The sequence below is a fragment of the Anaerococcus kampingae genome, from assembly GCF_046365475.1.
Taxonomy (GTDB): domain Bacteria; phylum Bacillota; class Clostridia; order Tissierellales; family Peptoniphilaceae; genus Anaerococcus; species Anaerococcus kampingae.
On record NZ_JBGMEF010000029.1, the window covers coordinates 1 to 92,492 of the forward strand.

Below are 92,492 nucleotides of genomic sequence, written 5' to 3' on the forward strand. Positions count from 1 at the left end.
TATTCCGTGTTTACGGGTTCAGGTCAAAGCTCCTATGCTCAGCTTGTGTTTTTAGATTTGAAAATTTTTAGGATAGAATTGGCTAATTCCTGTCTTCTTCCGTCTTAAAAATTATCATCTTATTATCATCTATGTAAAGATTGATGGTTTTTCCTTCATCTAGGATTTTGTATTTGAAACCTGTGTCGAAATTTGATTGGTTGTTTTTAGTGTGTTTTGAAGTACTTTCAACTTCAGAACCAATTTCTCCATCAAAATCTGTCAGCTCATCGTAGACTTTCTTTTCTCCTGAATATAAATAGAGCTTATCATTAATAACGATCATAGGAATCAAATCCCACTTTACATTCTCATTAGAATTCATATTAGCTTCATTATTAATTTTGTTATTAGAACAAGCTGTTAGGGCAAAAATTGTAATAAGAAAAAATACAAGTTTTTTCATATGGTCACTCCTTAAACACTACAAGGCAAACGATACCAAATTTGTAAAAATATTATATTTTAAAAGATAAAAAAGCAACCATCACTGATTGCCTTTATCTGTACGTACGAAAATCCGTTTGCTACGCAAACTCTTCCGTGCTGAGAAAACCGCTTACTTCGTAAGCTTTTCTTGCTACCGCACTGATTTTTCTCCTTAAACATCCAAACTCAATGGATGTTTAAGTGCACTAGTTTTCGGCATAAAGTCCCCAAATCAAGGGGCCTTTATGGGTAAAAGGATTACATCCTTTCATATTTAGTTCAATTTTATATAAAAAAATAAGCAACCATTTCTGATTGCTTATTTTTATCTGGTCGGGGTGAAAGGATTCGAACCTTCGACCTCATGTTCCCAAAACACGCGCGCTACCAAGCTGCGCCACACCCCGGTGACCACTGACTATTATAGTATACGATGTATAAACTAATTTGTCAAATATTTTCATCGATTTTTTTATTATTTTTATAAATAAGACTCTACTTGCCTTTCGGGTCTAGAATTATGATACCATATATTTTTTACTTTGTAAAATCTTAAGCTTATTTTCTTGTAAGATGGCTTATTAAGATTATAATGAATGTATAGAAAGGATTATCATGGATACAATTAAGGAAGTTAAAAAAATTATAGATGATTCTAACAATATAGTATTTTTTGGAGGGGCTGGGGTTTCTACCGCATCAGGTGTGCCTGACTTTAGATCTGCTACTGGCCTTTATAATAGGGAGAATAACTCTGGTTATTCACCTGAATATATGCTTAGCCATGAGTTTTTGGTTGATCATCCTGACCAGTTTATGACTTATTGCAAGGATAATCTTATGCTTGATGGTATTAAGCCAAATCCTGCCCATTATGCCCTAGCTAAGCTTGAGAAGATGGGCAAACTTAAGGCTGTGATTACTCAAAATGTGGATAGTCTCCACCAAGAGGCAGGTAGTCAAAATGTTATCGAGCTTCATGGCAATTTGAGAGATTATTATTGTACTAAGTGTGGGAAGAATTTTGACCTCGCATATGTCAAATCTTTTGAAAAAGAGGCTCACTATGATGAGTGTGGTGGTCTTGTTAGACCTGATATTGTTCTTTATGGTGAAGGTCTTGATCAAAATAATATTTCCTACGCTATTAATCTTATTGCTAATGCTGATGTTTTGATTATCGGCGGGACTAGCTTGGTTGTTTATCCAGCAGCTGGCCTTATAGATTTTTATAGGGGACATAAGCTTATCCTTATAAATAAGGACCCTACTAGTAGGGATAGCCGTGCTGATTATGTTATAAATGGTGATATTGCCAAAGTTATGGAAGAGATTGTGGGTGATTAGGTGGAAAAAAGAAATGGAATTGATGAATATGGTATATTTTTAATTTGCCTGGCTATAGGTCTTCTTATCTTGGCTTATTTTACCAATTCATCTATTATTAATATCATATCCTCTCTTATTGTAATTTACGCTATATTTAGGTCAATGAGCGCTAATTCTATAAAGAGGAGCAAGGAAAATAGGATGTTTTTAGATAGTGTTATAAATCCTATCAAGGGCGTTTTTAATAGGGGAAATAAAAAGGATGGGGCCTATAATTATGTAACCTGTCCATCCTGCGGACAGAAACTTAGGATTCCTAAAAACAAGGGCAAGATTAAGGTTAGGTGCCCAAAATGCAAGGAAAAGTTTGATGCTAAGAGCTAGATTTTTTAGAAATTTTTAGTTTTTTTAGAAATATAAATTAATTTAAAATTTAGCTTTATAGACTATTTAAATTTATTTAAAACGGATGTATAATTTCCATGAAAGGGGATTAATAATGTCAAGAATAATTGGAACAACAGCGATGGGCCTTAGGGCACCAATCATTAAAACAGGTGATGATTTAGTAGAAATTGTCACCAACATGGTTAAAGAAGTATCTAAAGAAGTTAAGTTTCACGACAGGGATGTAATTGCGGTTACTGAGTCTCTTTTGGCTAGAAGCCAAGGAAACTATGCAAATTCTGATCAAATAGCTAAGGATTTTGATAATAAGTTTGAGGCTGATGAGGTTGCGATTCTATTTCCTATCATTAGTAGAAATAGATTTTCTATTTTGCTTAAATCTTTTGCTAAATCTGGCAAAAAGCTTCACATTTGTCTATCCTATCCATCAGATGAAGTAGGTAACCTACTTATGGATGAGATGGATTTATTTAATTCTAATATAAATCCTTACAAGGATGTCCTTTCTCTTGAGGAATTTAGAGAGGTTGCTGGAGATTATAAGCACTTATTTACTGGTATGGATTATCCAGAATTTTACAAGGAACTTGCACCAAATTCTGAAATTCACTTTTTAAACAATCCGGTAGATGCTCTTAAATTTACAGACAATGTTTTAGTAAGCTCTATTCATAATAGAGAATTAGTTAAAAGACAACTTGTAGAAGCAGGTGGTAAGACTATCCTTAAGCTTGATGAGATACTTGATGGACCAGTAGATGGTTCAGGATACAATCCTTCTTATGGACTTTTAGGTTCAAACCTATCTACAGGTGAAGTTGTTAAGCTATTTCCTAGAGATGCTCAAGATTTTGTTGAAAGACTTCAAAAAAACATTATCGAAGTAGTTGGCAAAAATATTGAGGTTATGGTTTATGGCGATGGAGCTTTCAAAGATCCAGTAGGCCATATTTGGGAGTTAGCAGATCCTGTTGTATCACCAGGCTTTACAGAAGGTCTAAAGGGTACACCAAATGAGCTTAAATTAAAATATGTAGCTGACAATGAATTAACCGGTTTATCTAGCGAAGAAGCTGCAGAGAGATTTAAAAAGATGGTCAAAGAAAAGGACCAAAACACAGATAAGAATAAGACCCTAGGTACTACACCTAGACAAATTACTGACCTATTAGGTTCTCTATCAGACCTAATCTCAGGTTCAGGAGATAAGGGAACACCAGTAGTCCTAATCCAAGGCTACTTTGATAACTATTCAAACGACTAATAGAATATAAAAATTATAAATGAGCCAACTTTGCTTAATATACCTAGCATAAAAGTTGGTTCATTGTATAATTGTAACATATACTAGACTTGTAAATATTTAATGATGGAGAAGAAAATTGAAAGACAACCAATCTTTTGACAATCAAGAAAGCAAACAGATGCAAGCCAAAAATGTAGATGAGAGAAATACTCTATCAAAGGAATACAGATTTTTCTGGATGAGTTTTGCATCAATACTAATGGCCTGTGGTACTCATTTTTTCAAATATCCAAACTCCTTTGTAATAGGTGGGGTAGAGGGTATGAGTATCATCACATCCATGTTTGTTCCCTTTACAAGGCCACAGATTACCCTATTCTATAACTTAGTTCTATTGGTAATTGGATTTTTTGTGATTGGCAAGAAATTTACCATAAGAACAGGTTATGTGGCCATACTTAATTCCCTAACAGCCTTGCTTTTAGCAAGAATTGTTCCCATTCATCAATCCCTAACTGGCAATAAGATGCTAGAATTAATCTTTACCCTCCTCATGTCATCAGTTGGATCAGCTATTTTATTTAATCTAGCTGCATCAAGTGGGGGTACTGATATAATAGCGATGATAATTAAAAAATACTCCTCTCTTCAGGTAGGAAAAGCCCTTCTAGTGGTAGATTCGCTTTTCACCATAGCAGCCATCAAGATATTCGGAGTTGAGATTGGATTATTTTCAATCCTAGGCTTGCTCATGAAGGGGATTTGCGTAGATGTAATGATAGGGTCAATGAATGAGGCCAAATTATTTATAATCATAAGCTCAAAGACAGAAGAGCTTGGCAAGTTTATAAAAGTAGACTTAAATAGGTCGGCAACTGTGATAAGTGCCAAGGGCCTATATGCAGGAAGTGATATTTCTGTATTCTTGTGTGTGACAAGCAAATTTGAACAGGCAAGATTTAGGTCCTTTATCAAAAAGGTTGACCCATATTGCTTTATAACTATATTAAATACTTCATCAATTATTGGAAAAGGCTGGTATTCATCAGATGATCAGCTAGATAGCGACTGATTTAGAAAGGAGGCTTAAGGCCGTGAAAAAAATCTTACAAATATTCTTAATCGCTGCCTTAAGCCTGTCTTTTGTAGGTATATCCTACGCCCAGGATGCTGAGCCTAAGGAAGAAACACAGCCTGTAAAGGAAGTAGAAGTTGAAAAGCCAGCTGATAAGATAAAAATAAAAGAAGATACTAAGACCCTCGAAGAAGAAAAGGTTCAACCCTTAAAAGAGCCCGTCAAAGAAGAAGTTAAAAAGCAGGGTGAAGCAAATAGTCCTGAAAGTGAAACTAAAGAAGCGCAAAGCACAAAAGATGTAAGTCCAAAGAAAGAGGCAGGGCCTGCAAGCGATGTTAGCAAAAAAGAAAAGGCTGATTATGAAAAGGTCCAAAAGGCTGTAGATGATTTGGTTGAAAAGCTAGATAAGAATTCAAATCTTGCCAAGGCATTAGAAGAAGTCAAAGTTACAATCAAGGCTAATAATTCAAATACAAGCACTGTTTCAAATCAGGTCAATAAAAAGACTGAGAAAGTGATAAAGGACTATAGCCAAAAGATACAAGAGGCCAAGACACCTAGCCAGAAAAGACAGCTTGAAAATGAAGCGGCAAATAAGATTAAGTCAATAAGTATAGATGTAAGTGAAGATAATAAAGCTAATGCTCGATTGCCAGAAAAAGAAAGTGAAGAGCCTAAGAAAAGACTCACCAAAGAGGTAAAGGCCAACCATAATGATGATATAAGTAAGATTTATGCCCTAGCACCAGCAGAGGAAGAAGAAAGGGATTATCTAGGTTTTCTTAAAAAGCCTGTAGTAATAGTAGCTGTAATTTTAGTCATAAGCATACTTATATCAATTGGAATAGTAATTAGAAATAAAGAAAAAAATGATATAGATTCTTACTAAAAAAAGAGGCCCTGTGGCCTCTATTTTAGTATTATTATTCTTGAGCTTCGAACATGTCTTTGCCAACTCCACATACTGGGCAAACCCAATCTTCTGGAAGTTGATCAAATTCTGTACCTGCTTCAATTCCGTTATCAACATCACCTTCTGCTGGATCGTAAATATATCCGCATGCTGTACAAACGTATTTCATTGAATGTCTCCTTTCATTTTTTCTTGTAATTACATTATACCCGTAAATTCTATAATGTAACAGAAAATTTCAATTCTAATTAAAATTTGTTATTTTTTCTGTAAATTTTAAAAATATGATATTAAAAATAAAAATCGGGTATGAAGTAGTTAGGAGAGGCTATGGAGATAATTAGGACGGTCATAAATTCTGACCTTAAAGATATAAAAAAATTTAGAGATAAGCTTTTAGCTTTGTTAGAAGATAGGGACTATGATCAGGATTATATCTTCAAACTTAGGCTGATATTAGATGAATTGACGAGCAATTCTTATAAGCATGGCAATATGAAAGATAGGCTTAAACTTATAGAAATATGTGTCAAACTTACAGATACCTATTCATATATAAAGGTAAAAGACGAGGGTAGTGGAATTTGTAGGAAACAGACTGTCGATTTATTTGCAGAAAATGGCAGGGGAATCAGACTTGTTGAATCTTTGTCGGACAGGATAGTAGTTTGTGAAAATGCAATAGCTTGTCTAATATACATATGAAGTGCTTTGATAAACTAAATTAAAAGCACTTTTTTTGTTGATAATTATTGATAATTAATTAACGTTAGGTATAATATATTGATAGAATTTGTTAGTAAGAAAGAAGGAAATATGTTAAGAGAAGATGTTAGAAATGTAGCAATTATTGCCCACGTAGACCACGGTAAGACAACCCTAGTAGATGGTCTTTTAAAAACATCAGGTTTATTCAGAGATAATGAAGAAGTAAAAGAGAGAGTCATGGACTCTGATACAATCGAAAAAGAACGTGGTATTACAATTCTTGCCAAAAATACAGCAGTATCCTATAAGGATATGAAAATAAATATTATAGATACACCAGGCCACGCTGACTTTGGTGGAGAGGTTGAGAGGGTTCTAAACATGGCTGAATCTGTTGTACTTGTAGTAGATAGCCACGAAGGCCCAATGCCACAAACTAAGTTTGTACTTAAAAAGGCTATAGAATTAGGTCTACCTGCCATCATTTGTATAAACAAGGTTGATAGGCCAGATGAAAGAATTGATGAGGTAGAAGATGAAATCCTAGATCTATTCATATCTTTAGATGCAGATGAATCCTACCTTGAAAGTCCTATTGTTTATGCATCAGCCAAAAATGGCTGGGCATCACTTGAAAAGGGCGTAGTCAAGGAAGATATGACAGACCTTCTAGATACAATTATAGAATACACACCAGCTTTTGAAGCGGAAGAAGATACAGGTTTTAAGGTCTTAGTTTCAACAACAGATTATAATGAATACCTAGGAACCATAGCTATAGGCAAGGTTGAATGCGGAATAATTAAGAAAAATGCCCAAGCGGTAATCACAAATTACAATGAGCCAGACAGGCTTGTAAAGGCCAAGGTAGTCACAATTTATGAATTTGACGGCTTAAGCAGGGTAGAAGTAGAAGAAGCGAAATTTGGTTCAATAGTAGCCCTATCAGGTATGGAAGATATAAATGTAGGTGATACAATCGGTACAGAAGGAGACCATGAACCAATTGAATTTACCAAAATATCTGAACCAACCCTAGCTATGACCTTTTCGGTAAATGATTCACCATTTGCAGGTCGTGATGGTAAATATGTTACTTCAAGACACCTTAGGGATAGGCTGCTTAAGGAAGCAGAAACAGATGTTTCCCTAAGAGTAGAACCAACAGATACAACAGAAGCCTTCAAGGTATCAGGTAGGGGCGAGCTTCACTTATCAGTACTTATTGAAAACCTAAGACGTGAAGGCTATGAATTCCAAGTATCAAAACCTGAAGTAATGTTTAAGAGCGATGAAAATGGCAAAAAGCTAGAGCCAATTGAAATTGCAACAGTAGATGTAGATGAGGTATACACAGGATCAATTATAGATAAGCTTGGCCGTAGAAAGGGTGAAATGATTGATATGCACCCATCATCATCTGGCTACACCAGACTTGTATTTAGAATACCAGCCAGAGGACTAATAGGTTACAGGACAGAATTTATGACCGACACCAAGGGAACAGGCATCCTCAATACCGAATTTGAAGGTTATGATAGATACAAGGGCGACCTTGATAAGAGACAATTAGGCTCCCTAATAGCCACAGAAAAGGGAATAGCTACAGCCTACGGTCTAAATGCAGCTCAATCTAGGGGTCAATTATTCATAGAGCCAGGTGAGGAAATCTATGAGGGCCTAATAGTAGGATCAAATGCCAAGGGTCTAGATATAGATGTAAACATCTGCAGAAAGAAAAAGATGACCAACACCAGGGCAAGCGGAAATGACGATGCCATCGTCCTTACACCAGCTAAAAAGATGAGTGTAGAAGAAATGATGGAATTTGTAGAAGAAGATGAACTAATCGAGGTTACACCACATAATCTAAGAATAAGAAAGAAAATATTAGACGCAACAAAGAGATATAAATCAAAAAAATAGGAGGATATAGATGGTAAATAAGTTTGAAAGAAGACTTAGCATTGAGCTTGTCTTCTTGGTAGTCATCTTATTTCTTCTAACTATCTCTCAAAGGTTTGTGGATTCATGGTTTTTTAACTTAAGCTGGTATATCGCCTTTATCCTAAGCTGGATATTGATGCTAGTTTTTAGTTTTTCAGTCCTCCTAGATAAAAATGCTAGAGGATATTCAATACTTACAGCCATAGTCACAAGCCTAGCCTTTGGGCTATTATCAATCCACGGTTTGTCAGCCTTGGCAAGATTTGTCAGGGTCTTGCCCACAAACCTAGCCGTAAACAACGAGTTTTTCATAGCTAATAATCAGCTGATATTTTATTCATGCTTGATAGTGGTTTACTTTTTCCACATGATAAACGCTCTCCTACATAGAAGGAAGGACCAAGAGCCTAAGGAAGAAATAAAAGAAGCTAGCGAGGAAGAGCTTAGGCAGAGAAGAGATGATAAGCTAAATGCAATAATAGCTGAGATCGATAGTCAGAAGAATTCAGATAAGCTTACAGATGAAGATAGGGAAATATTAAATACTCATCTTTTAGAAGAGGCTAAGAACAAGGAAGCGGAGGATAATTTATGAGCAAGCAAAACATATCATTGTCAGTAATCAAGAGACTTCCAAAATACTACAGGTATTTGGAAAGCATCAACGAAAAAGGAATAATCAGAGTATCTTCTAAAGAATTATCCGAGATAACAGGCCTTACAGCCAGCCAAATTAGACAAGATTTAAACCACTTCGGTTGCTTCGGCCAACAAGGCTATGGCTATAATGTAAAGGAATTAATTGGTGAATTATCAAAGATAATTGGAGTAGATAAAAGTTATAAGATAGTCCTAATAGGTTATGGTAATATAGGACATGCCCTCTACCAATACAAGTCCTTTAGAGATCTAGGCTATGAATTTGAAGCAGTCTTTGATAAGGAAGAATTCACACACGAAGAATTAAAGGTGCAAAAAATCGATGACCTAGGAGACTTCCTAAAAAATAACAAGGTAGATATAGGTATAATAGCAACACCAAAAACAGTAGCCCAAGAAATAGCGGATATACTTTGCGAAGGCGGAATCAAAGGTATTTGGAACTTCTCACCAGTAGACCTAAAGGTAAAAAATGGAGTGGTAATAGAATCAGTTCACCTAGATGAATCTCTATTTACCCTAACATATTTTATGAATTCACCAGAGGATTTTATATTTTAGATGAATGTAATAAGCGTATCAAACTTGGCCAAAGAATATCCCGGTAAGGAAATATTTTCTGGCCTAAGTTTTAATTTAGAAAAGGGGGACAAGGCAGGACTAGTTGGAATCAACGGGGCTGGCAAGTCTACCCTTTTTAATATATTAACAGGAAACTTAAGAGCAGATGAGGGAAAAATCTTTATCCCCCAAGAAGTTAAAGTAGGCTATCTTGAGCAGATTTTAAGCATAGATAGCCATATGACAATCTATGAATATTGTCTAGCCATCTTTGATGATATGATAAGGCTTGAAGAAGAGATAAGAGAGCTTGAAAAAAAGATGAGCCAGGAAAAGGATGATGAAAAACTTGCCCAGATAATGGATGAGTACACAAAAAAATCTGACCTTTTTCACCAGAAAAATGGCTATGCCATCAAAAGTGAGCTAGAAGGAACCCTAACAGCCATGGGCTTTGATAGGGAGGACTTCGATAAGGAAATATCTGTTTTATCAGGTGGACAAAAGGCAAGGGTAGAGCTAGCAGGTCTTTTATTAGAAAAGCCAGACCTTCTCCTTTTAGATGAGCCAACCAACCACCTAGATATAAAGGCAATAAACTTCCTAGAAACCTTCATCAAAAACTACCAGGGCACAGTAATAATAATATCCCACGATAGGTATTTTTTAGATGCCACAGTAAATAAGATGATGGTCCTAGAATATGGAAGGCTTACATCCTATAATGGCAACTACACCAGCTTCATGACCCAGAGGAAAAAAGACAGAGACGTCTACCTCCACCAATATAAGAGCCAGCAAAAAGAAATCGAACGCCAAGAAGAAATCATCGACAGACTCAAAAACCTGGGAGGCTCTAAGAGAAAAAGAGGTATATCCCAATCAAGGTCTAGGCAAAAACTCCTAGATAAGATGGAAAAAATGGAAAAGCCAATCGAACTACAGGACACCATGAGCCTTAAATTTAGCCCAAGAATACAATCAGGCATGGATGTCCTAAAGGTAGATAAATTAGCCAAATCCTTTGACTATAGGGAGATTTTCAAAAATATTTCCTTTGATATTTATAGAAATGAAAGGGCAGCCATAATCGGAGATAATGGTGTAGGTAAGACCACGCTTTTTAAAATAATCCTCAAGGAAGAGATGCCGGATGCAGGCAATGTCAAGCTTGGCCAATCTGTAAACATAGGCTACTTTGACCAAGAGCAAAAATCTCTAAACTTAGAAAACACCATCTTTGATGAGATAAGAGAGGCTTACCCAAGGCTTACAAATTTTGAAATAAGGTCCTACCTTGCCAAATTTATGTTCTACGATGATGATGTCTTCAGAGAGATTAGCGAACTATCCGGTGGGGAAAGGGCTAGGATATCCCTCCTTAAGCTAATGATATCAGATTGTAACTTCATCCTCATGGATGAGCCAACTAACCACCTGGATATTGACTCAAAGGAAATTCTAGAAGATGCCATCCTAGATTTTGAGGGGACTCTTTTGATAATTTCCCACGATAGGTATTTCTTAAATAAAATCGCAAGCAAAATCCTAGATATGAAAAATGACCAGATTGATCTTTACTTAGGCAACTACGATTATTATAGGGAAAAGCTAAGGGAAGCAAGCCTGACAGATGAAGAAAGACAAGTAGTAAGCAAGACCCAAATCAAAAAGGAAAGAAAAAAGGAAAAGCTAAAGAAAAACGAAATTAAGGCTAAAAAGAACAAGATTAGAGACATAGAAAGGGAAATGAAGGAAACCGACCTCCTTATCAAAGACCTCACAAAAGAAAGCCTTGCTGAGGGCTTTTATAACGACCAAGATAGGGTCGCCCAAGTTTTTAAAGAAATCAAAGATCTTGAGGAAAAAAGAGATGACCTTGATGAAGTATGGCTAGACCTTAATTTAGAATTAGAAGAAGATGATTAAAAGGAAAAAAACAAGGGTATTTATACCCTAAGGAGAAAAATATGGGAAAATTAATGAAATTTCTCTATTCTTTGATGTTAATAGTTTTAATCCTCTTAGGAGCCTTATTTTTGGCCTTTGGAATTGATGGCCAGGCTGTTTTTGAAGCCTTTGTCTACAATGAATATCTTTATAGACTAGTATCTAATGAAGCCTTTGTTCAATTCTTTTTCATGGCTGTAGGCATCTTACTCATAGGTTTTGCAATAGTTTTGCTTATTGTACTTAGACAAAATTCCAACAAGGGATTTGACGTCTTGATTGAAGATGAAAAGGGAAGTGTGCTTATAGCCCAAAGATCTCTAGAATCTTCGATAAAATCCTCAGTTAATAAGTTTTTAGGACTTGAAACCATAAAGGCAAGGGCTAAAATTATTGACAATAACAAGCTTGAGGCAAAAATCTTAGCAGATGACTATTCAGATCAAGCAATCGACAAGCTTGCCGAAAGAGTAAGAGAAGAGATAAAAAAGGGCTTAAACAATCTTACAGGAATTGATGATATAAAAATCGACCTAAAGATTGAAAAGAAGGAAAAGCAAAAAGAGAAGAGAGAATATGGAAGAAATTAACAAGGATACAAATCATACTATATATGATGTAGAGATGAGAAAGCTTGATAATAGAGAAAACAATAAAAAATTTCTTCTTGCTTTCTATCGATTAAACAAAGGGAAAATAAACTCTACAATCCTTAGCCTCATCACCCTTATTTGCCTATTTAACTTTGGTTTTTTCAAGACCTTGGGAATCTGGTTAGTGATGGTAATAGGCTATTTGATCGGAGCTTATTTTGATAAAGATGTAAGAGTGCTTCAAATAATTAGGAAAATTGTAAATTAAGGAGTAGACATGACAGATAATCTAAATAAAGAAATAAAAAAAGACCTAAATGATGGTAGAGAATTGGAATATGAAGAAAGCAAGCTTATCATAGAAGATAAGGTAGTTGCTAAGATTGCTAGAATTGCCATTAATCAAGTGGATGGTATCCTTGAAATGAAGGGTAATATTGCTGATTCTATAGGATCATTTTTTGGCTCCAGCGATAGGAGAACTGCAGGTGTTAATGTAGAAGTTGGAGAAAGAGAAGCAAAGATTAACCTAGATGTAATAATCGAATATGGCAAAAATGCTAGGGAAATCTTTAACAACATTCAAAGAGTAGTAAGTTCTAATGTTAGAGAGATGACTGGTCTTGAAGTAGTGACAATAAATGTGGATGTTGTGGATGTTCTAACAAGAAAAGAATACCAAGAAAAACAACAAGCAAATTCTGACGCTGACAAAAAGCAAAATAATTACTAAAAATAAGGCCTGCTAAGCGGGCCTCTTAGTATGGAGATAGAATATGAGAGATTTACTCGATAGCAAGACAAGACGTTACATATTTGTAGGATTTTGTCTGATAGCTATATATTTTGGATTTTTTTATATAGATAAGATTGGAGAATTTTTATCAAGGGCTTATCAGGTTTTTAGGCCTCTAGTTTACGGATTGGTTATAGCCTTTATAATAAATCTTCCGGTCAATTTTTTTCACAATGACCTTTTATCAAGATTTGATGTTTTTAAGAAAAATAAAAACCTAAGCCTCACCCTATCTTTGGCAATTTCATGGATAATATTTTTTGCAATGGTGACAATAGTCCTAACAGTTTTAATACCAGAGCTTTCCAGGGCAATTACCAAGCTTAGCGAAAATATACCCGTATTTTTTGATTCGCTTGTAGATTTTTTGGATGATTACAAGTTTTTAGAAAAGGCCAGCCATATTTTAGAAACTAAGATTCAAAGTCTAGATTTAGATGGGATAAGTAGGACTGTGACAGGTTTCTTGCAAGATTTCTTAAATTCAGAATCAAATATACTGAATAAGACTGGATCAATTATAAATACAGTATCACAAGGAATCCTAGCCCTTGGTATCGGCTTTATTTTTTCAATATATGTCAGCCTAAATAGAAATGGACTTGCAGATGGGATAACAGGATTTATCTTTGCCCATCTTCCAATAGATGTAGCCAAAAATATAATCTATGTATCAAAACTATCCTATGCATCATTTTCAAGGTTTCTTGAAACTAAAATCTTATCATGCATTGCCCTAGGTGTGGCTTGCTTTATAGGAATGCTCATCCTAAGGTTGCCATCAGCTGGCATGATTTCAATTCTTATGGGAGCTTTTGATATTATTCCATACATTGGAGCATTTTCAGCAACAGCCATCGGTATGATTTTGATATTTATCTATTCGCCAGCCAAGGCTCTTATATTTTTGATATTTATCCTAATATTACAACAAGTCCAACAACAGATATTTTATCCACTTGTAATAGGCAAGCACCAAGGCCTACCTGCTATTTGGATCTTTGTTTCAGTAGTAATAGGCGGGGGACTCTTCGGAGTATTTGGTATGGTTGCCTTTATACCGCTTGCAACTGTGATCTACACACTTGTGACAGATAATACCAAAAAGAAACTTAAAAATAAAAATATCAGTGAAGAAGAAATAGAAAATTTAAGGAAAAAAACTTACGAAGAAATAAGAGCAGAAAATTTAAAAGATATATAGAAAAAAGCTAGCGGCCTAGGCCTGCTAGCTTTTTATATAGAAAAATCTTCAAAAATTATTAGCAAATAGCCCGCATCCAAGCTAATTTTAAAATCGCATCCCTTAGTCTGATTAGAAACTCCCAGGCTATCATCAAGACTCATTTTATAAGAGTCAAGCTCATAGGCAAGACCGTCTATCGAAAGGATGGACTCTTCATTTAGGGCAAAAATTGATACATAAAAATCTTTATCATTGAATTTATAAGAAAAGTTAGAATCTATGACAAAAATTTCCTTGCCCCTTGCCTTTAGAGAAATATTTACACCCTTTTTCTTAAAATGGAGGAGGGTTTTTATATTTGAAATCGTATGAGATTCTCGTCCTCCTAGGCCACCATAGATTATAATTTCCCTATAGCCCTTATCTATTGCAAGCCTTATGGCTGCGACTGTGTCTGTGAAGTCCTTAATAGGATTTAGGGCTATGATGTTTTTAAAATCAGGCCTATCTGTCGAATCAAAATCTCCTATGGCATAGTCAATTTTTATTTTCTCCATCTCCGCATAACGAAAGCCTTTATCAGCTGTAATCACCAAATCATTTTCACATATTTCATCAAAAAAGCCGTCAAAATTTCCGCCAGCTATTATAAAACACCTTTTCATAATTACTCCTTTATTTTATTATAACATTTTCTTAACTATTATCACAATTAATGGTAAAATGAATATGAATTATAAAAAAAAGGAAGTAAGAATGAAAGAATTAGACAAGCAATCTAGGAACCTACTCAAGGTAGTTGTTATAGGAATTTTATTGTATTTTGGATTATTTTATATAGGAGAAGTGTCTAAGGCTTTTTCTACTCTCTATGCGGTCTTATCGCCCTTTATTATTGGCGGTGCCCTGGCCTTTATGATGAGCATTCCAACCAACTTTTTTGAGAGGAAGCTACATTCCCTTGATAAGAATTCTAAGCATGGAAAGCTTATATCAATTTCATCAATCCTCATATCATGGGTCTTGCTCATAGCTTTTCTAGTAATACTCATAAATATCTTGATCCCATCTATGGTTAAGATTGTCTATACCTTCTCTATCAGGTGGCCAGACTTTGTAAATTCAACCTATCATTTTCTAAAAAAACATGAATTGACAGAGCCTTACGCTAATAAATTCATGAATGCCTTTAGCGGTGTGGGTTGGTACAATGTTAGAAATGCTATCTTTTCATTTATAGATGGCAATGATATTGACCTTTTCTCCAAGGCTACAGGATTTTTAAACTCAGTATCCAGCGGTGTAATTGGGATTTTTACAATGATAGTTTTCTCTATCTTTGTATTAGTCTATAAGAAAATGCTTAAGACAAATGGCACAAGACTTATCTACGCTTTGCTTAGCGAGGAAAGGGCTGACTATATCAACAAGGTCTTATCACTTTCCTATAACACCTTCAAGGATTATGTATTTTCAAGGATGATATCAGTACTTTGCCTATCTGTCCTCACCTTTATAGGTATGAAGATATTTAAGATACCAAATGCGCCAATTATTTCGATAGTGGTCGGTATATCAGACCTTATACCAATTTTTGGTCCAATCTTTGGTACTGGATTTTCAGCAATATTGATTTTTGTTGAATCACCATTTAAGGCCCTTATATTTTTGGCCTATAATGTTATCATTCAACAGATCCAAGAAAACCTAATCTTCCCTTATATAGCAGGCGATGCAATAGGCCTTCCTGCTGTTTGGGTAATGGCATCTGTAACTATAGGTGGATCCTTGTTTGGAATTTGGGGTATGCTAATATCAATACCAGTTGTATCAGTATTTTACACCCTCTATCTAGAAAAGATTAATAACAAGCTTAAGGAAAAGAACTTTGATGATGCCAAGATTAAAGAGAAGGAAGATAAAAGTTATACTATAGAGGAGATTGATATCGGAGATGAAGATTAAAGAGAGTAATTATTTTGTCCCCGTCCTAAAGGAAGGTGCGACCTACTATGGTGGCCATCAGGAATGGCTTAAAGAACTTGGTTTATCCAAGTTTTTTAGGGATAGGGCCTGTGTGGTGACAGCCTTTACCAATGTATATTTTTACATGTTTGAAAGGGGACTTGTAGATTTTAAAACCTACAATGATATGCAATATAAATTTTATAGAAGGCTAAGACCCAAAGCAAATGGGGTTCCCACAGCCAGTTCTCTTCTTAGGAGGATAAGAATTTTAAATCATCAGATGAACCTAGGTTTATCCTACAGGATTCTTGAGGAAAACCTCCTTAAGAAGGTATCTTTAGAAAAAAAGATTGCTTTCATAGAAGAAGCCTTGGCTAAAGACTCTCCTGTTATCTTTATAAATTGGCTAAGCAGGGACATAGATATAATGAGCCACCACGGCCTAGTTATAACAGAGATGAATAAGAAAAATGATAAGCATGAACTAGTCGTATCAAGCTGGGGCAGAAGACATTCCTTCTACCTAGAAGATTTTGATAAGAGTCTAAGGACCTATACAGGCCTAATATATTTTGAAAGGAATATTTATGAATAAACAACAAAAAAGATTAGACAGATCATATGGCATAATCATGCCAATATTTTCACTGCCATCAAATTATGGTATCGGCACCTTTGGAAAGGCAGCCTATGACTTTGTAGATTATCTAAATGATTGTGGAGCCAAATACTGGCAAATCCTACCTCTAGGCCAAACCTCCTACGGAGATAGCCCTTACCAATCATTCTCATCCTTTGCAGGCAATCCATACTTTATAGACTTAGATATGTTAATAGAAGATGGACTTTTAGAAAAAGAAGACCTAGAAAATATAGATTTTGGTGGGAACGAAAGAGAAATAGACTATGCTAAACTCTACAATGTAAGATATAGGGTCTTAGAAATAGCTTATAAAAATGCAAAAGAAAAATACGCCAAGGAAATCAAAGAATTTAGAAAAGCGGAAGCTAATTGGCTAGAAGATTACGCCCTATTCATGGCTATTAAGAAAGATAACCTTGATAAGTCTTGGGAATTTTGGGATGAAGATCTTAGAAATAGAAAAAAATCTGCCCTAGATGAATTTAAAAAAGAAAATAAAGAATTAATAGATTTCTATGTCTATTTACAATACGAATTTTTTAAACAATGGAATAAATTAAAAGAATTTGCAAATAGGCATGAAATCGAGATAATAGGCGATCTTCCAATTTATGTAGCCTATGATTCTGCAGATGCTTGGGTTAATTATGAAATACTTAAACTTGATAAAGAAACAAAACGACCTATAGTAGTTGGTGGAGCGCCTCCAGATGATTATTCAGAAGATGGACAACTCTGGGGCAACCCTATCTACCGCTGGGAATACATGAGGGATGTTGAAGGATTCGATTTTTGGAAAAGAAGGATTGGAGCCTGCCTCAAACTTTATGATATACTAAGACTAGATCACTTTAGAGGATTTGAAGCTTACTATGCCATACCAGCAACAGACGATACAGCAAGATACGGAAAATGGGAAAAGGGATTAGCTTATGACTTCTTCGATGCAATCAAAGAAGCCTATCCAGATGCAAAATATATAGCAGAAGACTTAGGCTTTATAACAAAAGAAGTAGAAGATTTGATAAACCACTATGCCTTCCCAGGCATGAAGGTAATACAATTTGCCTTCGGTGATAATTTTGATAGCGAATATTTACCACACAATTACGAGAGAAACTCAATGGTATACGCATCAACCCACGACTCTGACACTCTTCAAGGATTCTTAGATAATGCTGACGAACATTTATTAGAACTTATAAGGACATATTTTGGAATCGGTGAAGATGAAAAAGATGAGAACATAAGAGAGACAATAGCAAGAAATCTTATGGCATCAGTATCAGACGTATGTATGTTTGAAATCCAAGACCTATTCGGCCTTGGCAATGAGGCAAGGATAAACTGTCCGGGTATCGTAGGTGGAAACTGGGATTGGAGAGCGGTAGAAAGCGACTTCGATAAGAAAATCGCTGAAAAATATGAAAAGATGGCAAAAACTTACGGGAGGATTTAATGAATAAGTTAGTTAAGGAAAAATTTGCTGATCAGTACATGGAAAATCTTCAAAGAATTACTTTAAAAAGCTTTGAAGATACATCAGATAAGGACAGATATGATGCCCTTTGCGATACAATCATGGGACTAATCAACCAAGATTGGAGAAGAAGTAAGCAAAAAGTTAGAAAAGAAAGAAAAGCTTACTATCTATCAGCAGAATTCTTAATTGGTAGATCTCTAGGAAATAACCTTATCAACCTAGGAATCTATGATGAAGTAAAAGAACTTTTAAATGAAATGGGCATAGACTTTGAAGAAATAGAAGACTATGAAGATGATGCAGCCCTTGGTAATGGTGGTCTAGGAAGACTAGCAGCATGCTTCATAGATTCAGCTGCCAGCCAAAAACTAAGCCTATATGGTTACGGTGTTAGATATCGTGAAGGTATCTTTAAACAAGCAATCGAAAATGGCTTCCAAGTAGAATACGGCGATAGCTGGATAAAAGATGGTGACGGCTGGTCAATCAGAGTAGACTCTGATGCGAAAATAGTTAAATTTAGAGACCAACAAGTAAAGGCAGTACCATATGATATGCCAGTAGTTGGTTTTGAAAATGGTGTAGTAAACACACTTAGATTGTGGCAATCAGAACCATTTAGAGAATTTGACTTTGCTAAATTCAACAACTTCGAATATGACGATGCAGTAGCTGAGAAAAACAGGGCAGAAGACATCACAAGAGTCCTATATCCAAATGATATGCAAAGAGCAGGAAAGCTATTAAGATTAAAACAACAATACTTCTTCTGTTCAGCATCAATCCAAGATATGGTAGAAAAATACAAGAGAGACTTCCCAGAAGACCTCAAATTCGAAAACTTCGCAAGATATCACGTAATCCAACTAAACGATACCCACCCAATCATGGCAATTCCAGAGTTAGTAAGGGTATTAGTAGATGAAAATGGTATATACTTTGAAGATGCACTAGCAATAGCAAACAAGGTATTTGCTTTTACAAACCACACAGTACTTCAAGAAGCCCTAGAAAAATGGTCATTTGACCTAATGGAAGAAGTAAGCCCAAGATGTCTAGAAATCGTAGAACAAATCGATAAGAAACTTGTAAAAGAATTCAAAGATAGAGGCTTCAGCGACAAGGCAATAGATCCATACAGAATCGTAACAGGCGATCTAGTACACATGGCAAACCTTGCAATCTATGTAGGATTTTCTGTAAATGGTGTAGCTGAAATCCACTCACAAATCTTAAAAGATGATACCTTCAAAGAATGGTATAAGGAAAGCCCAGAGAAATTCAACAACAAGACAAACGGAATCACACCAAGAAGATGGTTAGTATACGCTAATAGAGAACTAACAAACTTCATCACAGAAAAACTAGGCACAGACGCTTGGAAAAAAGACCTAGCAATGCTAAAGGGTCTAGAGAAATTCCTAGATGATGAAAAAGTCCTAGATGAGTTCTTATCAATCAAACAAACAAAGAAAGACCAACTAGCTAAATACATCCTAGAAAATGAAGGAATAAAAATTGACTCACATTCAATCTATGATATCCAAATCAAGAGAATCCACGAATACAAGAGACAACACCTTAACATCCTTCACATCATCCACCTATATCACAAACTAAAGAAAAACCCAGACCTAGACTTCACACCAACAACCTTTATCTTTGGTGGTAAGGCAGCTCCAGGATACTTTAGAGCAAAGGGAATGATTAAACTTGCAAACGAAGTAGCAAGAGTAGTAAACAACGATAAGGATGTAAATGACAAGCTAAAGGTTGTATTCGTACAAAACTACAGAGTAACCTACGCTGAAAAACTCTTCCCAGCAGCAGATGTAAGTGAACAAATCTCAACAGCTGGTAAGGAAGCAAGTGGTACAGGTAACATGAAATTCATGCTAAACGGTGCCCTAACCCTAGGAACCCTAGATGGAGCTAACGTAGAAATCTTTGAAGAAGCAGGTGAAGAAAACAACTACAGATTCGGAGCAACAGTAGAAGAATTAGCAGAAATAGCAGATTCTTACAATGCTTTTGAATACTATAGCAAGGATGAAGACATCAAAGATGTAGTAGATTCCCTAGTAAGTGGAGAATTCAAAGACCAAGATTCTTACTACTTCCTAGACATCTATAACGAGCTAATCAAGCCACAAAATGGCGGTAGAGCTGACCAATACTACCTATTAAAAGATTTCGCATCTTATAAAGAAACACAGGCTAAATTAAACAAAGAATTTAGAAATAGAAAAGAATGGGCAAGAAAGTGCCTAAAGAATATCGCAAACGCTGGATTCTTCTCATCAGATAGAACAATCCTAGAATATGCAGATGATATTTGGAAAATAGACTAAGACTATGAATAAAGATGTAATATTAGGGATAATGATCCCTTTCATAGGAACAAGCTTAGGGGCTGCCTGTGTTTACATCATGAAAGGCGAGCTAAAAGAAAAGGTCCAAAAGGGCCTTTCTGGCTTTGCCGCAGGTGTAATGGTAGCAGCTTCAATCTGGTCATTAATAATGCCAGCTATGGACATGGTAGAAGATAAAATGGGCAAAATGAGCTGGATACCAGCAGCAGTAGGATTTCTTGTAGGAATCTTCTTCCTCCTATTTTTAGACAGCGTAATCCCTCACCAGCATATAGATAGCGACCATCCAGAAGGAATGAAGGCAGAAAGCCTCAGAAAAACAACCATGATGGTTTTAGCAGTAATCATACATAACATACCAGAGGGAATGGCAGTAGGAGTATCATTTGCAGGAGTCCTCTATGGCAACACCCACATGACAATGGCAGGAGCCATAGTCCTATCCATAGGAATAGCCATCCAAAACTTCCCAGAAGGAGCCATCATATCAATGCCTCTAAGGGCAGTAGGAGTAAATAAACACAAGGCATTTGGAATGGGAATATTTTCAGGTGCAGTAGAGCCAATCGCAGCAATTCTAACAATAATCCTATCCCACTACCTAGTTCCAATCCTACCTTATCTTCTAGCCTTCGCAGCAGGAGCCATGATGTATGTAGTAGTAGAAGAACTAGTCCCAGAAGCAACAGGTGAGGGCGAAGGCCACACCAACATAGGAACCCTTGGTTTTTCGGCAGGATTTGTAGTAATGATGATCTTAGATGTAATGCTAGGATAAAATATAAGGAAACTCAGTAATGGGTTTCTTTTTTTGTTAGGAAATTTGTAGATTTTACTAACAAAATTTGTAATATATTTAGAAAATTTTATATTAAGTCACAATTGCTTGATTTCAATAGTATTATTGAAATAAATGTGATATAATAATAGTAATTAGAAGAGAAAAAATTTATATATGAATTATATATAAGAAACCTTATATAGATTTCCTTAAAAAGGCCAAGTAAGTATATATTGCAAGAATTAAGAAGTAAAGGCCTGATTATATTCTAGGAGGAAGAATGAAAAAGATAGTAAAAGATAAAATTCTAGGACTAGTTTTGCCTTTGATTATGGTACTTAGCATATTTATTCCTAGTATAAAAAGTTTTGCTAAATCAACTGAAGCTAAGCCAAATCCACCCAATACCGACAAAAAGTACAGAGTTGAGTTAAATATAAGCCATGTTGATGATAGAACATCCGAAGATCAAGACATTAAGGCAAATGGAAAAGTAATAAAATATTTTAAACTACCAGAAAGTTATGAAAAGAAACACCTAATAGAAACTGCTGAAAGGCTTAACAAATTGCCAATGGCAGAAGTTGAAAAAGAGCTAAAAAGCGAAGGAACCTTATCCAATAAATCTTTAATTTATGATGATGGTAAACTTGTCGAAACTTTAAGCAAAGATAAGTTTGATAAGGAAAGTACCTTTGAAAAAATTGTATTAGAAAATCTTGAACCTGGTTTCTATCTTATTAAAGAAACAGATGAATCAAAGAACAAATACGATACAAGATTAATTACTGTTATTGAAGAAGTTTCAGATAAGACTGCAAAAGATGGACTTATGATTGTGAAAATGAAAAATACTGTTTTAAATCCTTCTGTTATTTTAAAAAAGGTTGATGAAGCTGATAAAAGTATGTTCTTAGAGAGAGCCAAATTTAGACTATATAAACGAGATGGAGACAAAAGTATCCCAGTTGCTGTAACAGGGGAAAATGGGTCTTATAAATATGACTCTACGTCCACAAACGAAAGTGAGATGGAAACTTGGAGCGATGGTACAATAACTGTTGAAGGTCTTCCTAAAAATAGTAAATATTATTTTGTAGAGGTTGCTCCGCCAGTGGGATACGAAAATAAGGAGAATGTCGGAAAAATTTCAGAAGATTTTGAACCTAGTCCAACTAAGAAAGTAGTAGTTGAAAACAAAAGATATCCAACAGTAAAAAAGATTGATGATAAAACGGGCGAAGCATTAAATGATGCTGAGTTTAAGTTGTTTAAAAAAGATGGTACTCCTGTAAAGCTTAAATTAAATGAAAAGGGACAATATGCCTATGATGAAAAAGGGGATAAGGATGTATTAATTACTACTGAAAAAGGTACCATATTTGTTGTAGATTTACCAAAAGGGCACTATTATTTCCAAGAGGTAAAGGCGCCAGACAAATATAAGGCTGATTTAGATAAGAAATATGAGTTTTATTATGAAAAAGGTAAGATTACTACAAAAGACAATCAACCTTATTTAACTGTACCTAATGCTAAGATACATTCAGATGTCGTAGTTACAAAAGGTGGCTATAAATTTGTCAAAACTGATAATACCGACAAGGCCAAAAGACTTGGCGGAGCTGTTTTCCAAGTACAAAAGATTGTAAATGGAGAATATGTGACAGTTCAAAGAGATGGCAAAAATTATCAGGTAACTTCAAATGATAAGGGAGAATTTTCTGTAAGTGACCTTGAATATGGAGACTATGCCCTAAGAGAGGTAAAAGCTCCTACAGGATTTAATCCAGAAAGTCAACCTATCAAATTTACAATTAAGGCTGGAAGTGATTCACAAGCGGCAATTTTCATAAAGAACTACCCAAATGTTACAATCACAACTGAAAAACCAACCACAAAAATCACAAGACAAAACACAGTTACAACAGATTACACACCTACAGGTGTGACTAAGATTATAAGAGGACCTATTGTCAAGACTGGTGATATTAGAATTTTGATTATGGCTGTTATTGGCCTAATACTCTTAATAACTGGTGTAAAATTAGTCAGGTCAGCAGAAAAACCTAGAATAGCATAGTAGATTTACTTAAGAGTAATCTTCTTTATAATCTATTAGAGGGGCTCTAAGTCAGATGGCTTACGCCCCTCTTTTATGAATGGAAAAACAATGGCGAAAAAAGACAAAAAAGCAAAAAAAGTAAATAAGAAAAAATCCAAGAAAGGTAAATGGATATTTAGGCTTATCTTCTTATTAGGCTTTATGGTTATGATGTATCCGCTTATTTCTAGGCTCTATTATCGTATAGAATCTAATGAGCAGGTTACAAGCTTCTCTGAAGGTGCCAAAAAGCTTGATACTAAGGAAATAGACAGGCGTATCAACCTTGCCAAGGCCTTCAACGAGTCCTTGTCAGGAAAGATTGCATCAGATCCTTATAGCCGTAAGAAACAAGAAGAAGGCCGTAAGGAATATGCTAGGATGCTAGAAGTAGAGGAGATGATTGGTACTGTCGATATACCAAAGATTAACCAAAAACTCCCTATCTATGCAGGTACTAGCGAGGATATCCTCCAAAAGGGCGTGGGCCATTTGGAAGGTACTTCCCTTCCAATCGGTGGTAATTCCACCCACACAGTCCTCACAGCCCACTCAGGCCTTCCAGAAGCGACCCTCTTTACCCATCTTAACCAGCTTGAGATAGGAGATAAATTCTATATAGAAAATATCGAGGGAATCATTGCCTACCAGGTAGACCAAATTAAGGTCATAGAGCCATCAAACTTTGATGACCTTCTTATAAGTCCAGGTCATGATTATGCGACACTTTTAACATGTACGCCGATAATGATTAACACTCACAGGCTTATTGTAAGGGGCCACAGGGTGCCTTATGTACCAGCAGTTGATGAGGAATTAATCAGAGAAAGCAGAAATAACTGGATATTTAGAATCCTATTCTTTGCTTCACTTATCCTTATCCTTATCCTTATAATCCTAATCTTTAAGCTAAGAAGGGATAATAAGAAGTACTTTAAGAAGATTGCAGAGATATCTAAGAAAGGCTTTACAATTGTAAAACCAAAGGCAAAAAGTCAGGGAGACCTCTTTGATAATCTAGCGGCAGATGATGGAGATGACTATGACTAATCCGAAAAAGAAAAAGCCTAACAGGCTAATGTTTGTAGGCATCTTTCTTTTAGGTCTTTTGATTTTCTCCTATCCTTTGATAAGTCAAAAATATTATGAAATTCAAAAGGAAGATGAGGTTATAACCTTCGTTAAGGCAGCCAAGGCCCTCCCACCAGAAAATCTGGATAAGAGGATGGCTCTTGCAGAAGCCTATAACAGGACCCTAGACCCATCTAGGCTTGCAGACCCTTATACTGACATAGAAAAGGCAGCTAGGGTAGAATATGCAAGGATGCTTGAGGTAGAAGAGATGGTAGGCCATGTCAATATTCCAAAGATAGGCGTAGATATACCTATTCGTGCAGGATCTGCTGAAGATGTTTTGCAAAAAGGTGCAGGCCACTTGGAGGGGACTTCCCTTCCAATCGGTGGTAAATCTACCCATACAGTCATCACCGCTCACAGGGGCTTACCCAATGCCAAGCTTTTTAGAAACCTAGATCAGATGTCCTATGGAGATGTATTTTATATTACAAATATCAAAGAAACCATTGCATATAAGGTAGACAAAATCCAAGTTGTAGAACCATCTAATTTTGAGCCGGTTCTAGTAGTGGAAGGCCATGATTATGCTACACTTCTAACTTGTACACCCTATATGATCAACTCCCACAGGCTTTTAGTCAGAGGGGAGAGGATTCCTTATCAAGCAGCTATTGATGATGGTATAGCCAATACACCTAGGGCTAGGATTGACTTCTTTAGGATGGTTTTAGTAATGATACCTATAATACTTCTCCTAATCCTAACTCTCTTTAGAGAAAAGAAGAAAACAGACCACTTAAGTAAGGAGCTTAGAGAAATTGAAGAAAGAAATAAAACTAACTAAGAAATCATTTTTGGGATATATCCTTATTTTAGTTGGGCTAGCCCTCTTGACTAGCCCCCTAATACTTAGGTCATACCACGATATTAGCGCATCATCTGCCAAAAAAACTTTCGAAAAACAAGAGGCAGAAAAGAGTCAGGAGAAAATTGATGAAGAAAACAAAAAGGCCCTAGCCTATAATGAAATAATCAAGAACTCTGATATGAGCGTCCAAGACCCTTTTACAACAGATGATTATGAAAATGGCTATGATATGTTCACAAAAACAAACACACCTTTTGCCTACCTATCTATACCAAAACTTGATAAATACCTACCCCTATATTTAGATGCCACAAAAGAGCATATTTCAAGGGGAGTAGCCCAGGTAGCAGGCACAGCTATACCAGTAGGTGGCAAGGGCACAAGATGCGCCATAGCAGGCCACAGGGGCTGGTGGGGCGATACTATGTTTTTATATGTAGATGAGCTAGAACAAGGCGACTACATCTACATCGAAAGAGCCAATCAAACCATGAGATATGTGGTAAGCGATAAGGAAGTTATAGGACCATATGATTGGGATAAGCTTGCCCCAAGAGAAGATATGGACATGATAACACTTTTGACATGTTCACCATTTTTACCACCAAGACCTGACAGGCTCCTTGTAAATGCTATTAGAGATGAATCAGGGCCAGCAGAAGAATTTAAACTTTCAGATGGCAGCCTAAAAGCAAGCCAAAACCAAGATGAAAAAGGCGACAAGCTCGTAAAAATCAGCAAAATAGCTACACTTATTGGAGCGATACTAGGAAGTATAGGCTTCATCTACACCCTAAGAAGATTTGCAAAGAGAATAAGGGCAACTTTGTAAAATTCTTAAAAATTTTAAATAAATTTAAAAGGCAGGATAGCTTTATAATAATATAAGCCATCCTGTTTTTATTATTCAAATATTTTCATATATATTAATTATTTTGTTATTTTATTTGCTATAAATATCTATTATTCAGACTTATTCTAATTTGTAGTAAGCACATCTATTAGTAATCTTGACTTATTATTCATATAAAAGTAAAATAAAAAGGAGTTGCTTCACTATAGTAGATTAGTGAATGAACGACCTAAAGATCAATTGTAAATTGGTTTGAATTTGAAAGGAATTTTATGAGTTTTATAGATAACCTTATATCGACAATCAACGGATATTTGTATTATCCAATCCTAATAATAATTTTACTAGGAACTGGCCTTTATTTTACCTTTAGAAGTGGCTTTATTCAATTTAGACTGCTTGGCGATGCCTTTAAGGTAATTGTAGAAAAACCTGAGCATGATGGGGATATTTCAAGCTTCCAGGCTCTTATGGTTTCTACCGCTTCTCGTGTAGGTACAGGAAATATAGTTGGCGTTGCCAATGCTATCTGCCTGGGAGGTCCTGGGGCTGTATTTTGGATGTGGATTATAGCTATAATCGGTGGTGCCTCAGCCTTTATCGAATCAACCCTGGCCCAAATATATAAGAGAAGGTCTGATGATGGCACTTCTTACGGTGGTCCATCCTATTATATTGAAAAGGGCCTTGGTTCTAGAAAGCTTGGAGTAATCTTTGCCATAGCTTTGATTATGACCTATGCCTTAGGCTTTAATATGCTTGCATCCTTTAACCTCCAAGATTCCTTTAGGGTCTATGGCTTTTATGACAAAAACACGACTCCTTGGATTATAGGAGGGCTCCTAGCCCTAGTTGCAGGTTACTGTATCCTTGGTGGTGGCAAGAGGATTATAAAGTTTACATCCTTTATAGTTCCTTTTATGGGCTTGATTTATGTATTAATGTCACTTGTCATGATTGTGATTAATTTTTCAAATATCCCAGCCATGTTTAAATTAATTCTAGACGATGCTTTTAATTTTAAGGCAATCTTTGGTGGAGTGGCAGGTTCTGCCCTTGTAGAGGGAATCAAGAGAGGCTTATATTCAAATGAGGCTGGTATGGGATCAGCTCCAAATGCTGCAGCAAGTGCTGTAGTAAGCCATCCTGTAAAGCAAGGCCTTGTACAGATGATTTCTGTCTTTCTTGATACCCTTGTAATATGTACAGCTACAGCCTTTATGTCTCTTGTATCAGGTGTTGTTCCAACAGAAGAACTTGCTGGTTCGCCTCTAGTGCAAAAATCCTTAGCAACTGTATTTGGTTCATATGGCAATATTTTTATCACAGTATCTCTCGCCCTTTTTGCCTTTACAACTCTTCTGGGCAATCTTTACTATTGTGATTCATGTCTTTCTTATTTATTTAAGAAGACTCCGAATAAATATGTCATGATTTGCTTTAGGCTTATAGCAAGCCTAGTAATCTTTGTAGGCGCAGGCATGGAAATGAAATTTGTTTGGAACTTTGCAGACCTACTTATGGGAATTATGACAATAATCAATATATCCTCAATTTTGCTTTTGGGTGGTATATCTATAAAAGCCTTAAATGATTATATAGATCAAAGAAGCAAAGGCCAAGAGCCGGTATTTATGGCAAAAAATATAGGCCTAGATGAAAGCAAGCTAGATTATTGGAAATAGAAAATAATGCGCCAGGCCAGCCCTGGCTTTTTTCTTAGCAATTTATTAGTGCTAGCTAAGGCTTTTGTGATATAATATTAGTATTAGTAAATAGGAAGGTCCTATTAGAAAGGAAAAAATATGAAAAAAATAGGTAAATTTATCTTAAGTCTGTGCCTAATAGCTGGCATTGGCTTTGCAGGATTTATGCTAGGAACAAATATGGATATGGGCGCTAAGGGAAATATTAAGTCAAGGCAATTGACAAGTGAGATGGCTTCTCTTAAGGAATTGCTTGATAGAAATTTCCTTTTTGATTATGATGAGAATAAGCTTTATGAAGGCAGCCTAAAGGGGATGTTTGCAAACCTTGGTGATCCTTATACAGCTTATTATCCAAAGGAAGAATTTGCTAAGCTTATGGAAAATCTTGATGGCAGATATAAGGGTATCGGCATAAGTGTCTCTAATTCTAAAGAAGGCCTTATCAAGGTTATCCAAGTATTTGAAGGTTCTCCTGCCCAAGAAGCTGGCCTAAAATCAGGTGATTTTATAAAAGCTGTCGAAGGCAAAGACTTCGCAGGTAGTGAACTTGAAGAGGCTGTTGCCCTAATTAGAGGTGAAGCTGGCTCAAAGGTGAAGCTTAAGCTTTTAAGAGTAAGTGAAGAAAATCCAAAGGGCGAGGAAATAGATGTCGAAGTTGAAAGACGTGATGTGAAAGTAGATACAGTCAAGTCTCAAACCCTAGATTTAAAGGGAACAAAGATTGGCTACTTAAGATTAACTGCCTTTGACGATGTAACTTGGGATGATTTCAAAGACCAATATGCCAAGCTTAAAAATGAAGGAATCCAAGGTCTTATCTTAGATTTAAGAAATAATCCGGGCGGTGCCCTAGATGTTTGCCTAAATATAGCAGATACCTTCCTTGATGAGGGAGTAGTAGTAACCACAGAAGATAAGGATGGCAATGTCGTAAGCGAGAAGTCAGATAAAGAATTTGACGATATTCCAATGGTTACCCTAATAAACGAAAACTCAGCTTCAGCTTCAGAAATCCTAGCAGGTGCCTTTAAAGATAGGGGAAGGGCTAAGATAGTTGGAGAAAAATCATTTGGTAAGGGAGTAGTTCAAAAGATATTCCCACTAGATAATGGCGCTGGTGCAAAGATTACAATTAGCGAATACAAGACACCAAATGGCGAAAAAATCAACAAAATTGGTGTTAAACCTGATGTAGAAGTAGAAAATAAAAACCAAGATTTAGACCTAAACGAAAATGATTTTACCAAAGATAATCAATTCCTAAAGGCTCTAACAGAACTTGTAAAAGAAATAGGAAACAAAAAATAGGGCAGTTATCTGTCCTTTTTTTAAAGGGGTAAGTATGAAAGAGACAATGACCTATAGGATAGGATCCATGCTTTGCAACAAAGAAGCTTTTCTAAGTTTTAAAAATTTGACAGGCCTTATGTTTGATGTATCCTTTATCCAATCTGCTAAGGTTGAGAAAGATCTAGATATGAAAGGCAAGGCCTGGCTGGTTTATTCTTGGGATATAGAAATTGATGAGCATATAAAGGTAGATGATGTTATAGAAATTACATCTATTCCTACCCAGATAAAAAGATTTTATGCCTATAGAAATTTCCTTGTCAAAAAAGATGGAAAAGAAATAGCAAGGGCCTGTGCCAAACTTATCCTATTTGACAGGCTTAAAGGAAAACTAATCCCGATAGATGAAAACATTCAAAAAGCCTACGGGGAAGAAAAGCTAATCTATGCTGGCAAAGATTTTAAAAGGCCAAGTGATTTTGATAATTCAAAACAAATTATAATCAGGAAAGCAGATTTTGATGAAAATGGCCATGTCAATAATGGTATTTATTTTGACTTTCTAAAAGAGATTGAAAATATTAGGGAAGATAGGATTTCTTATATAAAAATAATTTACAAAAATGAAATAAAAGACCAAAAAGAAATCAGCCTATCTTATAAGAATTCTGAAAATGAAGTAGAATTTTCTATAGATTCAGATAATACTAACCATAGCTACGGAGTGATTAGATATGTATAAGGAAAATTACGGAAATATTCCAAACAAGGATAAGATAAGGTCCATAATGGATGAGGCCTTTGCAACAAACCCCACAAAATGGATAATCCATTCCCACTTAGTTGGCAAAACTTGCGAAAAAATTGCAAAAGAGCTTGGCCTTGACCCAGATATAGCACTTGCTTGTGGGAGTCTTTATAATATTGGTAAGGGCCTTGGCTATGACAATATGGCTCATTTATTGGAAGGATACAGGTTTTTAAGGAGCGAGTCATACTTTTTACCCGCCCGTATAGCCCTAGGATATGGCTTTGTCACAGATAGCATTGATTCTTATAATGGAGAGAAAAATGTATCTGAATTTGACTTAGATTTTATAGGCAAATTTCTTGAGAAAAGAGAGGAGACTCTCTATGAAAAGCTTGTAATTGTTGTGGATCATTATATTAAAAATGAATATTCAAGCTTTGCTGAGAAAAATGAGGTCGAAGTAGAATCAAGGAATTCAGAAATTAGCAATATAATAGATAATTGGCAGAAAGATTTGGCAAAAATCCTTAGCAAGGAAATAGGATCCTATGTGCCTAGGAGAAGGTCTTACAAATTTCCCTATAATTTATTCAAAGATCAAAAATAATATTGCAAAATATGTATATTTGAGTATATTATAAATGAATTTATTTTATCAACCCAGGGAGGTCGTATGACCTCCTCAATTTTTTTATGAGGACTTATGACAAAAAGAAAAATCAACCATATTCCATATGACAAACTAAAAAAATATATAGAAGACGAATCCATGACTGAAAGCCTGATGGCAAGGGCTGATGAGATCAGAAGGGCAAATTACGGCAACAAGGTCTATATCAGAGGCCTAATTGAAGTATCCAATATTTGCAAAAATAATTGCTATTATTGCGGGATAAGAAGATCAAATGACCATGTCAACCGCTACAGGCTTGCCAAAGACGAAATCCTAAGATCGGCTGATTTTGGCTATGGGCTTGGTTTTAGGACCTTTGTTATGCAAGGAGGAGAAGACCCTAGCTTTAGCAGATATTTCGTTGTGGATGCTATAAGAGAAATTAAAAATAAATATCCAGATACAGCCATAACCCTATCCCTAGGCGAAAGATCCTATGAAGACTACAAGGCCTTTTATGATGCGGGGGCTGACAGGTATCTTCTAAGACAGGAAACATCAAACCCAGACCACTATGCCAAAATCCATCCTAAAGAGATGAGCTTAGCGCATAGGCAAGAATGTCTTTATAATCTTAAAAAAATAGGCTACCAAGTTGGGGGAGGCTTCATGGTTGATAGTCCCTACCAGACTACAGATGATTTGATAAGAGATATCAGATTTTTAGAAGATTTAGAGCCAGATATGGTAGGAATTGGACCATTTTTGGTAAGTCATGATACACCCTTTAAGGACTTTAAGGATGGGTCTTTCACAAAGACCTTGAGGATGGTAGCAATCCTAAGGATAGTTTTCCCCTACGCCCTAATACCAGCAACTACAGCCCTAGGCACCATAAATCCAAAGGGCAGAGAGCTGGGTCTTAAGGCAGGGGCCAATGTCCTCATGCCAAACCTATCTCCAGCAAAGGCCAAAAAGTCTTACAATCTTTATGACAATAAATTAAATACAGGCCTTGAAGCAGCGGAAGCCAAAAAGTCCCTCGAAAAGGAAATAGCAAGCTTTGGCTATCAGATAGTAACCGATAGGGGCGATGTTAGAGATAAGAATTAAAAAATCCATGATTTTTGGAATAAAACCAAAAGTCATGGATTTTTTTATGAATTTTATAATTTTTCCAGGAAACCTTCCACATCTTCCTTGCTGGTCCTAAAGGTAGTTACAAGTCTGATTACTTTTTCATTATCTTCTTCAGACATAATTTCAAAGTAAGCAATCTTTGCAAATTTTTCATACTGGTTAGCAGAAACCCTAAGGAAAACTTGGTTGGACTCAAATGGATAGGCAAGGTCATAGCCTTTTTCTACAAGGCCAGATGCTAGAAGTTTTGACATCTCAAAGGCGACCTTGCTGCCCCTTAGGTAAAAGTCATCTTCAGAAAAGACCCTCTCCCACATAATTCCTTGAACAAAACCCTTGGCTAAGAGACTTCCCTTTTGCTTGATAAGGTTGATCAAATCTTTTTTAAGGTCTTTATTTTTTACAATCAAGGCCTCACCAAAGAGAAGACCAGCCTTGGTTCCTCCTAGATAAAAGATATCACACATTCTAGTCAAGTCTTTTAGGCTGTAGTCGCAATGATCACTTGCAAGGGCTGCCGCCATCCTAGCCCCATCTATAAAGAGATAAAGACCATTTTCCTTACAAAAATCATAGATTTCTTCTATTTCCTTTTTCTTATATACTGTTCCAAGCTCTGTAGTATTTGAAATATAGACCTTTTTAGGAACTGTAACATATTCTGTATTAAAAGATGCGTAGGCATTTTTTAGATTTTCTAGGCTGATTTTCCCATCTACTGACTCTATAAGCTCGATTTTAAGACCTGTAGCCTCAATTGACCCTGCTTCATGGCCCTCTATATGGCCGGTAGTGGCAGAAAGAATAGAATCTTGTTGTCGCATGCCAGCAGTCGCTCCAATGATATTGGTAGGGGTCCCTCCAGGAAGAAAGTAAATATCAACATCCTCATCCCCTAAAGCTTTTTTAATAAGGGCTTTGGCCTTATCAGAGTGATAGTCAAAGCCATAGCCAGGATTTTTCTCATCTATAGAATCTTTTAAAGCATCCAAGATTTCTGGATAGCAGATAGAATTATAATCATTAACAAAAAAATACATATAACCTCTTTCCTATAAATTTCACTTAGTTTTATTTCTTCTATTATAACATTTTTAAAAAAAATTAGATAAAATTTAATAAATAAGGTTTTCCTGTTAGCTGTGTGAATGAGATTGATAATTTATATCAAACATTTCTAGTAAGTAGTATTGATATTCATTATCGGCTATGATATATTAATAGTACAAGGATATGACATCCTGATTTTAAAAATATTGCAATAAAACTAAAATTATAGAGGAGAGATTATGCCTATTACATTTTATAGCATAGGTGATACTGTCGAAGTAATCAAACTTAAGGGCGATGAAAAGATCATAAAACACCTAAATAACCTAGGTTTTGCTAAAGGTAGAATAATTAAGCTTTTGAATTTTGATGGGGTCAACTACATATTTACTATTGATGATAATAGATTTGCCCTTAATAAAGAATTAGCTAGTAAGATAATTGTTAAGGAGGTAGCAGCCTAATGCCATTTTTAAATGAAGTGCCAGTAGGGGATACTGTAAAAGTTGTAAAACTTGAGGGCGATGGCCCTACAAAAAGAAGAATCATGGATATGGGAATTACAAAAAACACAGAAATTTTTGTAAGAAAACTTGCTCCACTAGGAGATCCTATACAAATTAACCTTAGAGGTTATGAACTAAGTATTAGAAAAGAAGATGCAAAGAATATAAGAGTGGAAAAGATATGAGTATAAGAATAGCACTTGCTGGTAACCCAAACTCAGGTAAGACCACCCTATTTAATGCCCTAACAGGCTCAAATCAAAGGGTAGGTAACTGGCCAGGGGTTACTGTTGATAAAAAAGAAGGCGTATTAAAAGGCCACAAAGATGTAATAATAGAAGACTTGCCAGGTATTTATTCACTTTCTCCATATACAATGGAAGAAGTTGTTTCAAGAGAATATCTAATCAATGACAGACCTGACCTAATAGTAAATCTAGTAGATGGTTCAAATCTAGTTAGAAACCTCTACCTAACAAGTCAATTAGCAGAACTAGAAATCCCAATGGTTATATCCTTAAACATGATGGATATAGTTAAATCAAAGGGAGATAAGATTGACATCAAGGCCCTAGAAGAAAAACTAAATATTCCAATAGTTGAAACTATTGCAGCTAGGGAAAAGGGTGTTGATAAATTAATAGCAAAAATATTAGAAGTTGCAAAAGATGGTCAAAAACCAAAAGAAATGCTCTTTGATTCTGACCTAGAAGAAGCCCTTAAACCAATTGAAGCTGACTTAAAGCCAATAGTTGGCGAAGATTTATCTAGATATTATTCAATCAAGGCCTTCGAAAATGACGAAGAATCACTTGGCCATATCAAATTGACAGAAGAGCTAAAAACTAAGGTAGAAGAGGCTAGAAATAAGCTGGAAAAAGAACTAGAAGATGATGCTGAATCAATCATCACCACAGCTAGATATGAAAACTTAGCTAATCTTTCAAACGATGTCCTAGTAAAGGCTCCACCAAAAGAAAGCCTTACAGATAAGGTTGATAAGATTGTAACCAATAGAATCTTAGGTCTACCAATCTTTGCCCTAGTAATGTTTTTGGTATTTTTCGGTGCAGTTTATGAACATTCACCAGGAACCATGGGCACAGATTTAGTAAATGGTTTCTTTGAAGATAACCTAATACCAGCAGTTGGAGCTTGGATGGAAGGTGCCAATGTAAACCCAGTTATTCAATCATTGATAACAGATGGAGCTCTTGCAGGTGTGGGAGCAGTACTTGGATTCTTACCACAAATGATGGTTCTATTTGCCCTACTATCAATCCTAGAAGATATAGGATATATGGCAAGGGTAGCCTTCATCATGGACAGACTCTTTAGAAGATTTGGTCTATCTGGTAAATCATTTATCCCAGCCATGGTTGCAACAGGATGTGGTGTACCTGGTGTCCAAGCATCAAGAACAATCGAAAATGAAAGAGATAGAAAGATTACAATCATGACATCTACTTTCATGCCTTGTTCAGCAAAATTACCAGTAATTGCCCTTATAGCAGGAGCATTTTTCCCAGAAAACAAAGCCTTGGTATCATTCTCATTCTATATGATTGGTATAGCTTCAATTGTCTTTTCAGGAATTATCCTAAAGAAATTTAAGGCACTAGCAGATGAACCAGCACCATTTATTATGGAATTACCTCCATACCACGCACCAAGAGTAAAATCAGTTTTAACTGATGTTTATAATAAGTCTAAGGCCTATGTTAAGAGAGCTGGAACAATAATCTTTATATCAGCTGTTATAATTTGGTTCTTAACACACTTTGACTTCAGATTACACTTAATTGAAGAAAACTCAGAAGGATCAATCATAGCTGTATTAGGTTCCATAATCGGCGTAATCTTTAGGCCAATAGGCTTTGGAAGTTGGCAATCAACAGTTGCAACAATATCAGGTTTCGTAGCAAAAGAGAACGTAGTTTCTACAATGGGAGTTGTTTTAGGCCTAGGTAGTGATGTTGCATCAGATACACCTGAGTTACTCCAAGCCTTCGGTGCCGCAATAGGAACACCTGTAGCAGGTTATTCATTCTTACTATTTAACATGCTCTGCATGCCATGTTTTGCAGCAGTAGGAGCTATCAAGACAGAAATGGATGATAATAAGTGGACAGCCATAACTATAGGCTATCAAATGGGCTTTGCTTATATAGTAAGCTTCATCTTCTATCAACTAGCAAGCTTCTTAGCTTATGGTAAATTTGGCATAGGAACAGTACTTGGACTAGTAGCCCTAATCTTCTTCATCTACATGGTAGTAAGAAAAGGAAGCTCTAGAAAAAACTTAGCCTACAACGAATCATTAGCCAAAGCTTAGATTAAAGGGAAGCTTGAAAGTAAGTCCTTAAACTAAACTTTCAAGTTTAAAATCATAAATCAAGTAAAAGCTTAAATTTAAGTCAGCCCCCTTTAAGGGGGGCGGGCTTATAAATGAAAGGAAGAAAAATGAATTTACCATCATGGATTATCCTAATCTTAGTACTTGCAGCATGTTCTTATATAATCTACTCAAGATTTATCAAGAAAACATCAGGTGATTGTGGAGGCTGTTCAGGATGTTCTAGCAACAATGATCACAAATCATGTTGCCACTAGGACTAGGCTAAAAATATTAAAAACGAAAATACAACAAAGATGCCAGGCATAAAGAAAAATATATAAGCCTATAATAGTTAATTTTAAAATTGACTAGAAAAGAAAAGTCAAATCTTAAAGGAATTAATAAATAGTCTTATGCTAAATTTCTGATGTCTAGGCTGGATACTTAATTTTTTTTGGAAGGCTTTTGATAAAAATTATCAATATCACATAAGCCTTCACAAGGCTCATCCCTTGACAATCAAATTTCTATTTCATTCTGATAGACTAAGTCAGGAAGAATCCGATAAAGATAGACTTAAATAGTATATAAATATGTCGAGGTGATGATCCAGATTAAACTTTATTTTTTTAAATAAAGTATGATATAGGTTATCATTATCATTATGATATCAAATATAAATCTTACCCGAAAGAAAAAGGGTACACATAGTTAGAATGTAACTAAAAAATATTAAAAATTTGGAGGAAAAAACAATGAGTAAAGTAGCAGTAGTATATTGGTCAGGAACAGGTAACACAGACATGATGGCAGATGAAATCACAGCCAAACTAAATGACCTAGGTCATGAAGCAGAAAAAATCTTTTCAGATAATTTCTCAGCTGATGATGTAGCAAATTATGATGGCTTTGCCTTTGGTTGCCCAGCTATGGGTTCAGAAGAGCTAGAAGATGGTTCATTTGAACCAATGTTTGAATCAGTAGAAGACAAACTTGCTGATAAACCAGTAGTCCTATTTGGTTCATACGAATGGGCAGATGGCGAATGGATGCAAAACTGGACATCTAGATGCCAAGATGACAATATCAACCTAGTAGCAGATGGTCTAATAGCTTATGATACTCCACAAGATGAAGATCTTGAAGCTTGCAGAAATCTTGCTGAAAGCCTAGCAAAAGCACTTTAAGTCATGGGTGAGTCCTATCTACTTAGCCACTGCACCCAAGTCCTAGCCAACATCAAGCCTGCCAATCTCTTCAGAATTGCAGGCAAGAGCAGGGAATATATCATAGACTTGTTAAAGGAATGGAATAAGAGATTTAATAAATTTGATATATATTTTAGACAGGTAGCAAAAAATGACAAGGGCTCACTGATATTTGTATATAGAAAAGATAAGTTACAAGCCTACCTAGCTGAAGATCAGATAAAAATATTCCTAAAGAGCCTAGACTATGAAGTTGAATCTCTTGATAAATGCTTATCATGCGTTATCAAAAAGCTATCATTAGGATATTTCCCCCATGAGATTGGATGCTTTTTAGGCTACCCATACGAAGATGTGGAAGGTTTTATCGCAAACAAGGGCCAAAACTACCTCTGCTGTGGATACTGGAAGGTCTACAGCCAAAAAGAAGAAAAAGAAAAACTCTTCGCCCTTTACGATAAAACAAGAAAGGCCTATATGGACACCTACATTAAAGGCCAAGATATAGATAAACTAGTAATTGTATAAAATCCTAAAAACGTAATATCATTGAATGTAAAAAAGACCTAAGAATTAGAATTTAGGTCTTTTTGCTTGGGTAAATTTATACAAAATACTTAGCCTGGGCCTTGTAGAGGTCGGAGTATTTATTTTTGTATTTCATGAGATTATCGTGGCTGTCGTAGGCTGCGATTTTTCCCTCATCTAAAAGGAGGATTTTGTCTGTAAACTTGGTTGAGCTCATCCTATGGGAGATGAAAATTGCGGTCTTATCTTTTGTCATTTCGTTAAAATGTTCATAGACCTGGGCTTCTGCTAATGGGTCTAGGCTTGCTGTTGGCTCATCTAGGATTATAAATTCTGGCTTGTGGTAGATGGCCCTGGCTATGGCAAGTTTTTGCTTTTGGCCAAGGGATAGGTCTGTGGCATTTTCGTAGATATCCTTGTTTAGATAGGTATCAAGGCCATTTTCAAGCGCTCTAACCCTCTCGTCCAGGTCTAATTCCTTTAAAATTTCGCTAACATTTTCCTCATCATAATCCATATTTCCAATAATATTTTCTTTTATTGTAAAAGGCATGATTGAAAAATCTTGGAAAACTCCGCTCATCTTCTCATAGAGGGAGGCCTTTGAGATATTTTTGATATTGACTCCATTGTATAAAATTTCTCCAGCATCGATATCAAAAAATCTTAGGAGAAGCTTAACAATAGTTGTCTTTCCTGCGTTATTTACACCTACAATAGAGATTTTCTCGCCCTTATTGATTTTAAAAGATATATCATCAATAATCTTTCTATCAGATCCTGGATAAGTGAAGGATACATTAATAAATTCTAGGCTTTCAAATTCTCCAGCTTCTTTTAAATTTTCTTCCTTGTCAGAATCTAGGATATAAAAATCATAGAGGGGCTCGAGGTTGACAAGGCTCATTATAAAGGCTGCTAGCTCAGAAAACATGGTCTGAAAGGCTGTCATGAAGTTTTCATTTGCAGCTATTATAGCAGAAAATGAACCAAAACTTATCTGTGGCCCGTAGGCTGCTGATAGGGTCCTCATTGCTACATAGGTGTAGGATATTAGCCTTAGAATTGATTCTAAAAAGATTTTTAGAGCGCCCATATTAGCTTCATAGGCAAATTTATCTTCAAAGCCAGCCATCATCTCATCTAGATATCCCTTGGTTTTTGATTTCATAAGAGGTCCTAGGTCAAAAACCCTAATTTCCTTTTGGTAGTGGGGACTTGCCATGAGGGAGAAATAATAAGAGAATCTCCTGTTTACATTTACAATCTCCAGGTCAAATTTGCTGGTGTAGGCAGCTTCTTTTCCATTTACAAAAATTATTAAGAGGGAAATAAATATTGAAAATGCGACCAAGTAAGGGGAGAAAGATATGATTACAAGGGCAGTTCCTATGATGGTTGCCACACTTGTTATTATATCCTTAAGGCATGACAGCAAGTTATGGATAGCTCCCATATTTATGGCAGCATTAGCCTTTTCCTTTAGGTCTAGGGTGTGGGGATTTTCTATGTTTTGGTAAGTCAAATCCATGGCTTTTTTTGCAAGTTCAAAGGTCAGGTAATCATTAATCCCTTGGCGTCTTACAAATTCTTCTCGGCTTAGGAGTCTTTCTAGACTTTTTATGAGAATTTTTCCAACGACTAAAAATATTACAATTTTTATAAAGTCGACTGCTGGCCTTGGGTCAGTGATTTGATTGATAAAAATCATTGGAACAAAGACATTGATCATAGTTGCAGCCGCAGGGGCCAAGGCATTTAGGATAATTACCAGTATATAAAGAGGATCGTTTTTTGCTGTGATTTTTGCAAAAAGCCATAGGGCCTTTAATTTATTTTTCATTATTTTCCTCCAAATAGTATTTTCTTTGGGATTCGTACATTTCCTTATAGAGGCCATCTTGCCTTAAAAGCTCATCGTGAGTACCGTATTCTGTGATTTTGCCGCCATCAAGGAGCATGATTTTGTCACAAAATCTGGTAGATGCTAGTCTGTGGGAGATAAAAATTAGAGTCTTGTCTTTGCTGATTTCATCGAGGTCCCTATAAATTTTCTCTTCTGCTAGGGCATCGAGGGCTGCTGTTGGCTCATCCATTATTAATGCTCCAGCCTCCTTCTTATAAAGGGCTCTGGCTATGGCAAGTTTCTAATTTTCTCCTCCAGAAAAAAGTGTTCCATCGTCGTGGATATTTCGGGTCATTTGGGTGTTGATTCCCTTTGGTAATTGGTCGAGCTTATATCCTAAACCTGCCTTTTTTAGAGAATCGATAACTCTTTCTCTGTCGATATTTTCATCAGTAGCCGCTACATTTTCTGCAATAGAAACTGCAAGGGGTTCTACATTTTGTAGGACTGTTGCAAAGGCGGCATATCTTTCCTTAAGGTCAAGGTCATTGGCATTTATACCATTTATAAAAATTTCGCCTGCTGTTGGCTTATAAAGACCAAGAATTAGGGAAACTATGGTAGATTTGCCAGCGCCATTTACACCGACTATAGCGACTTTTTCTTTTTCACGAATTGTAAATGATAGATTTTCCAAAACATTCACATTAGATAGGGGATAGGAAAAAGATACGTTTCTAAATTCTATTGACATAGGTCCTGTTATTTTTTTCTTGCCTGCATCTGATTTAAGGTCTGCCCTTAGCATATCAAAACCATCGCTTACATAGAGGAGATTTGACCTGGTTTGGGCTATATTCATCACTAGATTTGAGATAACGGTGCTATAGATAGCCACGGAAGTGATGATTAAAGTTAGGTTTTTAAGGGTTATTTGATCTGTCAAAATTTTCCCTGTTAGGAAATAAAAGCAAAGAGCTTCGATTCCCACGAGGAGGACTGCAAGGACAGGGGATAAATACATTTCAGGCTTGATAAAGGTCCTTGAAATCTTAACTACATCAGCCACAAGGGGTCTAAAACCTGCTATAAACCTATCCTTAAAGGAAAATACCCTAATATCCTTGGCAAAGCGAAAGTCGGATGCTTCCTTGTAATAGGCGTCAGTTTTTCTCCTAACCTTGTTAAGCTCTCCCATGTGGGCATGCCTATATTTGTCAGTATAGGTTCTAATCGCAATTTGGATTAGGATTGAAATTATGGCAAGGATAAAAATTAGGGGAGATAATTTTGCCATAATCACTGATATTATCACAAAGGAGATAAGATTTGCCAAAAGCTTATACATATCGTGGTAAATTCCTTCTAGACCTTGGACATTGTTAGAAAAAGGTTCAAAACCTCTGGAAAATTCTGCCATAAAGAGAGAATTTTCCCCAAGACCATAATCCATTTCCATGATAGGACCAGAAGCCTTGATGAAGGTGGATAGCCTTGTACCCATATAAGTCGAGTAAGTTCTACGCTCTATCTGGTTTGAAAGCATAGAACAGATGAAAATTATTAGGGCGTAGGCTGTAATTGTGACAATCATTGTCCTAAGGTCGGTGTTTTTTCCTATGAGATCAACTAGGTAATACATGATAAAGGCTTGAATTATAGGTATTAGGCCTGCTGTTATAGGGTAAATTATGAGGGATAATTTTATTTTGAGATTGTCCTTAAAAGGCTCATAGGCCATTTTTAGAAGGTCAAAATTTGATAATTTATCCGCTCTTAAGTATGATTTTATGACCTCTTCGTCATTTAGATTTTGGGCGAGGTTTTCTTTTAGGCTTTTAAGATTCTTTTGCATTTCTTTCCTCTCTTATGTCCTTAGAAAATTCGGTAAGTTCTTCTATTACTTTTTCAAATCCAGGACGTCTTAAATAATAATAGGTCTTCCTGCCCTCAATGTAGGCACCGATAAAGCCACATACGTGAAGCTGGCTTATGTGATAAGATAAGGTGGCAGGTGTTATATAAAGTTTATCAGAAAGCTCTTTGGCATAGTAATTTTTTTCTTTAAGTAAATCTAGAATATCAATCCTTGTTGGGTCTCCTAGGATTTTGAGGTATTGGCTTAGGTGTTTTAGTTTATTTTCCTTTTTGACAAATTCTTTGCTAGAATAAATTCCAAATTTGATGAAAGCATCATCATAATCTTCTGATATGAATTGGATCATAGTCATATTCGGTGCAAGTATTAGGCCGTAGATATTAAGTGCCTCTTCTCTTTTCCTAAGAAAATCATTAAGACCAACTTGATTTATAAGGTCATAGACTTTTTTGAAGTCATCTTTTTCTATATTTTCAAAATGATCTGCAAAAATTTCTTCAATCATAGGAAAATTATTTGCTAAAATTTCACAGATTTTCTCAAGAAGAGGATAGAGTCTATTATAAATTGATTTCTTATTAGAAAAAGATCTCAAAAGCTCCATAGAGAGATTATCTTCATAGGGAAGAGTAGGGATAAGGCTTAGAAAATCAGATTTTAAAGCTTTTGCCGTCCATTCCTTTATATTTGTTGATTTTAAGCCTGAATCATTTATATCGACCCCGACAAATCTTAAGAAAGATAGGTCAAATACAAGCTCAAAGAGGTCAAAGGTGAAATCTTTAATATCGAGGACGTTGATATTTTGGAAAATTCCTGCAAAGAAAGGCAGATAATTACCGTCATTTTCTGAAAAAATGTAGAAAAGATTTAAAATATCTTCGTTTTGATTATTGAAAAAATCCTCAAGATAAGGAAGAGATTCTTTTTTTATTTTTTTAACATAATCTATGTAAGTATCGTTGCTATTAAAAGCGATATCTATAGAAGTTAAATTTAAATCCTGTGAGTAGTTAAATCCTGGGTAAGAATTTTCAAAGGTAAAGAAATCTTTATTCTTGGCTGTAAGGTAGTTGGTATAAAGATAAAGCATAAGGCCAGCTTCATTTACAAGTAGGGGTTTTCTTATTAGTTCAAAGTCCTTAAATTTTTCCATATTAGCTCCTTTATTTGATTTGTATCTAATGGTAATTTTTATATTCGATATCTATTAACTTAATTATAAGACAAATTACATCTAACTTCAATAGGCCTATATTCGATATTAATCTAATGGATTATAGGAAAATTTTCCTTGACATTATTTCCTATAAGTTTTAAAATTGATGTATACAAGGGAGTTCTTTCTAAGATCTGAGAGGAGGTTATAAACCTCGACCTTACCTGATTTGGGTAATGCCAACGTAGGGATGTGTACAAATTTTACTCACTCTTATGAGAGCTTATTAAGACAGGCCTTGCTTGTCTTATTTTTTTGTAAATTTTTAAGAAAGGAAGATTCTTGCCGAAAATCGGCAAGCTTGCTAGGCAAGTAAAAATAATAAGCGTTAGATTGGGGGCACCACCTTCTATCGCTATAGAAAACAATGTAAGGAGATTTTTATGACAGAAATGAAAAAAGCATTGACCATTGCGGGTTCAGACTCCAGTGGAGGCGCCGGTATCCAAGCAGACATCAAGACTATGACTGTAAATGGGGTTTTTGCCATGAGTGCGATCACAGCCCTAACTGCCCAAAATACAACCGGCGTAAGTGATATTTTAGAAGCAAGTCCAGAATTTTTGAAAGAACAATTGGATTCGGTTTTTACGGATATTTTTCCAGATGCAGTTAAGATTGGCATGGTTTCATCAAGTGGCCTAATTGAGATAATTGCAGAAAGACTTATCCATTATAAGGCCAAAAATATTGTTGTAGACCCAGTTATGGTTGCAACAAGCGGGGCAAAATTATTACAAGATGATGCTATCAAAACCCTTGAAGATGAGCTCTTTCCACTTGCAGATGTCCTAACACCAAATATCCCAGAAGCAGAAATCCTAATCGGTAGGAAAATTACTTCTGTAGAAGATATGGAAGAGGCTGCCAAGGAGATTTCATCCAAATATAAGTGCGCAACTCTCTTAAAGGGCGGCCATGCCTTAAATGATGCCAATGACTACCTCTATGCAAAAGGGGAAGGCAAGTGGTTTGATGGCAAGAGAATTGACACAAATAATACCCACGGAACAGGGTGTACTTTGTCATCAGCAATCGCCTCTAACCTTGCCAAAGGATATCCAATGGATGAAGCAGTCAAAAAAGCCAAGGATTATATCTCAAAAGCCCTTGCAGCAGGCCTTAATTTAGGTAAAGGCTCAGGTCCAATGAACCACGCCTTTGATATAAAAGAAGAATACAAGGAGGTCTATGATGAAAAAGACTTCTAATTTTGAAAACGGCCTCATCTGGTTTGGGGCTGGGGTTTCCATAGCGGAAATTATCACAGGTACCTATTTTGCACCACTTGGCTTTAAAAACGGCCTTATGGCAATCCTCATCGGTCATTTGATAGGGGCAGTTCTCCTATATTTGGCAGGGATAATCGGAGGTATGAGCGAAAAATCAGCCATGGAGACAGTTAAGATGTCCTTTGGCCAAAAGGGCGGCCTATTTTTCGCCTTTCTAAATGTCCTCCAGCTTGTAGGATGGACTGCCATTATGATCTATGACGGGGCAATTTCAACATCCCACGTCTTTGCTACAGGCCACATCCTTTGGGCCCTAGTGATTGGACTGTTGATCCTAGTTTGGATAAAAATTGGAATTTCAAATCTTGGCAAGCTAAATACAGTTTCCATGTCACTTCTATTTATCCTAACTATTGTCCTTTCCTTTAAAATCCTAAAGGGAGTTGACTTTATGTCAGAAGCAACAGCAGATGCCATGAGCTTTGGCCTTGCTATTGAGCTTGCCATAGCCATGCCAATGTCTTGGATGCCACTTATTTCTGACTACACTAGAGAGGCAGAAGAGTCAAAGGCTGCAACCCTAACATCAACTCTAACTTACAGCCTTGTATCAATTTGGATGTATGTGATAGGAATGGGCATGGCCCTTCTTACAGAGGAAAGCGACATAGCCATGATTATGGTTAAATCAGGCCTAGGCCTTGCTGCCATGCTGATAATCATCCTATCTACAGTTACAACCACCTTCCTAGATGCTTATTCTGCAGGTATCTCAGCCGAATCCCTATCAAAAAAAGTGAACGGCCAAAAGGTAGGCATAATTGTCACAATCATAGGCACAATCGGGGCGATAATTTTCCCAATGGATGATATAACAGACTTCCTTTACCTAATAGGTTCTGTATTTGCTCCAATGATTGCAGTCCAAATAGCAGATTATTTTATACTAAAAAAAGATGTCACAAACTGCGACATCTATGTCAAAAATATGATAATTTGGCTAATTGGCTTTATAATCTATAGGATGCTCTTAAAGATGGATATTTTTATAGGCTCAACCATAGCCTGCATAGTAATTGTCATAATCCTAAAAGTAATCGTAGAAAAATTAATAAAAGACTAAATAATTATAAGCAAAAACTGACCCAAAAGTTCAGTCAGATTGTAAAAAGTCTGGCTGACCTTAAAAGGTCAGTTTTTAAGTGGGTATTTTATTTAAAATCCCAAGAAGTTTTCTTATCTTCTTCGGTGATTTGCTTATAGACCTTGCAAGGGTTGCCGAAGGCTAGGCTATTATCAGGTATGTCCTTATTTACAAGGCTGCCTGCTCCTATTACTACATTTGAACCTATATTGACCCCTGGCATTACGGCCACATTTGCCCCAAACCAGACATCATCTCCAACTGTAATTGGGTGGGCATATTCAAGCCCCTTATTTCTCCTATCTTTATCTATAGGGTGGGCAGCTGTTGAAAAGGTACAATTTGGGGCGATAAAGACATTTTCTCCAAAGCTCACCTTAGCTCCGTCAAGGATTATGAGATTGTGGTTAGCATAGAAATTTTCCCCAATAGAAATATTATAGCCATAATCGCAATAAAAAGGCCCAGTAAAGGAGAAATTCTCCTTAGTCTTTATCCCTAGGTCGTGGATAATTTCCCTAAGGTCCTTCTCATCTGATGGAAGGGTTGTATTGTATTTGAAACAAAGGTCTTTGGCCCTTAGTCTGTCTATTTTTAATTCCTCATCGTAATTAGCATCATAGATGATGCCCTTAAGCATTTTTTCTTTTTCAGTCATGGTTTTCCTTGTCAATTTTTCTTATAGATATGTCATAGAGGTCTTCGTAGAGGTAGGATTTGTCGATTCCTTTCATGAAAACTTCTCTATCTTCTATTTTATCTGTGAGTGCAGATTTTAAAAGATGTTTTATTTCAAGCGTGTTTACAACAGCTCTCTCCATAGCGGAAAGATAGGCAAACTTATCAATCTTGTCCCAATCGATGCATTTACCTAGGTTTTTCTTTAAGATAAGGTCAAGCCAAATCCTAGTCGCTCTTCCGTTTCCCTCACGAAATGGGTGTGCCACGTTCATTTCTACATACTTATCAATAATCTCATCAAAACTATTTTCTGGCATTTTTTCAATGATAGATAGATTGGACTCTAGAAAAAGAAGGGGGGCAAAGCGGAAGGAGTCCTTAGATATATTTACAGTCCTGATTTTTCCAGCAAAATCAAAGACATCTTGGAAGAGGTAGGCGTGGATATCTGCTAGGGATTTGAAAGTACCCACTTCAAAATCATCTATAAGGCCAGTATCCCAAAGTTCGATGGCTCTTTTTTTACTCAAATATTCTTCATTCTTGTTCATAGGCCCTCCTTTTTTATAAATTATACTCTTAGCCATGTAAAAAAGCAGACCCTAGGGTCTGCTAATCTTAGGCTAATTCCACCTTGTGGAAGTTTTTCTTGCCTTTTTTGATTATTATTCTATTATCTTCAAAGATTTCTTCTGTTACTTCAAAGGCTGGGTCTGTGATTTTTTCGTCGTTGATTGATACGCCGCCTTGCTTCACTATTCTTCTTGCTTCACCGTTTGATTTGGTTAGGCCTACTTCTGTCATTAGGGCTAGAAGGCCTTTTGGTAGGTCAGATGCAGAAATTTGTGTGGTTGGCATGGCGCTTTCATCGCCTTTGCCTGAAAATAGAGCTCTTGCTGCGGATAGGGCTTCATCTGCCTTATCCTTGCCATGAACTAGTTTTACTACTTCGTAGGCTAGGGTTTCTTTGGCCTTGTTGATTTCTGCTGCATCTGTTGCTGATCCTAATTTCTTACATTCTGCTGTTGGTAGGAAGGTTAGTTGAAGGAGGAATTTCTCCACGTCCCTGTCATCGACATTTCTCATGTATTGGAACATTTCATATGGTGAAGTCTTCTCTTCATCTAGCCATACAGCTCCCTTTTGGCTCTTGCCCATCTTTACTCCATCTGCTGTTGTAAGGAGGGAGAAGGTCATTCCATAAGCCTTGCCATCTTCGTGTTTTTTGATTAGATCTACTCCGCCGATGATATTTGACCATTGGTCAGAACCACCCATTTCAAGGGTTACACCATTGTCCCTATACATCTTTAAGAAGTCATAAGATTGCAATAGCATATAAGAAAATTCAAAGAAGGTTAGGCCGCCTGCTGCAAGTCTATTTTTGTAGGCATCTTTTTTAAGCATTTCACCTACCAAGAATTCGCTTCCTACATCCCTTAAAAATTCTAGGAATTTAAGGTCAAGGAGCCAATCCTTGTTATTAAGCATGGTTGCCTTGCCGTCAGAAAAGTCCAAGAATCTTTGAAATTGCTTATAGAAGCAGTCAGCATTGTGGTCGATTCTTTCAACTGTCATAACTTGGCGCATATCGCTTCTTCCAGATGGGTCACCGATTAGGGTTGTACCTCCACCAAGTAGGGCAACTGGCTTGTGGCCGTAGTTTTGCATACGCATCATAACCATAATTTGGATAAGGTGACCAACAGTAAGTGAATCGGCTGTAGCATCAAAACCACAGTAGAATTTTACAGAATCATTTGCAAGGATTTTTTTTAGTTCTTCTTCGTTGGTGGCTTGTTCATAGTAGCCACGATCTACTAGTTCATCAAAAACATTATCGTATTCTTTTTCGTAAGTAAATTTCATCTTTTTTCCTTTCTTAAAATAAGCACAAAAAAAGAGCATAAAAGCGCAATAAATGCGGTACCAGCTTTTTTTATACTCTGCATATGGGACAGGCGCCCATATTCGCCTTAAACAAAATGAAAGTGTAAGTTCAGATAAGTTATTTCAAACCATCCTACTGGAATTCATTGTAAGTTTTATTCTTACATCTACTTAACGCCTGTAAATGTCTTTTGTCAAATATTGACAATTTAGCCTGATAATTTATTATTGAAATAACAAAATCGGGGTATATTTATAATAAGTAGATACGAGAAAAAAAGAAAGGAGATACCATGAAAAAGAAACTTATAGCATGTGCTCTTATGGTCGCCATGCTAATGCCAAATGTGAGTGTCTTTGCTGATTCTAACAAATACACAGGCGAGGGCTTTGGTAAGGGTGATTATTCTTATGAAGATGGGATGTATTTGCCAGCCCTATATCATTTTGGTGTGACAAAGGGCAGACAAGTCCACCCATTTGGGGAAAGCAAGGTTGGAAAGATTTCTAAAGAAGAAAAGCAAGAAATTTTGGCAAGACCTAAGGTAAAAAACTTGATCAAGGCCTACAATTCTTTTTACCAAACCATCATAAAATGGTACAAATATGGTGATAAGAGAATCGACAGGTGGAAAGAAGTCAAAAATATGACAGATCCAGTTTTTGGTAAATTAAATAAGGCACAATTTTTAAAGATTTATACCACTGGGGCTATGACCCTCCAAAAAGTACGTGACTATTTTGATTATATGGGTCTAGTAGAAAGCGACTACACATATCAAGAGACACTTAAAATGATCGATAGGCCAGAGCTAAGTTTTGAAAATATAATCTCTTGCGGAGAAGGGGACGATATAAATTATAATCAAGGCATATCAAGCCCTAAATTAGATGCTCAAAGCAAAGAGCTTGCCGATAAGAATTTGGTAGACCTAGTAGAAAAAACCTTACAAGGAATAGGTGGTTATAAAATAGAAGCTCCTGTTGAAATCCTAGGCAAGTCTGACAAGGGAGCCTATGATGAAAGGCTATTTATTCAAACTTATTTGGTAAATGATAAGTCACAAATTCTCTTTCAAGTAGCAGGCAAAGGCTCTAAAGTTTTAAATGATTACAGGCTTCCTGATAAGAAAAAATCAAAAATTAATGGTCAAGATGTGATTTTATCAGCCTATACAGGTGGAAATTTATATAGGGCAGAGTTTAAAATTCTTGATGATAACTATGTCATAGAAACAAAAAACCTATCAGAAGATGATTTCTTGTGGACTGTAAAGAAAATCATGGATAATATTGTAAATATAGCAGCCCTATCATCAGTAAAGCTCGACTTTTAATAGTCGAGCTTTTAAAGTTGGTATATAAAAAACTATGGCATTATGAAATTTTTATCATCATTTGCCTTTAGTTTATATTTTTCTAATAGAAGATTGTATACTTGTTCGTTGATTTTTTTAGCTGTATCAAGAGTAAGCCTTACATATTTTTCGTAAGGCATCTTAAGGTCATATAAAATTATGGATTTTTGGTAAAGCATAATTGGAGAAATCGGGTTCTTATTATTTGTCCTTATTGATTTATTTATGTAATAAAGGGCCAGGTAGGATTTATCCATACTATAATAGGTATTTGAGATATTGTGGTATAAAATTGAGTTTAAATTATCATTATCTAGTTTAGCGTTTTTAATAAATTTTAGACAGGCCAGCCTATCATTTTTATTGCTAAGACATATAGCGTAATTCATCAGTAACCTATAGTCGATTATATCATAGGTATTTAAGTTAAGATCAGCAAAATCAAAGGTCCTACCGACATTTAAAGCTTCAATGATAAGAGCCATCTTTTTATTCTTATACTCTTTTATTTCTATGGATTGAAATAATAATTTTAATTTCCTAGCCTTGTTTTTAATTATTTTTCTTTGGGAATTATTTTCAATTTCTCTTAGAATATCAACTTCATAAGCCTGACTAGACCCAGCATACCTATCTTTGGCATTAAGATTTTTAACAATCTTATTAATCTGATCTGAATCATCTAACAAAAGATAAAGATATTCCTCCACAAGATCTACATTAAGTATTTCAGAAAGAATCTCAAGCTTGTCTAAATCAATATCAACCTTGCCATTTTCCATATTAGAAAGAGTTTTGACATTGATAAAAGAACGATAAGAAAGCTCCTCCTGGGTCATATTATTTTTTTGTCTTAGATTTTTTAAAAGTTTTCCAAACTTATAATTATTCTTATTCATATAATCACCATTCTCAATCATATCACATTATCAGGCAAAAGTCCATGTATAAATTATACCTTTACCTTATTTTTTAGTAATCTATAATAAGATTAGAGAAAAATTTGGGCTTTTTTGTAAACTATTAATCAATTAAGTCTTGCATAATTTCAAAAAAATGATATTCATCAAGATGAAAATAAAATACTCAAAATGAGAATGATATATCGATTGAGAATAGATTTGTATTAGGAGGAAATTATGGATTTTTCTGACGGGGAATTAATTGTAATGGAACTACTCTGGCAAGGGGATGTTTTAGATGAAAATGGAGAGATAAAAGCTATTGATTTAGCAAAAGTTTTAAAGGATAGATACAAAACAAGCAAAACTTCAGCTTATACTTTTTTTGGTAGACTTATAGATAAAGGAGCTATTTCAAGGAGGTATCCAAATTACACCATAAGTGTCTCAGTATCTAGGGAAGATGCTCTATACGATAAACAAAAGGAAGTCTTTAATAAGCTATTTAAAGGCTCATTATTAAATATGTGCAAGACCTTTTTGACTAATGAAAAAATATCAAAAGAGGAATTGGATGAAATGAGAAAACTAATTGATAGTTTCGATGAGGAATAGAGTTGAAAATTAGTTTAATAAATTACTCTATTCTTGATAAGGGAATTAGGAGTGTTTGGATATTGTTTTTAATTTTAATTTTTAGAAAAAGATTAAATTTAAAATCATTTAAATCTGCAAATGTTATATTGTGGACATTTTTCCTTGCATATTTAATTGTACCTTATGGTTTCAGAATTCAATTTGATGCTAATGGTGATAGTGAAATTATTACAAGAATTATAAGATTAATAACTTTTATTAATGATATAATAAATAAAGTGACATTAGACATTGAAGCATTTTTATATCCGCTTAATCGAATAATTTTGTCCTTACCGCTTTGTATATACCTAATTTATAAAATATATATTTTTAAAAAAGTTATTAATAATTCTAAAATTTATGAGGATAAGAGAATATTAAATACTATTAAATCATTTAACCTTAAAAGAAAAGTTAAAGTTTATATAAATAATGACCTAAATTCACCCATTACCTTTGGCGTACTAAGGCCTAAAATAGTTATACAAAGGGAAATTATAGAAGATACTAAGCTTCTTGACCACGTACTTATTCACGAGCTAACGCATATTTAAAAATATCATATTATATTCAATCACATTGTAAATATATTAGCTTGCATCTATTGGTTCAATCCTATCTTTTGGCTTAGCCTAAAGAGGGTTGAACAAGATATTGAGATTAATTGTGATAAAGAAGTGATTGATAAATTGGGTGATAGTAGAAAAATTAGAAAAGATTATTGTAAATCATTACTTAAGTTTATGGAAATGAATTTTTATAAAAATAGCTTTTATTTAAGAATGAATCCAAATAAAGAAAGGATAGAGGTTATTAGAAACTACAAAACGACAATAAATGGGATAATAGGTTTTATAATAATATTAGCATTAAGTATGCCAGCTTACGCAAGTGTAGATTATATTGACTATGATATGGTTACTTTAGTAAAAGGATCAGTGGCTGATTATGATGATGTAAATAATGATAAAATTGAAATTATAAATGATGATGAATATCAGAGGTTAGAATTAGGTAAAACATCAATTAATTCCCTTAGAGCTGCAAATATAGACAATAGAATTAACATAGGGAGTTATGAAAAAAATGAATATAAAATTGATATGAATTCTATTGTAGAGAAAATGCATAGTGGATTTACTATAAAATTAAGTGACATGATATGCAGAGGGGGAGTTAAATATACTGTCATTGTAGAAGAAAATGGTGGAATTGTTTACCAGGAAACATTTTATTCTGATATGATAATAAAAGTTAAATCTAATTTACGTAGTAGATATTCTATAATAATTATTAACTTAAACAATAAAAGATTAACAGGTGATTTAAAAATAAATTCATATATAAGGTAGTTTTATAGGAGTAGTAATGAAAAAACTAAACCCAATGAGGTATAAGAATGGAGACTTATTAGCTTTATAAAAATTGTGAGCAAGAAAAATAAGAGGAGGAGATTATGAAAAAAATTATTTTAGCGTCTGTATTAGCTTTTGCTTTTTTAACAGTAAATGTAGAAGCGAGTGAGGGAGTTCTTGTAAATGATTATGTAAATACAGAAACCTATCCAGAAGGAAATACTCTTGAAAATGACCTTAAGAAAGAGAAGGAATATTTAAAGGGAATTTTTGATTTTGACTTTGATCTTGATCAGTCTTATGAGCTAAGAAAAAATACAGGAGAAAAAACTTATCTTTATACAGAAGATAGTCTTGTGACTAAGGATGGCCTTGATATTTCCTTTAGGTATGGACCATATAGCAAGGATTACGAAAAGGCTGCAGCATCCTTTAAAAAAAGTAAGATTAAGGGATTAGATGCATTAATTTATAGGGCAGGTGAATTTAATGGAGGCAAGGATTCTGTTTATTCTGCTGATTTTAAATTTGATGGAATCTATTATAGTCTTACCATTAGGGGAACTAGTGAAGGTGATTTTGTTAAAATTCTTGAAAATTTAATCACAAAAATCTTATATGACATGCCAAGGGGAGATGCTTCTTCTGAAAATGTGATAGACCTTGATTTTAAGGGAGATTCTTCTTATGCTGAGGGTATGTATCTACCAGAGGTGTCAGTTTCAGGAAAATATTATTTTAAAAATGGAGAGGCTATTAATCCATATGGAAAAAGCAGGGTAGGTAAAATTTCTGAAGCAGAGAAAAAGAAAATCCTTAATAAAAAACAAGTTAAAAAACTAATTAAATTATATAACAGGTGTTATAGAACAACTGTAAAACTCTACAAGTACGGAGAAAAAAACATTGATAAGTGGAAGAAAGTCAATAACATGACAGATCCTGTATTTGGAAGTTTTTCTAAAGAAAAATGGGTAAATCATTATAATAAATCTATAAGCGTCCTATCCAATGTTAAGTACTATTTTTATAGACTAGGCCTAGATGATTCTGATTTTACAGAAAAAGAAACCTATGATTTGATAGGAAAAGATACTAGGTTTGTGCTTACACTTAATAAGTATAAAAAATGATGGGATTTTTCTTAAAATAAGTTAAAAAATATAATAAGATTAGCCTGGCCTAGCTGAGCTTTGTCCAGGCTAAATTTTTGAAATGAATAAGTTAATTAAATGCGAGTTTATTAATAAGTGATTAGAGTGGTTCACGTATTGGGAGACTTGTCTACAGATGGTGTAGAAAGTTTTGTAATTGAAATTTATAGGAAAATTGATAGGGCCAAGATAAAGTTTGATTTTTAATCCATAAGCTTAAAAATGATAATTACCGCCAATAGCTCGAAACACTTGGTGGAAGACTTTTTCTCATAATCATGGACCCCAAAATTATTCTAAGTTTAAGACTTTTTTAAGAAATGCATTTACAAATCAATTATTAAAATATTCAGATTTAAAGCTTGACTTTTCAGACTAGGTTGGACTGATTTTTTTGAAAGGGCGCATATATTAAAATAAATAATGTATAGATCTTAATCTGAAAACGTGGACCCAAGAAATAATAAAAAGTAATACCTATCATAGGGAAGAACAATTAGAAAGAATAAAAGATGCTATTTATGGTATAAAATTAAGCGCCTTAGACCTTAGTTTTTTGTATTACAGACTAGTATATTATAAATTCTAGTGATAGAGCTTGATAAACATGTCAAGCTTTTATTTTTAAACAGGGTGTTTTTAAAGAATATTCCTCCAATTTTTAGGAAAGCCCATAAAGCTATAGTTAAAGCATCCTTGATATTTGTTAAAGGTGTTTTTTAAATCTTTTAGAAGTGATTTCCATTGGTCATTTGAGTTTAGAATTCTCTTTATAATTAAAAGAATAGGGAATATTTTATTTTGTTTGCCTTTGTATTTTTCATTTTCAGAATAAAGACGAGGATTCTCCTTTAATGGCATATTATAGAGTCTTGTGTAATGGGCACAAATATTTCTAACTTCAACTAAGCACAAAATCCAATTTTTTAAATACTTAGGGTCTGTGTTGTAATAATTTGAAATTTCTTTTTGATCTTCGTCTTTAAGAATACTAAATAGAGAAGATAAATTTCCAAAGGACATGAGCTCTACAGATACCCATATAGGGAACTTCCCCTTATATTTTTTAATATGATGTCTAACAAATGGCTTATTTCTCTGTCTATATATTTCTTTATTTAGATTGTTAATAATGATGGAATATATTGTATGGCCTTCTTTATTTGTTTTATAGATAAAATTATTTTCCTTGTTGAGTACATCGGGCCCATAGTTAATAGCTAAGTGGTAAGCAATTTGTGTCCTTAGTTCAATTTCTATTTGTTCAATCGTCCTTATTAGATTATTTTTAAACTCACTATCAAAACAATAAAGGCTAAATAGATCTTCTATACTGATATAATTTTTGTAATGTTCTTTATTGTCATACTTTTTAAGTCCAATTCCATAGCCCGAGAGTCTATAATAATTTACTTTTTTTAAAATTTCTTCAGCACATTTATAATTAGAAATCAATAAATTATGATCGTTTTTTAGTTTTAGAATCTGTTCTTTATAGCTTAACGCTGGTTTTAATTCCATATAAGAACTCCTTGATATAAAAAAAGCCCTCTCCGTGGTCCGCATGTAAAGTTTACATTAAGCGTGGAGAGGTTCTGTTAAGTTAATTATATCATAAGTGTAGAAAATATCAATTCTGAGTATACTAAATATTAAATTTGTTTTTTATCTCAAATTTCGATTTTTAGGGCTTTTGAAGTATGATAAAATAAGAATTATTTATAGGAGATGACTAGATGACCAATAAGAAACCTTATTATATTACAACACCAATATATTATCCAAACTCCAATTTACATATAGGAAACACCTATACATCAATAATTGCGGATGTTTTAAAAAGATATAAAAATCTGATGGGTTATGATGCTTATCTTGTTACAGGTACTGATGAGCATGGTCAAAAGATTATGGAATCTGCTCATGCCCATGGCAAAGAGCCACAAGAATTTGTAGATAAGATTGCAGCTGAGACCATCAAATTATGGGAAAAGCTTGAAATTAATTATGACACCTTTATCCGTTCTACTGGCAAGGATCACGAGAAGGATGTAGTGGATATCTTTAACAAACTTTATAACCAAGGAGATATCTACAAGGGTGAATACAAGGGTTATTATTGTACACCTTGTGAGACTTTTTGGACTGAAAGCCAGCTAGAAGATGGTAAATGTCCAGATTGTGGTCGTGATGTTGAGTACCAAGAAGAAGAAACATATTTCTTTAGACTATCAAAATATACAGATAAACTTAAAGAACTATTCAAAGATCACCCAGAATTTTTAGAGCCTAAGTTTAGGCAAAAGGAAATGCTTAATAACTTCATAGACAAGGGCCTTTCTGACCTATCTGTGACAAGGACTTCCTTTGATTGGGGAGTGGATGTCCCATTTGATAATAAACACGTAGTTTATGTGTGGATTGATGCCCTATCTTGCTATCTATCAGCAATTGGATTTGGAACTGACAAGGAGAAATTTGAGAAATATTGGCCAGCTAGCGTTCATTTAATCGGTAAGGATATAGTAAGATTCCATACTATTATTTGGCCAGCACTTTTGATGGCACTTGACCTTCCACTTCCAGAAAAAGTTTTTGCCCACGGTTGGATTTTATTTGAAAATGACAAGATGAGTAAGTCCAAGGGCAATATCATGTATCCAGAGCCACTAGTAGACCTTTATGGCAATGATGCCCTTAAATACTTCATGCTAAGAGAATTTAACTTTGGATCTGATGGGGACTTTTCTGCAAAGAAATTTATGGAAAGATACAATTCAGACCTTGTAAATGACCTTGGCAACCTTGTTTCTAGAACTACTTCAATGATTTCTAAATACAATGGCGGCATAATCGAAAAGGGTACAGAAACTGATAAATATGATGATGAATTAATTGCTCTAGCTGGAAAGACCTACGAAGAATTTGTAAGACTCATGGATGAATTTAAATTCAACGAGGCCCTTGAAACAGTTTGGAAGCTAATCCGTCGTGCCAATAAATATGTAGATGAGACTGAGCCTTGGATTCTTGGTCGTGATGGGGCAAATCTTCCAAGACTAAACAGAGTTTTATATAACCTTGCTGAGACTTTAAGAATTGTTGCCCAATTAATTGAGCCAACCATGAAGGATACTACAAAAATAATCCTAGAAAAATTAGGCACAAGCAATAAGGGAATCGAATCTGCCAAGACTTTTGGCCTTCTTGAAGAGGGAAGCAAGGTATCAAAGGGCAAGAACTTATTTGATAGACTTGATGTTGATGAAGAGCTTGCAAAACTTCACGAGAAAAACAACGCTCTTATCCAGGAAAGACTTGTTGATAGCAAGGTAGATGATAAGAAGGAAGATGAAAAGGCTGAAATTGCCTACGAAGACTTCACCAAGCTTGACCTAGTTGTAGGAAAAATTGTAGAAGCAGACTTCCATCCAGATGCTGACAAGCTTTTGGTTTTCAAAGTTGATATAGGTACAGAGACCAGGACAATCGTATCAGGCATCAAAAAATGGTACAAGCCAGAAGATTTGCTTGGCAAAAATGTAATTGTTGTCAAAAACCTAGCCCCAAGAAAGATGCGTGGAATTGAATCACAAGGCATGCTCCTTGCAGCAGACTTTGGAGATGATTTGACCCTTCTTTCAACCCTAGCTGACATCAAGCCAGGAAGCAAGGTATCTTAATGAAGCTAATAGATTCTCACGCCCACTTAACAAGCGAAGAATTTGATCAGGACAGGCTCTTTATCCTAAGAGACCTGTCTAATTTCTTTGTAGAGGCAGTGGTAAATCCAGGCACAAATCTCGCAAATTCAAGGGCAAATATTGCCCTTGCCAAGGACTTTGACAATTTCTATGCCCAGGTAGGCATCCACCCATCAGATGTGGATCAGATGGGAGAAAATGACCTAGAGGAAATTGAAAGACTAGCCAAAGAGGGGGCAGTAGCCATCGGGGAAATCGGTCTTGATTACTATTGGACCACAGAAACCAAAGCCCTCCAAAAGGAAGTTTTTATCAAGCAATTAGAAATGGCCAGAAGACTTGACTTGCCAGTTGTAATCCACAATAGGGATGCCACAGAAGATATAATGGAAATTTTAAAAGACTATACAGACTTAAAGGTCCAAATCCACTGTTTTTCGACAGATGAAAAGACTCTTGAAACCTATATGGATTGGGGCTTTTATATCTCTCTTGGCGGAGTTGTAACCTACAAGGATGGCCTAAATGAAAAGCAAGCAGCAGCCCTTGTCCCACTTGATAGGCTCATGCTTGAAACAGATAGCCCCTACCTTACTCCAAAGACCTTTAGGGGCCTTAGGAATGACCCACGCAGGATAATAGAAGTAGCCCAAAAAATTGCAGAAATTAGGGGTCAAAAGCTATCAACCATTGCCAAGTGGACCAGCAAAAATGCCAAGGAGTTTTTCAATTTATGATAAAAGAATGCCTAGTAGTAGAAGGAAAAGATGATATAGCCAATGTTAAAAGGGCGGTAGACTGTGAGATGATAGCTACAAATGGCCTAGCCTTTGATAAGGACCTAATTGATAGGCTTAAGGCCATCAACGACAGGTGCGGGATAATAATTTTAACCGACCCAGACTATGCTGGTAAGAAAATCAGGGCCAAGATTGGAAGAGAAATTCCAACAGCCAAGCACGCCTATATTGACAGAAACAAGGCCATTAAAAAGGGCGACTTAGGTGTTGAAAATGCTGAGCCAGAAGTAATCCTAGAGGCCCTAAAAAAGGCCAAGGCAACAAAGATTGACAAGCTAAGCGAATTTACCATGGCAGACTTATTTAATAATGGCCTTGCCATTGGAGAAAACTCTAGAGAAAGAAGGGCTAAGCTTGGAGATTTTCTAGGCATCGGCTATTATAATGCTAAGGGCCTTTTGTCAAAACTTAATTCCTTTGGAATCAGCCGAGAAGAATTTGAAAGGGGAGTTGAAGCTTTATGAAAAAACTATATTCACCAAAAGTTGTAAAAGATATAATAGACCTTTATGGCTTTAGATTTTCAAAATCTCTTGGCCAAAACTTCCTCATAGACAAGAATTTCGTCGACAAAATCGTAGATGGGGCAGATGTAGCAGGGAAAAATGTCATAGAAGTAGGCCCAGGCATCGGGACAATTTCCTACGAGATGGCAAAGACTTGCAAAAAACTCGTCCTAATAGAAATTGACTCGACCTTGATTCCAATCCTTGAAGAAAATATGGAAGAATTTGACAATGTAGAGATCATAAATGCAGATATTTTAAAGACAGACCTGATAGAAATCCAGGAAAAATATTTCGCAGGAGAGACCTTTGCCTTTGTATCTAATCTTCCCTATTATATAACAACTCCAATCATAGAAAAAATCTTTGAAGACGATGTAAATTGCACGTCTATGACTGTCATGGTCCAAAAGGAAGTGGCAGATAGGATGCTAGCTGATGAAAAAAGCAAGGACTACTCATCTCTATCAGTCTTTGTAAAATATTATGCAGATGCCAAAAGGCTAACCAATGTGCCAAAATCAGTCTTCATGCCAGCTCCAAAAATAGACTCGGCAGTCCTAAGGTTAGATTTAAGGGCCTATGACAAGGATGTGGACAGGGATAAGCTTTTTAGCCTAGTGAGGGCAGGTTTTGCTAAAAGACGCAAGACCATCCTAAATTCCCTATCAGCAGTGGCAGATAAGGAAGATTTGAAGGAGGCCTTTGCCAATTTAGGCCTAAAAGAAAATCTAAGGGCAGAAAATCTCTCCCTAGATGATTTTATAAATATAGCAAATAGCTTAGAAAATTGTTAGGCTAGAGGGATCGTAGAGTACTTTATCTATGATCTCTTCTAGGCTTTTTTCTTTGATAATAATTTTATCGAGGGCGGCAAAAAGCCCATCCCTGTCATCAAAGTCAGCCAAATAAACATTAGCATCAGGACTTGATAAGACCCAGGCATGTTCATGATTTTCATCGCCCAGATTATTTATCGAATAAGGGACATTATCAAAAATAAATTCGATTTCATGGCCTATTTCTAGTAGGTTTTTAAGGTCCTTGTAAGAAAAATTTTGATTTTTCATGACTACTCCTTGTTTAAGATAAAAATTTGTGGGTATATTTCTAATTGAGACTTCGGTCTTATTTTTATTTTATACTAATTTTATTTTTTGGGTATATATAAAATAGAGAAAAAGAAAGAGGGAGTATATGCACGATATTACAATTTACACATCAAATACTTGCGTATTTTGCAAGGCAGCAAAACAATATTTCAATGAAAAAGGCATTGAATACACAGAAAAAAACATCGACAAGGACAAGGAAGCAGTTAACTACCTTATAGAAAAAGGCTACAGGGGAGTACCTGTAATAAACATCGATGGCGAAGACATCGTAGGCTTTGATAAGGAAGTTATCGAAGAAAAATTAAAATAGTAAGAAGGGCCAGGAGACTGGCTCTTTTTTGTGTGGGGATTTATCGATTAAAGCATTGATATTTTTATAGATAAATATATAGTTATTATATAGGAGGGCCTTATGGATTTTATAAGAAATATTAAAGAAAAAACTGTAGCTATTTCTGATTTTAACAAGGGTCAAGCTGGGAAAATTTTTGATGAGGTCAATAAAAAGGGCCCTAAACTTGTTTTCAAAAATAATTCTCCAGAATGTGTCCTAATATCAGTAGATGACTATAGCAAGTTATTAGATGAGATAGAAGACTTAAAAGACTTAATCTTAGCAGAAAAGAGGATGAAGTCCTTAAAAGAAGAAGATTTAATCAGCCAGGAAGAATTTGAAAAACTTGCAGGTATTAGTTTGGAAGATACCCAAGCAATTGATTTAGATGAAATCCTATGAAATACAAATTAGTTTTAACTAAGGATGCTTATAAGGACTACATGAGCCTTGATGGGTCTATGAGAAAACAAGTGGATAAGATTTTAAAAAGAGTCCTAGAAAACCCACTTCCTGCAAGCCAGGGAGGCTATGGAAAGCCTTTAAGGAATAAAAATGGTCTTGATTTGTCAGATTTTCTAAAAATCAAACTTAGGTCTTCAGGTCTTAGGATTGTTTATAAATTAGCTGAAGTTGACGGACAGATGCTAGTAATAATTATTGGAGCTAGGTCTGATTTGGATGTTTATAGAGAAGCCTATAGAAGAATAAATAAGTAAGCAAAGGGCTAGGTTACTGGCTCTTTTTGTGTGAGGATTTTCCTTTATCGGCTAATTTATTTTGTTATATAAAAAATTATTTTAAAAATTTGTCCAAAAGTATTATAATTATAGGTAGGTTAATAAATATAAGTAAAATTTACATAGAAAAGAAAGAAGGAAATATGACTAAATACGATCCTGCCTCTACTAAGGCAGTTGAATTTATAAATCACGAAGAGATACTTGAGACCCTAGATTATGGTAGGGCCAATGCTCACAACAGAGACCTTATCAAATCTATCTTAGAAAAGGCTAGAAAGGCCAAGGGCCTATCCCATAGGGAGGCTTTTGTGCTTTTATCATCCAAGGAAGAAGACCTTAATGAAGAGATTTTCAACCTTGCCAAAGAGCTTAAGCATAAGTTTTATGCCAATAGGATTGTCTTATTTGCACCCCTTTACCTATCAAATTACTGTGTAAATGGTTGTGTATATTGCCCATACCATGGCCAAAATAGGACTATTCCAAGAAGAAAACTTACCCAAGAAGAGATTAAAGAACAGGTTATTGCCCTCCAAGACCTAGGCCACAAGAGACTTGCCCTAGAGGCTGGCGAAGATCCAATAAATAACCCAATTGAATACATCCTTGAATCTATAAAGACAATTTATGGAATTAAGCACAAAAATGGCGCTATAAGAAGGGTAAATGTAAATATTGCCGCTACAACTGTAGAAAATTATAGGAAGCTTAAGGAAGCTGAGATTGGTACCTATATCCTCTTCCAAGAAACTTATAACAAAAAACAATACGAAGAACTTCACAAGTTCGGTCCAAAATCAAATTATGAATACCACACAGAAGCCATGGATAGGGCCATGGAAGGTGGAATCGATGATGTGGGCATGGGAGTTTTATATGGACTTGATTCCTACGAATATGAATTTGTCGGCCAATTGATGCATGCTGAGCACCTTGAAGCCAGATTTAACGTAGGCCCTCATACAATTTCTGTCCCAAGAATCCAACCGGCAGATGATATAGACCCTGATGATTTTGACAATTCTTTATCAGATGATATGTTTGCAAAAGTTGTAGCCTGCATAAGAATTGCAGCCCCATACACAGGCATGATTGTATCAACCCGTGAATCTGAGGCTATGCGTGATAGATTGCTTGAGCTTGGCATAAGCCAAATTTCTGGTGGTTCTAAGACATCAGTAGGTGGCTATACAGATGATGAAACAGTAGGCTCTGACCAATTTGAGCTATCTGACAATAGGAGCCTGGATGAGGTTGTTGACTGGCTTATATCTAAAAACCACGTCCCATCCTTCTGCACAGCCTGCTACAGAAAGGGCAGGACTGGTGAAGTCTTCATGGGCATGGTCAAAGAGCACGGTATAGGCAATATCTGCCATCCAAACGCCCTAGTTACCCTAAAAGAATATGGAGTAGACTACGCAAGCCCACAAACTAAGACTGATATTGACAAGCTAATCGAAAGAGAACTTCCAAACATTGAAAATGAAGGGATAAGGGAGTCCACAAGAGAAAATATCAAAAACGTTGAGGAAGGCATCCGTGACCTCTATATCTAAGACAGGCTTTAGTGAAAGATGTCATATAGGGATTTTTGGTAGGACTAATGCTGGTAAATCAACCCTTCTAAACTATCTGACAGGTCTTGACCATGCCATAGTCTCTGAAAAGGAAGGGACTACAACAGACCCTATCAAAAAGGCCATGGAGATAACAGACTTTGGGCCGGTTGTCCTTGTTGATACGGCAGGCTTTGCAGATAGGAGTGACCTATCAGAAAAAAGAATAGAAAAATCTCTAGCAGAGATAGATAAGATTGATATATTTCTCTATTGCCTATCTGAAGATGATGACCTAAAAATCTTAGAGAAAATCAATAAACCTGTGATTTTCCTTGCCATGCACATGGATAAGGAAAGGGGCAAGGAAATCCTTGAAGAATTTAAGGATAAGGCCCCAATACCTGTTGATATTAGAAATACCAAGGCAAGGGATGAAATCTTTGCTAGGATTAGAAAGATCTACAAAAAAGAAGACCTATCTATCACCAAAAACCTGGTAGGTGCCCACGATACGGTAGTTCTTGTCATGCCTCAAGATGCGGCAAGCCCTAAGGATAGGCTCATAAAGCCCCAAGTTATGACAATAAGGGAAATAATAGATAAAAATGCTACAGCTATTTGTACAAATCTTGAAAATTTTGAGGCGACTATTAAATCTCTTAATAAAATAGATTTGATAATCACAGATAGCCAGGTTTTTAAAGAGGTCTACCAGAAAAAGCCAGAAGGAGTTTTGCTTACAAGCTTTTCAGTTCTATTTTCTGCCTTTAAGGGGGATATAAATTATTTTGTAAAATCTGCAGAAAGGCTAGATGATGATATAAAAAACATCCTAATAGCAGAAGCCTGCACCCATCCTCCTATAGAAGAAGACATAGGTACAGTCAAGATTCCAAAGCTTATAAGAAAGACCCACCCTGATGTAAATATAGATTTTGTAAGGGGCAATGACCCTATAGATTATGCAAAATACGACCTAATCATCACTTGTGGATCATGTATGTTTAATAGGACCCATGTCCTAAATAGGCTAGCAAAGTCAAAAGAAGCCTATGTTCCTATGACAAATTATGGCATAGCTATAGCCAAACTTAGCGGTATCCTTGATAAAATCACCCTTCCAGATGAATAAATAAAAATTATGCCTTATAAATTTGACATAAAAATTTAAAGATGGTATTATATGACTATCAATTCGATAATAGATTTACAAACCATTTGAAGAGAAGAGTAGTTTAAGTGGATTTTCTACAGAGAGCCCCGGTCGGTGCAAAGGGGTGAATTAAAGCTTAGATGAAGATGGCCTCGGATGGGATGAGTCGATATGAGACCCATACGGGAATTCCCGTTATAGAAGAAGAGTATGTTTGTACTTGATGAGTGTATATTTGGGGTGACCCAGGTATAAAATAAGGTGGTAACGCGTCAAAACGTCCTTATGTTTCCTTTTGGAAATGTAAGGACGTTTTTTTATAATCTATAAGAAGAGAAAAGAGAGAAAGATGATAGAATTAAAAAATATAAGCGTAGACTTTGACGGTTTTAAGGCTGTCAAGGATGTAAGTCTAAAAATAGAAGAGCAGGATGCCTTCGGTATTGTAGGCTTTTCTGGGGCAGGCAAGTCGACCCTAGTTAGGACAATCAACCTCCTCCAAAGACCAAGTGAGGGAGAGGTCCTAATCGATGGGGAAAACCTCCTAGATTTAAGCCAAAAAGACCTAAGGGCAAGGAGGAAAAAAATTGGAATGATCTTCCAACACTTCAATCTCCTAAACAACCTGACAGTAATTGACAATGTAATATTTCCAATCAAAAAAGATAAGAGCCTAAGCCCTGAAGAAAAAAGAGCTAAGGCCCAAAGGCTTTTGGAAAAGGTTGGAATTGGTGATAAGGCAGATAACTATCCGAGGGAATTATCAGGAGGCCAGCAGCAAAGATGTGCCATAGCAAGGGCCCTAGCATCAGACCCTGAAATCCTCCTTTGTGATGAGGCCACAAGCGCCCTAGATCCTAAAACAACCAAGCAAATCCTAAAGCTTTTAAAAGAGCTCAACCAAGAGCTTAAGCTAACCATAGTAATAATAACCCACCAGATGGAAGTGGTAAAGGACCTTTGCAACAAATGTGCAGTCATGCAGGGTGGAGAAATCATTGAAATGGGCACAACCCTAGAAATATTCGCCAATCTTCAAAATGACCTAACCAAAGAATTTGTTGAAACCAGTACCAACACCAGGGAGACAATAGAGGAAGTAAAGGCTAACCTTGGAATTTTAAAGGCAGATGAGCAACTAGCCAAGCTAGACTACTTGGGAGATGCCACAACAGAGCCAATCATAAATGAGCTAAATGAGAGGTTTGGTATAAAAACCAATATCCTTGCAGGCAACATCGAATTTATAAATGGAACACCAGTAGGCAACCTCATCGTAACCATAAAGGGCGATGACAAAAACCTAAGCCAGGTAAGGGCCTACCTCAAGGATAAGAAGACAAACATAGAAATTTTAGGAGGTAAGGATGGGATTCTTTGATTATTCTCTATCGATTAAAGATAGGATAATAAGTGACTTTGGGATAACCCTCTACATGCTAATCGTATCTGCTATATTTGCAGGCATCCTTGGACTAATACTTGGAGTAATAATGGTAGTAACAGATAAGGGAAGGATCTTAGAAAATAAAACAATCTATAGCATCTTAGATAAGTTAACCAACCTCTTTAGGGCTATACCCTTTGTAATCATGATAGCCCTAGTAGTCCCAATAACCAAGGCAATTGTAAATACCAGGATAGGGCCAACAGCAGCCATAGTACCCCTAGTATTTTCAACAGCGCCATTTTTTGCAAGGCAAGTAGAACAAGCCCTAGCAGAAGTAGAACCGGGCAAGATAGAGGCGGCAGATGCCATGGGGCTAAGCCCCTTTGAGATAATAATAAGAGTATACCTAAGAGAAGGCCTACCAAGCCTAATCAGGGCATCATCCATAACCCTAATCTCCCTATTAGGCCTTACAGCAATGGCAGGCATAGTCGGTGCAGGCGGTATAGGAGATTTGGCCATAGCCCTAGGTTATCAAAGATACAAAGATGATGTGGTAGTGGTAGCAGTAGTACTAATACTTGTAATAGTCTATATCATCCAGGCTATAGCAAACTACCTAATAAGAAAAACAAGTCACTAATCTAAAAGATTTTAATATATATTGTTGGAATGTTACTCAAATTCATAAAAATATAAAGGAGAAAGAAATGAAATTAACAGCAAAAATCGCCCTAGCCCTAGGACTAGTGGCAACACTAACAGCTTGCGGATCTAACAGCAAGACAGAAGAAAAGCCAGCAGAGGCAACAAAGACAGAAACAGCGGAAAAAGCAGAAACAAAAGATGACAAAGGCCCAATCAAAATCGGTGTAGTAGGAGAATACAACGAAGTCCTAGAAGAAGTAATAAAAAGATATGAAGAAGGAACAGGTGATAAGGTAGAACTAGTCAAATTTGCAGACTACAATCAACCAAACGAAGCCCTTCTAGCAGGAGATATAGACCTAAACGCCTACCAACACTACAAATTCTTAGACGAATTTAACGCAGACAGGGGAAGTGATTTAGTATCAATCGGCGATACAATGCTAGCACCAATTGCCCTATTCTCAAATAAGGTAAAAAGCCTAGATGACTTAGAAGAAGGAGCAAGAATAGCAATACCAAATGACCCATCAAATGGCTCAAGAGCCCTATTCCTCCTTCAAGATGCAGGACTTATCAAAGTAGAAGGTGAACCAGGCGAGATTGTAGGCCTAGATAAGATAAAAGAAAATCCAAAGAACCTAGAAATAATCGAAATGGACGCATCTCAAACATCAAGAAGCTTAGATGATGTAGACGCAGCAGCAGTAAACGACACCTTCGCCCTAGATGCAGGCCTAGATAGAAAGACAATAATCTATGAAGAAAATCCAAAAAGCGATTCAGTAAAACAATATATCAACATAATCGCAGCAAGAAAAGAAGATGAAAACAACGAAAGATACAAAGAATTCGTAAAATACTACCAAACAGACGAAACAAAAGCTGACTACGAGAGAATAACAAAAGGATCTTGGATACCAGCTTGGTAAAAATAAGGTTTTAGGGTACCTTCCCTAAGACCTTTTTTTTATCCAAGGTAAAAGTATTATTTCATTTCATTAAGGCCACTTACACAATGTTTGCATGAGATTTTATTCATCTAACCTAAATTATGTGATATAATTAGCTAAAGAGATGAATAAATAAGGAAGGTTGTCTATGAAAAAAATACTCTTAATTGCTTGTATGGTTTTTGTTTTTACATCTTGTGATTATCAAACAAAAGTTGATGAAGTTACTGATGATTTGTCGCAATTAGGCCAAGTTGTGAAGGATAAGGTGGATGAGGTTGTTGATCAAGATAAGGGAAATGACCAGGAGAATCAAAATTATCAATCAAGTAATGAAAATCCTAATATTGAGGAAGATTATCCAATAGAAGAAAATGTAGAAAGCAAGGTACAAAATGAAAATATTGTGGAAAATGAGGAGAAGACCTATGATGACCTATCTTTTATAGATTGCTATAGGGACATATTAAATTCTGACCTACCCCTTAGGGATTATATTTCGACAGAGGATAATTCTCACATAATTACTTATCTAAATGATGATACCTATGTTGATGGAAAGTATTTTAAAACTTCATACCAACACGGGTCCTATTATTTTAACCTCATAGACCATAAGGATTTTAAATACCCTCTCTTAGTCTTAAAAGAAAAATCCAAGATGTTTTCATCAATAGTGATTGTCCAATATCTAGGAGATGGAAAATACAACACCATGGGCTATCTAGGTGGATCAGAGATAAGCTTTCAGCCAGAAAACTTATACTTTGATGAAGAAGGTAATCTTTATGCGGATTCTTCATATTATGAAGATGAAATTTACGGTATAAACAAGGTAGATGATAGGCTTATGGCAAATTTTCTATACACACCTGATAGCAAGGGAAAAGCCACCAAGCTTTACGCAGACTATTATTCAGAACCACCAATAGAAAAAATTGACGAAAATTATCCAAACGGGGTTGATAACTTTGATAGGCTAATGATTTTTGATGACACAAAAGAAGATTTCAGCCTGGAGGAATTAAACGCCTTCAGGGAAAAATTAATACCTGTAGAACTTTTTGACCTTAGCATAGAAAAATACAACGAAGTTGCCAAGGAAAACTTCGCCAATAAGAAAAACATAGCAGTAGGCTCTAAAACAAGGGACTCTAGCATCGAAGATAAGGATGCCTATGCTAAAATGCTTAATTTTATAAGGGAAAATCTTAATATATCTCAGCAAGAAGGCAAGGAAGAAGAAGTCTATATAGCGGATTACGATAATAATGGCAAGCTTGCAGCCTTTGTAGTAGCCATGAACAAAGATTATAAGCCAGAGTTGGTCTTTGTAGATGAAGATTTAAATATTAAAAAGGTCAAAGACTTGATAGATATGAAGCCTTATGCTGAAAGCGGTGGTTATTATAAAATCTTAAATGGAGGGGTCTTTGATGCAGGTAATGATCAATACCTCGCCATAGAAGAAAATTACGGATCAAGCAATTCAGATTGCTATATATATTCTGTTGCTAATAACAATGTCTATGAACCAGATGTTTCCACCAAGGTGGCGACCTTCTACAAGGATGGGGATACCTACGCTAACAAATATTATTACCATGAATACACAGAAATGGGCGGATCATTGCAAGAAGGTATAGAATATTATAAATATTATCAAGTCGATAGGCAATTTGAAAAAAATTCTGCCAATGCTTCAGAAGAAGAAATTGACCTAAATGAGAAAAGTGATGAAAATTCAACTATTGAAGAAGCTATTAATCTAGAAAATGAAGAGGAAAATTCTGAACAAAAAATAGCTGAAGAAAAAATAGAAGAAAAAGCAGATAAGAAGAAAATTGATGAAGAAAAACAGGTTGAGATTGAAGCGAATGATAAAATTAATACTAAATTAAGGGCAAATGTTAAAGATGTAAAACCCATCATCTCCATAGAAGGGGCAGAGGATGGCCTAGATTATGTAGGAAATATATCATTAAGAGTCCTAAATTATAAGGACTATCCTCCAACAGCTAGAATAATAGTAAAGGCAATGGAATTTATTAAAGAAGATAAGGATGGATACTTGATTAGTGAAAAACCGATTGATATAGAAGTTAAGCAGTGGTTGCTTTTTGATTGGGGCAAGGATAGGACCATTTCTCTTTCTATTCAAATTGTAGATGAAGAAAATAAATCTGAAAAATACACATATTGTTTAAACCCGGTCTTTAATAATAATATGAAGAAAATTTCCTCTGGAGATTATTTAAGAGAGACAAAGTTTAGATCATATATGGGCCAGATCAAAGATATAAATACAAAATCAAGAGATAAATATGCCTTTATACAAGATATATATAAGCCAGGTAAATACGATAAAGCTACTATAGAATTAAGAGATAAGTGGTTTGACTACGCTGAGACAATGACCTATTTAAAATTTCTAGAAAATATAAAGGTTGCAGAATCTAGCAAGTATTCAAAAAGCGATTTTAAGAGCCTAAGCCGTCTATCTTCGCATTTAAGAGATATTTCTCTAGCCAAAGAAATCTTATCTTCTATCAAAGATGAATCAGTTGATAAAACTATAAAGTTTGCTGATAAAAAGTATATATTTCATTATGATATGATATCGGTGGGAATGGCAGTAAATTTCGATGGATATATATCTGATGAAGATGGCAACCTTATAAAAGGACTCGATCTTTTAAAGGCTACTAGCAAAGTTGATTCTGATACAATGAAGATAAATGATGCTTATATGAAAGTTATAGGGACACAGATATTTGCAAACTTAGTCGGTGCAGGCAATGCTGTAAAGGAAGCAAATAGACTAGTTAATTTGAGGGAAATTAATATAAGTGATGCTGAAAGAGTATTTAATATGATATATTCCTGTTTTGACGATGATACTATCAAATCAAAGAAAAATAGGATACTTATATCAAAAAGCTTAGGCTTATACAATGAAGGAATAGATTTCTTCACAGTCTGCGAAGCCTTAAATAATATAAGTAACTTTAAAAATGAGAACTTCAACACTACTCTAGCCTTTAACGTAGAAAAAAGAGATTTAAACGACCTATACAAAGATAGCCTTACAGTTATGAAATATTTGGGAAAGCTCGATAAAAATAAATAGGACTTAAAAAATTAGGGAGCCAAGCCCCCTAAAATTAAATGTTAATCTTCTTTTGAGCAAGCTTTCTCAAGAGCTTGGCCTAAGTCTGCGATTATATCGTCGATATGTTCTATTCCGATTGATAATCTAATGAGGCTTGGGCTGATTCCTACACTTTCTAGGTCTTCATCTGATAATTGTCTGTGGGTGGAGCTTGCTGGGTGGAGGGCTAGGCTTCTGACATCTGCTACGTGGACTGCTAGTCTTACTAATTTTAGGGAGTCTATGAATTTGACTGCTGCATCTTTTCCGCCTTTTATTTCAAAGGATAGGACTCCTGCTCCTCCGCTTAGGTATTTTTGGGCTAGGTCGTAAGAGGCAGATGATTTTAAAAATGGGTAGGATACCCTATCTACATATGGGCTATCTTCTAAGAATTCTGCTACGGCTAGGGCGTTTTGGCTGTGTCTTTCCATTCTTAGGGCTAGGGTGTCTAAGCCTAGGAGGGTGAGGTAGGCGTTAAATGGGGATTGGATTGTGCCTAGGTCACGTAGGCCTACTGTACGGAGCCTTGCGGCGTAGGCTGCCTTTCCGAAATGGTCTGTGAAGACTAGGCCGTGATAGGATTCATCCTTTTCTGTTAGGACCTTAAAATCTCCCTTTTTCCAGTCAAAGTTTCCGCTATCTACTATGATTCCACCCATGGCTGCTGCATGACCATCTAGGTATTTGCTTGATGAGTAGGTTACTATATCACAACCATGCTCTATTGGACGGAGGAGGGCTGGGGTAGCTAGGGTATTGTCAAGTATTAGTGGGATATTATTTTCGTGGGCTACTTGGGCGTATTTTTCAATGTCTAGGACATCTGCCTTTGGATTTGTGAGGGATTCCCCAAAGATTAGCTTGGTATTATCCTTGATGGCTGCCTTTAGGGCATCTATGTCATTACAAGGAACAAAAGTAGCTTCTATGCCAAAATTTTTAAGGGTGGTGCCTATGAGGTTGTAGGTTCCTCCATAGATGTTATTTAGGGCTATGACATGGTCTCCTGCTCCTGCTATATTTGTTATTGCAAGAAGATTTGCAGCCTGGCCGCTGCCTGTGGCTACTGCTGCCACGCCTCCATCAAGGGCGGCTAGTCTTTTTTCTAGGGCATCTACTGTAGGATTGCCCAGCCTTGTATAGAAAAATCCTGCTTCCTTTAGGTCAAATAGGTCTGCAACTTCCTTGGTAGAATTGTATTTAAAAGTTGTAGATTGGGAGATTGGTGGGATGTTCGCCCCACCATTTTCAATTTCATAGCCTGCTCTTAGGCAAAGGGTGTCGATATTTTCTTTTCTTTTATCTGTCATTTTTCTTACCTCTTTTATAATATTTATCATAAGCTTAAAAAAAGCCCTCATTATTCCTATAGGAATAACAAGGGCGTAAAATCGCGGTACCACCTTAAATTATTATATAATCACTCATATAATCTCACCGAGTACTAACATACTCTCGCTCTGTAACGTAAGCTGACGTAAATCCCTAATATCGGGAAATCCTAAATGAGAACCATCTTCATACAAACTCTCTCCACTTCTTTCACCACAACGAAGCTCTCTTTGCTTGATTATCTGCACTACTCTTTCTCATATAAAGTTTATGATATGCTTATAATATATGCTACTTAAATCTTTTGTCAACTGAATTTATCTGGAAAAGTCGTATAATATAGGAGATAAGTTAATCGTGATAAGGAGATTAAGATGACTACAGTTTATGATTTTAAGGTAAAAAATGATCAAGGAGAAATGGTTTCTCTTGAAAAATATAAGGGCAAGGTCCTACTTATAGTAAATACTGCTACAAAATGTGGTTTTACCCCACAATATGAAGGCTTAGAAGAACTTTATGAAAAATACAAGGATAGGGGCTTTGAAATTCTAGACTTCCCATCAAACCAATTTGGAGCTCAGGCACCTGGAGATATAGAAGAAATTAATGGTTTTTGCGAGCTTAATTTTGGAACAAGCTTTGATAGGTTTGATAAGATAGATGTAAATGGAGACAATGAAGACCCACTCTACACCTTCCTAAAAAGCCAAAAGAGCGGCCTAGCAGGCCCTGCCATAAAGTGGAATTTCACCAAGTTTTTGATAGATAAAAATGGAAATGTAGTTAAAAGATACGGCTCAGCCAAAAAGCCAAAAAATATAGCAAAGGACATAGAGGAAGAATTAAATGCATAAGGATAAACTAGTAGAACTTGCTTTCGAATCTATAAGATATTATCTTGAAAATGGCAAGTATTTAGAAAAATATGACGAGGAATTAAGAAACAACCACAACGGTGTCCTAATCCAAATTACCAAGGGGGATAGGACAGAAAGATCTGGCTCAATCTACCCAACCAGGGCAAATATAGCCTTAGATGTAATCTATGAAGCAGTAAACCTGGGAGTCTTTGACAATGCCTTTGCCCTAAGACTTGATGAATTAGACGATATCTATATCCAAGTTTTAGAAGTAACAAAGGTAAAAGCAATGGAAAAGCTCGAAGACTTTGGCGTTTACTCAGGCCTACTTTTAAATTACTCAAATAACCCAGCCCTAGTTTTTAGGGAAGATTATGAGACAGACTTTCAGATGTTTGAAGATGCCAAGGAAAGGGCCAATGTCGATGCCTACGATATCTTTAGTATGGAGAAATTTAAAATAAAAAGACATATCTAGGTAGCTTTAAAATTTGACAAAAGCAAGTAAAATAGTACATTATTTGAGAAAGTATATAGATTAGACTATATGAAGAAGAGTAACTTATATCAAAGCTTCAGAGAGGCATGGTTGGTGAGAATGCTAGGGGAGATATGAGTGAAGATCATCTTTATTGTTTATTAGGTGAAATAAGTAGCCTAGTAGGAATGCCAATCCTTAAGAGCAAATCAGGAAATAAGTGGACCGTCTGTATGGACGGTTCTTTTTTATTAGAAAGGAAATCATATGTGCAATCATCATCATCATTTTGAAGAAATTAACAGCAAAAATGTCAGAGAAAGAGAAGCCCATATCCAAAAGTTTTGGGATGATATTGATCTTCTTGATAAGACATTTGAAACAAGAAAAGACGGGAAAGATTATGTAATCTATGACGGACCTCCAACAGCCAACGGCAAGCCAGGTATCCACCACGTTATAGCTAGAACCCTAAAGGATATGACAAGCCGCTATAAGAACATGAGAGGCTACAGGGTCCTTAAAAAGGCCGGCTGGGATACACATGGTCTGCCAGTTGAAATCGAAGTAGAAAAGCAACTTGGCTTTCATGACAAAAACGACATAGAAGAATATGGCATAGAGAAATTTAACAAATTATGTAAGGAATCTGTTTGGAAATATTCTGATATGTGGAGAGACATGTCAGATAGGATGGGATATCTTTACGATATGGACCACCCATATGTAACCATGAACAATGACTACATAGAAAGTGAGTGGTGGCTTTTAGATAAGGCCTTCAAGGAAGGTTTAATCTATGAAGGAGCCAAGGTTATGCCTTATTGTCCAAGATGTGGTACAGGTCTTGCCAGCCACGAGGTGGCCCAAGGCTATGAATTTGAAAAGACCATCACCCTTACAGTTAGGTTCAAAAAGAAAGATGCTGACAATGAATATTTCTTAGCATGGACCACAACTCCATGGACCTTGCCATCAAACCTTGCCCTTGCTGTGAATCCTGAATTAACTTATGTAAAAGTTTTTGATAAAGAAGATGATTGCTATTATTACATGGCCAAATCTTTGATGGGAAAACTTATGGATAAGAGAGATTATGAACTTGTCGAGGAAATGAAGGGTACTGACCTTGAGCTTTTAGAATATGAGCAATTGATGCCATATGTTAAGACCCAACCAGGCAAGGCCTTTAAGGTCATCCTAGCTGACTATGTATCAGCAGAAGATGGTACTGGTATTGTCCACATAGCACCAGCTTTTGGTGAGGACGACTACCAAGCTTGTAGAAAATATGACCTAGACTTCGTCCAACCAGTTGACTTAGAAGGTAAATTTACCACAACCCCTTGGGAAGGTGAATTTGTTTTCGATACCAACGAGAAAATCTGGAGACATTTACAAGAAGAAGGCAAAGTATTTGCCAAGGAAACAATGGAGCATAACTATCCACACTGCTGGAGATGCCACACACCACTAATTTATTACGCAAGACCATCTTGGTATATCGAAATGAGCAAGTTCTCAGATAAGATGGTAGAAAATAACGATGGAGTAAACTGGTTCCCACAAACAATCGGTGAGAAGAGATTTGGCAATTGGCTAGCCAATGTCAAAGACTGGGCAATATCTAGGTCTAGATATTGGGGTACACCACTTAATATCTGGAGATGTGAGTGCGGCCACACAGATACAGTAGGCAGTCGTGCTGAGCTTAAAGACCGTGCAATAGAGGATATCTCAGAAGATATAGAGTTACACAGACCATATGTAGATGATGTCCACATCAAGTGTGACAAGTGCGGGGGCACCATGTCTAGGGTTCCAGATGTAATGGATGTTTGGTTTGACTCAGGATCTATGCCATTTGCCCAACTCCACTACCCATTTGAAAACAAAGAACTCTTTGAAAATGACTACTACCCAGCAGACTTTATCTGCGAGGGAATTGACCAAACAAGGGGCTGGTTCTACTCACTAATGGCTATTTCAACAATAACCACTGGCAAGGCTCCATTTAAAAATGTCCTAGTAAATGACCTAGTAGTAGATAAAAATGGTAGAAAGATGTCAAAATCTTTAGGCAACACCCTAGACCCATTTGAATTATTCGACAAATATGGGGCAGATGCGGTAAGATTCTACTCCTTATACGTATCACCAGCTTGGATGCAAACCAAATTTGACGAAAAAGGCCTAGTAGAAGTTAAAAACAACTTCTTCAGAACTTTTGAAAATGTCTACAACTTCTTTGCCCTTTATGCAGGCACAGATGGCCTAAGCCTAGAGGATATCAAAGGATTTTCTGATGTAAAACTTGATAATATAGACAAATGGCTATATTCAAGACTTAACAGCTTAATCAAAGACTACGATTCTTATATGGATAGCTTTGATTTCAACAAGGTAGTTCACGAGATAAATGACTTTGTAGTAGAAGATTTGTCAAATTGGTATATCAGACGTAATAGGAAGAGATTCTGGTCTCAAGATATGACTGATTCTAAAAAGGCTGTTTATAAGACAACTTACGATGTCCTAGTGACCCTAGCCAAGCTAATAGCGCCAATCACACCATTCTTAGCAGAAGAAGTATTTAAGAAGCTAACAGGTGAAGAAACAGTTCACACCCAAATCTTGCCAGAAGCAAACGAAAGCTTAATCGATGAAAAAATCGAAGCTGACATGGACCTTGTAAGAAAGATTGTAAACCTAGGCCGTGCTTCAAGAGAAAAAGAAGCAATCAAGGTACGTCAACCTCTATCAAAGATTGTAGTAGATGGTTCTTATAAGGAAAGATTAGAAAATCTTCTTCCACTTATAAAAGAAGAGCTAAATATCAAGGAAGTCGACTTTGAAGATGACCTATCAGAGTTTATGAACTACTTCCTAAAACCAGATTTCAGGGTAGTAGGTAGGATTTTCCAATCCAAGGTAAACGACTTTGCCAAATACCTTGCAACAACAAATGCAAAAGACTTTATAGAAAAGGTCGAAGAGGGACCAGTAAAGGTAGAACTTGCTGGTGAAGAATTTGAAGTAAGTAAGGATTATCTAGATATTAGAATCTCAGCCAAGGAAGGCTTTGATGTGGAAATTGACGGCAATGTCTTTGTAATCCTAGATACAGAAATTACAGAAGACCTAAGAGATGAAGGCTACGCTAGAGAATTTATTTCAAAAATCCAAAACCTAAGAAAAGACTCTGGTTTTGAGGTTACAGATAGGATAAATATTGCTTTTGATGCTGATCCTGACCTTACAGGCTCTCTTGAAAAGTTTGGGGAAGTAATCAAAAAAGAAACCCTAGCAGAAAATCTAACAAAAGCAGAACTTGATGTTGAAGATTTAGAATTAAACGATAAGAAAGTAAAAATAAGTCTAGAAAGATTATAGACTAATGAGGGGCTGGCATTTGCTAGCCTCTTTTTATGTCCGTATAATCCCTATAGAGGTAGAAAAATGAAAATATTACTAATGAATATGATAAAAATTTATAATAAAGACACAGGCGAGGTCCTAGTACTGGACAAGGTCAAAAAATATGGCTGGGAAGGCCTTACCTTTCCTGGAGGCAAGGTCGAAGAGGGGGAATCCTTTGAAGATGCCGCAATAAGGGAGGCCAAGGAAGAAACCAATCTAGATATCAAAAATCCAAAGCTAGTAGGCATCATCACCTGGATCACAGATGAAAGAAAGGATGTGGGCCTTCTTTATGAAACAAGCGACTTTACTGGTGACCTTATCACAGATAATAGGGAAGGCAAGCTCTTTTGGCAAGACTATGAAGACTTCAAAAAGACCAATCCCAAATCTATGTCTATGAACCATATCCTAAAAATCTATGAGGGAGAATGCAGGGAAGTCTTTTGGGACTTTAGAGGCGGAAAAGAAGAAATAAATTATTTTTAGTCCTAGAGATAGGACTTTTTTCTTACAAAAATTTTAAGGCTAATTGCATATAATTATCAATATTATTTAAATTAAGTTCTTGCCTATGTACCTTTAGTGTGATACAATTATCATAAGTGTATTACTATAGACCAAACATTAAGAATTGAGGTAAGCAATGATACTTGATTTAAAAGATAAAAACAAAGTTGAAAAATACAATAACTTTATAAAAACATCCCCCTATGGCCATTTCCAACAAGATATGCGTTGGGCAAGGCTTAAGAAGACTTGGGAGAGTGTATATTTTTATTTAGAAGAAGACTGTAAGATAAAGGCAGCCCTATCTGTCATATATATAAGGGATAAGAAAACAGGCAAGAATTTCTTCTACGGCCCAAGAGGCCCTGTTTGCGACCCTTATGATATTGATTCTATCAAAAGCCTAATAGGAGAGGCGAGCGATTTTGCAAAGGCCAATGACGGGTTTTTGCTAAGGCTAGACCCCTACTATGCCTATGATGAAAATTTAGTAAAGCTCTATGAGGAAAATGGCCTAAAGGTTCGTTTTGATAAGGAAAAATCCAGCCAACCCCTCCTAAATATGGTCCTAGACATAAAGGGGAGAAATGAAGATGAAATCATGGCGACCTTTAGCAAAAATACTAGAAAGCATATAAGGAAATCATATAGGGATGGGATTGTTACGAAAATTTTACCAAAAGAAGATATAAATATCCTCTATGAACAAATTGTAGAAACATCAGAAAGAGCTGGCATCGGTCATAGGCCACTTGATTATATGAAAGACCTCTACGACCTCTATGAGGATGAGTCAAGGCTTTCTGTTTGCTTTTATGAAGATGAGCCGGTCTGCTCATCTCTTCTGATAAAATATGGCACTTGGGCTACTTCCCTTTATGGAGGCTCCTCTGATAAGCATAAGGACATGAGCCAAAATTATCAGATAAATTTTGAAGAGATTAAATATTGCATAGAAAATGGCATAAAATACTACGACATGGGTGGGATTTTTGAGACTGATGGGACCGATGGACTCTATGATTTTAAGAAGAAATTCACCGAAGATAATGTAAGAAAATCCTTTGGGGAGATAGATATTATAATAGATAAGCCAGCCTACGACCTTTACATGACAGACCTAAATCCTCACTACCAAAGGAAAGATGATGAGCTTAATAAAGATAAGAAATCTTAAAAAATATTATAAGGTCGGAGGGTCTATTATAAAGGCCCTGGACGGGATAAACCTAGACATAGAAAAGGGCGAATTTGTTGCCCTTCTTGGAACATCTGGATCAGGTAAGTCGACTCTTTTAAATATGTTGGCAGGCCTTGAAAGACCAACAAAGGGCTCAATTGAATATGGTAAAATTGACCTTACAAAACTGACGGAAGACCAAATAACCAAATTTAGAAACCTAAACATAGGCTTTGTCTTCCAATCTTACAACCTACTTCCTTATTTGTCAGCCTGGGAAAATGTGGCCTTGCCCCTTACCTTTAAGGGCCTAGATGCTAAGGAGAGGAAAAAAGAAGCTATTAAAATCTTAAAGGCAGTAGGCCTTGAGCACAGGATTTATAATAAGCCAAATGAGCTTTCAGGTGGCCAGCAGCAGAGGGTATCTATTGCTCGTGCCTTTGTAGGGGCACCTCCAATAATATTTGCTGATGAGCCTACAGGCAACCTTGACACCAAGACAAGCTTTGAGATAATGCAGCTTATAAAAGATATCACAAGGAAAAACAAACAAACCTTTATTATGGTAACCCATGATGATGAAATGACAGAATTTGCCGACAAGACCCTTTTCATGAGAGATGGCAAGCTAGATAAAATTCACGAAAAACTAACAATTGATGAGGTACTTACAAATGAGTGAAAATACAAATGAACAAATGACCGTAAATGTCAAAAACCAACCAAAGATAATGATATCAGCCTATAGGCTAGAGCCAAAAATAGCCGAGGCTGGCAAGTCCTTTGACCTATATTTTGACCTATACAATACCAATTCCAAAAACACCATCTACAACCTAAAGGCCACCATTGAGCAAAACCTAGGAGCTCAACCTCAAAACACAGGTGAGAATTCCTCCATGGTCTCAGATGGGTCTGTATTTTCGCCAGTTAACCAATCAAATTCATTTTACGTATCAGCCCTCTATCCATGGAATACCGCCCACAGGCAGATAAGGATGAATGTCCTTCCAAATGCTGTAGCAGGAAATTACGTCATAAATATGACCATAGAATATGAAGATGCAGACGGCAACCAATACAAGAGTACTGAAGCAATAGGAATCCCAGTTGTCCAAAGGGCTGGGGTGACCATGGGCAATGTTAAATCAGAAGACTTAGCTGTCGGCCAGCCTACAGAAATGTCTGTAAATATCTATAACACCGGCAAGGATAACCTATCCACCTTCATGTGCGATGTCATAGGCAAGGGTATAAAGATAGACAATGACAGGAAATTCATAGGTAATTTTAAGACAGGAACCCAAGAGACATTTTCTTTCACAGCCACCCCTCTTAGGGAGGGCGAAATAGAAGGCCAAATCATGCTCTCCTACGAGGACTCCACAGGCAAGCTCCACACTCAAACCCTAGACTTCAACAAAGAAGTAGGAGCTGGCATGGGAGAAGAGGCTATGCCAGGAGAAAATGGAGAAATGGGAGCCTATGACCCAAATATGGATCCAAATTCAGGCCAAGGAGGCGGCTCTTTACTTACATCCCCATTTATATGGATAGGCCTAATAGCCATAATAGTATTATCAGTAGTTCTTTATAGGAAGAGAAAACACAAAAAAGAAGATGAGGAGCTTCTAATAGACGATGAAGATTAGTGACAGGCTCCTAATGGCTCTAAGAAATCTCTCCAGGAGAAAGTCAAGGACAATCCTTACAGTCCTTTCAGTAGTCATAGGGGCAACATCAATCATACTCATGCTAGCCTTTGCCAGCGGTATTTCAAATTCTCAAAAGCAGATGATAGAATCCTTTGGCGGTCTAACTAGCATATCTATAGTAAATGACCAGCAAGATGACAGGATCGAAGTCAAGGAAGCAGATATCGATAAACTTAAAAAAATCAAGGGAGTAAGGGCTGTAGTCCCATCCAAAGAATTTTGGTCAGACCTAGTCATAGATGATGGCAAGTCCTACGCCCTATCAAGCGGTTTTGAAGTCATACCTGATGAAATCTTTGCCATGCTAAGCCCTGATATGTTTGAATGGGGTAAGAGCCTAAGTCCATCAGATTCTGACAAGCTAATACTTAGCCAGCAGGCCAGGGTTGATAAAATAGAAGTAATGCCTGGTGGGGGCTGGTCATCTACCGGAAGTGCAGATGATTTTAATTTCAATGACCACAAATTTAGCATTAGACTTGGCTATATGGACCAAGAAGATGATGGGGTCCACTTTGGCAATGATGAAGAAAATCAGCAAAGCTCAAAGCCAACCTATGTAGATGTGCCGGTAAAAATTGCTGGCAAGCTAAATAATGCCTCCCTGCTTAAGGGATGGACATCCTACATCAACGAAAGCCTTTATAAAAAGCTTAAAAAAGAAGATGCCAAGCTAGAATCCCCACAGATGGGATCATTTGATGAAAAAACCGGCCAAACCATAATCGATAAGTCAGATAAGGTAACCTATGAAAAGCTAAGGGTCATAGTAGATGATGTAGATAATCTAGAAACAATTGAAAATAACATAAAAAAGGCAGGCTTTAAGACTCAATCAGAGGCAGGCTCTGCAGAAGAGATCAAAAAGCAAACCATGCAAGTCACCCTAATCCTAGGTGGAATTGGGTCTGTGGCCTTCATAGTGTCAGCCATAGGCATCATAAACACCATGCTCATGTCAATCTATGAAAGACAAAAAGAAATCGGCGTCATGAAGGTAATCGGAGCATCAATAGCTGACATAAGGTCCATGTTTCTGATAGAATCAGGCTTTATAGGATTTTTTGGAGGAGTGATAGGACTTATGATATCCTTTGGGGCAGGTGCTTTTATAAATAACCTAACACAAGGGGGAGGATTTTTTGGAGGCGACGGGGGAGAAATCATCTCCATAAGCCCAGGCCTTGCCTTAGTAGGAGTAGGATTTTCTGCCCTAGTCGGAGTCATGGCAGGCTATATTCCAGCTAGACGTGCTACCAAATTATCAGCTATAGAAGCCTTAAGGAGTAACTGATGAAAAAGCAAATTCTTATTACAATTCTTGCCCTAGGCCTAGTAGCATGCGGTCAAAAAGACCAGAGTGTCAACCAAGCTAATAAGTCTGAAGAAAAAATAGAAAACCAAGTTGAAAATAAGCCAGAAGGATCTTTAGAAAATTCAAATGAAAATCAAGATGCTAAGGCCCTAGGAGAGGATGATTATTTCTTCTCCTACTACGACCTAGTAAGCATCAAGGATGGTCAGGTGATAGATGTCCTCAAGGATTTAGGCTTTAATACAAAAGATCTTTCTTACGAAAAGGAATACTCAGCAAGCTATATTCCTTATTCAGGTGACCTCTTTGTCCTAGGATCTTATCCTAAGCATGATTTTTCCATAAGAAAGATAGCCGGCAAGGACCTTACCACCCTTTATCAATTTAAGGAAAACGAGGCCTTTTTGCCAAAGGCAATGATAGGTGATAAAATCTATGGCATGTATTCTTACTACGACGGTGATGATTATAACAAGCTTAATAGCGAAAAGTCAGGCCTTGCCCAAGTAAACCTAGCCAGTGGAAAGATAAACCTCTACACAGGAACAAGATCAATAGGTTGGGAGAGTATAATAGGCCTAGGAGTCACTGATAAGGAAGCAGTTTTTTCAAAACTTGAAAAGGATTCGACTGTAAATCTTTATAGGATTGACCTAGAAAAGGCTTTTGACCAAGAACCAGATTTAATCGAAAAAGATACTCAGGTCCAATATGTAATGGGGGCTAAATACCTTGATAAGGGTATGCCTATCTATGAGATATTCAAATCAGAAGGAAATGAATTTACCATAAAAGATGAAAAATACAGCTTGGAAGACTCATCAACCCTCAATTTCATAGGCAAATACATGATCATCCAAAATCCAGTAAATTCAGATGAATCTGCTTATTTATTCAAGATGGATATAATAAATTATCTCACAGGAGAGACCATAGAAAAAGACCTAGAATCCTACGGCTACAGGGTCCATGATGGCAAGCTTTACTATATTGACCATGACAAAAATATAAAGAGCCTAGACCTTAACAAGTAAGATTTTAGGCTTTAGAGGAAATCACAGCCAGCCTGTGGTTTTTTCTCTAATAAAGAAAAGAGAAGATAATGAATGAAAAGATAATAAAAGATAAATTAGTAGAAAATTTCCTAAAATACCTGGCAATCCCTAGCCAGTCTGATGATAAAAATGAAATAATCCCATCAAGCCCTGGTCAATGGGATTTGGCCAAGGTCTTAGCGGCTGATTTAGAAGACTTGGGCCTAGTAGATATTAATATAAATAACTTTGGAGTCGTCCAGGCAAGGCTTCCTAGGAGGGGAGATAGATCTAGGTCTATTGGCTGGGTAGCCCATCTTGATACAGTAGATGTGGGCTTATCAGATCAAATTCATCCGCAAATCATCAAAGCTTATGATGGCAAGGATATAAAATTAAACGAAGAAATCACCTTTTCGTCCAAAGATAACCCGGAAGTTTTGTCTTATATAGGTGATGATATAATTTTCACAGATGGGACTTCAGTCCTAGGGGCAGATAACAAGGCGGCTATTGCAAATATCATGACAGCCTTATGGTACTTAAAAGAAAACCCAGAGGTTGACCACTGTGAGATTTTCATAGCCTTTGTCCCAGATGAGGAGATAGGCCTAAGGGGATCAAGAAAAATTGATTTTGATAAGTTTAATGTCGATTACGCCTACACTATAGATTGCTGCGAGCTGGGAGAGCTTGTCTATGAGACCTTCAATGCAGCAAGCGGGACCCTCAAAATAAAGGGAGTATCTGCCCACCCAATGTCAGCCAAGGGCAATTTAGTAAACCCAATAATGATAGCCCACGATTTCATATCTATGCTTGATAGGGCCAAGATGCCAGAACATACAGAAAATAGGGAGGGCTATATTTGGGTGACAGACATAAAGTCAGATGTTCTTAATTTAAGGCTTGACTTTAATATAAGAAACCATGACAGGGAAAAATTTGAGGCTAGCAAGGCATACCTATACCAAATAACTGACCTTCTAAAAGAAAGATACAAGAAAGCTCTTATAGAAATAGAGATATCAGATGTCTATGACAATATAGCTGACTCTATGAATGATGAAAACAAGGTCGCTGTAGAAAAGCTTAGGGAGGTCTTTAAATGCCTAGATATAGAAGAAAAAATAATCCCAATGCGAGGAGGAACAGACGGATCCTTCCTATCAACAAAGGGAATCTTTACCCCAAACTATTTCACAGGAGCTCACAACTTCCACTCAAATAAGGAATTCTTACCACTTGATAGCTTCTACAAGTCCTTCCTAGTGACCTTAAATTTAATGCAAGATGATTTTTAAAAACAAAAGCCCAAGGCGGGCTTTTTTCTTTGAGATTTTCTTCAAAGTCTTTAAAGAAAGCAAAAGTATTTTCAAAAACCCTTTAGTCATTGAAAATAAATTGCAAGAGTCTATAATTAAATTAGGAAAATGTTTTACCAAGGAGGTATTATGTATAAAAGCCAGACAATAGATTTATTTTATCCAGGCCTTGAGGGATCGCCATATTATAGGATACCAAGCCTTGCTCTTCTTAAAAATGGTGACCTCTTGGCTGCAGCTGACCAAAGATTAGAAAGTGAAAGCGACTGGGGAGGGCTGATAGAGCCAGCCCTAAGGATCAAAAAGAAGGGAGTGGGTGATTTTTCAGAACTCTTTAAGGCCTTTATGGAGCCAAGATTTAAAGATGCCAATCCTACCTACACCATTGACACTAACCTAACTCCAGCCTATTATGAAGAAGGAAATAAGGTCTACATGGTAATTGATAAGTTTAGGTCAAGCGGTAACTACCTTACATCCAAAAAGGGCACAGGTTATGTAGAATTTGGCGGTGAAAAATACCCGATTTTATTCTATAACAGCGGAAATACCCTCCTTTTTGAAAAGTCCCAGTCTAGGTTCTACATAAAAAATGGCAAAGTCTATGGGATGGACCATACCCCAAGCCCATACAGGGTATGTATGGAGGATTCCTATCCCTTTGATAAGCTGGGCAATATTTATGAGGGTGACAAGCTAGTAGGAAATATTTATTCAGAGACATCCTTCCTTAGAGTCCACCAAACATCCTACCTATGGTTTACCCAATCAGAAGATGGGGGCAAGACATGGGCAAGTCCTGTTGATATATCCCACTTTGTAGCAGATGATAGGATGATCTTTATGGGAGTCTGTCCGGGAAGAGGCCTGCAACTGGCAAGCGGCAGGCTCCTAATCCCTCTTTATTACACAACAGAAAATAAGGATGACATCTATGACTTAAGGGAACATGCTTGTCTAATTTATTCAGATGACTTTGGCAAGAACTGGTCAAGGTCAAAGTCTGTAAATGATGGAGAGGGCTACTCTGCCCTAGATGGAAAAACTCTCACAAATACAAGTGAAAGCCAGCTAGTAAGCCTAAATGATGGGACCCTAATCCTATTTTCGAGGACAACATCGGATAGGATTCTTTATTCATACTCATACGATGATGGAGAGACTTTTGAAAAAGCCCTTTGCCAGACAGATTTTGATTCAGAAGCCTTCTGCATGGTATCAGTCCTAAAATATGACAAGGATGGCAAGGAATATATCCTAGTGGCAAATCCCAAAGGCCCAGGCAGAAACAATGGCTATATCAGGGTCATGGAAGTAGGCGAGGGAAATAAACTAAGGACCATCAGACAAAAGCAAATCACAGACACAAACTTCACCTATTCCTGCCTAGAATATACAGGAAAAGCCGACACCTTCGCCCTACTATTTGAGCAAAGACAAAAGGATGGTTCAGAAGAGAAAGAGTTTTTAAAATATATAGAATTTGACTTTGAATATCTGATGAATTAGAAGAATCTTTAGCAAAATAGATAAAAAATAGTGGTATATTTAAAAGTACTTTCAAAATTAATAAAAAATTTGAAATTATTTTTAATATGTCCTATAATGTAGATAGTTAGGAAAATGTTTTTTAGGTATATAAGCTTATAACTTCAATCTTACATATATACTTAAAAAACCTTATCACGAAATAAAATTTCAAGGAGGGAACATGAAAAAGAATTACGTTTTAGGCCTAGCCCTATCAGCTATCATGCTACTAACATCTTGTGGTGGCGCAAAGGCACCAGAAAACAAGGAAGAAGGAGATGCTAAGCAAGAAACAAAGGTAGAAGAGACAGCAAAGACAGACGAGTCTAGCGAAAAATCTCTAAGGATGCTATTTGACAAACAAGGTGAAGGTACAAACTTCGATACACCTTGGTGGAACCGTGGAGATATCTACAAGGTTATAACCTTCAGATCTCTATTTAAGGCAAATCCAGAACTAACAGAATTTAAAGAAGATCTTCTAGATTCTTACACAATGGCAGAAGATGGCATGAGCTATGAATTCAACATTAAAGATGGCCTAAAATGGTCAGACGGCTCTGATCTTACAGCAGAAGATGTAAAATTCTCAATCGAAGGTGCCCTAAAGGCAGCTAAGGTTAACTCAATTTACAAATCAGCCTTCTCATCAATCAAGGGAGCAGAAGACTACAAAGAAGGCAAGGCAGAAGAAGTTGCTGGTCTAAAGGTAGAAGGCAACAAGCTAACAATGGAAATGGACAAATCTGTTGGTAACATGATTCCAATTCTATCACAATTTGCAATCCTTCCAAAGGCAGGCTTTGAAGGCGTAGATATGACAGAATATCACACAGCAGACTTCTGGAAAAACCCAATCACAAATGGTATGTACAAGGTTAAAGAAGTTGCAACAGATTCTTACCTAGCCCTTGAGCCAAACGAAAATTACGAAGGTCAAGCACCAAAAATCAAATCAGTAGTAGTAAATATAGTACCATCTGATGCTAAATTAAATGCAGTATTAGGTGATCAAGCAGACGTATTTAATTCTAAGGTACCTACAGAAATTCAAGCAGTTTCTGAAAAAGAAAACTGGGAAGGCCAAACTGTAGACACACTTTTCTACTACTACCTAGTATTTAACCAAACAGGCAATGACCAAAGACCAGCTAGTGAATGGATCAAAAATCCTAAGTTTAGACAAGCAATCTATTACGCTATAGATAGAGAAAATCTAACCAAGAGCCTCTTCCCAGGTCTTGCAGAAGTATCAACCTTCGGTGTACCAGCAAAAGATGCTGACAACAAAAACGAAGAAGCTGAAAAATACGCTTACAATCCAGAAAAAGCTAAAGAGCTTCTAAAAGAAATCGGCTACAAAGCAGATCAACCACTAGAATTTAGATACTACATGGCTGACCAATCATCAGTAGACCTCTATAACTCTATAGCTCAAAACCTACAAGATGTTGGAATCCCTGTAAACGTACAAAAATTTGCGGGCGATGCTACCCAAGAACTTATGGAACTAAGAAACTACGACATAGCCCTAAAAGGCCTATCAGCATTTGGCTATGAAGAATGGTACGGAGAATATGTTCCAGCCAATAACAACCTAGTAAGAGTATTTGGTGAAGAAGTTGGTAAAAAATACGAAGGTCTATATTCTGACCTCCTTCAAGAAACTGACAAGACAAAGAGAGCAGAAATCCTAAAAGAACTTCAAAAAATCGAATCAGAAGACCTATCAAAAGAAGTAGTCTTCATGCTTAAAAATGAAATATTAGTAAATACAGACAATGTAAATACTAACGGAGCTAAGTTTACAAATCCATGGTTTGCAGCAGACATCGGATTTGAAAATTGGGAGCTTAAATAGTTATTCAATTAGGGGCGACAACTGTTGCCCCTTAAATTTTGAAAAATTGCGCTTTAAGGAGAAAATAAATGAAAAATGGCAATATTTTTAAATACATACTAAAGAAATTAATACAAATGATACCAATGCTTGTAGTAATTTCTTTTCTAATATTTGTTGCCCTCCAGGCTATGCCAATAGACCCAATCAACTACCTCTTGCCACCAGGCTCAGCTAGAGACCCACAGATGATAGCAGAACTAAGAGCAAGATATGGCCTAGATGATCCAATCCTAATCCAATATGGCAGGTGGATTGGCCAGGTAATAAAGGGAGACTTTGGCTATTCTATAATAAATGGACAACCAATAAAAGATATACTGGCCCAAAAACTACCAGCGACAGTAGAGCTTGCCCTAGCAGCCCTAATCATTTCATCAATCCTAGGTATAGTTTTAGGAATCCTATCAGCAGTCAACCAAAATGGACCAATTGACTATATAGCAAGAGTTATAGGTGTAATCGGCCAATCCATACCAGAATTTTTATTTGGTATAGTCCTCATATCTGTCTTTGCCCTTTCCCTTGGATGGTTTCCGGTAGGGGGAAGAAATATATTTGGCATGACAAGCTTTTGGGATAAGAGCAAAAACTTAGTGCTACCAGCCCTAGCCCTATCCATAGCCATGATTGCAACAGTATTAAGGTATACTAGAAACTCCATGCTTGGAGTAATGAACCAAGAATATATCAAAACAGCTAGGAGCAAGGGCATACCAGAATGGAAAGTTTACCTAAAACACGCTTTCAGAAACTCAATGGGACCAATCCTAGTCACAATCATGCTCAGGATTCCAGGCCTTATAGGAGGTTCTGTAGTAATAGAATCAGTATTTAACTGGCCAGGCATAGGCTCAACCCTCATGGGAGCTGTAACAAGCGGTGACTATCCGATAATAATGGTCACAACCCTACTCATAGCCACAGTTATGCTTGTAATCTCCTTCATGGTAGATGTCCTAAGTGCGATTCTTGATCCAAGAATAAGATTGTAGGTGAAATTATGACAGAAATAAATCTAGTAGAGAAAAAAGAAAAAAAGTCATCCTTGGCAAAGAGGTCTTTGCAAAAGTTCTTATCAAATAAATTGGCAATAGTAGGACTTGTAATAGTTTTGCTAATGATCTTATCAGCAATCTTTGCATCCCTACTTGCAAGCCATGACCCAAACCAAATAGATATGGGGAAACTTAACCAAGCCCCAGGCAATGGCCACCTATTTGGGACAGATTCCACAGGACGTGACCTATACTCAAGGCTCCTTTATGGTGGCAGGATTTCAATCCTAATCGGTATATCATCAGCCCTTACCACATCCATCATAGGCACAATCTTTGGCCTAATAGCTGGATATTTTGGCGGTCTAATTGATGTCATCCTCATAAGAATATCAGAAGTCTTACAATCATTTCCTATGATAATCCTTGTCATGGTCCTTGTAACCATCCTTGGCCCTTCAGTATCAAATATGATCCTAGTTTTCACCCTCATAGGCTGGATGACAGTCTTTAGGATAGTAAGAAATGAAGTTTTAAGATTAAGAGAAGAAACCTATGTAGATGTAAACAAGGCCTTTGGTATATCAGACTTTGCTATTATGTTTAGGGATATCTTGCCAAACACCCTAAGCCCAATAATAGTAGCAACAACCATAAACATAGCCTATTTTATACTCCAAGAAACAGGCCTATCCTTCCTAGGACTAGGTGTTCCAACTAATGTACCAACTTGGGGAACAATAATAAATGCGGCCAAGTCAATAACAGTCATCCAAATGTATAAGTGGCAATGGATAATACCAGGCCTATTTATATCCCTATTTGTAATGAGTATCAACTTTTTGGGCGATGGCCTAAGAGATGCTCTAGACCCAAGAAATTAGGTGAAATATGGACAATATAATCAAATTAAGAAACCTATCCACAGAATTTAAGGTAGGAAAGAGATATAACAGAATAGTAAAAAACGTAAGCCTAGATGTTAAAAAGGGTCAGATCTTATCAATAGTAGGAGAATCTGGCTGCGGCAAATCAGTCACAGTCAATTCCATGGTCAAACTCTTGCCAAAGACAGCTAGGATAAGCTCAGGAAGTTCAGAATTTTTTAAAGAAGATGGGGGTACTGTCGACATCCTTAAGGAAAAAGCCTACGGCAAAAAGATGAGAGAGCTTAGGGGTAAGGAAATCGGAATGATTTTTCAAGACCCAATGCAATCCCTAAACCCAGTCTACACGGTAGGCGACCAAATCCTAGAAAATATCCTAGAGCATAGGAAGATTTCCAAAAAAGAAGCTAGACAAATCGGCATAGAAATGCTCAAAAAGCTAGGCATACCTGAAGCGGAATCAAGATTTGACAACTACCCTCACCAATTTTCTGGTGGTATGAAACAAAGGGTAATGATTGCCATAGCAATGGTAAATAACCCTAATCTTTTAATAGCCGATGAGCCAACCACAGCCCTTGATGTTACAATCCAAGCCCAAATTATGGATCTTATGAAGGACTTAAGAGATAAGGAAGGCAAGTCAGTAATCCTTATAACCCACAACATGGGCCTTGTAGCAGAAGTTGCCAATCAGGTTGCAGTCATGTATATGGGAAGAGTTATAGAATATGGGGAAGTGGCAGATGTATTTAATAGCCCTACCCATCCTTATACCAAGCTTTTATTAAAATCTGTCCCAGTACCAGGCATGGATAGGAATAAGAAGCTATCAACCATTCCAGGCGAAACCCCAGACCCAGCCAATTATGTAAAGGGCTGCGAGTTTGCAAATAGGTGTGCCTATGCTACAGAAGAATGCCTAAAAAGAGACATTCCACTTTTTAGAGTAGAAGGTAACCACACCGCTAGATGTCTCCTCTTAGAAGGAGAAAAGGAGGTCGTAGATGAAAGTAGATGAGAAAATAATAGAACAAAATGACGACCTATTAGTAAGAAATGAAATAAAAGATCAAATTGTCTTTGATGTCAAAAACCTACAGACCCATTTTCCAATCTATGAAGGCACCTTTTTTAAAAAGCAAACAGGAGCTGTCAAGGCTGTTGATGGGGTATCATTTAAAGTCAGACGTGGAGAGACAGTGGGTGTTGTAGGTGAGTCTGGTTGTGGAAAGACAACCCTAGGCAAGTCTATAATGAGACTAGAAAACCCAACCGGTGGCGAAGTTTTATACAATCTTCACGGCAAGATGACAGATGTAACCAAATTTAATAAAGAAGAGCTCTTTGATTTTAGAAAAGAAGTACAAATGGTCTTCCAAGACCCATATTCAGCCCTCAACCCAATGAAAAAAATCTATGATTCCTTCAAGGCGCCCCTAGTTGCCCACGGGGTCAACCAGAAAAAGGATATAGACATGGTCATAGAAGATAGGCTAAAGAGAGTAAACTTAAGACCTGATTATATGTACCGCTACCCACATGAGTTTTCAGGTGGTCAAAGGCAAAGGCTATGTATAGCCAGAGCCCTCTGCGTCTCTCCAGAAGTAGTAATACTGGATGAGCCGGTATCAGCCCTAGACGTATCAATCCAGGCCCAGGTAATAAACCTACTCCAGGGCATCCAAAAAGAGCTTGACCTAACCTATATTTTCATAGCCCACGACCTTTCGGTAGTAGAATATATTTCTGATAGGATAATAGTAATGTATCTTGGAAATATCATGGAAATATCTACCAGCGAGAAGATTAACAAAAACCCAGCCCATCCTTATACCCAGGCCCTCCTATCAGCTGTCCCAATACCAGTAGTGGGAGCTGACTCAAAGAGGATTGTCCTAGAAGGGGATGTGCCAAGTCCAATCCATAAGCCAGCTGGCTGCCCATTCCACAACAGGTGCAGCAAGTGCATGGATATTTGTAAGAGTGAAATCCCAGAAAGAGTCCTAATAGATGAAGACCACGAGGTAGCTTGCCACCTATATAGCAAGAAAAATTAGAGGAGAAAATTATGACCGAATTTACACTAAAAGACTTTAGGGGAGTAATACCAGCTGCCCTATCAATATTTGATGAAAATGAAAACCTAGACCTAGAAGCTACAAAAGAATTTACAGAATTTCTTTTAAAATTTGACATCGGTGGCCTATACTTAACAGGATCAACCGGTGAAGGCTTCTTGATGAGTGCTGAAGAAAGGGAAAAATCATCACAAGCTGTAATAGAAGCAGCAAAGGGAAAGGTGCCAGTTGTAGTTCACATAGGCGATATAGGTACTAAAAAATCAATCGACCTAGCAAAAGCAGCCGAAGAAGCTGGAGCTACAGCTATTTCATCAGTCCCACCTTTTTATTGGAGATTTAATAGCGAGCAAATCTATGACTACTACAAGGATATAGCAGAAGCTGTTGATATTCCAATGGTAATCTACAATGTCCCACTAGCAGGCATGATGAGTGCAGACATGATCAAAGACCTATCCCAAATAGAAAATATCAAGGGCGTAAAATACACAAATTCAGACATTTACCAAATCCCAGCTATCAAGGAAGCTTGTGGAGAAGACTTCATGGTTTATGGTGGAGCAGATGAGCTAGCAAGCTCAAACCTACTAATAGGTGTAGATGGTATAGTAGGATCATTTTATAACCTAATCCCAGATTTATTCATCCAAATAAATGAGGCTATAGCTAATAACGAAGTCAAAAAAGCCTACGACCTTCAGAAAAATGCCGTAAGGATAATAAACTACCTAGTAGCAGGTGGTAACATGGTAGCAGGTATCAAGGCTGTCCTAAGAGAAGCAGGTATAAATGCAGGATATGCTAGAAGACCATTCATTAACTTCTACGGGGATGACCAGGTAAAACTTGCCAAGGGTCTAGTAGAATTGGCTAACAAATACGAGATGAAAGATATCTATGTAATAGATAAGCTAAGAGAGAAATATTAAGATGCCAGTACTTTGCCTAGACATAGGGGGCACAGAGATCAAGGCCATGCTTAAGGGGGAAGGTTTTGAAAAAGACCTTCCAAATTTCCCATCAAAAGCAGGCACAAATGCCCCTGATATCAAAGAAGATGTCCTAAAACTCATTAAAGACCTAAATCCAGAATATAAGGTAGAAGGGGTGGCCATTTCTACAGCAGGCATGGTTGACTACAAGACAGGAATCATAGCAGGCCACGGCCCAACCTTCAAAAACTACAAAGGTTTTGATTGGAAAAAGGAGCTAAGAGATGCCCTAAACATCCCAGCTGTAGTAGAAAATGATGTAAAGGCTGCAGCTATGGGCGAGCTATCCTATGGAGCTGGCAAGGGCTATAATTCAGCTTTCGTCCTTACAGTAGGAACAGGCATAGGAGGTGCCCTGATCCTAGATGGAAAAATCCACAGGGGTGCAAGTGGTCATGCAGGAGAAATTGGCTACATGCCATTTGAAACTGATAAGTTTGAAGCCCTAGCTTCAACCAGCGTCCTAGTTAAAAAGGCCCAGACCCTCTACCCAGACAAAAACCTAAACAATGGCAAGGAAATATTTCATGCCTTAGATAAGTCTGACCCTGATGCAATAAAATTAGTCGATGACATGACAAAAATACTCGCAAGGGGTATTGCAAATATCATGCTCATAGTAAACCCAGAAGTGATTATAATTGGAGGAGGAATAAGCGAGCAAAAAGAGAAATTCCTCGACCCAATTATTGAAAAGATAAGGGCCCTTGTGCCAGAAAATATCTTCGCTTCCACAGAAATAAAGGCCACAGCCCTAGGCAATAAGTCAGGACTTTACGGGGCCTACAGCCTATTTGAAAAATCAAATGAATGAAAATTATGAATCAATACTCCCTCTAATTGAATCAAAGTATGAAGAATTAACTGAAGTAGAAAAGATAATAGCAGAATATTTCCTAGAAACAGAAGACACAGACCTAACAAGCAAGACAGTCTCAAACAAGCTTTTTATCTCTGAGGCAGCCCTCACCCGTTTTGCCAAAAAGCTCAACCTTTCTGGCTATAGGGAGTTTGTCTATAAGTACCAGTCATCTAGACAGAGCAATTTTAAGAGGAAAAAGGACATAGGTCTTCCTGTATTTGATTCCTACAGGGAAATCTTGCTTAAATCCTACAACCTCTATAATTATAAGGACTACGAAAAGCTAGCCGAAGCCATGCTAAATGTCGACAGAATTTACATCTACGGTGTAGGCTCATCAGGCTATTTGGCCACAGAATTTGCCCAAAGACTCATAAGGCTGGGTCTAGATGCAGAAGCAATCACAGATACCCATATGCTCTTATTAAACTCAGTAAGGCTAAAAAGAGACTCTCTAGTCATGGGCATCTCCTATTCAGGCAAGTCCATAGAGGTAATAGATGGCCTAAAGAAGGCGGGAGAGAAGGGTTGCAAAACAGTACTTTTTGTAGCAAATGATAGTGAAAAATGGGACCAGTATTTTGATTTTGTAATCCTAGTAGCCCACAAGCAAAACCTAGAATATTCAAACATCATCTCACCCCAATTTCCTACCATGATAATGCTAGATATACTCTTTAAAAAACTCTACGACAGACGTCTTACCTCAGGAGAGGTCTACATGCAATCAGTTAATGAAATGTTAAAATTAATAAAGGAGAAGGACGATGGAAATTAATGATAGATTAAAAAATGGTCTAATAGTATCCTGCCAGGCTCTAGAAGATGAACCCCTCCACTCTTCATTTATAATGGGCAGGATGGCCCTAGCAGCAAAAATGGCAGGAGCCTGTGGTATAAGGGCCAATACTGTAGAAGACATAGCAGAAATCAGGAAAAATGTCGACCTACCAATAATTGGTATAATCAAAAAAGATTATGACAACAGCGAGATTTATATAACACCAACCATGGATGAAATAGACAAGCTTGTGGCTTCTGGTGTAGAAATTATAGCTACAGATGCCAGCAATGCCAAAAGACCAAACCACGATGGTCTAGATGCTTTCTATAAGGAAATAAGAGCAAAATACCCAAACATAAGGCTAATGGCAGACTGCTCAACCATCGAAGAAGCAATCCACGCAGATTCACTTGGTTTTGACTATATAGGCACCACCATGGTAGGCTACACCCCACAATCAAAGGGCCACAAGATAGAAGTAGATGATTTTAAGATCCTAAGGGAAATCATTAAGGCTTGCGACCATCCGGTAATAGCAGAAGGTAACATCGACACACCGGAAAAGGCCAAGAGAGTTCTAGAATTAGGAGCCCTCACAGTAGTGGTAGGTGGAGCCATAACCAGACCACAAAATATAGCCAAAAAATTTGTCGACTGCATAGACTCCCTAAAAGATAAATAGGATTTAAAAACGGTTTTCAAAAATGAAGGCCGTTTTTTCTTGCATGACGGGCATGTCCTAAGGCTGGGGCGAAATTCCCTACAGAGCGTAGTTACCAACGAATCTAATAGCGACCCCG

The 92,492-nt window shown here is 36.5% G+C and carries 89 protein-coding genes, 1 tRNA gene, 1 pseudogene, 1 riboswitch and 1 other annotated feature; of the genes and pseudogenes, 75 read left to right on the forward strand and 16 right to left on the reverse strand.

Annotation, left to right across the window (positions count from 1 at the left end):
• Nucleotides 1–82: 82 nt before the first annotated feature.
• Nucleotides 83–445 carry a membrane lipoprotein lipid attachment site-containing protein gene (locus ACCQ42_RS07395; protein ID WP_265236108.1) on the reverse strand — a complete coding sequence of 121 codons (363 nt, stop codon included), beginning with the start codon at nucleotides 443–445 and terminating at the stop codon, nucleotides 83–85.
• Nucleotides 446–798: 353 nt separating this feature from the next.
• Nucleotides 799–875: transfer RNA gene (locus ACCQ42_RS07400), tRNA-Pro, on the reverse strand.
• 208 nt (nucleotides 876–1,083) lie between these two features.
• Between ACCQ42_RS07400 and ACCQ42_RS07405 the strand changes: the two genes are divergently transcribed.
• The 5 genes from ACCQ42_RS07405 to ACCQ42_RS07425 all read left to right on the forward strand — a co-directional run bounded on the left by ACCQ42_RS07405 (nucleotide 1,084) and on the right by ACCQ42_RS07425 (nucleotide 5,415).
• A complete protein-coding gene (locus ACCQ42_RS07405) occupies nucleotides 1,084–1,815 on the forward strand; it encodes an NAD-dependent protein deacylase (protein WP_410035799.1) in 732 nt (243 codons plus the stop codon).
• Nucleotides 1,816–2,181, forward strand: a complete 366-nt coding sequence (locus ACCQ42_RS07410; protein WP_410035800.1) for a zinc ribbon domain-containing protein — start codon at nucleotides 1,816–1,818, stop codon at nucleotides 2,179–2,181. It abuts the gene before it with no gap.
• Nucleotides 2,182–2,296: 115 nt separating this feature from the next.
• Nucleotides 2,297–3,469: a coenzyme F420-0:L-glutamate ligase gene (locus tag ACCQ42_RS07415; protein ID WP_410035801.1), complete on the forward strand. Its 1,173-nt coding sequence runs from the start codon at nucleotides 2,297–2,299 to the stop codon at nucleotides 3,467–3,469.
• 118 nt (nucleotides 3,470–3,587) lie between these two features.
• Entirely contained in the window at nucleotides 3,588–4,523 is a 936-nt protein-coding gene (locus ACCQ42_RS07420; protein ID WP_399525096.1) for a YitT family protein, read from the forward strand.
• A 22-nt stretch (nucleotides 4,524–4,545) separates the two neighbouring features.
• Entirely contained in the window at nucleotides 4,546–5,415 is an 870-nt protein-coding gene (locus ACCQ42_RS07425; RefSeq protein ID WP_410035802.1) for a hypothetical protein, read from the forward strand.
• A gap of 34 nt (nucleotides 5,416–5,449) precedes the next feature.
• On the opposite strand, the gene rd is transcribed toward ACCQ42_RS07425, so the two are convergent.
• Nucleotides 5,450–5,608 carry a rubredoxin gene (rd, locus tag ACCQ42_RS07430; RefSeq protein WP_004833839.1) on the reverse strand — a complete coding sequence of 53 codons (159 nt, stop codon included), beginning with the start codon at nucleotides 5,606–5,608 and terminating at the stop codon, nucleotides 5,450–5,452.
• 161 nt (nucleotides 5,609–5,769) lie between these two features.
• Between rd and ACCQ42_RS07435 the strand changes: the two genes are divergently transcribed.
• The 9 genes from ACCQ42_RS07435 to ACCQ42_RS07475 all read left to right on the forward strand — a co-directional run bounded on the left by ACCQ42_RS07435 (nucleotide 5,770) and on the right by ACCQ42_RS07475 (nucleotide 13,858).
• Nucleotides 5,770–6,144: an ATP-binding protein gene (locus ACCQ42_RS07435; protein WP_106460945.1), complete on the forward strand. Its 375-nt coding sequence runs from the start codon at nucleotides 5,770–5,772 to the stop codon at nucleotides 6,142–6,144.
• A gap of 111 nt (nucleotides 6,145–6,255) precedes the next feature.
• Nucleotides 6,256–8,073 (forward strand): translational GTPase TypA, encoded by a 1,818-nt coding sequence (gene typA / locus ACCQ42_RS07440; protein WP_106460944.1) that lies wholly within the window; start codon nucleotides 6,256–6,258, stop codon nucleotides 8,071–8,073.
• A gap of 10 nt (nucleotides 8,074–8,083) precedes the next feature.
• Entirely contained in the window at nucleotides 8,084–8,689 is a 606-nt protein-coding gene (locus tag ACCQ42_RS07445; protein WP_265213564.1) for a hypothetical protein, read from the forward strand.
• Complete coding sequence (locus ACCQ42_RS07450) at nucleotides 8,686–9,315, forward strand: redox-sensing transcriptional repressor Rex (RefSeq protein WP_265213566.1); 630 nt, start codon at nucleotides 8,686–8,688, stop codon at nucleotides 9,313–9,315. Before ACCQ42_RS07445 ends, ACCQ42_RS07450 begins: the two co-directional genes overlap by 4 nt.
• On the forward strand, nucleotides 9,316–11,244 hold the full coding sequence (gene abc-f, locus ACCQ42_RS07455) for a ribosomal protection-like ABC-F family protein (RefSeq protein WP_410035803.1): 1,929 nt from the start codon (nucleotides 9,316–9,318) through the stop codon (nucleotides 11,242–11,244).
• A 41-nt stretch (nucleotides 11,245–11,285) separates the two neighbouring features.
• Nucleotides 11,286–11,855 (forward strand): alkaline shock response membrane anchor protein AmaP, encoded by a 570-nt coding sequence (amaP, locus tag ACCQ42_RS07460; RefSeq protein ID WP_265236090.1) that lies wholly within the window; start codon nucleotides 11,286–11,288, stop codon nucleotides 11,853–11,855.
• The gene (locus tag ACCQ42_RS07465; protein WP_265236088.1) at nucleotides 11,842–12,126 is read left to right on the forward strand and encodes a DUF2273 domain-containing protein; all 285 of its coding nucleotides are present in this window, start codon (nucleotides 11,842–11,844) and stop codon (nucleotides 12,124–12,126) included. Before amaP ends, ACCQ42_RS07465 begins: the two co-directional genes overlap by 14 nt.
• Nucleotides 12,127–12,135: 9 nt before the next feature.
• Nucleotides 12,136–12,591: an Asp23/Gls24 family envelope stress response protein gene (locus tag ACCQ42_RS07470; RefSeq protein WP_106460938.1), complete on the forward strand. Its 456-nt coding sequence runs from the start codon at nucleotides 12,136–12,138 to the stop codon at nucleotides 12,589–12,591.
• A 43-nt stretch (nucleotides 12,592–12,634) separates the two neighbouring features.
• Nucleotides 12,635–13,858, forward strand: a complete 1,224-nt coding sequence (locus tag ACCQ42_RS07475) for an AI-2E family transporter (RefSeq protein ID WP_265236085.1) — start codon at nucleotides 12,635–12,637, stop codon at nucleotides 13,856–13,858.
• 32 nt (nucleotides 13,859–13,890) lie between these two features.
• Here ACCQ42_RS07475 and ACCQ42_RS07480 read toward each other — a convergent pair whose 3' ends face one another.
• Nucleotides 13,891–14,505 (reverse strand): thiamine diphosphokinase, encoded by a 615-nt coding sequence (locus ACCQ42_RS07480; RefSeq protein ID WP_410035804.1) that lies wholly within the window; start codon nucleotides 14,503–14,505, stop codon nucleotides 13,891–13,893.
• Nucleotides 14,506–14,596: 91 nt separating this feature from the next.
• Here ACCQ42_RS07480 and ACCQ42_RS07485 point away from each other — a divergent pair, with 91 nt between their 5' ends.
• The 14 genes from ACCQ42_RS07485 (at nucleotide 14,597) to hydE (ending at nucleotide 31,465) form a co-directional block, all read left to right on the forward strand.
• Nucleotides 14,597–15,805 carry an AI-2E family transporter gene (locus ACCQ42_RS07485; protein ID WP_410035805.1) on the forward strand — a complete coding sequence of 403 codons (1,209 nt, stop codon included), beginning with the start codon at nucleotides 14,597–14,599 and terminating at the stop codon, nucleotides 15,803–15,805.
• Nucleotides 15,795–16,403 (forward strand): hypothetical protein, encoded by a 609-nt coding sequence (locus ACCQ42_RS07490; RefSeq protein ID WP_265236079.1) that lies wholly within the window; start codon nucleotides 15,795–15,797, stop codon nucleotides 16,401–16,403. Before ACCQ42_RS07485 ends, ACCQ42_RS07490 begins: the two co-directional genes overlap by 11 nt.
• The gene (malQ, locus tag ACCQ42_RS07495) at nucleotides 16,396–17,910 is read left to right on the forward strand and encodes a 4-alpha-glucanotransferase (protein WP_410035806.1); all 1,515 of its coding nucleotides are present in this window, start codon (nucleotides 16,396–16,398) and stop codon (nucleotides 17,908–17,910) included. Before ACCQ42_RS07490 ends, malQ begins: the two co-directional genes overlap by 8 nt.
• Complete coding sequence (locus ACCQ42_RS07500; protein WP_410035807.1) at nucleotides 17,910–20,285, forward strand: glycogen/starch/alpha-glucan phosphorylase; 2,376 nt, start codon at nucleotides 17,910–17,912, stop codon at nucleotides 20,283–20,285. Before malQ ends, ACCQ42_RS07500 begins: the two co-directional genes overlap by 1 nt.
• Nucleotides 20,286–20,289: 4 nt before the next feature.
• On the forward strand, nucleotides 20,290–21,084 hold the full coding sequence (locus ACCQ42_RS07505; RefSeq protein WP_106460931.1) for a ZIP family metal transporter: 795 nt from the start codon (nucleotides 20,290–20,292) through the stop codon (nucleotides 21,082–21,084).
• 283 nt (nucleotides 21,085–21,367) lie between these two features.
• Nucleotides 21,368–23,170: an MSCRAMM family protein gene (locus tag ACCQ42_RS07510; protein WP_410035808.1), complete on the forward strand. Its 1,803-nt coding sequence runs from the start codon at nucleotides 21,368–21,370 to the stop codon at nucleotides 23,168–23,170.
• Between the two features lie 90 nt (nucleotides 23,171–23,260).
• Nucleotides 23,261–24,241 (forward strand): class C sortase, encoded by a 981-nt coding sequence (locus ACCQ42_RS07515; protein ID WP_106460929.1) that lies wholly within the window; start codon nucleotides 23,261–23,263, stop codon nucleotides 24,239–24,241.
• A complete protein-coding gene (locus ACCQ42_RS07520) occupies nucleotides 24,234–25,112 on the forward strand; it encodes a class C sortase (RefSeq protein ID WP_410035809.1) in 879 nt (292 codons plus the stop codon). Before ACCQ42_RS07515 ends, ACCQ42_RS07520 begins: the two co-directional genes overlap by 8 nt.
• Entirely contained in the window at nucleotides 25,087–25,968 is an 882-nt protein-coding gene (locus ACCQ42_RS07525; protein WP_410035810.1) for a class C sortase, read from the forward strand. Before ACCQ42_RS07520 ends, ACCQ42_RS07525 begins: the two co-directional genes overlap by 26 nt.
• 293 nt (nucleotides 25,969–26,261) lie before the next feature.
• Nucleotides 26,262–27,674 (forward strand): alanine/glycine:cation symporter family protein, encoded by a 1,413-nt coding sequence (locus ACCQ42_RS07530; protein WP_410035811.1) that lies wholly within the window; start codon nucleotides 26,262–26,264, stop codon nucleotides 27,672–27,674.
• Nucleotides 27,675–27,794: 120 nt separating this feature from the next.
• A complete protein-coding gene (locus tag ACCQ42_RS07535; RefSeq protein WP_106460926.1) occupies nucleotides 27,795–29,006 on the forward strand; it encodes a S41 family peptidase in 1,212 nt (403 codons plus the stop codon).
• Between the two features lie 34 nt (nucleotides 29,007–29,040).
• On the forward strand, nucleotides 29,041–29,730 hold the full coding sequence (locus ACCQ42_RS07540; RefSeq protein WP_410035812.1) for an acyl-[acyl-carrier-protein] thioesterase: 690 nt from the start codon (nucleotides 29,041–29,043) through the stop codon (nucleotides 29,728–29,730).
• Nucleotides 29,723–30,346 (forward strand): HD domain-containing protein, encoded by a 624-nt coding sequence (locus tag ACCQ42_RS07545; RefSeq protein WP_410035813.1) that lies wholly within the window; start codon nucleotides 29,723–29,725, stop codon nucleotides 30,344–30,346. Before ACCQ42_RS07540 ends, ACCQ42_RS07545 begins: the two co-directional genes overlap by 8 nt.
• Nucleotides 30,347–30,442: 96 nt before the next feature.
• On the forward strand, nucleotides 30,443–31,465 hold the full coding sequence (gene hydE, locus ACCQ42_RS07550) for a [FeFe] hydrogenase H-cluster radical SAM maturase HydE (RefSeq protein ID WP_410035814.1): 1,023 nt from the start codon (nucleotides 30,443–30,445) through the stop codon (nucleotides 31,463–31,465).
• Between the two features lie 53 nt (nucleotides 31,466–31,518).
• Here hydE and ACCQ42_RS07555 read toward each other — a convergent pair whose 3' ends face one another.
• Nucleotides 31,519–32,532 (reverse strand): threonine aldolase family protein, encoded by a 1,014-nt coding sequence (locus ACCQ42_RS07555; protein WP_410035815.1) that lies wholly within the window; start codon nucleotides 32,530–32,532, stop codon nucleotides 31,519–31,521.
• A 249-nt stretch (nucleotides 32,533–32,781) separates the two neighbouring features.
• On the opposite strand from ACCQ42_RS07555, the gene ACCQ42_RS07560 reads away from it, so the two are divergent.
• From ACCQ42_RS07560 to ACCQ42_RS07585, 6 genes are all read left to right on the forward strand, one after another.
• Entirely contained in the window at nucleotides 32,782–33,006 is a 225-nt protein-coding gene (locus tag ACCQ42_RS07560) for a FeoA family protein (protein ID WP_106460921.1), read from the forward strand.
• Nucleotides 33,006–33,233, forward strand: a complete 228-nt coding sequence (locus ACCQ42_RS07565; protein WP_106460920.1) for a FeoA family protein — start codon at nucleotides 33,006–33,008, stop codon at nucleotides 33,231–33,233. Before ACCQ42_RS07560 ends, ACCQ42_RS07565 begins: the two co-directional genes overlap by 1 nt.
• Entirely contained in the window at nucleotides 33,230–35,383 is a 2,154-nt protein-coding gene (feoB, locus tag ACCQ42_RS07570; protein WP_410035816.1) for a ferrous iron transport protein B, read from the forward strand. Before ACCQ42_RS07565 ends, feoB begins: the two co-directional genes overlap by 4 nt.
• A gap of 113 nt (nucleotides 35,384–35,496) precedes the next feature.
• Nucleotides 35,497–35,661, forward strand: a complete 165-nt coding sequence (locus ACCQ42_RS07575; RefSeq protein WP_234025844.1) for a FeoB-associated Cys-rich membrane protein — start codon at nucleotides 35,497–35,499, stop codon at nucleotides 35,659–35,661.
• A 480-nt stretch (nucleotides 35,662–36,141) separates the two neighbouring features.
• Nucleotides 36,142–36,573: a flavodoxin gene (locus ACCQ42_RS07580; RefSeq protein ID WP_106460917.1), complete on the forward strand. Its 432-nt coding sequence runs from the start codon at nucleotides 36,142–36,144 to the stop codon at nucleotides 36,571–36,573.
• A gap of 3 nt (nucleotides 36,574–36,576) precedes the next feature.
• Entirely contained in the window at nucleotides 36,577–37,122 is a 546-nt protein-coding gene (locus ACCQ42_RS07585) for a DUF3793 family protein (RefSeq protein WP_106460916.1), read from the forward strand.
• A 76-nt stretch (nucleotides 37,123–37,198) separates the two neighbouring features.
• Here ACCQ42_RS07585 and ACCQ42_RS07590 read toward each other — a convergent pair whose 3' ends face one another.
• Genes ACCQ42_RS07590 through ACCQ42_RS07605 form a run of 4 tightly spaced genes read right to left on the reverse strand, consistent with a single transcriptional unit; the run spans nucleotide 37,199 to nucleotide 42,003 of the window.
• Complete coding sequence (locus tag ACCQ42_RS07590) at nucleotides 37,199–38,965, reverse strand: ABC transporter ATP-binding protein (RefSeq protein WP_106460915.1); 1,767 nt, start codon at nucleotides 38,963–38,965, stop codon at nucleotides 37,199–37,201.
• Nucleotides 38,955–39,218, reverse strand: coding sequence for a hypothetical protein (locus tag ACCQ42_RS07595; protein ID WP_410035817.1), 264 nt, complete (start codon nucleotides 39,216–39,218; stop codon nucleotides 38,955–38,957). Before ACCQ42_RS07595 ends, ACCQ42_RS07590 begins: the two co-directional genes overlap by 11 nt.
• 51 nt (nucleotides 39,219–39,269) lie before the next feature.
• On the reverse strand, nucleotides 39,270–40,823 hold the full coding sequence (locus ACCQ42_RS07600; protein WP_410035818.1) for an ATP-binding cassette domain-containing protein: 1,554 nt from the start codon (nucleotides 40,821–40,823) through the stop codon (nucleotides 39,270–39,272).
• Entirely contained in the window at nucleotides 40,807–42,003 is a 1,197-nt protein-coding gene (locus ACCQ42_RS07605) for an ArsR/SmtB family transcription factor (protein WP_410035819.1), read from the reverse strand. The genes ACCQ42_RS07600 and ACCQ42_RS07605 overlap by 17 nt, the downstream gene beginning before the upstream one ends.
• Nucleotides 42,004–42,170: 167 nt before the next feature.
• Nucleotides 42,171–42,275: riboswitch (TPP riboswitch) on the forward strand.
• A 183-nt stretch (nucleotides 42,276–42,458) separates the two neighbouring features.
• Here ACCQ42_RS07605 and thiD point away from each other — a divergent pair.
• Together thiD and cytX are read left to right on the forward strand one after the other, a co-directional pair.
• Complete coding sequence (gene thiD, locus ACCQ42_RS07610) at nucleotides 42,459–43,277, forward strand: bifunctional hydroxymethylpyrimidine kinase/phosphomethylpyrimidine kinase (protein WP_410035852.1); 819 nt, start codon at nucleotides 42,459–42,461, stop codon at nucleotides 43,275–43,277.
• Nucleotides 43,261–44,421, forward strand: a complete 1,161-nt coding sequence (gene cytX / locus ACCQ42_RS07615; RefSeq protein ID WP_410035820.1) for a putative hydroxymethylpyrimidine transporter CytX — start codon at nucleotides 43,261–43,263, stop codon at nucleotides 44,419–44,421. The genes thiD and cytX overlap by 17 nt, the downstream gene beginning before the upstream one ends.
• An 88-nt stretch (nucleotides 44,422–44,509) precedes the next feature.
• Here cytX and ACCQ42_RS07620 read toward each other — a convergent pair whose 3' ends face one another.
• The 3 genes from ACCQ42_RS07620 to tyrS form a co-directional block, all read right to left on the reverse strand.
• Nucleotides 44,510–45,100 carry a sugar O-acetyltransferase gene (locus ACCQ42_RS07620; RefSeq protein WP_410035821.1) on the reverse strand — a complete coding sequence of 197 codons (591 nt, stop codon included), beginning with the start codon at nucleotides 45,098–45,100 and terminating at the stop codon, nucleotides 44,510–44,512.
• Nucleotides 45,093–45,674 (reverse strand): protein adenylyltransferase Fic, encoded by a 582-nt coding sequence (fic, locus tag ACCQ42_RS07625; RefSeq protein WP_410035822.1) that lies wholly within the window; start codon nucleotides 45,672–45,674, stop codon nucleotides 45,093–45,095. Before fic ends, ACCQ42_RS07620 begins: the two co-directional genes overlap by 8 nt.
• A gap of 67 nt (nucleotides 45,675–45,741) precedes the next feature.
• Entirely contained in the window at nucleotides 45,742–46,992 is a 1,251-nt protein-coding gene (gene tyrS / locus ACCQ42_RS07630; RefSeq protein ID WP_410035823.1) for a tyrosine--tRNA ligase, read from the reverse strand.
• A 314-nt stretch (nucleotides 46,993–47,306) separates the two neighbouring features.
• On the opposite strand from tyrS, the gene ACCQ42_RS07635 reads away from it, so the two are divergent.
• Nucleotides 47,307–48,350 carry a hypothetical protein gene (locus tag ACCQ42_RS07635; protein ID WP_311531078.1) on the forward strand — a complete coding sequence of 348 codons (1,044 nt, stop codon included), beginning with the start codon at nucleotides 47,307–47,309 and terminating at the stop codon, nucleotides 48,348–48,350.
• A 32-nt stretch (nucleotides 48,351–48,382) separates the two neighbouring features.
• Here ACCQ42_RS07635 and ACCQ42_RS07640 read toward each other — a convergent pair whose 3' ends face one another.
• On the reverse strand, nucleotides 48,383–49,270 hold the full coding sequence (locus ACCQ42_RS07640) for a helix-turn-helix domain-containing protein (protein ID WP_265212284.1): 888 nt from the start codon (nucleotides 49,268–49,270) through the stop codon (nucleotides 48,383–48,385).
• Nucleotides 49,271–49,510: 240 nt separating this feature from the next.
• Between ACCQ42_RS07640 and ACCQ42_RS07645 the strand changes: the two genes are divergently transcribed.
• From ACCQ42_RS07645 to ACCQ42_RS07660, 4 genes and pseudogenes are all read left to right on the forward strand, one after another.
• Complete coding sequence (locus tag ACCQ42_RS07645; RefSeq protein WP_265212283.1) at nucleotides 49,511–49,888, forward strand: BlaI/MecI/CopY family transcriptional regulator; 378 nt, start codon at nucleotides 49,511–49,513, stop codon at nucleotides 49,886–49,888.
• 2 nt (nucleotides 49,889–49,890) lie between these two features.
• A pseudogene (locus ACCQ42_RS07650) lies at nucleotides 49,891–50,685 on the forward strand (M56 family metallopeptidase); the annotation flags it as partial.
• Nucleotides 50,686–50,694: 9 nt separating this feature from the next.
• Nucleotides 50,695–51,264: a hypothetical protein gene (locus tag ACCQ42_RS07655; protein ID WP_410035854.1), complete on the forward strand. Its 570-nt coding sequence runs from the start codon at nucleotides 50,695–50,697 to the stop codon at nucleotides 51,262–51,264.
• A 104-nt stretch (nucleotides 51,265–51,368) separates the two neighbouring features.
• Nucleotides 51,369–52,400, forward strand: a complete 1,032-nt coding sequence (locus ACCQ42_RS07660; RefSeq protein ID WP_265212280.1) for a hypothetical protein — start codon at nucleotides 51,369–51,371, stop codon at nucleotides 52,398–52,400.
• A gap of 660 nt (nucleotides 52,401–53,060) precedes the next feature.
• Here the strand turns inward: ACCQ42_RS07660 and ACCQ42_RS07665 are convergent.
• Nucleotides 53,061–53,942: an Abi family protein gene (locus ACCQ42_RS07665; RefSeq protein ID WP_265212278.1), complete on the reverse strand. Its 882-nt coding sequence runs from the start codon at nucleotides 53,940–53,942 to the stop codon at nucleotides 53,061–53,063.
• Between the two features lie 215 nt (nucleotides 53,943–54,157).
• Here ACCQ42_RS07665 and metG point away from each other — a divergent pair, with 215 nt between their 5' ends.
• Genes metG through rsmA form a run of 4 tightly spaced genes read left to right on the forward strand, consistent with a single transcriptional unit; the run spans nucleotide 54,158 to nucleotide 58,228 of the window.
• On the forward strand, nucleotides 54,158–56,104 hold the full coding sequence (gene metG, locus ACCQ42_RS07670; RefSeq protein WP_410035824.1) for a methionine--tRNA ligase: 1,947 nt from the start codon (nucleotides 54,158–54,160) through the stop codon (nucleotides 56,102–56,104).
• Nucleotides 56,104–56,862: a TatD family hydrolase gene (locus ACCQ42_RS07675; protein ID WP_410035825.1), complete on the forward strand. Its 759-nt coding sequence runs from the start codon at nucleotides 56,104–56,106 to the stop codon at nucleotides 56,860–56,862. The genes metG and ACCQ42_RS07675 overlap by 1 nt, the downstream gene beginning before the upstream one ends.
• Nucleotides 56,859–57,389: a ribonuclease M5 gene (rnmV, locus tag ACCQ42_RS07680; protein WP_410035826.1), complete on the forward strand. Its 531-nt coding sequence runs from the start codon at nucleotides 56,859–56,861 to the stop codon at nucleotides 57,387–57,389. The genes ACCQ42_RS07675 and rnmV overlap by 4 nt, the downstream gene beginning before the upstream one ends.
• A complete protein-coding gene (gene rsmA / locus ACCQ42_RS07685) occupies nucleotides 57,386–58,228 on the forward strand; it encodes a 16S rRNA (adenine(1518)-N(6)/adenine(1519)-N(6))-dimethyltransferase RsmA (protein WP_410035827.1) in 843 nt (280 codons plus the stop codon). The genes rnmV and rsmA overlap by 4 nt, the downstream gene beginning before the upstream one ends.
• Here the strand turns inward: rsmA and ACCQ42_RS07690 are convergent.
• Nucleotides 58,214–58,501, reverse strand: a complete 288-nt coding sequence (locus ACCQ42_RS07690; RefSeq protein WP_410035828.1) for a hypothetical protein — start codon at nucleotides 58,499–58,501, stop codon at nucleotides 58,214–58,216. The two genes, rsmA and ACCQ42_RS07690, sit on opposite strands and share 15 nt — an antisense overlap.
• Before the next feature lie 127 nt (nucleotides 58,502–58,628).
• Between ACCQ42_RS07690 and ACCQ42_RS07695 the strand changes: the two genes are divergently transcribed.
• The 9 genes from ACCQ42_RS07695 to ACCQ42_RS07735 all read left to right on the forward strand — a co-directional run bounded on the left by ACCQ42_RS07695 (nucleotide 58,629) and on the right by ACCQ42_RS07735 (nucleotide 68,459).
• The gene (locus tag ACCQ42_RS07695; RefSeq protein WP_106460892.1) at nucleotides 58,629–58,856 is read left to right on the forward strand and encodes a glutaredoxin family protein; all 228 of its coding nucleotides are present in this window, start codon (nucleotides 58,629–58,631) and stop codon (nucleotides 58,854–58,856) included.
• Nucleotides 58,857–58,958: 102 nt separating this feature from the next.
• Nucleotides 58,959–59,282, forward strand: coding sequence for a type II toxin-antitoxin system Phd/YefM family antitoxin (locus tag ACCQ42_RS07700; protein ID WP_410035829.1), 324 nt, complete (start codon nucleotides 58,959–58,961; stop codon nucleotides 59,280–59,282).
• Nucleotides 59,279–59,599, forward strand: coding sequence for a type II toxin-antitoxin system RelE family toxin (locus tag ACCQ42_RS07705; protein ID WP_410035830.1), 321 nt, complete (start codon nucleotides 59,279–59,281; stop codon nucleotides 59,597–59,599). Before ACCQ42_RS07700 ends, ACCQ42_RS07705 begins: the two co-directional genes overlap by 4 nt.
• 164 nt (nucleotides 59,600–59,763) lie before the next feature.
• On the forward strand, nucleotides 59,764–61,182 hold the full coding sequence (gene hydG, locus ACCQ42_RS07710) for a [FeFe] hydrogenase H-cluster radical SAM maturase HydG (RefSeq protein ID WP_410035831.1): 1,419 nt from the start codon (nucleotides 59,764–59,766) through the stop codon (nucleotides 61,180–61,182).
• Nucleotides 61,166–62,317: a [FeFe] hydrogenase H-cluster maturation GTPase HydF gene (gene hydF, locus ACCQ42_RS07715; protein WP_410035832.1), complete on the forward strand. Its 1,152-nt coding sequence runs from the start codon at nucleotides 61,166–61,168 to the stop codon at nucleotides 62,315–62,317. The genes hydG and hydF overlap by 17 nt, the downstream gene beginning before the upstream one ends.
• 77 nt (nucleotides 62,318–62,394) lie before the next feature.
• Nucleotides 62,395–62,626: a binding site (T-box leader), on the forward strand.
• Between the two features lie 61 nt (nucleotides 62,627–62,687).
• Complete coding sequence (locus ACCQ42_RS07720; protein ID WP_410035833.1) at nucleotides 62,688–63,719, forward strand: methionine ABC transporter ATP-binding protein; 1,032 nt, start codon at nucleotides 62,688–62,690, stop codon at nucleotides 63,717–63,719.
• The gene (locus tag ACCQ42_RS07725; protein ID WP_106460886.1) at nucleotides 63,706–64,371 is read left to right on the forward strand and encodes a methionine ABC transporter permease; all 666 of its coding nucleotides are present in this window, start codon (nucleotides 63,706–63,708) and stop codon (nucleotides 64,369–64,371) included. The genes ACCQ42_RS07720 and ACCQ42_RS07725 overlap by 14 nt, the downstream gene beginning before the upstream one ends.
• A gap of 67 nt (nucleotides 64,372–64,438) precedes the next feature.
• Nucleotides 64,439–65,308 (forward strand): MetQ/NlpA family ABC transporter substrate-binding protein, encoded by an 870-nt coding sequence (locus ACCQ42_RS07730; RefSeq protein ID WP_410035834.1) that lies wholly within the window; start codon nucleotides 64,439–64,441, stop codon nucleotides 65,306–65,308.
• Nucleotides 65,309–65,477: 169 nt separating this feature from the next.
• Entirely contained in the window at nucleotides 65,478–68,459 is a 2,982-nt protein-coding gene (locus ACCQ42_RS07735) for a hypothetical protein (RefSeq protein ID WP_410035835.1), read from the forward strand.
• 41 nt (nucleotides 68,460–68,500) lie between these two features.
• Here ACCQ42_RS07735 and ACCQ42_RS07740 read toward each other — a convergent pair whose 3' ends face one another.
• Nucleotides 68,501–69,793 (reverse strand): O-acetylhomoserine aminocarboxypropyltransferase/cysteine synthase family protein, encoded by a 1,293-nt coding sequence (locus ACCQ42_RS07740; RefSeq protein ID WP_410035836.1) that lies wholly within the window; start codon nucleotides 69,791–69,793, stop codon nucleotides 68,501–68,503.
• A 396-nt stretch (nucleotides 69,794–70,189) separates the two neighbouring features.
• Here ACCQ42_RS07740 and ACCQ42_RS07745 point away from each other — a divergent pair, with 396 nt between their 5' ends.
• The 21 genes from ACCQ42_RS07745 (at nucleotide 70,190) to ACCQ42_RS07845 (ending at nucleotide 92,374) form a co-directional block, all read left to right on the forward strand.
• A complete protein-coding gene (locus tag ACCQ42_RS07745) occupies nucleotides 70,190–70,672 on the forward strand; it encodes a glutathione peroxidase (RefSeq protein ID WP_106460883.1) in 483 nt (160 codons plus the stop codon).
• Nucleotides 70,665–71,156 carry an AMMECR1 domain-containing protein gene (locus tag ACCQ42_RS07750; RefSeq protein ID WP_265235992.1) on the forward strand — a complete coding sequence of 164 codons (492 nt, stop codon included), beginning with the start codon at nucleotides 70,665–70,667 and terminating at the stop codon, nucleotides 71,154–71,156. Before ACCQ42_RS07745 ends, ACCQ42_RS07750 begins: the two co-directional genes overlap by 8 nt.
• A 134-nt stretch (nucleotides 71,157–71,290) precedes the next feature.
• Nucleotides 71,291–71,449, forward strand: a complete 159-nt coding sequence (locus ACCQ42_RS07755; RefSeq protein ID WP_410035837.1) for a hypothetical protein — start codon at nucleotides 71,291–71,293, stop codon at nucleotides 71,447–71,449.
• Nucleotides 71,424–74,549 carry an isoleucine--tRNA ligase gene (gene ileS, locus ACCQ42_RS07760; RefSeq protein WP_410035838.1) on the forward strand — a complete coding sequence of 1,042 codons (3,126 nt, stop codon included), beginning with the start codon at nucleotides 71,424–71,426 and terminating at the stop codon, nucleotides 74,547–74,549. The genes ACCQ42_RS07755 and ileS overlap by 26 nt, the downstream gene beginning before the upstream one ends.
• 66 nt (nucleotides 74,550–74,615) lie before the next feature.
• A complete protein-coding gene (locus ACCQ42_RS07765; protein ID WP_410035839.1) occupies nucleotides 74,616–75,065 on the forward strand; it encodes an 8-oxo-dGTP diphosphatase in 450 nt (149 codons plus the stop codon).
• 157 nt (nucleotides 75,066–75,222) lie between these two features.
• Nucleotides 75,223–76,263: a lipid II:glycine glycyltransferase FemX gene (locus tag ACCQ42_RS07770; RefSeq protein WP_410035840.1), complete on the forward strand. Its 1,041-nt coding sequence runs from the start codon at nucleotides 75,223–75,225 to the stop codon at nucleotides 76,261–76,263.
• Nucleotides 76,235–76,948: an ABC transporter ATP-binding protein gene (locus ACCQ42_RS07775; RefSeq protein WP_106460877.1), complete on the forward strand. Its 714-nt coding sequence runs from the start codon at nucleotides 76,235–76,237 to the stop codon at nucleotides 76,946–76,948. The genes ACCQ42_RS07770 and ACCQ42_RS07775 overlap by 29 nt, the downstream gene beginning before the upstream one ends.
• Entirely contained in the window at nucleotides 76,941–77,918 is a 978-nt protein-coding gene (locus ACCQ42_RS07780; protein ID WP_410035841.1) for a COG1361 S-layer family protein, read from the forward strand. Before ACCQ42_RS07775 ends, ACCQ42_RS07780 begins: the two co-directional genes overlap by 8 nt.
• Complete coding sequence (locus tag ACCQ42_RS07785) at nucleotides 77,908–79,275, forward strand: ABC transporter permease (protein ID WP_410035842.1); 1,368 nt, start codon at nucleotides 77,908–77,910, stop codon at nucleotides 79,273–79,275. The genes ACCQ42_RS07780 and ACCQ42_RS07785 overlap by 11 nt, the downstream gene beginning before the upstream one ends.
• Nucleotides 79,275–80,330: a hypothetical protein gene (locus tag ACCQ42_RS07790; RefSeq protein ID WP_410035843.1), complete on the forward strand. Its 1,056-nt coding sequence runs from the start codon at nucleotides 79,275–79,277 to the stop codon at nucleotides 80,328–80,330. The genes ACCQ42_RS07785 and ACCQ42_RS07790 overlap by 1 nt, the downstream gene beginning before the upstream one ends.
• A gap of 68 nt (nucleotides 80,331–80,398) precedes the next feature.
• Nucleotides 80,399–81,634, forward strand: coding sequence for a peptidase T (pepT, locus tag ACCQ42_RS07795; protein ID WP_410035844.1), 1,236 nt, complete (start codon nucleotides 80,399–80,401; stop codon nucleotides 81,632–81,634).
• 150 nt (nucleotides 81,635–81,784) lie between these two features.
• The gene (locus tag ACCQ42_RS07800; protein ID WP_410035845.1) at nucleotides 81,785–83,164 is read left to right on the forward strand and encodes a sialidase family protein; all 1,380 of its coding nucleotides are present in this window, start codon (nucleotides 81,785–81,787) and stop codon (nucleotides 83,162–83,164) included.
• Between the two features lie 202 nt (nucleotides 83,165–83,366).
• Complete coding sequence (locus ACCQ42_RS07805) at nucleotides 83,367–85,046, forward strand: ABC transporter substrate-binding protein (protein ID WP_410035846.1); 1,680 nt, start codon at nucleotides 83,367–83,369, stop codon at nucleotides 85,044–85,046.
• A gap of 68 nt (nucleotides 85,047–85,114) precedes the next feature.
• Nucleotides 85,115–86,080 carry an ABC transporter permease gene (locus ACCQ42_RS07810; RefSeq protein ID WP_265235975.1) on the forward strand — a complete coding sequence of 322 codons (966 nt, stop codon included), beginning with the start codon at nucleotides 85,115–85,117 and terminating at the stop codon, nucleotides 86,078–86,080.
• An 8-nt stretch (nucleotides 86,081–86,088) separates the two neighbouring features.
• Nucleotides 86,089–86,967, forward strand: coding sequence for an ABC transporter permease (locus tag ACCQ42_RS07815; protein ID WP_410035847.1), 879 nt, complete (start codon nucleotides 86,089–86,091; stop codon nucleotides 86,965–86,967).
• A gap of 7 nt (nucleotides 86,968–86,974) precedes the next feature.
• Entirely contained in the window at nucleotides 86,975–87,991 is a 1,017-nt protein-coding gene (locus tag ACCQ42_RS07820) for an ABC transporter ATP-binding protein (RefSeq protein ID WP_410035848.1), read from the forward strand.
• Nucleotides 87,978–89,030 carry an ABC transporter ATP-binding protein gene (locus tag ACCQ42_RS07825; RefSeq protein ID WP_463049212.1) on the forward strand — a complete coding sequence of 351 codons (1,053 nt, stop codon included), beginning with the start codon at nucleotides 87,978–87,980 and terminating at the stop codon, nucleotides 89,028–89,030. The genes ACCQ42_RS07820 and ACCQ42_RS07825 overlap by 14 nt, the downstream gene beginning before the upstream one ends.
• An 11-nt stretch (nucleotides 89,031–89,041) precedes the next feature.
• The gene (locus ACCQ42_RS07830) at nucleotides 89,042–89,983 is read left to right on the forward strand and encodes a dihydrodipicolinate synthase family protein (protein ID WP_410035849.1); all 942 of its coding nucleotides are present in this window, start codon (nucleotides 89,042–89,044) and stop codon (nucleotides 89,981–89,983) included.
• 1 nt (nucleotide 89,984) lies between these two features.
• The gene (locus tag ACCQ42_RS07835) at nucleotides 89,985–90,860 is read left to right on the forward strand and encodes an ROK family protein (RefSeq protein ID WP_410035850.1); all 876 of its coding nucleotides are present in this window, start codon (nucleotides 89,985–89,987) and stop codon (nucleotides 90,858–90,860) included.
• Nucleotides 90,853–91,686, forward strand: coding sequence for a MurR/RpiR family transcriptional regulator (locus tag ACCQ42_RS07840; RefSeq protein ID WP_106460865.1), 834 nt, complete (start codon nucleotides 90,853–90,855; stop codon nucleotides 91,684–91,686). Before ACCQ42_RS07835 ends, ACCQ42_RS07840 begins: the two co-directional genes overlap by 8 nt.
• Nucleotides 91,676–92,374, forward strand: a complete 699-nt coding sequence (locus ACCQ42_RS07845) for an N-acetylmannosamine-6-phosphate 2-epimerase (protein ID WP_410035851.1) — start codon at nucleotides 91,676–91,678, stop codon at nucleotides 92,372–92,374. Before ACCQ42_RS07840 ends, ACCQ42_RS07845 begins: the two co-directional genes overlap by 11 nt.
• The last annotated feature ends 118 nt before the right edge of the window (nucleotides 92,375–92,492 follow it).

Bases quoted from the DNA above. Each gene is read 5' to 3' on its own strand.
- ACCQ42_RS07490 (WP_265236079.1), top strand. From the start codon at position 15,795: ATGAAGATTAAAGAGAGTAATTATTTTGTCCCCGTCCTAAAGGAAGGT.
- ACCQ42_RS07480 (WP_410035804.1), bottom strand. From the start codon at position 14,505: ATGAAAAGGTGTTTTATAATAGCTGGCGGAAATTTTGACGGCTTTTTT.
- ACCQ42_RS07735 (WP_410035835.1), top strand. From the start codon at position 65,478: ATGAAAAAAATACTCTTAATTGCTTGTATGGTTTTTGTTTTTACATCT.
- ACCQ42_RS07395 (WP_265236108.1), bottom strand. From the start codon at position 445: ATGAAAAAACTTGTATTTTTTCTTATTACAATTTTTGCCCTAACAGCT.
- ACCQ42_RS07745 (WP_106460883.1), top strand. From the start codon at position 70,190: ATGACTACAGTTTATGATTTTAAGGTAAAAAATGATCAAGGAGAAATG.
- ACCQ42_RS07595 (WP_410035817.1), bottom strand. From the start codon at position 39,218: ATGGATGAGCCAACAGCAGCCCTCGATGCCCTAGCAGAAGAGAAAATT.
- ACCQ42_RS07825 (WP_463049212.1), top strand. From the start codon at position 87,978: ATGAAAGTAGATGAGAAAATAATAGAACAAAATGACGACCTATTAGTA.
- ACCQ42_RS07780 (WP_410035841.1), top strand. From the start codon at position 76,941: ATGAGTGAAAATACAAATGAACAAATGACCGTAAATGTCAAAAACCAA.
- ACCQ42_RS07765 (WP_410035839.1), top strand. From the start codon at position 74,616: ATGAAAATATTACTAATGAATATGATAAAAATTTATAATAAAGACACA.
- pepT (WP_410035844.1), top strand. From the start codon at position 80,399: ATGAATGAAAAGATAATAAAAGATAAATTAGTAGAAAATTTCCTAAAA.
- ACCQ42_RS07635 (WP_311531078.1), top strand. From the start codon at position 47,307: ATGAAAAAGAAACTTATAGCATGTGCTCTTATGGTCGCCATGCTAATG.
- tyrS (WP_410035823.1), bottom strand. From the start codon at position 46,992: ATGAAATTTACTTACGAAAAAGAATACGATAATGTTTTTGATGAACTA.
- ACCQ42_RS07450 (WP_265213566.1), top strand. From the start codon at position 8,686: ATGAGCAAGCAAAACATATCATTGTCAGTAATCAAGAGACTTCCAAAA.
- ACCQ42_RS07540 (WP_410035812.1), top strand. From the start codon at position 29,041: ATGAAAGAGACAATGACCTATAGGATAGGATCCATGCTTTGCAACAAA.
- metG (WP_410035824.1), top strand. From the start codon at position 54,158: ATGACCAATAAGAAACCTTATTATATTACAACACCAATATATTATCCA.
- ACCQ42_RS07475 (WP_265236085.1), top strand. From the start codon at position 12,635: ATGAGAGATTTACTCGATAGCAAGACAAGACGTTACATATTTGTAGGA.
- ACCQ42_RS07560 (WP_106460921.1), top strand. From the start codon at position 32,782: ATGCCTATTACATTTTATAGCATAGGTGATACTGTCGAAGTAATCAAA.
- ACCQ42_RS07785 (WP_410035842.1), top strand. From the start codon at position 77,908: ATGAAGATTAGTGACAGGCTCCTAATGGCTCTAAGAAATCTCTCCAGG.
- ACCQ42_RS07845 (WP_410035851.1), top strand. From the start codon at position 91,676: ATGGAAATTAATGATAGATTAAAAAATGGTCTAATAGTATCCTGCCAG.
- hydE (WP_410035814.1), top strand. From the start codon at position 30,443: ATGACAAAAAGAAAAATCAACCATATTCCATATGACAAACTAAAAAAA.
- ACCQ42_RS07690 (WP_410035828.1), bottom strand. From the start codon at position 58,501: ATGAAAAATCAAAATTTTTCTTACAAGGACCTTAAAAACCTACTAGAA.
- ACCQ42_RS07705 (WP_410035830.1), top strand. From the start codon at position 59,279: ATGAAATACAAATTAGTTTTAACTAAGGATGCTTATAAGGACTACATG.
- ACCQ42_RS07810 (WP_265235975.1), top strand. From the start codon at position 85,115: ATGAAAAATGGCAATATTTTTAAATACATACTAAAGAAATTAATACAA.
- ACCQ42_RS07665 (WP_265212278.1), bottom strand. From the start codon at position 53,942: ATGGAATTAAAACCAGCGTTAAGCTATAAAGAACAGATTCTAAAACTA.
- ACCQ42_RS07700 (WP_410035829.1), top strand. From the start codon at position 58,959: ATGGATTTTATAAGAAATATTAAAGAAAAAACTGTAGCTATTTCTGAT.
- rsmA (WP_410035827.1), top strand. From the start codon at position 57,386: ATGAAAAAACTATATTCACCAAAAGTTGTAAAAGATATAATAGACCTT.
- ACCQ42_RS07725 (WP_106460886.1), top strand. From the start codon at position 63,706: ATGGGATTCTTTGATTATTCTCTATCGATTAAAGATAGGATAATAAGT.
- ACCQ42_RS07500 (WP_410035807.1), top strand. From the start codon at position 17,910: ATGAATAAGTTAGTTAAGGAAAAATTTGCTGATCAGTACATGGAAAAT.
- ACCQ42_RS07695 (WP_106460892.1), top strand. From the start codon at position 58,629: ATGCACGATATTACAATTTACACATCAAATACTTGCGTATTTTGCAAG.
- ACCQ42_RS07405 (WP_410035799.1), top strand. From the start codon at position 1,084: ATGGATACAATTAAGGAAGTTAAAAAAATTATAGATGATTCTAACAAT.
- ACCQ42_RS07585 (WP_106460916.1), top strand. From the start codon at position 36,577: ATGGGTGAGTCCTATCTACTTAGCCACTGCACCCAAGTCCTAGCCAAC.
- fic (WP_410035822.1), bottom strand. From the start codon at position 45,674: ATGAACAAGAATGAAGAATATTTGAGTAAAAAAAGAGCCATCGAACTT.
- ACCQ42_RS07470 (WP_106460938.1), top strand. From the start codon at position 12,136: ATGACAGATAATCTAAATAAAGAAATAAAAAAAGACCTAAATGATGGT.
- rd (WP_004833839.1), bottom strand. From the start codon at position 5,608: ATGAAATACGTTTGTACAGCATGCGGATATATTTACGATCCAGCAGAA.
- ACCQ42_RS07485 (WP_410035805.1), top strand. From the start codon at position 14,597: ATGAAAGAATTAGACAAGCAATCTAGGAACCTACTCAAGGTAGTTGTT.
- ACCQ42_RS07465 (WP_265236088.1), top strand. From the start codon at position 11,842: ATGGAAGAAATTAACAAGGATACAAATCATACTATATATGATGTAGAG.
- ACCQ42_RS07655 (WP_410035854.1), top strand. From the start codon at position 50,695: ATGAATCCAAATAAAGAAAGGATAGAGGTTATTAGAAACTACAAAACG.
- ACCQ42_RS07445 (WP_265213564.1), top strand. From the start codon at position 8,084: ATGGTAAATAAGTTTGAAAGAAGACTTAGCATTGAGCTTGTCTTCTTG.
- ACCQ42_RS07755 (WP_410035837.1), top strand. From the start codon at position 71,291: ATGAGTGAAGATCATCTTTATTGTTTATTAGGTGAAATAAGTAGCCTA.
- ACCQ42_RS07770 (WP_410035840.1), top strand. From the start codon at position 75,223: ATGATACTTGATTTAAAAGATAAAAACAAAGTTGAAAAATACAATAAC.
- ACCQ42_RS07505 (WP_106460931.1), top strand. From the start codon at position 20,290: ATGAATAAAGATGTAATATTAGGGATAATGATCCCTTTCATAGGAACA.
- ACCQ42_RS07435 (WP_106460945.1), top strand. From the start codon at position 5,770: ATGGAGATAATTAGGACGGTCATAAATTCTGACCTTAAAGATATAAAA.
- malQ (WP_410035806.1), top strand. From the start codon at position 16,396: ATGAATAAACAACAAAAAAGATTAGACAGATCATATGGCATAATCATG.
- ACCQ42_RS07545 (WP_410035813.1), top strand. From the start codon at position 29,723: ATGTATAAGGAAAATTACGGAAATATTCCAAACAAGGATAAGATAAGG.
- rnmV (WP_410035826.1), top strand. From the start codon at position 56,859: ATGATAAAAGAATGCCTAGTAGTAGAAGGAAAAGATGATATAGCCAAT.
- ACCQ42_RS07720 (WP_410035833.1), top strand. From the start codon at position 62,688: ATGATAGAATTAAAAAATATAAGCGTAGACTTTGACGGTTTTAAGGCT.
- hydG (WP_410035831.1), top strand. From the start codon at position 59,764: ATGACTAAATACGATCCTGCCTCTACTAAGGCAGTTGAATTTATAAAT.
- ACCQ42_RS07750 (WP_265235992.1), top strand. From the start codon at position 70,665: ATGCATAAGGATAAACTAGTAGAACTTGCTTTCGAATCTATAAGATAT.
- ACCQ42_RS07515 (WP_106460929.1), top strand. From the start codon at position 23,261: ATGGCGAAAAAAGACAAAAAAGCAAAAAAAGTAAATAAGAAAAAATCC.
- ACCQ42_RS07800 (WP_410035845.1), top strand. From the start codon at position 81,785: ATGTATAAAAGCCAGACAATAGATTTATTTTATCCAGGCCTTGAGGGA.
- ACCQ42_RS07590 (WP_106460915.1), bottom strand. From the start codon at position 38,965: ATGAAAAATAAATTAAAGGCCCTATGGCTTTTTGCAAAAATCACAGCA.
- typA (WP_106460944.1), top strand. From the start codon at position 6,256: ATGTTAAGAGAAGATGTTAGAAATGTAGCAATTATTGCCCACGTAGAC.
- ACCQ42_RS07815 (WP_410035847.1), top strand. From the start codon at position 86,089: ATGACAGAAATAAATCTAGTAGAGAAAAAAGAAAAAAAGTCATCCTTG.
- abc-f (WP_410035803.1), top strand. From the start codon at position 9,316: ATGAATGTAATAAGCGTATCAAACTTGGCCAAAGAATATCCCGGTAAG.
- ACCQ42_RS07600 (WP_410035818.1), bottom strand. From the start codon at position 40,823: ATGCAAAAGAATCTTAAAAGCCTAAAAGAAAACCTCGCCCAAAATCTA.
- ACCQ42_RS07805 (WP_410035846.1), top strand. From the start codon at position 83,367: ATGAAAAAGAATTACGTTTTAGGCCTAGCCCTATCAGCTATCATGCTA.
- thiD (WP_410035852.1), top strand. From the start codon at position 42,459: ATGAAAAAAGCATTGACCATTGCGGGTTCAGACTCCAGTGGAGGCGCC.
- ACCQ42_RS07605 (WP_410035819.1), bottom strand. From the start codon at position 42,003: ATGGAAAAATTTAAGGACTTTGAACTAATAAGAAAACCCCTACTTGTA.
- ACCQ42_RS07415 (WP_410035801.1), top strand. From the start codon at position 2,297: ATGTCAAGAATAATTGGAACAACAGCGATGGGCCTTAGGGCACCAATC.
- ACCQ42_RS07555 (WP_410035815.1), bottom strand. From the start codon at position 32,532: ATGTATTTTTTTGTTAATGATTATAATTCTATCTGCTATCCAGAAATC.
- ACCQ42_RS07510 (WP_410035808.1), top strand. From the start codon at position 21,368: ATGAAAAAGATAGTAAAAGATAAAATTCTAGGACTAGTTTTGCCTTTG.
- ileS (WP_410035838.1), top strand. From the start codon at position 71,424: ATGTGCAATCATCATCATCATTTTGAAGAAATTAACAGCAAAAATGTC.
- ACCQ42_RS07575 (WP_234025844.1), top strand. From the start codon at position 35,497: ATGAAAGGAAGAAAAATGAATTTACCATCATGGATTATCCTAATCTTA.
- ACCQ42_RS07660 (WP_265212280.1), top strand. From the start codon at position 51,369: ATGAAAAAAATTATTTTAGCGTCTGTATTAGCTTTTGCTTTTTTAACA.
- ACCQ42_RS07640 (WP_265212284.1), bottom strand. From the start codon at position 49,270: ATGAATAAGAATAATTATAAGTTTGGAAAACTTTTAAAAAATCTAAGA.
- ACCQ42_RS07730 (WP_410035834.1), top strand. From the start codon at position 64,439: ATGAAATTAACAGCAAAAATCGCCCTAGCCCTAGGACTAGTGGCAACA.
- ACCQ42_RS07830 (WP_410035849.1), top strand. From the start codon at position 89,042: ATGACCGAATTTACACTAAAAGACTTTAGGGGAGTAATACCAGCTGCC.
- ACCQ42_RS07835 (WP_410035850.1), top strand. From the start codon at position 89,985: ATGCCAGTACTTTGCCTAGACATAGGGGGCACAGAGATCAAGGCCATG.
- ACCQ42_RS07775 (WP_106460877.1), top strand. From the start codon at position 76,235: ATGAGCTTAATAAAGATAAGAAATCTTAAAAAATATTATAAGGTCGGA.
- ACCQ42_RS07840 (WP_106460865.1), top strand. From the start codon at position 90,853: ATGAATGAAAATTATGAATCAATACTCCCTCTAATTGAATCAAAGTAT.
- ACCQ42_RS07580 (WP_106460917.1), top strand. From the start codon at position 36,142: ATGAGTAAAGTAGCAGTAGTATATTGGTCAGGAACAGGTAACACAGAC.
- feoB (WP_410035816.1), top strand. From the start codon at position 33,230: ATGAGTATAAGAATAGCACTTGCTGGTAACCCAAACTCAGGTAAGACC.
- cytX (WP_410035820.1), top strand. From the start codon at position 43,261: ATGAAAAAGACTTCTAATTTTGAAAACGGCCTCATCTGGTTTGGGGCT.
- ACCQ42_RS07620 (WP_410035821.1), bottom strand. From the start codon at position 45,100: ATGACTGAAAAAGAAAAAATGCTTAAGGGCATCATCTATGATGCTAAT.
- ACCQ42_RS07790 (WP_410035843.1), top strand. From the start codon at position 79,275: ATGAAAAAGCAAATTCTTATTACAATTCTTGCCCTAGGCCTAGTAGCA.
- ACCQ42_RS07740 (WP_410035836.1), bottom strand. From the start codon at position 69,793: ATGACAGATAAAAGAAAAGAAAATATCGACACCCTTTGCCTAAGAGCA.
- ACCQ42_RS07535 (WP_106460926.1), top strand. From the start codon at position 27,795: ATGAAAAAAATAGGTAAATTTATCTTAAGTCTGTGCCTAATAGCTGGC.
- ACCQ42_RS07645 (WP_265212283.1), top strand. From the start codon at position 49,511: ATGGATTTTTCTGACGGGGAATTAATTGTAATGGAACTACTCTGGCAA.
- ACCQ42_RS07675 (WP_410035825.1), top strand. From the start codon at position 56,104: ATGAAGCTAATAGATTCTCACGCCCACTTAACAAGCGAAGAATTTGAT.
- ACCQ42_RS07520 (WP_410035809.1), top strand. From the start codon at position 24,234: ATGACTAATCCGAAAAAGAAAAAGCCTAACAGGCTAATGTTTGTAGGC.
- ACCQ42_RS07820 (WP_410035848.1), top strand. From the start codon at position 86,975: ATGGACAATATAATCAAATTAAGAAACCTATCCACAGAATTTAAGGTA.
- ACCQ42_RS07565 (WP_106460920.1), top strand. From the start codon at position 33,006: ATGCCATTTTTAAATGAAGTGCCAGTAGGGGATACTGTAAAAGTTGTA.
- amaP (WP_265236090.1), top strand. From the start codon at position 11,286: ATGGGAAAATTAATGAAATTTCTCTATTCTTTGATGTTAATAGTTTTA.
- ACCQ42_RS07530 (WP_410035811.1), top strand. From the start codon at position 26,262: ATGAGTTTTATAGATAACCTTATATCGACAATCAACGGATATTTGTAT.